115 protein-coding genes, 1 tRNA gene and 2 pseudogenes (2 of these 118 cut by a window edge) are annotated in these 112,617 nt (G+C 67.4%); 73 read left to right on the forward strand and 45 right to left on the reverse strand.

The genetic code is table 11. The features are described from left to right. The 3 genes in view from C6A82_RS06620 to C6A82_RS06630 are tightly spaced (each overlapping or abutting the next) and all read left to right on the forward strand, a layout consistent with a single transcriptional unit that may run on beyond the window. Positions 1-67 carry the 3' end of an SDR family oxidoreductase gene (locus tag C6A82_RS06620; protein WP_105347003.1) on the forward strand. 620 nt of this gene lie to the left of the window's left edge, so only the last 67 of its 687 coding nucleotides appear in the window; its start codon lies beyond the left edge, outside the window; the stop codon is at positions 65-67. Continuing rightward, on the forward strand, positions 64-999 hold the full coding sequence (locus C6A82_RS06625) for a glycosyltransferase family 9 protein (RefSeq protein ID WP_311101724.1): 936 nt from the start codon (positions 64-66) through the stop codon (positions 997-999). The genes C6A82_RS06620 and C6A82_RS06625 overlap by 4 nt, the downstream gene beginning before the upstream one ends. Further along, positions 996-2,297, forward strand: a complete 1,302-nt coding sequence (locus C6A82_RS06630) for a UDP-glucose/GDP-mannose dehydrogenase family protein (protein ID WP_105347005.1) — start codon at positions 996-998, stop codon at positions 2,295-2,297. Before C6A82_RS06625 ends, C6A82_RS06630 begins: the two co-directional genes overlap by 4 nt. Here the strand turns inward: C6A82_RS06630 and C6A82_RS06635 are convergent. Continuing rightward, positions 2,294-3,310 (reverse strand): DNA topoisomerase IB, encoded by a 1,017-nt coding sequence (locus tag C6A82_RS06635; protein WP_105346981.1) that lies wholly within the window; start codon positions 3,308-3,310, stop codon positions 2,294-2,296. The genes C6A82_RS06630 and C6A82_RS06635 overlap by 4 nt on opposite strands. A 209-nt stretch (positions 3,311-3,519) precedes the next feature. Between C6A82_RS06635 and C6A82_RS06640 the strand changes: the two genes are divergently transcribed. Further along, the gene (locus C6A82_RS06640; protein ID WP_105346982.1) at positions 3,520-3,951 is read left to right on the forward strand and encodes an ATP-binding protein; all 432 of its coding nucleotides are present in this window, start codon (positions 3,520-3,522) and stop codon (positions 3,949-3,951) included. Between the two features lie 59 nt (positions 3,952-4,010). Beyond that, positions 4,011-4,736 carry an RNA polymerase sigma factor SigF gene (locus C6A82_RS06645; RefSeq protein ID WP_396836802.1) on the forward strand — a complete coding sequence of 242 codons (726 nt, stop codon included), beginning with the start codon at positions 4,011-4,013 and terminating at the stop codon, positions 4,734-4,736. Here the strand turns inward: C6A82_RS06645 and C6A82_RS06650 are convergent. Next, positions 4,707-5,135 carry an STAS domain-containing protein gene (locus C6A82_RS06650; RefSeq protein WP_105346984.1) on the reverse strand — a complete coding sequence of 143 codons (429 nt, stop codon included), beginning with the start codon at positions 5,133-5,135 and terminating at the stop codon, positions 4,707-4,709. The two genes, C6A82_RS06645 and C6A82_RS06650, sit on opposite strands and share 30 nt — an antisense overlap. A 319-nt stretch (positions 5,136-5,454) precedes the next feature. Between C6A82_RS06650 and C6A82_RS06655 the strand changes: the two genes are divergently transcribed. Further along, complete coding sequence (locus C6A82_RS06655) at positions 5,455-6,009, forward strand: NTP transferase domain-containing protein (RefSeq protein ID WP_105346985.1); 555 nt, start codon at positions 5,455-5,457, stop codon at positions 6,007-6,009. On the opposite strand, the gene C6A82_RS06660 is transcribed toward C6A82_RS06655, so the two are convergent. Beyond that, positions 5,993-6,229 (reverse strand): hypothetical protein, encoded by a 237-nt coding sequence (locus C6A82_RS06660; protein ID WP_105346986.1) that lies wholly within the window; start codon positions 6,227-6,229, stop codon positions 5,993-5,995. The genes C6A82_RS06655 and C6A82_RS06660 overlap by 17 nt on opposite strands. A gap of 17 nt (positions 6,230-6,246) precedes the next feature. Between C6A82_RS06660 and C6A82_RS06665 the strand changes: the two genes are divergently transcribed. Continuing rightward, positions 6,247-6,942 (forward strand): SDR family oxidoreductase, encoded by a 696-nt coding sequence (locus C6A82_RS06665; protein WP_105346987.1) that lies wholly within the window; start codon positions 6,247-6,249, stop codon positions 6,940-6,942. A gap of 1 nt (position 6,943) precedes the next feature. Here C6A82_RS06665 and C6A82_RS06670 read toward each other — a convergent pair whose 3' ends face one another. From C6A82_RS06670 to C6A82_RS06695, 6 genes are all read right to left on the reverse strand, one after another. Next, positions 6,944-8,749, reverse strand: a complete 1,806-nt coding sequence (locus C6A82_RS06670; RefSeq protein ID WP_105346988.1) for an acetyl/propionyl/methylcrotonyl-CoA carboxylase subunit alpha — start codon at positions 8,747-8,749, stop codon at positions 6,944-6,946. A gap of 223 nt (positions 8,750-8,972) precedes the next feature. Next, entirely contained in the window at positions 8,973-9,383 is a 411-nt protein-coding gene (locus tag C6A82_RS06675) for a SufE family protein (RefSeq protein ID WP_105346989.1), read from the reverse strand. After that, on the reverse strand, positions 9,380-10,267 hold the full coding sequence (locus C6A82_RS06680; protein ID WP_105346990.1) for a sulfurtransferase: 888 nt from the start codon (positions 10,265-10,267) through the stop codon (positions 9,380-9,382). Before C6A82_RS06680 ends, C6A82_RS06675 begins: the two co-directional genes overlap by 4 nt. Before the next feature lie 9 nt (positions 10,268-10,276). After that, a complete protein-coding gene (locus C6A82_RS06685) occupies positions 10,277-10,915 on the reverse strand; it encodes a nucleoside triphosphate pyrophosphatase (RefSeq protein ID WP_105346991.1) in 639 nt (212 codons plus the stop codon). Then, positions 10,912-11,148, reverse strand: a complete 237-nt coding sequence (locus tag C6A82_RS06690) for an acyl-CoA carboxylase epsilon subunit (protein WP_105347006.1) — start codon at positions 11,146-11,148, stop codon at positions 10,912-10,914. Before C6A82_RS06690 ends, C6A82_RS06685 begins: the two co-directional genes overlap by 4 nt. Before the next feature lie 44 nt (positions 11,149-11,192). After that, positions 11,193-12,833 (reverse strand): acyl-CoA carboxylase subunit beta, encoded by a 1,641-nt coding sequence (locus tag C6A82_RS06695; RefSeq protein ID WP_105347007.1) that lies wholly within the window; start codon positions 12,831-12,833, stop codon positions 11,193-11,195. Positions 12,834-12,865: 32 nt separating this feature from the next. On the opposite strand from C6A82_RS06695, the gene C6A82_RS06700 reads away from it, so the two are divergent. Continuing rightward, entirely contained in the window at positions 12,866-13,633 is a 768-nt protein-coding gene (locus C6A82_RS06700; RefSeq protein ID WP_105346992.1) for a biotin--[acetyl-CoA-carboxylase] ligase, read from the forward strand. Between the two features lie 10 nt (positions 13,634-13,643). Next, positions 13,644-14,177 carry a PH domain-containing protein gene (locus C6A82_RS06705; RefSeq protein WP_105346993.1) on the forward strand — a complete coding sequence of 178 codons (534 nt, stop codon included), beginning with the start codon at positions 13,644-13,646 and terminating at the stop codon, positions 14,175-14,177. Here C6A82_RS06705 and C6A82_RS06710 read toward each other — a convergent pair. Further along, positions 14,114-14,806, reverse strand: coding sequence for a GtrA family protein (locus C6A82_RS06710; RefSeq protein ID WP_105346994.1), 693 nt, complete (start codon positions 14,804-14,806; stop codon positions 14,114-14,116). The genes C6A82_RS06705 and C6A82_RS06710 overlap by 64 nt on opposite strands. 81 nt (positions 14,807-14,887) lie before the next feature. Between C6A82_RS06710 and C6A82_RS06715 the strand changes: the two genes are divergently transcribed. The 3 genes from C6A82_RS06715 to C6A82_RS06725 are packed head-to-tail and all read left to right on the forward strand — an operon-like array spanning position 14,888 to position 17,780. Beyond that, complete coding sequence (locus C6A82_RS06715) at positions 14,888-16,060, forward strand: 5-(carboxyamino)imidazole ribonucleotide synthase (protein ID WP_255419255.1); 1,173 nt, start codon at positions 14,888-14,890, stop codon at positions 16,058-16,060. Further along, complete coding sequence (gene purE / locus C6A82_RS06720; protein WP_199193870.1) at positions 16,053-16,607, forward strand: 5-(carboxyamino)imidazole ribonucleotide mutase; 555 nt, start codon at positions 16,053-16,055, stop codon at positions 16,605-16,607. The genes C6A82_RS06715 and purE overlap by 8 nt, the downstream gene beginning before the upstream one ends. A 12-nt stretch (positions 16,608-16,619) precedes the next feature. Continuing rightward, positions 16,620-17,780, forward strand: a complete 1,161-nt coding sequence (locus C6A82_RS06725) for an acyl-CoA dehydrogenase (protein ID WP_105346996.1) — start codon at positions 16,620-16,622, stop codon at positions 17,778-17,780. Between the two features lie 18 nt (positions 17,781-17,798). On the opposite strand, the gene C6A82_RS06730 is transcribed toward C6A82_RS06725, so the two are convergent. Together C6A82_RS06730 and C6A82_RS06735 are read right to left on the reverse strand one after the other, a co-directional pair. Continuing rightward, on the reverse strand, positions 17,799-18,506 hold the full coding sequence (locus tag C6A82_RS06730) for a TIGR03089 family protein (RefSeq protein WP_105346997.1): 708 nt from the start codon (positions 18,504-18,506) through the stop codon (positions 17,799-17,801). Next, positions 18,503-19,975 carry an LCP family protein gene (locus tag C6A82_RS06735; RefSeq protein WP_199193871.1) on the reverse strand — a complete coding sequence of 491 codons (1,473 nt, stop codon included), beginning with the start codon at positions 19,973-19,975 and terminating at the stop codon, positions 18,503-18,505. Before C6A82_RS06735 ends, C6A82_RS06730 begins: the two co-directional genes overlap by 4 nt. A gap of 67 nt (positions 19,976-20,042) precedes the next feature. Here C6A82_RS06735 and rfbD point away from each other — a divergent pair, with 67 nt between their 5' ends. Genes rfbD through C6A82_RS06750 form a run of 3 tightly spaced genes read left to right on the forward strand, consistent with a single transcriptional unit; the run spans position 20,043 to position 22,915 of the window. Beyond that, on the forward strand, positions 20,043-20,894 hold the full coding sequence (gene rfbD / locus C6A82_RS06740; protein ID WP_105346998.1) for a dTDP-4-dehydrorhamnose reductase: 852 nt from the start codon (positions 20,043-20,045) through the stop codon (positions 20,892-20,894). Between the two features lie 22 nt (positions 20,895-20,916). Next, positions 20,917-21,825, forward strand: coding sequence for a glycosyltransferase family 2 protein (locus C6A82_RS06745; protein ID WP_105346999.1), 909 nt, complete (start codon positions 20,917-20,919; stop codon positions 21,823-21,825). A 13-nt stretch (positions 21,826-21,838) separates the two neighbouring features. Beyond that, positions 21,839-22,915 (forward strand): NDP-sugar synthase, encoded by a 1,077-nt coding sequence (locus tag C6A82_RS06750; protein ID WP_311101855.1) that lies wholly within the window; start codon positions 21,839-21,841, stop codon positions 22,913-22,915. On the opposite strand, the gene C6A82_RS06755 is transcribed toward C6A82_RS06750, so the two are convergent. The 3 genes from C6A82_RS06755 to cofD all read right to left on the reverse strand — a co-directional run bounded on the left by C6A82_RS06755 (position 22,897) and on the right by cofD (position 25,851). After that, positions 22,897-23,445 carry an NUDIX hydrolase gene (locus C6A82_RS06755; RefSeq protein WP_105344390.1) on the reverse strand — a complete coding sequence of 183 codons (549 nt, stop codon included), beginning with the start codon at positions 23,443-23,445 and terminating at the stop codon, positions 22,897-22,899. The two genes, C6A82_RS06750 and C6A82_RS06755, sit on opposite strands and share 19 nt — an antisense overlap. 82 nt (positions 23,446-23,527) lie before the next feature. Beyond that, positions 23,528-24,892: a coenzyme F420-0:L-glutamate ligase gene (locus tag C6A82_RS06760; RefSeq protein ID WP_396836803.1), complete on the reverse strand. Its 1,365-nt coding sequence runs from the start codon at positions 24,890-24,892 to the stop codon at positions 23,528-23,530. Then, on the reverse strand, positions 24,865-25,851 hold the full coding sequence (gene cofD, locus C6A82_RS06765; protein WP_105344395.1) for a 2-phospho-L-lactate transferase: 987 nt from the start codon (positions 25,849-25,851) through the stop codon (positions 24,865-24,867). The genes C6A82_RS06760 and cofD overlap by 28 nt, the downstream gene beginning before the upstream one ends. Before the next feature lie 445 nt (positions 25,852-26,296). Between cofD and C6A82_RS06770 the strand changes: the two genes are divergently transcribed. Beyond that, the gene (locus C6A82_RS06770; protein ID WP_199193708.1) at positions 26,297-26,563 is read left to right on the forward strand and encodes a WhiB family transcriptional regulator; all 267 of its coding nucleotides are present in this window, start codon (positions 26,297-26,299) and stop codon (positions 26,561-26,563) included. A gap of 9 nt (positions 26,564-26,572) precedes the next feature. On the opposite strand, the gene C6A82_RS06775 is transcribed toward C6A82_RS06770, so the two are convergent. Beyond that, a complete protein-coding gene (locus tag C6A82_RS06775; RefSeq protein ID WP_105344393.1) occupies positions 26,573-26,995 on the reverse strand; it encodes a metallopeptidase family protein in 423 nt (140 codons plus the stop codon). A gap of 130 nt (positions 26,996-27,125) precedes the next feature. Between C6A82_RS06775 and C6A82_RS06780 the strand changes: the two genes are divergently transcribed. From C6A82_RS06780 to C6A82_RS06800, 5 genes are all read left to right on the forward strand, one after another. Further along, positions 27,126-27,539 carry a DUF3499 domain-containing protein gene (locus C6A82_RS06780; RefSeq protein ID WP_105344385.1) on the forward strand — a complete coding sequence of 138 codons (414 nt, stop codon included), beginning with the start codon at positions 27,126-27,128 and terminating at the stop codon, positions 27,537-27,539. Between the two features lie 65 nt (positions 27,540-27,604). Continuing rightward, positions 27,605-28,993, forward strand: coding sequence for a phosphomannomutase/phosphoglucomutase (locus tag C6A82_RS06785; RefSeq protein ID WP_105344383.1), 1,389 nt, complete (start codon positions 27,605-27,607; stop codon positions 28,991-28,993). Continuing rightward, the gene (locus C6A82_RS06790) at positions 28,990-30,063 is read left to right on the forward strand and encodes a TobH protein (protein ID WP_105344382.1); all 1,074 of its coding nucleotides are present in this window, start codon (positions 28,990-28,992) and stop codon (positions 30,061-30,063) included. The genes C6A82_RS06785 and C6A82_RS06790 overlap by 4 nt, the downstream gene beginning before the upstream one ends. A gap of 3 nt (positions 30,064-30,066) precedes the next feature. Further along, positions 30,067-31,293, forward strand: a complete 1,227-nt coding sequence (gene manA / locus C6A82_RS06795) for a mannose-6-phosphate isomerase, class I (protein WP_105344380.1) — start codon at positions 30,067-30,069, stop codon at positions 31,291-31,293. After that, the gene (locus C6A82_RS06800) at positions 31,290-32,234 is read left to right on the forward strand and encodes a cation diffusion facilitator family transporter (protein WP_105344392.1); all 945 of its coding nucleotides are present in this window, start codon (positions 31,290-31,292) and stop codon (positions 32,232-32,234) included. Before manA ends, C6A82_RS06800 begins: the two co-directional genes overlap by 4 nt. Here C6A82_RS06800 and C6A82_RS06805 read toward each other — a convergent pair. Beyond that, the gene (locus C6A82_RS06805) at positions 32,170-33,549 is read right to left on the reverse strand and encodes an NAD(P)/FAD-dependent oxidoreductase (RefSeq protein WP_105344379.1); all 1,380 of its coding nucleotides are present in this window, start codon (positions 33,547-33,549) and stop codon (positions 32,170-32,172) included. The genes C6A82_RS06800 and C6A82_RS06805 overlap by 65 nt on opposite strands. Positions 33,550-33,638: 89 nt before the next feature. Between C6A82_RS06805 and C6A82_RS06810 the strand changes: the two genes are divergently transcribed. From C6A82_RS06810 to C6A82_RS06865, 12 genes are all read left to right on the forward strand, one after another. Next, the gene (locus tag C6A82_RS06810) at positions 33,639-35,105 is read left to right on the forward strand and encodes an amino acid permease (RefSeq protein WP_105344377.1); all 1,467 of its coding nucleotides are present in this window, start codon (positions 33,639-33,641) and stop codon (positions 35,103-35,105) included. A 162-nt stretch (positions 35,106-35,267) separates the two neighbouring features. After that, complete coding sequence (locus C6A82_RS06815; protein WP_311101725.1) at positions 35,268-36,491, forward strand: alkane 1-monooxygenase; 1,224 nt, start codon at positions 35,268-35,270, stop codon at positions 36,489-36,491. Beyond that, positions 36,491-36,664 (forward strand): rubredoxin, encoded by a 174-nt coding sequence (locus C6A82_RS06820; RefSeq protein WP_105341777.1) that lies wholly within the window; start codon positions 36,491-36,493, stop codon positions 36,662-36,664. Before C6A82_RS06815 ends, C6A82_RS06820 begins: the two co-directional genes overlap by 1 nt. Continuing rightward, positions 36,661-36,843 (forward strand): rubredoxin, encoded by a 183-nt coding sequence (locus C6A82_RS06825; RefSeq protein ID WP_105341779.1) that lies wholly within the window; start codon positions 36,661-36,663, stop codon positions 36,841-36,843. The genes C6A82_RS06820 and C6A82_RS06825 overlap by 4 nt, the downstream gene beginning before the upstream one ends. A gap of 77 nt (positions 36,844-36,920) precedes the next feature. After that, on the forward strand, positions 36,921-37,541 hold the full coding sequence (locus C6A82_RS06830) for a TetR/AcrR family transcriptional regulator (protein WP_233216720.1): 621 nt from the start codon (positions 36,921-36,923) through the stop codon (positions 37,539-37,541). Positions 37,542-37,619: 78 nt separating this feature from the next. Next, positions 37,620-39,092 (forward strand): adenosylhomocysteinase, encoded by a 1,473-nt coding sequence (gene ahcY, locus C6A82_RS06835; RefSeq protein ID WP_105341783.1) that lies wholly within the window; start codon positions 37,620-37,622, stop codon positions 39,090-39,092. A gap of 80 nt (positions 39,093-39,172) precedes the next feature. Continuing rightward, complete coding sequence (locus C6A82_RS06840; protein WP_105341784.1) at positions 39,173-40,489, forward strand: lipase family protein; 1,317 nt, start codon at positions 39,173-39,175, stop codon at positions 40,487-40,489. 159 nt (positions 40,490-40,648) lie between these two features. Then, a complete protein-coding gene (locus C6A82_RS06845; RefSeq protein ID WP_105341786.1) occupies positions 40,649-41,278 on the forward strand; it encodes a dTMP kinase in 630 nt (209 codons plus the stop codon). Between the two features lie 48 nt (positions 41,279-41,326). Next, the gene (gene mtrA / locus C6A82_RS06850; protein ID WP_105347470.1) at positions 41,327-42,013 is read left to right on the forward strand and encodes a two-component system response regulator MtrA; all 687 of its coding nucleotides are present in this window, start codon (positions 41,327-41,329) and stop codon (positions 42,011-42,013) included. A gap of 22 nt (positions 42,014-42,035) precedes the next feature. Beyond that, positions 42,036-43,685, forward strand: coding sequence for an MtrAB system histidine kinase MtrB (gene mtrB, locus C6A82_RS06855; protein WP_105347471.1), 1,650 nt, complete (start codon positions 42,036-42,038; stop codon positions 43,683-43,685). A 5-nt stretch (positions 43,686-43,690) separates the two neighbouring features. Continuing rightward, positions 43,691-45,448: an MtrAB system accessory lipoprotein LpqB gene (gene lpqB / locus C6A82_RS06860; protein WP_105347511.1), complete on the forward strand. Its 1,758-nt coding sequence runs from the start codon at positions 43,691-43,693 to the stop codon at positions 45,446-45,448. An 83-nt stretch (positions 45,449-45,531) separates the two neighbouring features. Continuing rightward, positions 45,532-45,975 carry a ubiquinol-cytochrome c reductase iron-sulfur subunit gene (locus C6A82_RS06865; RefSeq protein WP_105347473.1) on the forward strand — a complete coding sequence of 148 codons (444 nt, stop codon included), beginning with the start codon at positions 45,532-45,534 and terminating at the stop codon, positions 45,973-45,975. 11 nt (positions 45,976-45,986) lie between these two features. On the opposite strand, the gene C6A82_RS06870 is transcribed toward C6A82_RS06865, so the two are convergent. Beyond that, positions 45,987-47,291 carry a DUF2252 domain-containing protein gene (locus tag C6A82_RS06870; protein ID WP_105347474.1) on the reverse strand — a complete coding sequence of 435 codons (1,305 nt, stop codon included), beginning with the start codon at positions 47,289-47,291 and terminating at the stop codon, positions 45,987-45,989. Positions 47,292-47,421: 130 nt separating this feature from the next. Here C6A82_RS06870 and C6A82_RS06875 point away from each other — a divergent pair, with 130 nt between their 5' ends. From C6A82_RS06875 to secA, 6 genes are all read left to right on the forward strand, one after another. After that, a complete protein-coding gene (locus C6A82_RS06875; protein ID WP_105347476.1) occupies positions 47,422-47,754 on the forward strand; it encodes a helix-turn-helix transcriptional regulator in 333 nt (110 codons plus the stop codon). Further along, a complete protein-coding gene (locus C6A82_RS06880; RefSeq protein WP_233217079.1) occupies positions 47,751-48,629 on the forward strand; it encodes a PhzF family phenazine biosynthesis protein in 879 nt (292 codons plus the stop codon). The genes C6A82_RS06875 and C6A82_RS06880 overlap by 4 nt, the downstream gene beginning before the upstream one ends. After that, positions 48,626-49,597 (forward strand): ornithine cyclodeaminase family protein, encoded by a 972-nt coding sequence (locus C6A82_RS06885; protein WP_142406025.1) that lies wholly within the window; start codon positions 48,626-48,628, stop codon positions 49,595-49,597. Before C6A82_RS06880 ends, C6A82_RS06885 begins: the two co-directional genes overlap by 4 nt. A gap of 35 nt (positions 49,598-49,632) precedes the next feature. After that, positions 49,633-50,265 (forward strand): ComF family protein, encoded by a 633-nt coding sequence (locus C6A82_RS06890; RefSeq protein WP_105347479.1) that lies wholly within the window; start codon positions 49,633-49,635, stop codon positions 50,263-50,265. A gap of 340 nt (positions 50,266-50,605) precedes the next feature. After that, on the forward strand, positions 50,606-51,244 hold the full coding sequence (gene hpf, locus C6A82_RS06895; RefSeq protein ID WP_199193898.1) for a ribosome hibernation-promoting factor, HPF/YfiA family: 639 nt from the start codon (positions 50,606-50,608) through the stop codon (positions 51,242-51,244). Positions 51,245-51,345: 101 nt separating this feature from the next. Further along, positions 51,346-54,165 (forward strand): preprotein translocase subunit SecA, encoded by a 2,820-nt coding sequence (gene secA / locus C6A82_RS06900; RefSeq protein WP_105347482.1) that lies wholly within the window; start codon positions 51,346-51,348, stop codon positions 54,163-54,165. A 70-nt stretch (positions 54,166-54,235) separates the two neighbouring features. On the opposite strand, the gene C6A82_RS06905 is transcribed toward secA, so the two are convergent. Beyond that, positions 54,236-54,742 (reverse strand): Rv3235 family protein, encoded by a 507-nt coding sequence (locus C6A82_RS06905; RefSeq protein ID WP_105347483.1) that lies wholly within the window; start codon positions 54,740-54,742, stop codon positions 54,236-54,238. 186 nt (positions 54,743-54,928) lie between these two features. On the opposite strand from C6A82_RS06905, the gene C6A82_RS06910 reads away from it, so the two are divergent. The 6 genes from C6A82_RS06910 to C6A82_RS06935 all read left to right on the forward strand — a co-directional run bounded on the left by C6A82_RS06910 (position 54,929) and on the right by C6A82_RS06935 (position 60,260). Continuing rightward, entirely contained in the window at positions 54,929-56,338 is a 1,410-nt protein-coding gene (locus C6A82_RS06910) for a wax ester/triacylglycerol synthase family O-acyltransferase (protein ID WP_105347485.1), read from the forward strand. 23 nt (positions 56,339-56,361) lie between these two features. Next, positions 56,362-56,499 (forward strand): hypothetical protein, encoded by a 138-nt coding sequence (locus C6A82_RS06915; RefSeq protein WP_158261660.1) that lies wholly within the window; start codon positions 56,362-56,364, stop codon positions 56,497-56,499. A 9-nt stretch (positions 56,500-56,508) separates the two neighbouring features. Further along, complete coding sequence (locus C6A82_RS06920; protein ID WP_396836785.1) at positions 56,509-57,045, forward strand: DUF6912 family protein; 537 nt, start codon at positions 56,509-56,511, stop codon at positions 57,043-57,045. 43 nt (positions 57,046-57,088) lie between these two features. Then, complete coding sequence (locus C6A82_RS06925; protein WP_105347487.1) at positions 57,089-58,225, forward strand: ferredoxin reductase; 1,137 nt, start codon at positions 57,089-57,091, stop codon at positions 58,223-58,225. 94 nt (positions 58,226-58,319) lie between these two features. Beyond that, positions 58,320-59,567, forward strand: a complete 1,248-nt coding sequence (locus C6A82_RS06930; protein WP_105347488.1) for a fatty acid desaturase — start codon at positions 58,320-58,322, stop codon at positions 59,565-59,567. A gap of 30 nt (positions 59,568-59,597) precedes the next feature. Next, positions 59,598-60,260 (forward strand): TetR/AcrR family transcriptional regulator, encoded by a 663-nt coding sequence (locus tag C6A82_RS06935; protein ID WP_233217080.1) that lies wholly within the window; start codon positions 59,598-59,600, stop codon positions 60,258-60,260. A 22-nt stretch (positions 60,261-60,282) separates the two neighbouring features. On the opposite strand, the gene C6A82_RS06940 is transcribed toward C6A82_RS06935, so the two are convergent. Both C6A82_RS06940 and C6A82_RS06945 read right to left on the reverse strand, forming a co-directional pair. Next, the gene (locus C6A82_RS06940) at positions 60,283-60,552 is read right to left on the reverse strand and encodes a hypothetical protein (RefSeq protein WP_105347490.1); all 270 of its coding nucleotides are present in this window, start codon (positions 60,550-60,552) and stop codon (positions 60,283-60,285) included. Positions 60,553-60,677: 125 nt separating this feature from the next. Then, a complete protein-coding gene (locus C6A82_RS06945; RefSeq protein WP_105347491.1) occupies positions 60,678-61,526 on the reverse strand; it encodes an aldo/keto reductase in 849 nt (282 codons plus the stop codon). 214 nt (positions 61,527-61,740) lie between these two features. On the opposite strand from C6A82_RS06945, the gene C6A82_RS06950 reads away from it, so the two are divergent. Continuing rightward, positions 61,741-61,971: a hypothetical protein gene (locus tag C6A82_RS06950; protein WP_105347493.1), complete on the forward strand. Its 231-nt coding sequence runs from the start codon at positions 61,741-61,743 to the stop codon at positions 61,969-61,971. A gap of 122 nt (positions 61,972-62,093) precedes the next feature. Next, positions 62,094-62,933, forward strand: coding sequence for an SDR family oxidoreductase (locus C6A82_RS06955; RefSeq protein ID WP_105347494.1), 840 nt, complete (start codon positions 62,094-62,096; stop codon positions 62,931-62,933). On the opposite strand, the gene rsgA is transcribed toward C6A82_RS06955, so the two are convergent. Continuing rightward, on the reverse strand, positions 62,930-63,910 hold the full coding sequence (rsgA, locus tag C6A82_RS06960; protein ID WP_105347497.1) for a ribosome small subunit-dependent GTPase A: 981 nt from the start codon (positions 63,908-63,910) through the stop codon (positions 62,930-62,932). The genes C6A82_RS06955 and rsgA overlap by 4 nt on opposite strands. After that, on the reverse strand, positions 63,907-65,253 hold the full coding sequence (aroA, locus tag C6A82_RS06965) for a 3-phosphoshikimate 1-carboxyvinyltransferase (protein ID WP_105347498.1): 1,347 nt from the start codon (positions 65,251-65,253) through the stop codon (positions 63,907-63,909). The genes rsgA and aroA overlap by 4 nt, the downstream gene beginning before the upstream one ends. Before the next feature lie 46 nt (positions 65,254-65,299). Between aroA and C6A82_RS06970 the strand changes: the two genes are divergently transcribed. Then, positions 65,300-66,067, forward strand: coding sequence for an SOS response-associated peptidase (locus tag C6A82_RS06970; protein ID WP_105347500.1), 768 nt, complete (start codon positions 65,300-65,302; stop codon positions 66,065-66,067). Positions 66,068-66,070: 3 nt separating this feature from the next. On the opposite strand, the gene C6A82_RS06975 is transcribed toward C6A82_RS06970, so the two are convergent. Beyond that, positions 66,071-66,850, reverse strand: a complete 780-nt coding sequence (locus C6A82_RS06975) for a class I SAM-dependent methyltransferase (protein ID WP_105347501.1) — start codon at positions 66,848-66,850, stop codon at positions 66,071-66,073. A gap of 34 nt (positions 66,851-66,884) precedes the next feature. Between C6A82_RS06975 and C6A82_RS06980 the strand changes: the two genes are divergently transcribed. Both C6A82_RS06980 and C6A82_RS06985 read left to right on the forward strand, forming a co-directional pair. Beyond that, positions 66,885-67,604, forward strand: a complete 720-nt coding sequence (locus tag C6A82_RS06980) for a YqjF family protein (protein ID WP_105347518.1) — start codon at positions 66,885-66,887, stop codon at positions 67,602-67,604. A gap of 116 nt (positions 67,605-67,720) precedes the next feature. Then, a complete protein-coding gene (locus C6A82_RS06985; protein WP_105347503.1) occupies positions 67,721-68,884 on the forward strand; it encodes an NDMA-dependent alcohol dehydrogenase in 1,164 nt (387 codons plus the stop codon). Here C6A82_RS06985 and C6A82_RS06990 read toward each other — a convergent pair. Together C6A82_RS06990 and C6A82_RS06995 are read right to left on the reverse strand one after the other, a co-directional pair. Next, positions 68,881-69,729, reverse strand: a complete 849-nt coding sequence (locus C6A82_RS06990; protein ID WP_105347504.1) for an NAD(P)-dependent oxidoreductase — start codon at positions 69,727-69,729, stop codon at positions 68,881-68,883. The genes C6A82_RS06985 and C6A82_RS06990 overlap by 4 nt on opposite strands. A 42-nt stretch (positions 69,730-69,771) precedes the next feature. After that, positions 69,772-70,248, reverse strand: a pseudogene (locus C6A82_RS06995) (YbaK/EbsC family protein). 252 nt (positions 70,249-70,500) lie between these two features. Here C6A82_RS06995 and C6A82_RS07000 point away from each other — a divergent pair. Beyond that, positions 70,501-71,163, forward strand: coding sequence for a sigma-70 family RNA polymerase sigma factor (locus C6A82_RS07000; protein ID WP_396836804.1), 663 nt, complete (start codon positions 70,501-70,503; stop codon positions 71,161-71,163). Continuing rightward, entirely contained in the window at positions 71,160-71,453 is a 294-nt protein-coding gene (gene rsrA / locus C6A82_RS07005; RefSeq protein ID WP_105347508.1) for a mycothiol system anti-sigma-R factor, read from the forward strand. The genes C6A82_RS07000 and rsrA overlap by 4 nt, the downstream gene beginning before the upstream one ends. Here rsrA and C6A82_RS26930 read toward each other — a convergent pair. Continuing rightward, the gene (locus tag C6A82_RS26930) at positions 71,450-71,542 is read right to left on the reverse strand and encodes a 50S ribosomal protein bL37 (protein WP_003882799.1); all 93 of its coding nucleotides are present in this window, start codon (positions 71,540-71,542) and stop codon (positions 71,450-71,452) included. The two genes, rsrA and C6A82_RS26930, sit on opposite strands and share 4 nt — an antisense overlap. Before the next feature lie 148 nt (positions 71,543-71,690). Here C6A82_RS26930 and C6A82_RS07010 point away from each other — a divergent pair, with 148 nt between their 5' ends. Together C6A82_RS07010 and C6A82_RS07015 are read left to right on the forward strand one after the other, a co-directional pair. Continuing rightward, entirely contained in the window at positions 71,691-71,906 is a 216-nt protein-coding gene (locus C6A82_RS07010; RefSeq protein ID WP_105347520.1) for a biotin/lipoyl-binding carrier protein, read from the forward strand. A gap of 23 nt (positions 71,907-71,929) precedes the next feature. Beyond that, positions 71,930-73,426, forward strand: coding sequence for a histidine kinase N-terminal domain-containing protein (locus tag C6A82_RS07015; RefSeq protein ID WP_311101726.1), 1,497 nt, complete (start codon positions 71,930-71,932; stop codon positions 73,424-73,426). A gap of 113 nt (positions 73,427-73,539) precedes the next feature. Here the strand turns inward: C6A82_RS07015 and whiB1 are convergent, their stop codons facing one another. Continuing rightward, complete coding sequence (gene whiB1, locus C6A82_RS07020) at positions 73,540-73,794, reverse strand: transcriptional regulator WhiB1 (RefSeq protein WP_003882795.1); 255 nt, start codon at positions 73,792-73,794, stop codon at positions 73,540-73,542. Between the two features lie 250 nt (positions 73,795-74,044). Then, a complete protein-coding gene (locus C6A82_RS07025; protein WP_105346586.1) occupies positions 74,045-75,004 on the reverse strand; it encodes a diacylglycerol kinase family protein in 960 nt (319 codons plus the stop codon). Between the two features lie 38 nt (positions 75,005-75,042). Between C6A82_RS07025 and C6A82_RS07030 the strand changes: the two genes are divergently transcribed. Continuing rightward, entirely contained in the window at positions 75,043-75,471 is a 429-nt protein-coding gene (locus C6A82_RS07030) for a hypothetical protein (protein ID WP_105346587.1), read from the forward strand. On the opposite strand, the gene C6A82_RS07035 is transcribed toward C6A82_RS07030, so the two are convergent. The 3 genes from C6A82_RS07035 to C6A82_RS07045 are packed head-to-tail and all read right to left on the reverse strand — an operon-like array spanning position 75,420 to position 77,601. Next, complete coding sequence (locus C6A82_RS07035) at positions 75,420-75,899, reverse strand: GNAT family N-acetyltransferase (protein WP_105346589.1); 480 nt, start codon at positions 75,897-75,899, stop codon at positions 75,420-75,422. The two genes, C6A82_RS07030 and C6A82_RS07035, sit on opposite strands and share 52 nt — an antisense overlap. Further along, positions 75,896-76,993 carry an isochorismate synthase MenF gene (locus C6A82_RS07040; protein WP_105346591.1) on the reverse strand — a complete coding sequence of 366 codons (1,098 nt, stop codon included), beginning with the start codon at positions 76,991-76,993 and terminating at the stop codon, positions 75,896-75,898. The genes C6A82_RS07035 and C6A82_RS07040 overlap by 4 nt, the downstream gene beginning before the upstream one ends. Further along, entirely contained in the window at positions 76,990-77,601 is a 612-nt protein-coding gene (locus C6A82_RS07045; RefSeq protein WP_105346592.1) for an acid phosphatase, read from the reverse strand. The genes C6A82_RS07040 and C6A82_RS07045 overlap by 4 nt, the downstream gene beginning before the upstream one ends. A 50-nt stretch (positions 77,602-77,651) precedes the next feature. On the opposite strand from C6A82_RS07045, the gene C6A82_RS07050 reads away from it, so the two are divergent. Next, complete coding sequence (locus C6A82_RS07050; RefSeq protein WP_199193840.1) at positions 77,652-78,455, forward strand: ParA family protein; 804 nt, start codon at positions 77,652-77,654, stop codon at positions 78,453-78,455. Here C6A82_RS07050 and C6A82_RS07055 read toward each other — a convergent pair. Together C6A82_RS07055 and C6A82_RS07060 are read right to left on the reverse strand one after the other, a co-directional pair. Continuing rightward, positions 78,452-79,666, reverse strand: a complete 1,215-nt coding sequence (locus tag C6A82_RS07055) for a hypothetical protein (RefSeq protein WP_105346594.1) — start codon at positions 79,664-79,666, stop codon at positions 78,452-78,454. The two genes, C6A82_RS07050 and C6A82_RS07055, sit on opposite strands and share 4 nt — an antisense overlap. Before the next feature lie 17 nt (positions 79,667-79,683). Beyond that, positions 79,684-81,144 carry a DEAD/DEAH box helicase gene (locus tag C6A82_RS07060; protein ID WP_105346596.1) on the reverse strand — a complete coding sequence of 487 codons (1,461 nt, stop codon included), beginning with the start codon at positions 81,142-81,144 and terminating at the stop codon, positions 79,684-79,686. Between the two features lie 235 nt (positions 81,145-81,379). On the opposite strand from C6A82_RS07060, the gene C6A82_RS07065 reads away from it, so the two are divergent. Continuing rightward, a complete protein-coding gene (locus tag C6A82_RS07065; protein WP_105346597.1) occupies positions 81,380-82,084 on the forward strand; it encodes a ferritin-like fold-containing protein in 705 nt (234 codons plus the stop codon). A 6-nt stretch (positions 82,085-82,090) separates the two neighbouring features. Here C6A82_RS07065 and C6A82_RS07070 read toward each other — a convergent pair whose 3' ends face one another. Continuing rightward, positions 82,091-82,816: a hypothetical protein gene (locus C6A82_RS07070; protein ID WP_105346599.1), complete on the reverse strand. Its 726-nt coding sequence runs from the start codon at positions 82,814-82,816 to the stop codon at positions 82,091-82,093. A 178-nt stretch (positions 82,817-82,994) separates the two neighbouring features. On the opposite strand from C6A82_RS07070, the gene C6A82_RS07075 reads away from it, so the two are divergent. After that, on the forward strand, positions 82,995-83,252 hold the full coding sequence (locus C6A82_RS07075; protein ID WP_105346601.1) for a DUF3107 domain-containing protein: 258 nt from the start codon (positions 82,995-82,997) through the stop codon (positions 83,250-83,252). Here C6A82_RS07075 and C6A82_RS07080 read toward each other — a convergent pair. Further along, on the reverse strand, positions 83,239-83,892 hold the full coding sequence (locus C6A82_RS07080) for a TetR/AcrR family transcriptional regulator (RefSeq protein ID WP_105346602.1): 654 nt from the start codon (positions 83,890-83,892) through the stop codon (positions 83,239-83,241). The genes C6A82_RS07075 and C6A82_RS07080 overlap by 14 nt on opposite strands. Before the next feature lie 141 nt (positions 83,893-84,033). Between C6A82_RS07080 and C6A82_RS07085 the strand changes: the two genes are divergently transcribed. The 3 genes from C6A82_RS07085 (at position 84,034) to C6A82_RS07095 (ending at position 87,330) form a co-directional block, all read left to right on the forward strand. Next, complete coding sequence (locus C6A82_RS07085; protein WP_199193841.1) at positions 84,034-85,110, forward strand: DUF3152 domain-containing protein; 1,077 nt, start codon at positions 84,034-84,036, stop codon at positions 85,108-85,110. Between the two features lie 104 nt (positions 85,111-85,214). Then, complete coding sequence (gene moeZ, locus C6A82_RS07090) at positions 85,215-86,393, forward strand: adenylyltransferase/sulfurtransferase MoeZ (protein WP_105346605.1); 1,179 nt, start codon at positions 85,215-85,217, stop codon at positions 86,391-86,393. Positions 86,394-86,475: 82 nt separating this feature from the next. Further along, entirely contained in the window at positions 86,476-87,330 is an 855-nt protein-coding gene (locus tag C6A82_RS07095) for a TIGR02569 family protein (protein WP_105346607.1), read from the forward strand. 1 nt (position 87,331) lies between these two features. Here C6A82_RS07095 and C6A82_RS07100 read toward each other — a convergent pair whose 3' ends face one another. Both C6A82_RS07100 and C6A82_RS07105 read right to left on the reverse strand, forming a co-directional pair. Next, positions 87,332-87,628: an MGMT family protein gene (locus C6A82_RS07100; protein ID WP_105346608.1), complete on the reverse strand. Its 297-nt coding sequence runs from the start codon at positions 87,626-87,628 to the stop codon at positions 87,332-87,334. A 2-nt stretch (positions 87,629-87,630) separates the two neighbouring features. Next, the gene (locus tag C6A82_RS07105) at positions 87,631-88,428 is read right to left on the reverse strand and encodes an alpha/beta fold hydrolase (protein WP_105346610.1); all 798 of its coding nucleotides are present in this window, start codon (positions 88,426-88,428) and stop codon (positions 87,631-87,633) included. A gap of 77 nt (positions 88,429-88,505) precedes the next feature. On the opposite strand from C6A82_RS07105, the gene C6A82_RS07110 reads away from it, so the two are divergent. Both C6A82_RS07110 and C6A82_RS07115 read left to right on the forward strand, forming a co-directional pair. Continuing rightward, positions 88,506-91,637 (forward strand): ATP-dependent DNA helicase, encoded by a 3,132-nt coding sequence (locus C6A82_RS07110; protein ID WP_105346611.1) that lies wholly within the window; start codon positions 88,506-88,508, stop codon positions 91,635-91,637. Further along, positions 91,568-94,885, forward strand: a complete 3,318-nt coding sequence (locus C6A82_RS07115; protein WP_396836805.1) for an ATP-dependent helicase — start codon at positions 91,568-91,570, stop codon at positions 94,883-94,885. The genes C6A82_RS07110 and C6A82_RS07115 overlap by 70 nt, the downstream gene beginning before the upstream one ends. Here C6A82_RS07115 and C6A82_RS07120 read toward each other — a convergent pair. Further along, complete coding sequence (locus C6A82_RS07120) at positions 94,882-95,277, reverse strand: MauE/DoxX family redox-associated membrane protein (protein ID WP_105346613.1); 396 nt, start codon at positions 95,275-95,277, stop codon at positions 94,882-94,884. The genes C6A82_RS07115 and C6A82_RS07120 overlap by 4 nt on opposite strands. Before the next feature lie 48 nt (positions 95,278-95,325). On the opposite strand from C6A82_RS07120, the gene C6A82_RS07125 reads away from it, so the two are divergent. Continuing rightward, the gene (locus C6A82_RS07125; protein WP_105346614.1) at positions 95,326-96,420 is read left to right on the forward strand and encodes a TrkA family potassium uptake protein; all 1,095 of its coding nucleotides are present in this window, start codon (positions 95,326-95,328) and stop codon (positions 96,418-96,420) included. Next, entirely contained in the window at positions 96,417-97,379 is a 963-nt protein-coding gene (gene nudC / locus C6A82_RS07130; protein WP_105346616.1) for an NAD(+) diphosphatase, read from the forward strand. The genes C6A82_RS07125 and nudC overlap by 4 nt, the downstream gene beginning before the upstream one ends. A 19-nt stretch (positions 97,380-97,398) precedes the next feature. Here nudC and mrx1 read toward each other — a convergent pair whose 3' ends face one another. Next, positions 97,399-97,647 (reverse strand): mycoredoxin Mrx1, encoded by a 249-nt coding sequence (gene mrx1, locus C6A82_RS07135; protein ID WP_105346618.1) that lies wholly within the window; start codon positions 97,645-97,647, stop codon positions 97,399-97,401. A 93-nt stretch (positions 97,648-97,740) separates the two neighbouring features. On the opposite strand from mrx1, the gene C6A82_RS07140 reads away from it, so the two are divergent. The 3 genes from C6A82_RS07140 to C6A82_RS07150 all read left to right on the forward strand — a co-directional run bounded on the left by C6A82_RS07140 (position 97,741) and on the right by C6A82_RS07150 (position 100,575). Further along, on the forward strand, positions 97,741-99,885 hold the full coding sequence (locus C6A82_RS07140; protein ID WP_311101727.1) for an ATP-dependent DNA helicase UvrD2: 2,145 nt from the start codon (positions 97,741-97,743) through the stop codon (positions 99,883-99,885). Between the two features lie 102 nt (positions 99,886-99,987). After that, positions 99,988-100,155, forward strand: a complete 168-nt coding sequence (locus C6A82_RS07145; protein ID WP_158261657.1) for a hypothetical protein — start codon at positions 99,988-99,990, stop codon at positions 100,153-100,155. Positions 100,156-100,296: 141 nt separating this feature from the next. Beyond that, entirely contained in the window at positions 100,297-100,575 is a 279-nt protein-coding gene (locus C6A82_RS07150) for a WhiB family transcriptional regulator (protein ID WP_105347043.1), read from the forward strand. A 25-nt stretch (positions 100,576-100,600) separates the two neighbouring features. Here C6A82_RS07150 and C6A82_RS07155 read toward each other — a convergent pair whose 3' ends face one another. From C6A82_RS07155 to C6A82_RS07165, 3 genes are all read right to left on the reverse strand, one after another. After that, positions 100,601-101,938 carry an AarF/ABC1/UbiB kinase family protein gene (locus C6A82_RS07155; protein ID WP_105347044.1) on the reverse strand — a complete coding sequence of 446 codons (1,338 nt, stop codon included), beginning with the start codon at positions 101,936-101,938 and terminating at the stop codon, positions 100,601-100,603. A gap of 42 nt (positions 101,939-101,980) precedes the next feature. After that, a complete protein-coding gene (locus tag C6A82_RS07160) occupies positions 101,981-102,835 on the reverse strand; it encodes a TOMM precursor leader peptide-binding protein (protein ID WP_105347046.1) in 855 nt (284 codons plus the stop codon). Between the two features lie 63 nt (positions 102,836-102,898). Then, a complete protein-coding gene (locus C6A82_RS07165; RefSeq protein ID WP_105347048.1) occupies positions 102,899-104,290 on the reverse strand; it encodes a zinc-dependent metalloprotease in 1,392 nt (463 codons plus the stop codon). A 93-nt stretch (positions 104,291-104,383) separates the two neighbouring features. Between C6A82_RS07165 and C6A82_RS07170 the strand changes: the two genes are divergently transcribed. The 5 genes and pseudogenes from C6A82_RS07170 (at position 104,384) to C6A82_RS07195 (ending at position 111,756) form a co-directional block, all read left to right on the forward strand. Next, positions 104,384-105,406: a PDZ domain-containing protein gene (locus C6A82_RS07170; RefSeq protein WP_105347050.1), complete on the forward strand. Its 1,023-nt coding sequence runs from the start codon at positions 104,384-104,386 to the stop codon at positions 105,404-105,406. Between the two features lie 79 nt (positions 105,407-105,485). Further along, entirely contained in the window at positions 105,486-108,494 is a 3,009-nt protein-coding gene (locus C6A82_RS07175) for a UPF0182 family protein (RefSeq protein ID WP_105347052.1), read from the forward strand. A gap of 169 nt (positions 108,495-108,663) precedes the next feature. Then, positions 108,664-111,330 (forward strand): annotated as a pseudogene (locus tag C6A82_RS07185) (putative bifunctional diguanylate cyclase/phosphodiesterase). Positions 111,331-111,346: 16 nt separating this feature from the next. Further along, positions 111,347-111,420: transfer RNA gene (locus C6A82_RS07190), tRNA-Met, on the forward strand. A 192-nt stretch (positions 111,421-111,612) separates the two neighbouring features. Then, complete coding sequence (locus C6A82_RS07195) at positions 111,613-111,756, forward strand: hypothetical protein (protein WP_105347053.1); 144 nt, start codon at positions 111,613-111,615, stop codon at positions 111,754-111,756. A gap of 50 nt (positions 111,757-111,806) precedes the next feature. Here C6A82_RS07195 and C6A82_RS07200 read toward each other — a convergent pair whose 3' ends face one another. After that, positions 111,807-112,337, reverse strand: coding sequence for a M15 family metallopeptidase (locus C6A82_RS07200; RefSeq protein ID WP_105347055.1), 531 nt, complete (start codon positions 112,335-112,337; stop codon positions 111,807-111,809). Between the two features lie 3 nt (positions 112,338-112,340). After that, positions 112,341-112,617, reverse strand: partial view of a carboxymuconolactone decarboxylase family protein gene (locus tag C6A82_RS07205; protein ID WP_105347057.1) — the end only. It continues 299 nt past the right edge of the window; the window shows 277 of its 576 coding nt (coding positions 300-576); its start codon lies beyond the right edge, outside the window; the stop codon is at positions 112,341-112,343.

Here is a 112,617-nt window from a genome sequence, read left to right on the forward strand (position 1 = left end):
GCAGCCGGCGGGGTGCGAGGTGCGCGAATTGGTGGTGTGTTCGTCGACGGAGTCTTCATGGCCATGACGCGCGGGACGATCGTCGTCCTTCGCGCCCTCGGGCTCGGTGACCTGCTCACCGGGATTCCGGCGTTGCGCGGACTTCGCAACGCCTATCCCGATGCGAACATCGTCCTCGCCACGCCGGAACCGCTGCGCTCGCTGGCGATGCACAGCCAAGCGATCGACGAGGTGCTGCCCACCGCCGGACTTGGCGCCCTGCCACCGTTGCGTCCTCCGCCGGACATGGCGGTGAACCTGCACGGCAGCGGTCCGGAAAGCATCGCCGACCTTCGGGCGCTGGCTCCAGGGACACTGCTGAGCCACCGCCACCAGGACCACTCCGACCTGGCGGGTCCGCCATGGCGGTCCGACATGCATGAGGTCGACCGGTGGTGCGCAATGCTGGAATGGTTCGGCATCCCCTGCGGTCCGAACGACTTGGGTCTCGCCCGGCCATCCGGTCACCCCGACCGCTCCGGCACGGTCGTCATACATCCTGGCGCGGCGGCGGCGGCACGGCGATGGCCTGCCAATCGGTTCGCCGCGGTGGCTTCCGCACTCGTCGCACAGGGCAACGACGTCGTCATCACAGGAAGCGCAGGCGAACTGGAGTTGGCCCACTCGGTGGCCGGGCAGGCGGGGCTGCCCGAAACCGCTGTGCTGGCAGGCTTGTTGGACCTGATGGATATGGTCGCGTTGATTCACGACTGCAAGCTCCTCGTCTGCGGGGACACCGGCGTCGGTCATATCGCGACGGCCACCGGAACACCGTCTGTGGTGCTGTTCGGACCGACGCCGCCGCAGTGGTGGGGACCGCGTGGCAATGGGCCACATGTCGCCGTCTGGGCGGGCGACAGAGGTGATCCGCACGCCGAGGTGCCCGATCCGGGTCTGCTGCTCATCACCGTGGCGCGGGTACTGGAAGCGACGCGGGAAGTTCTTCGGGAGTGCGCATGACAGGACGACGTGTTGGTGTTGTCGGCGCGGGCTACGTCGGGTTGACGACCGCTGTCTGCCTTGCCGAAACCGAGCACGACACGGTGTGTGTCGATGTCGATGTCGCCAAAGTCGACAGTCTGAGCCGAGCCGCCACGATGCTCGACGAACCCGGACTGCCCTTCCTTCTGGTGCGTGGACTCCGGTCGGGAGACCTGCGCTTCACATCCGACTACGCGGAGTTGGCCGACCGTGACGTTGTTTTCGTCTGCGTTCCGACTCCGAGCGCGGCCGACGGGTCGACGAATCTCAGCTTCGTCGACGCTGCCGTCGGCGAGCTCGCCTCGGTGCTGCGTCCTGGAGCTGTCATCGCGCTGAAATCGACTGTTCCGGTCGGAACGACGCGACGAGTCGCGCAGCGGTTGCACGAGACAGGGATCTCCGTCGTCGCGAACCCGGAATTCCTCCGCGAGGGACACGCCATCTACGACTTCCGTCATCCCGACCGAATCATCGTCGGAGCCGACGGCGGGCGCGCCGCGACGACGGTGGCCGAGTTGTGCGGCAGCGCAGGGGCATACACGCTGCAGATGAGCCCCGAGAGTGCGGAACTGGCCAAGTACGCGAGCAACGCCTTTCTGGCCGTGAAGATCTCGTATGCGAACTCGCTGGCACGACTCTGCGCACAAGTGGGGGCGAACATCGACGACGTCACCCGATGCATGGGAGCCGATGTCCGCATCGGCGGTCACTTCCTGGCACCCGGTCCCGGTTGGGGTGGTTCGTGTCTGCCCAAGGACACCGCCTCGCTGCTGCACAGCGGTCGGTCCAACGGTGTCGAGTTGGCCGAGGTGGCGGCGGCATGCGAGACCAACGCCGCCCAACCCGGCCGCGTCGCTGCGACGCTCGACCGCGCGATGGGTGTTCCGCTGCGGACGGCAAGGGTGACCGCATTGGGGCTGACGTTCAAGGCGGGCACCAACGATGTGCGTGATTCGCCCGCGCTGACCATCTGCGGCGAGCTGATCCGGGCCGGCGCCCAGATCACCGGCTTCGATCCGAAGTTGGCGTCGATCGATCCGGCTGCGTTGCGGCACTCCTCGATCGTCGCCGTCGATGATGCCTACCTGGCCGCCAAGGGCGCCGACGCCATCGTGCTGCTGACCGAATGGCCCGAGTTCAGGGACCTGGACTGGTCGGCGATCGCCGACCAGGCACCCGGCGCGGTCGTGCTCGACACCCGCAACCTGCTCGACGCCGCGGTCATCACCGACGCCGGGCTGCGCTATATCGGTAACGGCGTCCCCGGCGGTTTCTAGCCGCGCGCCACCTTCCGGATCAGCCGTGCGGTGCTGTCCTCCAGAATGGCCTGCTTCTCACCGGCGTTCCTGACGCGGTCGGCCCGCCGCACGCCTGCGGCGATGGTCAGGCCCTTCTCGTAGCCCTCGACAACCCGAGGGTCGACATACGAACTGCGGGCCACGGCGGGCGTGTTGCCCAGCTCTTCGGAAACCTCTTTCATCACCGCGGACTCCACCCGCTTGATGACGGTTTTGTTCACCGGCGGATCGGTGTCGACGAAGGCCGCGGCCGCCAGCACCGTGCCGTGCCAGGTTCGCAGATCCTTCACGGTGTACTCGGCGCCGACGAGTTCCTTGAACCTCGCGTTGAGATCGTCGGAGTGGATGTCGCGCCATTCGTTCGCGCTACGGCACGACAGGAAGCGATCGGTTCTGTTCGGCCGCCGCAGCAGCGCACGCACCGAACGCACCACCTCGGGGTCGTCGATCAGCAGCGTGCGGCGGACCCCGCTCTTGGCGGGGAAGTCGAACTCGACCGCTTCTCGCTGCAGCGAGACGTGCTCGCACAGCAGCGTCGAGATGCCGAAGGAGTTGTTCTCCTCGGCGTACTGCTCGCCGCCGGCCCGGAAGTACCCGAGGTCGAGGAGTTGCAGCGCCAGGGCGAGCACCCGTTCGCGGTCGAGTCCGCGCCTGCGCAGGTCAGCCGCGATGTGTCTGCGCATTTCGGGCAACGACTTCGACATCTCCAGCACCCGGTCGAACTTCTCCTCGGCGCGTTCCTCCTGCCACTTCTCGTGATAGAGGTATTGCCTGCGCCCCGCGGCGTCGGTTCCCACGGCCTGGATGTGGCCGTTCTCATACGGGCAGATCCAGACTTTCTTCCAGGCAGGCGGAATGACGAGGTCCTTGATTCTGGTGAGCGTCGCCTCGTCGCTGATGGGTTTGCCGTCTGGGTCGTGATAGGAGAATCCGCGCCCGCGCCGGACTCGGCTGAGTCCGGGGCCGCTCACTAGGCTTCGGCGCAGCCGCATGTAGGCCTGCCGTTACAGATTCGCTCAGGTTGGGTATCAGACATCGATGTCACTGCATCATCGGCGCGCGGCGCGACAGCTGGAAGGCGTTCATCCAGCGTTATTACCCCGCCGAAAGTCACATCACACGTGTCAGATTGTCGGGTACTCCGGTGGTTAGCTGGGATATCACTTGGAGTAATGTCGGGGCGACATTGCCGGGAGGTTTTATGGCGGACGAGCACAACAACAACGGTCACCAACGCGGTGATCGTCCAGTCGAGGTCCGCGTTTCGGCGCAACTGGAAAATCTTGCCGTGGTGCGCACCGTCGTCGCCGCCATCGGCACATTCGAGGATCTCGACTTCGACGCGGTGTCCGACCTCCGACTCGCTGTCGACGAAGCCTGCACGAGGTTGATCCGGTCGGCCATGCCGGACTCGACACTTGTGCTCGTCGTCCACCCCCGGGATACCGAGGTGGTGGTCGAGGCGTCGACCACATGCAAGAGCCAGGACATCCTGACTCCGGGCAGCTTCAGCTGGCATGTGCTGAGCTCGCTGACCGATGAAGTGAAAACCTTCCACGACGGCCGGGGCGCCGAAGAGGGCCGGTTGTTCGGCATATCCATGACGACGAGGCGAGCGAGTTCGCTCAGGTGAGTCCGCAGCGGTCCCAGGGTTCGTCACGATCGAACTCTGAATACGCGGATGTCGCCGACATGTTCCGCGAGTTACAGGGCTTGCCGGACGACTCCGCTCAGTTCGTCCGGCAACGCGACCGGATCGTCGAGCGCTGCCTTCCGCTGGCCGACCACATTGCTCGACGGTTCGACGGGCGCGGTGAGCCGCGCGACGACCTCGTTCAGGTCGCCCGTGTCGGCCTCGTCAACGCCGTGATCCGCTTCGACGTCGACGCCGGCTCGGACTTCGTGTCCTTCGCCGTGCCGACGATCATGGGCGAGGTGCGCAGGCACTTCCGCGACAACAGCTGGTCGGTGAAGGTGCCGCGCCGGCTCAAGGAACTGCACCTGCGCCTCGGCGCGGCGACCGCGGAGCTGTCGCAACGGCTCGGTCGTGCCCCCACCCCGACCGAACTCGCCGCCGAACTCGGCATGGACCGCGACGAGGTCGTCGAGGGTCTGGTCGCAGGCAGCTCCTACAACACGCTGTCGATCGACAGCGGCGGTGGGAGTGGCACCGAGGACGCGCCCGCGATCGCCGACACCCTCGGCGACGTCGATCTCAGCCTGGATCAGATCGAGAACCGAGAAGCTCTGCGCCCCTTGCTCGAAGCCCTGCCGGAACGTGAGCGCACCGTGCTGCTGCTCAGGTTCTTCGAATCGTTGACCCAGACTCAGATCGCCGAACGCGTCGGCATTTCACAGATGCATGTGTCGCGGCTTCTGGCGAAATCGCTAGCGCGGCTCCGTGACCAGTTGCAGTAACCGGCGCTGGTCAGCCTGAAGTTGCGACAGCGCCGCCGACATCGTGGCCGCGAACGGCAACGTCGAATCCGGATCGCAGATGCGGAGCAGTCTGCTCACAGCGGTGCTGGGCACCAGCACCCACTCGACACCGGCGCCCGCGCACCGGACGTTCAGCGTGTGCAGCGCGGAGAAGCCTGCGGTGCCGAAGAAGTCGACACCGGTCAGGTCGAGCGCCAGTCGCCGGGTGCGGTCCGCATCGCGGAGCGCGTAGTCGACGAGTTCCTGGGCATTGGACGCGTCGAGTTCACCGATGGCGGTGATCACCGCGACCGACGGTTGCAGCCACCGTGTCGTGAACGACGCTGTGCTGCTGTCCCGACGGTCGACGGAACGATTAGTGGTGATAGCAGTAGACATGATTTGTGACTCCATCAGTCGAAGAATTTTCGAACTGTGGATCACGCCAAAGTTCAAGGCCCTGGAGTCTCAAAGCCCATCGCTGCAGGAGTTCCACATCCTGCACGTCGATGACGTATCCCTCGGCTGCGAACTCAACCTTGTGTAAACCCTACGCCCATGAGTAGTGGTTCTGTCAATCACGAAACCGCACTCTCATAAAGCCCGGTCAGCGCGGCGATTCGGCTTAGATTTCCACTGCACCGATGACGAGTTCGTCAAAATACCGAATACGAAAAGCAGTTAGCCGATTCGCGCAAGCGTCGGTCACACTGATGGCGTGACAACGCGCGTTGGCGGCATCGTCCTCGCCGCGGGTGCGGGCATCCGTTTCGGCATGCCGAAGGTGCTCGCGTCAGAGGGGCGATGGCTTCGCAACACGGTCGCCGCCCTTCACGACGGCGGGTGCGACGACATCGTCGTGGTACTCGGAGCCGCCGTCGTCGACGTGCCGGCACCCGCGCGGCCGGTCGTGGCCGCCGACTGGGCGGAGGGGATGAGCGCGTCGTTGCGGGCGGGGATCTCGGTGCTCGAGGCCGGACCGGCCGACTATGCCGCCGTATTGACCGTCGACACCCCCGATATCGGCGCCGATACCGTCCGCCGCGTGCTGGACGCCGCGCGGGCCTCGCGGTCGGGCATCGCGCGGGCCCGCTACGGGCAGCGCCCGGGCCATCCCGTCGTCATCGGCCGTCGGCACTGGAATGAACTCCTCGGAACACTGCACGGTGACGAGGGCGCGCGGCCGTTTCTGCGCTCCCGCGACGACGTGGTGCTCCTGGACTGCGCCGACCTTGCGACCGGCGCCGATATCGACGTCAATCAGCAACCGTGATGCCGAGCGCCTGTGCGGCGAAGCCGCGCACCGCCCGCTCCGCCACCTCGATCGCTTCGGTGTTGTCACCGACGGAGGACAGCGTTGCCGTATTCGGGTCAAGGGTCACCTCGGCGACCACGTCACCCGTGATGGGTTCACAGACGTGCCACCGGTAGCGGGTATCCGAACGCGCGCCGCGCAGATACCAAGAGCCGGCATTGATTTCCACCGGGTCCACGGGAGGTAATAGTAGGCATGAAGATCGCGGTGATAGGGGCAAGCGGCCTGATCGGAACTCAGCTCGTCGAATCGCTGACCGCCGAAGGGCACGAGGTCGTCGCCGCGTCCCGCAGCACCGGGGTCGACGTCCTCACCGGTGACGGAGTGGCCGATGCGGTGAACGGCGCCGACGTGGTGGTCGACGTGGTGAACTCACCGTCGTTCGAGGACGCCGCGGTGATGAACTTCTTCATCACCTCGACCACGACCCTCACGGCGGCCGCGAAGGACGCGGGCGTGGGTCACTACGTCGCGTTGACGATCGTCGGGCAGGACGAACTGCCCGGCAGCGGATACATGCGCGCGAAGGTCGCTCAGGAGAAGATCATCGCCGGTTCGGGTCTGCCCTACACGTTCGTGCGTGCCACGCAGTTCGACGAGTTCACCGATCAGATCACCGACTCGCTGGCCGCAGGCGACGAGGTGCACGTGCCGGATGCCTTGATCCAGCCGATCCCGACCTGGAAGGTGGTCTCGGTCCTCACCCGCGCCGCGGCTGCCCAGCCGCTGAACGGCTGCGTCAACATCGGTGGGCCGCAGAAGATCTCGTTCGAGCAGATGGCCCGCGACTCGCTGGCGCGGCGCGGCGAGAACAAGGCCGTCGTCGTCGACAGGGACGCCACGTACTTCGGCACCGCGCTGCAGCAGCGCAGTCTGGTGACGCCGGACTGAACTACTCCGGGGACTTGATCTCGGCCAGCACGGTGCCCTGCGTGATGGCAGCCCCTGGTTCGACCGCAAGGCCGGTGATCGTGCCGTCCTTGTGCGCGGTGACGGGGTTCTCCATCTTCATCGCCTCGAGCACGACCACGAGGTCGCCCGCGGCGACTTCCTGACCCTCCTCGACGGCGACCTTCACCACGGTGCCCTGCATCGGCGCGGTCACCGCGTCGCCGGAGGCCGCCGCACCGCCGTGTGAACCACGCTTGCGGGGCTTGGGCTTCTTGCGGATGACACCGGGTGCGGCCGCGCCGCTGCCGTTGCCGACGGCCAGGTCGCCGGGCAGCGACACCTCGAGCCTGCGACCGCCCACCTCGACGACGACCGTCTGACGCGGGATGGTGTCCTCCTCGTCGATCGGCTCACCGCCGGTGAACGGCTCGATCTGGTTGTCCCACTCGGTCTCGATCCAGCGGGTGTGCACGGTGAAGCCGTTGTCGTCGCCGATGAAGGCCGGATCGGAGACCACGGCGCGGTGGAACGGGATGACGGTGGCCAGACCCTCGACGATGAACTCGTCGAGTGCGCGGCGCGAGCGCTCCAGCGCCTCCTGGCGATTCGCGCCCGTGACGATCAGCTTGGCCAGCATCGAGTCGAACTGTCCGCCGATCACCGAACCGGTCTCTACACCGGAATCCAGCCGCACGCCAGGGCCAGTCGGGATTTCGTACCGGGTGACGGGGCCGGGGGCGGGCAGGAAGCCGCGGCCCGCGTCCTCGCCGTTGATGCGGAATTCGATGGAGTGGCCGCGCGGCGTCGGGTCCTCGGTGATGTCGAGGGCGTCGCCGTTGGCGATGCGGAACTGCTGGCGGACCAGGTCGATGCCCGCGGTCTCCTCGGTGACCGGGTGCTCCACCTGAAGACGCGTGTTGACCTCGAGGAACGAGATCAGGCCGTCCTGGCCGACGAGGTACTCGACGGTGCCCGCGCCGTAGTAGCCGGCCTCCTTGCAGATGCGTTTGGCGGACTCGTGGATCTCCTTGCGCTGAGCGTCGGTCAGGTACGGCGCGGGCGCCTCCTCGACCAGCTTCTGGAAGCGGCGCTGCAGCGAGCAGTCGCGGGTGCCTGCGACCACCACGTTGCCGTGCGTATCGGCGATCACCTGTGCTTCGACGTGGCGCGGCTTGTCAAGGTAGCGCTCGACGAAGCACTCACCGCGGCCGAACGCCGCGACGGCCTCGCGGGTGGCCGAGTCGAACAGCTCGGGGATCTCCTCGATGGTGCGAGCGACCTTCATGCCGCGGCCGCCGCCACCGAATGCCGCCTTGATGGCCACCGGCACGCCGTACTCCTTGGCGAACGCGACGACCTCGTCGGCGTCCTTCGCCGGATCCGGAGTGCCGGGAACCAGCGGGGCCTTTGCGCGCGCCGCGATGTGGCGGGCAGTCACCTTGTCACCGAGATCGCGGATCGACTGCGGGCTCGGCCCGATCCAGATCAGGTCGGCGTCGAGCACCGCCTGCGCGAAATCGGCGTTCTCCGAGAGGAATCCGTATCCGGGGTGGATGGCGTTGGCGCCCGACTTCTCGGCTGCGTCGAGCAGCTTGCCGAAGTCGAGGTAGGACTCCGCGGAGGTCTGGCCGCCGAGCGCGAATGCCTCGTCGGCGAGCCGCACGTGTGGGGCGTCGGCGTCGGGTTCGGCGTACACGGCCACGCTCGGGATTTCGGCGTCCCTGGCCGCGCGGATCACCCGGACGGCGATCTCTCCGCGATTGGCTACCAGCACCTTCTGGATGCGTGAGCTGGCGTGACTGGGCACTGCGCCTCCTGGTCGACTTCAGTTTTCGCTTGTCTAAGAAACGTCTTTAAGAATGTATCCCGCGCAGTTTAAGCGCCAGCGCCGCGGCGACCCCAATTGACCCTCGCGCGGCGGGTTGGGAAGTACCGCGGATCTCGATGCCAAGCAGCAGCGCGAGCGCTCACCTGGGTACGGTTTCAGCGTCGATAAGCGTACGACGATGAGCGCTCGGCGTCGTTGTTCGTCAGCGCAGGTGCTTCTTGATCCTGGCCAGCATCGCCGACATGCCGCGCAGCCGCAGCGGGCTGATCAACGCCGCCAGGCCGAGCTCGCCGTAGAAGTCGTCGGGCACGGCGAGGATGTCGTCGGCGGACTGCTTGTCGAGCCCCTGGGCGAGGATCGAGGCGAAGCCACGCGTCGTCGGCGCCTCGGGCGGTGCGCTGAAGTAGAGCCGGACGTGGCCGCGGTCGCCGGCGTCGACGTGCAGGAACAGCGGTGACTGGCATTCCGGCACCGGCTCCATCGCCGCTTCCTCGAGGTCGGCGGGAAGCGGAGGTAGCTCGCCCGAGAACTCGAGGAGCAGCTGCAGCTTGTCCTGGCCGGTGACCTCTTTGAAGTCCGACACCACCTCGGCCAGCGGCGCAGGCATGCTCATGGCGCGGCGCCTGGTTCCTCTCCGACGGCGACGGGCACCCGCACCGCATTGCCCCACTCGGTCCACGAGCCGTCGTAGTTGCGCACGCCCTCTTTGCCGAGCAGGTGGGTCAGCACGAACCACGTGTGGCTGGACCGCTCACCTATACGGCAATACACGACGGTCTTGTCGTCGGGCTGCAGGAAGCCGTACAGGTCGTCGAGCTCCTTGCGGCTGCGGAACCGGCCGTTGTCCTGTGCGGCCTTCGCCCACGGGATCGAGCGCGCGGTCGGGATGTGACCACCGCGCAGCGCGCCTTCTTCGGGGTAATCCGGCATGTGGGTGCGCTCGCCGGTGTACTCCTGCGGGGAACGGACGTCGATCAGCGGTTCCGCGCCGAGGATGGCGAGCACGTCGTCCTTGTATGCCCGGATCGGTGCGTCATCGCGTTGCACCACGGGGTAGCCGGTGGTCTGCTTGTTCGGCACGTCGAGCGTGGTGTCGCGGCCATCGGAGATCCACAGGTCGCGCCCGCCGTCGAGAAGTCGCACGTCGGGGTGGCCGAACAGGGTGAACACCCACAGCGCGTAGGCGGCCCACCAGTTGCTCTTGTCGCCGTAGATGACCACCGTGTCGTCGCGTGAGATGCCTTTGCGGTTCATCAGCTCGGCGAACTGCGCGCCGTCGATGTAGTCGCGCACGTGTGGGTCGTTGAGGTCGGTGTGCCAGTCGATCTTCACCGCACCGGGAATGTGGCCGGTGTCGTAGAGCAGAACGTCTTCGTCGGATTCGACGACGGCAAGCCCCGGCCTGCCGAGATTTCCCGACAGCCAGTCGGGTGTGACCAGCCGTTCCGGGTGGGCGTACGAGGCGAGACTGGGATCGGGATCTGGAGGCAGTGGCACAACACGAGCCTACAGCGGGTTGTCAGCCCAGAGTCCGCCGATCGAGAGCCCCACACGGGTGAAAAGTGTGCGCATCGTCGGTAGCGAAAGGCCGATCACGTTCGACGGATCGCCGTCGATGCCGTCGACGAACCAGCCGCCGAGGCCGTCGATCGTGAAGGCGCCCGCCACCCGCAGCGACTCGCCGCTGGCCAGATACGCCGTCAGCTCGTCGTCCGTCGGTGTACCGAAATGAACTCTGGTCGTGCCGCATTGGACTTCGCGGTGGGTCACCGTGCCGTCGCGCAGCCGGATGACACAGTGGCCGGAATGCAGGATGCCGGGGCTTCCGCTCATCGACTCCCACTGCCGCCGCGCCTCATCGATCGACTGCGGCTTGCCGCGCAGGGCGCCGTCGACAAACAACATCGAATCACAGCCGATCACAACGCAATCCGACGCCAGAGTCGGTTCGAGGTCGGCCACGACGTGCTCGGCCTTCGCGGCGGCGAGCGCATTCGCCACGTCCGCGGGGTCGGCGTCAGTGCCTTGCGCCGCGATGACCGCGTTCTCGTCGACGCCGGAGACCACCACGACGGGATCGATCCCTGCCTGGCGCAACACCATTCGCCTGCCGGGGGAGGCCGACGCGAGGACCACCCGCGTCATCGGCGCATGTGTGTCCGCTCCTTGAGGGTAACCAGCTGCCAGCTGATGGGCGAGAAGCGCAGCTTGTCCACCGGATGGCCCCACAGATTGAGCTCCTGCGGGCCCGACTCGATCCGACCGCCTCCAGCGGCGCTCAGCACCGCGACGAGGGCGGCGAGTTCCTCGGTGCTCGGCTGACCTTTGACGATCTTGATCTCCTCGACGCCCTGGTGAGCCGGCTCGTCGATGGTCATCTCGCGCGGGTCGCTGACCTCGGTGATGTGGTGTTCGTCTCTTGTCACAGCGGAATGTTCCCGTGCTTCTTGGGCGGCGTCTGGGTGATCTTGCGCTCCAGCAGCCGCAAAGCGGTGGCGACGTAACCCCTGGTGTGCGACGGCGGGATGACCGCGTCGACGTAACCGCGCTCGGCGGCGATGTAGGGGTTGACGAGGGTGTCCTCGTAGTCCTGCTGGAGCTCCAGGCGAAGCGCGTCGACGTCGCGGCCCTCTTTGGCGGCCTCCTTGAGCTGCTGGCGGTAGACGAACCCGACCGCGCCGGAGGCGCCCATCACGGCGATCTGGGCCGTCGGCCACGCGACGTTGACGTCGGCGCCCATCTCCTTGGAGCCCATGACGCAGTAGGCGCCGCCGTAGGCCTTGCGGGTGATGACGGTGATCTTCGCGACGGTGGCCTCCCCGTAGGCGTAGAGCAACTTGGCGCCGCGCCGGATGATGCCGTTGTACTCCTGTTCGGTGCCGGGCAGGAAGCCGGGCACGTCGACCAGCATCACGATCGGGATGTTGAAGCAGTCGCAGGTCCGGATGAACCGGGCCGCCTTCTCCGAGGCGTTGATATCCAGGCAGCCCGCGAACTGGGTGGGCTGGTTGGCCACGATGCCGACCGGACGGCCGTCGACGCGGCCGAACCCGACCAGGATGTTCGTGGCGTAGCCGGCCTGCACCTCGAGGAACTCGTCGTCGTCGAGGATGCGGGTGATGACCTCGTGCATGTCGTAGGGCTGGTTCGGCGAGTCAGGGATCAGCGTGTCGAGCTCGATATCCTCCTCGGTGAGGGTGTCCTCGATGGCACCCTCACCCACCTCGGCGGGATACCGCGGCGGATCCGCGTAGTTGTTGCTCGGCAGGTAGCTCAACAAATCGCGGACGTAGTCGAAGGCGTCCTGCTCACCGGAGGCGACGTAGTGCGCCAGGCCCGACTTCGCCATGTGCGTGTGCGCGCCGCCGAGCTCCTCCATCGTCACCTCCTCGCCGGTGACCGTCTTGATGACGTCGGGGCCGGTGATGAACATCTGGCTCGTCTGGTCGACCATGACGACGAAGTCGGTGAGGGCGGGGGAGTAGACGTGGCCGCCCGCTGCGGCGCCCATGATCAGCGAGATCTGCGGGATGACGCCCGATGCCTGGATGTTGTTGTGAAAGATGTTGCTGTACAGGCCGAGTGAGACAACGCCCTCTTGAATGCGGGCGCCCGCGCCGTCGTTGATGCCGATCAGGGGGCGCCCGGTCTTGAGCGCCAGCTCCTGTACCTTGACGATCTTCTCGCCGTACACCTCGCCGAGGCTGCCGCCGAACACGGTGGCGTCCTGGCTGAAGATGCAGACGTCGCGGCCGTCGATGGTGCCGTAGCCGGTCACCACGCCGTCGCCGAGCGGCCGGTTCTCCTGCAAGCCGAAGTTGACGCTGCGGTGTCGGGCCAGCGCGTCGAGCTCGACGAAGGAGTCCTCGTCGAGCAGCGCCAGGATGCGCTCACGGGCGGTCAGCTTGCCCTTGGCGTGAACCTTCTCGACCGCCTTCTCGCCGACCGGGTGCAGCGTTTCCTCGGTCCGCCTGCGCAGGTCGGCCAGCTTGCCCGCCGTGGTGTGGATGTCGATCGTGTGCTCAGCCGACGGCTCGGCACTGTGCTCGGAAACGCTCGTCATGGTCGTCGATGCTATCGACATAGGCTCATCCGGTGAAAAGCGGACCGTGGCGCATCGACACCGTTGACCAGACCGGCTCCACCAATGCCGATCTGCTGGCGCGGGCCGCCGCAGGTGAGGACATCGACGGTGCGGTGCTGATCGCCGAGTCGCAAACCGCGGGCCGCGGCAGGCACGGCAGAAGCTGGTCGACGCCGCCGGGCTCGCAGATCGCGCTGTCGGCCGGGGTCGGCGTCGGCACCGTACCCAGCGAGGCGTGGGGCTGGCTGCCGCTGCTCACCGGCGTCGCTGTGGTGGACGCGGTCGCAGAAGTCACCGGCGTGGAAGCGGGGCTCAAGTGGCCCAACGACGTTCTGGCCGTCGCGGGTCGCGACAGTTCGGCTTCCGGCGCAGGGAAGCTCGCGGGCATCCTCGCGGAGGTGGCCGCACCCGCGCCTGTCGTGGTCATCGGTCTCGGCCTCAATGTCACCGAGGCCCCCGATCCCGCCGCCACGTCGCTGGGGCTGCTCGGTGCCCCCGTCGACCGTGGAGTCCTCACCGAGGCGGTGCTGCGCCACCTCGCCGCCCGCGTCGACGCCTGGCGCGCTGCCGACGGCGCCGACGCCGCGCTCGTCGCCGACTACCGCTCGCGCAGCGTGACCATCGGCAACCGGGTGCGGGCCGTCCTGCCTGGCGACCGCACCGTCTCCGGCGTTGCCGAAGACGTCGACGGGATCGGCAGGCTGCGCATCGACACCGGTGAAGAGGTGGTGACCGTCTCCGCAGGCGATATCACGCATTTGCGGCCGGCCAACCCATAGAGTTCTGCGCGTGGGTTATCCCGATAGCGTGCTGGCCGCCGACGAGAGGGTGGTGCTTCACCGCCACCCGCACTGGAAGCGGCTCATCGGCCCGGTGCTGCTGTTGTTCGTCGCCTCGGCGGCGGCGGCTTTCGGCGCCGCGGTGGTCAACACGCAGAACTGGGGCACCGCGAAGACGGTCGTGCATCTGGTCATCCTGGCCGTCTGGCTGCTACTGGTCGGATGGCTGACCGTCTGGCCGCTCCTGAACTGGCTGACGACACACTTCGTCATCACCGATCGTCGGGTGATGTTCCGCCACGGCGTCCTCACCCGTCAGGGCATCGACATTCCGTTGGCGCGGATCAACAGCGTGGAGTTCCGGCACGGACTCATCGACCGGATGGTGCGCACCGGCACGCTGATCATCGAGTCGGCGTCACAGGATCCGTTGGAGTTCCACGACATTCCGCAAGTGGAGCGCGTCCACTCGCTGCTGTATCACGAAGTTTTCGACACGCTCGGCGGCGAGGAGTCCGACAGCCGGTCCTCCGGCAGGCGCTGACGGCGCGCACGCTCGATCGGAGTGACGTTGGTGGAGCCCAGCGCGGTCCCGAGTGACGGATCGTGCGCCTCGCGCACATCCTCCATCACCTCGGCGATGCCGCCGCCGGTGAGCGTGGCCTCCAGCGCCTTCTCCTGGTCGCGGCCGAACTCGTCGGGGAACACCCAGCGCCGGAACGCCCAGAACCGGAATGCCATCTGCAACAGGTTGCCCAGGATGTAGGCCGAGACGAAGTCGGCGAGGTTCTCGGTCATCAATGACACGTCGGGCACGCGAAGAAGCAGTACGTAGCTGGAGAACCACAGCGGAGCCATCGACAGCAGGACGCCGACACCGCTGAACCCGAAGAACAGCAGCGCCTCGTGGTGGCGTTCGCGGCCACCCCGGTTCTGGAAGCTCCACTCCCTGTTGAGGATGTAGGAGGCGATGACGGCGACGATGCCCGCGATGATTTTCGCGGTCACCGGCTTCGGCTCGAGCACCGTCAACTTCAGCGTGTAGAACACCGACGAGTCGATGACGAAGGTCGTCGCACCGACGATCGCAAACTTGATGAGTTCGTGGTGCCGTTCAAAGTATGGCCGGATCGGGCGGGGCAGCCGCGCGATCGTGGCATCGGTGAAGGACACGACAAGCGAGTGTACGGAAACAACGGCTTTCACGCGCACCCGTGCAGGTCAGCCCCAACGCGGACGTGACACCATGAAGGCGTGCCGACACCCAAAGTGACCATGATCGGCGGCGGACAGCTGGCCAGGATGACCCATCAGTCAGCTATCGCGCTCGGACAGACGCTTCGTGTGCTTGCCGTCACGCCCGAGGACCCAGCCGCTCAGGTCACACCCGACGTGGTGATCGGATCGCACACCGACCTCGACGCGCTGCGTCGTGCGGCCGAAGGCAGCCAGGCGCTCACCTTCGACCACGAACACGTGCCGACAGAGTTGCTCGAGAAGCTGGTCGCCGAGGGTGTCAACGTGGTCCCGCCGCCGGAGGCGCTGATCCACGCCCAGGACAAGCTGGTGATGCGACGGCGGCTGGAAGCCATCGGGGCGCCGATCCCGCGCTACGCCGAGGTGACCGACGCCTCGCAGTTGGACGCGTTCGCACCCGGCGAGCCGATCGTGCTGAAGACGGCGCGCGGCGGCTATGACGGCCGCGGCGTGCTGCTGGCCCGAGACCTCTACGAGGCGCGCGAGTTCGCGCGCCGCAATCTGGACGAGGGAAATCCAGTGCTGGTCGAGGAACGGGTCGCGATGCGACGGGAGTTGGCGGCTCTGGTGGCCAGGTCGCCGTTCGGCCAGGGTGCCGCATGGCCGATCGTCGAAACCGTGCAGCGCGACGGCATCTGCGTCGAGGTGATCGCACCCGCACAAGGTTTGAGTGCCGAGAGTGCCAGCGCGGCCGGGGAGTTGGCGTTGCGGCTGGCCGACGAACTCCGCGTGGTCGGCGTGCTGGCCGTCGAGTTGTTCGAGACCGTCGACGGTGAGCTGATGGTCAACGAGCTGGCGATGCGGCCGCACAACTCTGGACACTGGACGATGGACGGCGCGACCACGAGCCAGTTCGAGCAGCACCTGCGAGCGGTGCTCGACTATCCGCTCGGCGACACCAGCCCCGTCGCCCTTGTCACGGTGATGGCCAATTTGCTTGGCGCACCGGAGAAGCCGGCGATGGGGATGGACGAGCGACTGCACCATTTGTTCGGCCGGATTCCCGACGCGAAGGTGCACCTGTACGGCAAGGAGGAGCGTCCCGGCCGCAAGATCGGGCACGTCAACATCGCAGGCGAAGACGTCGAGAAGTTGCGTGAACGGGCCAGGCGGGCGGCACACTGGTTGTCGCATGCGGAGTGGACCGACGGATGGGACGGACATGAGTGAGGGTGCCGGGCAGGGGGAGCGCGATATGAATCCCCGCGTCGGCCTGATCATGGGCAGCGACAGCGACTGGCCGGTGATGGAGGCCGCTGCGCATGCCCTTGCGGAGTTCGAGATTCCGTTCGAGGTCGGCGTGGTATCGGCGCATCGCACGCCCGACCGCATGCTTGATTACGCGCGCACGGCGGCCGACCGCGGCATCGAGGTGATCATCGCCGGCGCCGGAGGAGCCGCTCACCTGCCGGGGATGGTGGCGTCGGCGACGGCGCTGCCGGTGATCGGTGTTCCGGTGCCATTGGCGAAACTCGACGGTCTCGACTCGCTGCTGTCGATCGTCCAGATGCCCGCAGGCGTTCCGGTGGCGACCGTTTCGATCGGTGGGGCCCGCAACGCGGGGCTGCTCGCCGTGCGCATACTCGGCGCCGCCGATGGCCGGCTTCGCAAGCGGGTCGAGGCGTTCCAGGAGCAGCTCGGCGCATCTGTCCTGGAGAAGGACGCCGCCCTGCGGGACCGGGTGCTCGGATCCGACGGTAAAGTTACCGGCGAGTAGCAAGGAGTTCTCATGGCTGATAACCCTGACTTCGACGTGTTCAAGCTGCCCGAGGAGCACGACGAGTTGCGCGCTGTGCTGCGTGATCTGTGTGAGAAGGAGATCGCCCCGCACGCAGGCGACGTCGACGAGAATTCGCGGTTCCCCGACGAGGCGCTCAAAGCCCTCAACGAGTCGGGGTTCTCGGCGGTGCATGTGCCAGAGGAGTACGACGGCCAGGGCGCGGACTCGGTGGCGACATGCATCGTGATCGAAGAGGTCGCCCGGGTGTGCGCGGCGTCGTCCTTGATCCCCGCGGTCAACAAGCTCGGCACGATGGGGCTGATCCTTTCGGGCAGCGACGAGCTCAAAAAGCAGGTGCTGCCGTCGATCGCGTCGGGTGAGGCGATGGCGTCCTACGCCCTCTCGGAGCGCGAAGCCGGCAGCGACGCGGCGGCGATGCGAACCCGCGCCCGCGAGGACGGCGACTCGTGGATCCTCAACGGCACAAAGGCCTGGATCACCAACGGCGGCAAGTCGACGTGGTACACGGTGATGGCGTCCAGCGACCCCGACAAGGGCGCCAACGGTATCTCGGCGTTCATGGTGCACCGCGACGACGAGGGTTTCACGGTCGGGCCGAAGGAACGCAAGCTCGGGATCAAGGGCTCGCCGACCACTGAGCTCTACTTCGAGAACTGCCGGATCCCCGGCGACCGCATCATCGGCGAGCCCGGCACCGGCTTCAAGACCGCGCTGCGCACCCTCGACCACACTCGCCCGACGATCGGCGCCCAGGCTGTCGGCATCGCGCAGGGCGCGCTGGACGCGGCGATCGCATACACCAAGGACCGCAAGCAGTTCGGCAAGCCGGTCAGCGACTTCCAGGGTGTCCAGTTCATGCTCGCCGACATGGCGATGAAGGTCGAAGCCGCGCGATTGATGGTCTACTCCGCGGCGGCCCGCGCCGAACGCGGCGAACCCGCGTTGGGCTTCATCTCCTCGGCGTCGAAGTGCTTCGCCTCCGACGTGGCCATGGAGGTGACCACCGACGCCGTGCAGCTGTTCGGCGGCGCGGGCTACACGCAGGACTTCCCGGTCGAGCGGATGATGCGCGACGCCAAGATCACCCAGATCTACGAGGGCACCAACCAGATTCAGCGCGTCGTGATGTCACGGGCGCTGCTGAAGTAGAGCCGAGAGGACACGGGGCTAACCCTTGGTGGTTTTCTCGGTCCGGCGGCGGCGGTCCATGGCCGCCGGATCGGGATTGGTGACCTGCACCAGCGATGCGCCCGCGGCGAACACTGCGAACAGGTTCTCCGTCAGTTCGTCGGCGCTGTCCCAGCGGGCGGTCGACAGCACACGGTCATCGGCGGTGAAGCCCTGTGCGGCAGCGGAATCGGCGGTGGCGCCGAGGAGTTCGGTTACCGATCGACCCTCCAACGCCGGGCCTGGGTTGCGTTCGGGAACTATCTGGTCGCCGTGCACCCGTACCGACGTCGCGTAGTCCGTCATCCCGATCGGCAGGTCCGCCACCGGCTTACCGAATGGATCAAGGGACAGCACCGCAACCTCACCCGGGCCGACGGCGGCATCGGCGTCGTCGATCCGGTCCGCCGTGCACAGCGCGACATCGGCCTCCGCCGGCCCGAGCACCACCTCCGCGCCGATGTACCAGACGCCGAGCAGGACCGCGGCGGTCTGCCAGTGTGCGGGCAGCAGCACAGCGATCCGGCTGCCTGGGCCTACGCCGAGTTCGTCGCGAAGCAGGTTGGCGGTCTTGGCCGCCCAGTTGGCCAGCGTGACGGTCGACAGCTCGATCCGCTCACCCGTCGCGTCGTCGTAGTAGGTGATGCGCGGGCCGACCGGATCCCGGTCCAACAAGGGGTCAAGCAGCGCCTGACTTACGGTCGTCAATTCACACAGTCGGGGTTGTCCGAGGCCGCCGTGATGATCGGCGACGGGGCAGGCGGGGCGTCCTCGCCCGTCGACTCGCTCGCCGCAGGATCGGCCGTCGCGAGCGTCGGGTCGGTGCCGTCGAGGCCGGATCCCGGTCCGGTGTAGTCGTTGCCGAGCACCACCCGAACGGTTCCCGGTGGCACGCTCGGGTCGGCGATGATCGGCAGTCCACCGAGATCCTTGGAAACCGCCTGCGCGCCAAGGTCGTCCGCCTTCTCCGCAAGTACCTGGCTGGTCTCAAGGACGCCCGCATCATGGTTGCCGAGGGGGCCCGGCGCGAAGCCGTTGTTGGTGAGCGCGGCCGACACCGCGGCGGCCAGGCCGTTGATGTCGGTGGCGTTGATCACCTCGGCTGCGGTCTTGGCGGGTGTGTAGGCGAGTTCCTCGGTCTTGCCCTTGTCCTGCTCCTGCAGCAGGCCGTCGACCCAGTCGCGCACCTCCGTGCCATCCACCCGCACGACGCTCTGCATTCCGTCGTCGCTCCAGCCGTTCTCGTCGAGCACCGGGATGGTGGCGAAGGCGACGTTGCCTGCCGCCAGCTTCTGCAGTTGTTCGGCGAACTGCATGACGTCCCAACCGTCGGACAGCACCACCGACCGTTGCACCGCTTCTTGCAGCCGGTTCAGTGTTGCCGGGCTCGACAGCGTCTTACCCGAGATCACCTGGTGCGCAAGCGAAGCCATCACCACTTGTTGGCGCACCACCCGGTCGAGGTCGCCGCGGGGCAGGTCGTGGCGCTGCCGCACGAAGCTCAGCGCCTGCGGTCCGTCCAGCTTCTGCCAGCCCGCCGGAAAATCTGCACCCGAAAGGGGCTCGTAGACAGGACTTTTGAGGCAGACATTGACGCCGCCGAGCGCGTCGGTGATCAGCGCGAAACCGAGCAGGCCGATCTCCGCGTAGTGGTCGACGGTGACGCCGGTCAGATTCGCGACGGTCTTGATCAGTGCCTCGCGGCCCGCTTCGTTGGCTTCCGGCTCGGCGACCGACGGGTCGACGCCCTGCTCTTCGACCAGCTCCTTGAGCTTCTCCAGGTGCTCCGACCCGTAGACGCCGTTGATCTTCATCTTGCCGATGCCCGGCGCCTCGACGTAGGAGTCGCGCGGGATCGAGATCGCGGTCGCCGACTGCCCGTTGTTGGGGATGCGGATCAGGATGATGGTGTCGGTGTTGGTGGACTCGTCGTCACCGGCACGCAGAGTGGCCAGCTCGTCGGCCGACAGCGGGTTGCCGTGCGCGTCGGTGCGGCTGTCCAACCCGACCAGCAGGATGTCGATCGCACCGTCCTCCCCGCCGCCTCCGAGCGCCGCCGACGAGATGTGGTTGATGCCGGATTCGAACGACCGGATCTTGCTCCACGCCACGCCCGTGCCGATGACGATCGCCGCCGCGAGCATGACGGCAACGGTCCGGAACAGGCGGGCGGGCATCAGCCCAGGTTACTTGGGGGAGAGGCGCAGAGCCGGTAGCCGCTGCCCGGCGTGCCAGACTCGGCGGATGGCCAATCGCATGGTGATCAGCGGAGCGGGCGGGCAGGTCGGGCGCGTCCTGGCCGCCGAAGCCGGCAGGCGGGGCCTCGACGTGCTGGCCCTGACCTCGGCGCAATGGGACATCACCGACGCCGACGCAGCGCAGCGGATCGTTGCCCGCGGCGACGTCGTGGTCAACTGCGCGGCTTTCACCGCCGTGGATGCCGCCGAAAGCGAGCCCGAGCGCGCCCACGCCGTCAACGCCGTTGGGCCCGGCACCGTCGCGCGGGCGTGCGCGAGCGCGGGCGCCAGGATGATCCACATCTCCACCGACTATGTATTCGACGGGTCGTTCGACGGGGCGCCCCGGCCCTACGACGTCGACGACCCGACGCGGCCCCTCAGCGTTTACGGCAAGACCAAGCTGGCGGGGGAGCAGGCGGTGCACGCCGCGCTGCCCGACGCCCACGTGGTGCGGACGGCGTGGGTGTACACCGGCGCCGGTTCGGACTTCGTCGGCGTCATGAGGCGGCTGGCGGCCGGCGACGGTCCCGTCAACGTGGTGGTCGACCAGATCGGTTCGCCGACCTACAGCGCAGATCTGGTGTCTGCTCTGCTAGAGATCGCCGGCCGGCCGGCGACGCCGCCGCTGCTGCATGTCGCCAACGAGGGCGCGGCGAGCCGGTTCGAGCAGGCGCGCCTGGTGTTCGAGGGTGTCGGCGCCGATCCGGACAGGGTGCTGCCCGCGGCCGCAGAGGACATGCCGCGGCCTGCGGCCCGCCCGCCGTACTCGGCGCTGTCGAACCGTGCTGCGGCCTCTGCGGGGCAGACGCCGCTGCGGCCGTGGCGCGACGCGTTGGCCGCGGCGTTGGCCGATTGATCCTCCCGCTACCCTCGACGCCGTGAGCGACGAATTGACGGTGGTTACGGTGACGTACTCACCCGGCCCTCACCTGGGCCGATTCCTCGCCACGCTGGCACATGCCACCGAACGGCCAGTGGCCGTGATCATGGCCGACAACGGCTCGACCGACGGCAGCCCGGAGGAAGCGCTCGAGCGATTTCCCAATACCCGGTTGCTGCGCACCGGTGCAAACCTGGGTTACGGCTCCGCGGTGAACCGTGCCGTCGCCGAACTTCGCAGGGACGCCGTTGACCTCGACCTCTTCATCGTCGCCAACCCAGACGTGCAATGGGGCCCCGGCAGCATCGACGCGATGCTCGAGGCTGCGGGCCGATGGCCAAGGGCGGCGTCGCTGGGGCCGCTGATCCGTGACCCCGACGGTTCGGTCTACCCGTCGGCCCGCCACCAACCAAGCATCATCCGCGGCGGCATGCATGCGGTCGTCGGTCCGGTGTGGCGGACCAACCCATGGACAGCCGCCTACCGGCAGGACCGGTTGGAGCCCAGCGAACGCCAGGTCGGATGGCTGTCGGGCTCGTGCCTGTTGCTGCGCGGGGCCGCATTCGATGAGGTAGGCGGCTTCGACGAGCGCTATTTCATGTACATGGAAGACGTCGACCTGGGAGATCGGCTCGAGAAGGCCGGCTGGCAGAACGTATACGTCCCCGCGGCAGAGGTTTTGCATGACAAGGGTCACTCCACCGGCCGCGACCCCGCCCGCAACTTGGCCGCGCACCATCGCAGTACCTACACTTTTCTCGCCGATCGGTACAACAGGCGGTGGCAGGCGCCGCTGAGGTGGACGATGAGGGGCGCGCTCGCGGCGCGTTCGCGGCTGGTGGTCAGACTCCGCGCACGCGAGGAGCGAGACAGACGCAGTCGGCGGAAGGCGAGAGGACAGGTCTAACGTGGCGGATTCCATAGACCCACGTGGCGTGGACGCCGTCATCCTCGTCGGCGGGCAGGGGACCCGGCTGCGGCCGCTCACCCTTTCGGCGCCCAAACCGATGCTGCCGACGGCCGGGCTCCCGTTTTTGACCCATCTGCTGTCGCGGATCGCCGCGGCCGGGATCGAGCACGTCATCCTCGGCACCTCCTATAAGGCGGGCGTCTTCGAGTCGGAGTTCGGTGACGGCTCGAAGCTGGGCCTGCAGATCACCTACGTGGTCGAGGAGGAGCCGATGGGCACCGGCGGCGCGATCGCCAACGTCGCCCACAAGCTGAGGCACGACACCGTGATGGTCTTCAACGGCGACGTGCTGTCGGGCGCCGACCTGGGAGCGCTGCTCACCACTCATCACGACCACGGCGCCGACGTCACCCTGCATCTGGTCCGCGTCGGCGACCCGCGGGCGTTCGGTTGCGTGCCCACCGATTCCGACGGAGTGGTCACCGCCTTCCTGGAGAAGACCGAGGATCCGCCGACCGACCAGGTCAACGCAGGCTGCTACGTGTTCAAGCGCAAGGTGATCGACCGTTTGCCCAAGGGCCGAGCGCTCTCGGTTGAGCGTGAGGTGTTCCCGCAACTGCTGGCAGAGGGCTACAAGCTGTGCGGGCACGTCGACGCCTCGTACTGGCGCGACATGGGGACGCCGGAGGATTTCGTCCGCGGCAGCTCCGACCTTGTTCGCGGCATTGCGCCGTCGCCTGCGCTGCACGGCCACCGTGGCGAGTCGCTGGTGCACGACGGCGCCGCGGTCGCCCCCGGGGCACTGCTGATCGGCGGCACCGTCGTCGGCAGGGGCGCCGAGATCGGTCCTGGCGCACGACTCGACGGCGCGGTGATCTTCGACGGGGTGCGCGTCGAAGCGGGATCGGTGATCGAACGGTCGATCATCGGTTTCGGCGCCCGCATCGGTCCGCGCGCCCTCATCCGCGACGGCGTGATCGGCGACGGCGCCGACATCGGCGCGCGGTGTGAACTGTTGCGCGGCGCCCGGGTGTGGCCGGGGGTGGCCATCCCCGACGGCGGCATCCGCTACTCGACCGACGTCTGACGAGCCGCCGCGGCGGCCAGCTGCGCCAGCCCGAAGTCGGTGCCATCGGGGAGCGTGGCGAGCGGCCACCAGCGCAGGTCCAAGGACTCGTCACTGCAGACGATCTCAGCGCCCTCAGGGGCGTGGGCGATGAATTGCAGGTCCAGGTGACGGGTCGGCACGCCGAGCGAACAGGTCACCGGATGCACGTGGATCGCCGCGATGGCGGGATCGACTGTCAGCCCTGCGATTCCGGACTCCTCCGAGGCTTCGCGCAGGGCGGCGGAGACGATATCGGCATCGCCGTCGTCGCAATGCCCTCCGAGCTGCAACCAGCGACCGACTCGGGGATGCAGCGTGAGCACCGCGTGCGTCGCGGTGTGGTCGAGCACCAGCGCCGAGGCCGTGATGTGACCCGGCGCGCACTCCCGCTTACAGGCGTCGTCGCGGGCCAGCACGAACGACAGCACCGCATGCCGCAGTGTGTCCTGCGCGGGGTCGGGCGCGTGCCACCCAGTCAGCGCTTCGACGACGGACTCGCGCAGCATCATTGTGCTCCTCGCGTGCGCAGCATCAATTGTGCTCCTCGCGTGCGCAGCATCAATTGTGCTCCTCGCGTGCGCAGCCCCGCCTTCACTTGCGCACCAGGAGCCCCTCGGTCGACGCCGGTTCCCGCGGACCCGACGGCTCCGCCGGGTACCCGACGGCGATAGCCCCAAGCGGTTCCCAGTCACTCGGCAGATTCAGCTCGGAGCGCACGAGATCAGCGGCGAATATCGTCGATCCGATCCAGCAGCTCCCCACCGCGCGGACCGCCAGCGCGACGAGCAGCGCCTGCACGGCGGCGCCAACCGCGACCGTGAACATGGTGTGCTCGGCGGCGGTCCGGTCCGCGTCGGGATAGCTGTGCGCGCCGTCCGGCACGAGGAACGGGATAACCAGTTCGGGTGCTTCGTAAAGGATCTGGCCGCGGCCGACCCGGCGCTCGAGGGCCTCGGCTGACACGCCGTCACTCGAAAGGTCGGCGCGCCACTTGTCCTTCATCCTGTCCAGCAGGCGGGTCCGGGTCGCGCTGTCGGCCAGCCACACGAACCGCACCGGGCGGGTGTGATGCGGGGCGGGCGCGGTGAGTGCCTCTGCGACGGCGTCCTCGATGATGCCGGGCGGGACGGGCTCGTCGCTGAATCGCCGGACCGAACGGCGCAACATCTGCGCCTGGCGCCGGCCCATCGCGAGCGACTCTTCGGTGCCGAGCCAGAACAGGTCTTCCTCGCCGGAACGCAGCAGTGTGTGCGCATTGGATCCGTTGTCGTGCAGGGACAGACCACGCACGACCGCGACGGGAATACCGGTCAGCTTGCCCTTGACCAGGTCGGCGGCCGCAGCGATCTCGTCGGCGACAGCGACCTCGGTGACGACGAGCTCATTGCCGTGCACATCGTGGCTACCCGCGTAACCGTGCAACACGGTCAGGCCCGCCGCGCCGATGGCGGCATCGATTTGGCCGTTGCGCCAGGCCCTGCCCATCGTGTCGGTGACGACAACGCCGACGGTCACGCCGAGCCGATCGCGCAGCCCGTCGCGCAGTGCCGCGGCGCTGCCGTCGGGATCCACAGGAAGCAGGGCGAGTTCGGTCGCGCCGACGTTTGAGCCGTCCACTCCTGCCGCGGCCTGCACGATGCCGAGGTTGTTCTCGGTGATCAGCGTGCGGCCCTTGCGCGCAAGTACTCTAACCGCCTCCTCGTCGATCAGCTTGCGGCGCAGCCTGTCTCGCTCTTCCGGGTCCTGCGGCGCCGCCACGATGCGGCCCTCGCATTTGGACAGCACCTTGCTGGTGACCACCACGACGTCGTCGTCGCGCAGCCACGGTGCGGCGGTGGCGAGCGCCGCGACGAGATCGTCGCCCGGCCGGAACTCGGGTAGCCCGGTCACCGGAAGCAATTCGACAGCGGCGGCAGCGCCGTGCTCGGTCACGGTTTGACTCCCGCCAGATCCAATCCCGCGCGGACCATTTCGGCCGTCACCGACGGATCGGTCATCAGCAGGGGTACCGACCGCACGTCGACTCCGGCGACCTCGGCGTCGTCGCCCTCGTGCACCAGCCAGCCGTCGAGAATGCCGACACCGGACCGAGCGCCGTAGTGGCTGCCGACGGCCTCCGAGGTGCTGGCCACCCCGATGACCGACAGGCATTCATCTGCCATGCCGCGCAACGGTTTTCCTGCGACGATGGGTGAGAAGCCGATGACCTGTGCCGATGTCGACCGAAGTGCTCCCCGGATGCCGGGGATCGCGAAGATGGAGCCGATGCTGACCACCGGGTTGGATGGTGCCAGCAGCACCACGTCGGCCGACGCGATCGCATCGGTGACACCGGGGCCCGCCGTGGCCTTGTCCGCGCCGACGAAAGCGAAGCTGTGCGTCGGCACCTGCGCGCGGTAGCGCACCCACCACTCCTGGAAGTGGATCGCCTTCCGGTCGCCGGTCGTGGGATCGGTGATGACGACGTGGGTTTCGCTGCGGTCGTCGCTGGCGGGCAGCAGGTGGGCGCCGGGGGACCAGCGCTTGCACAACGCCTCGGTGACCTCAGACAGCGGATAGCCCGCCCTAAGCATCTGACTGCGGACCAGATGGGTGGCGAGGTCTCGGTCGCCGAGGCCGAACCAGTCCGGCTGCACCCCGTAGGCCGCGAGCTCCTCCTTGGCATGCCAAGTCTCGTCGCGATGTCCCCACCCGCGCTCGGGATCGATTCCGCCGCCGAGGGTGTACATGCAGGTGTCCAGGTCCGGGCAGATGCGCACGCCGTACATCCATGCGTCGTCGCCGATGTTGACGACGGCAGAAAGCGAATGATCTTGTGGTTCCGCGCGTGCGAACTGCCCGAGGCCGAGCAGGTGCTGGACGCCCAACAGGAACCGCGCACCACCGACCCCGCCGACCAGAACGGTGACCTTCACACCGATCGACACTAGGCCTTGGGTCACGATGAGGTCTCGGCAGCCGCACTATATCGAACTGTGACAGACACGCCGGAGCTGGAATTTCGGCGGACACGCCGAATCGAGATAACGAGATGGTATGAAAATCGGTTCCAACGCTTGACCCCGGCAGCTAACAAGTGTGTAATCACACCAGTGTCATTTTTCGGTTGGCCGGCCGGTTCCGGTGTCGCAGACCGAGATTCGATCACTTGTTCGAATTGAAGAGGTCGCACATCTCCATCGTGGGACTCCATAGCGTTTCAGCGATACCTAGGTGAGGAGGGGGAAGATGTCTTTTGAGCAGGTCGATTTCGGCCACCACATTCGGTTCGAGAACCGCATGCTCGGCTTCGTAGACAACGTCCCGCACACCAATACCGGCCCGGCACCGATGACGTCCCTCGGACGTCCCCAACTGAGTTTGGTGCCGGAACGTCCGGAACTCGATGCCATTGCGCCGGCAACGCCGGACGACGAATGGCAGGAGCGCGCACTGTGTGCGCAGACCGATCCCGAGGCGTTCTTCCCCGAGAAGGGTGGCTCGACCCGGGAGGCCAAGCGCATCTGCCAGGGCTGCGAGGTGCGCGATGCGTGCCTTGACTACGCCCTGGCCCACGATGAGCGCTTCGGCATCTGGGGCGGCCTCTCCGAACGGGAGCGCCGCCGCCTCAAGCGCGGCATCATCTGAGCGCGCGACTCACTCGTCGTCGATCGAAGGGTCGATGACGGACGGTTCGACGCCCAGATACGTGGCCACCTGGGCCACAAGGACCTCATGCAGTAGATCGGCGAGCTCGATGGTGTCCTTCGCGCGGCGCTCGATCGGCTTGCGGAACAACACAATTCGCGCGCGAGTCGAGTTGCCGCGCACGTCCACGCCCGCGGGTATCAGCCGGGCAAGCGCGATCGGGCCGTCGGCCACCACCTCGGGTGGCCACTGAACGCTTTCAGGATCCTTGGGCGACATTCGCGGGATCTCGTCGACGGCGACGTCGAGTGTGCTCACCCGGTCCTGCCAGCGCCGTTCGATCGGCTCGTAGGCCTCCAGCACCGCCATGTCGAACCGCTCGGCCCGGCTGCGCCAGCCGGGCACGCTGGGTGGAAGCAGCGGGCCGCGCATGTCGCGGCCTCGGCGTGATCGCCGCAGATTCCGCTCGGCCACCTGAAGAACTGTAACGGTTGGAAGTCGGCGCACAGACCGCTGCGTGTCCGGTGCCCTGCGGGGTTTGTCCCGCGATAGCCTTCCGTTCGTGAATGTTCCCCGTCGCTGCTGCAGGCCCGGGTGTCCCCACTATGCGGTCGCGACATTGACGTTCGTCTACTCCGATTCCACGGCGGTGGTTGGTCCGCTTGCCACGGTCTCGGAGCCACATTCCTGGGACCTCTGCGTGAACCACGCGGGCCGGATCACCGCCCCGCGGGGCTGGGAACTCGTTCGCCACGCGGGGCCGCTGCCCGCCCATCCCGACGAAGACGACCTGATTGCTCTCGCCGAGGCCGTGCGCGAGGGGCGCGAAGCTCCCATGGGCGGAATCGCGGCCGGTTTCACCGATCCGGTCACCGGCGCCCACGGCGGCGCGTTGATGGCGCCGCCCGCTCCGCGGCCCGAGACGAATGGCCGCAGGCGTGGTCACCTACGGGTGCTACCGGACCCTTCTGAGTAGTTTGGGGTAGCTTTCGCCGCGGCGGATAGGCTGGCGCCAGCAGCCAAGAATCCACGAGGAGATCAATGTCCCGGCCCGCCGAGGTAGTGCACCGCGTCATCAAGGCGTACGACGTGCGCGGCCTGGTCGGTGACGAGATCGACGATGGCTTTGTCGCCGACGTCGGAGCGGCGTTCGCGAGAATGGTCCGCGACGAGGGCGCCCGGCAGGTGGTCATCGGCCAGGACATGCGGGCCAGTTCGCCGCCGCTGGCGACCGCCTTCGCCGAAGGGGCGGCGTCTCAAGGTCTCGACGTCGTCCGGATCGGGCTGGCCTCGACCGATCAGCTGTATTTCGCGTCCGGCTTGTTGAACTGCCCGGGCGCCATGTTCACCGCGAGTCACAACCCGGCGGCCTACAACGGCATCAAGCTGTGCCGCGCGGGAGCCAAGCCCGTCGGCAAGGACACCGGGCTGAAGACGATCAGCGACGACGTGATTGCGGGAGTGCCCGCCTACGACGGCCCGGTGGGCACATCGGTGGACCGCGACGTGCTGACCGAATACGGCGAATTTCTCCGGTCGCTGGTGGATCTGACCGACCGGCGCACGCTGCGGGTCGCCGTGGACGCGGGCAACGGGATGGCAGGCCACACCGCGCCCGCGGTGCTGGGCGCCATCCCGGCGCTCGAGGTGATGCCGCTGTATTTCGAACTCGACGGCACCTTCCCCAACCACGAGGCCAACCCGCTGGATCCGGACAACCTCGTCGACTTGCAGAAGCACGTGATCGCGACCGGTGCCGACATCGGGCTGGCCTTCGACGGCGACGCCGACCGGTGTTTCGTGGTCGACGAATCAGGGCACCCGGTATCGCCGTCAGCGGTGACCGCCCTGGTCGCCGCGGGCGAGCTGAGCAGGGAGATCGGTGCAACCGTGATCCATAATCTGATCACCTCACGGGCGGTGCCGGAACTGGTCGTCGAACGCGGCGGCACGCCGGTGCGTTCCCGGGTGGGGCACTCCTATATCAAGGCGTTGATGGCCGAAACCGGCGCAATCTTCGGCGGCGAGCACTCGGCGCATTACTACTTCCGCGACTTCTGGGGCGCCGACTCGGGCATGCTGGCGGCTCTTCACGTGCTGTCGGCGTTGGGCGAACAGCGCAGGCCGCTGTCCGAGCTGATGGCCGACTACCAGCGCTACGAGGCCTCCGGCGAGATCAACTACACCGTCGACGACTCGCAGACGTGCGTCGAGGCGGTGCTGAAGTCGTTGGGTGAACGCATCCGGTCCATCGACCACCTTGACGGTGTGACCGTCGATCTCGGTGACGGCAGCTGGTTCAACCTTCGCACCTCCAACACCGAGCCGCTGCTGCGGCTCAACGTCGAGGCCCGCACCGCCGAGGACGTCGACAAGGTGGTGGAGCTGGTGGCCAACGAGATCGCCTCGCACACCGAAGAATCGACATGACCGCCCCGGCCACCATCGACTTCGACGACGCTGAGGGTCTGCTGGCCGCCGACCGCGGTGGGCTGCTTCGCGGCGCGTCGATGGCCGGAGCTCAAGTGCGTGCGACAGCGGCCGCACTCGATGAGGGAGCGCTGGAGCCCGTCGCAGGCGATTCGCCCCGCACGGTGATCTGGGTCGCCGGCCGCGGCAACGCCGAGACGGCAGGCTCGATACTGGCTGCGGCCGTTGGCGCTTCGGCGGCCTCGCCGATCGTCGTCTGCGCCGAGGTGCCACCCTGGATCGGCGCGCTCGACGTGCTCGTCATCGCGGGTGACGACCCCGGTGATCCAGCGCTCGTCAGCGCCGCGGCGACCGCAGTGCGACGCGGCGCACGCGTCGCTGTCGTCGCGCCCTATGAGGGACCGTTGCGCGACGCCACGGCTGGTCGTGCGGCCGTACTCGAGCCGCGCCTGTGGGTTCCCGACGAGTTCGGACTGCCCAGATATCTGGCCGCGGGCCTCGCGGTTCTGCACGTGATCGATCCGGACCTGCGCACCGATCTTGCCGCCCTCGCCGACGAACTCGATGCCGAAGCGCTTCGCAACAGCGCCGCGCGCGAACTCTTCACCAACCCGGCCAAGACGCTGGCCGACCGGATATCCGGACGGGCGGTCGTGCTGGCAGGCGACAACGCGGCGACGCTGGCACTGGCCCGCCACGGTGGCTCCGCCATACTCCGCATCGGACACCAGGCCGTCGCGGCCGTCGGTCTCGCCGACGCGATCGTGGCGCTGCGCACCGGGTTCGGCGCGCAGTCCGACACCGACCGCGAGTCCGCGCTGTTTCACGACGACGACCTCGACGGGCCGCTGCCCGAGCGGGCAAGAACCATCGCGCTGACGCTGGACGCCGAGCGGGCCGTGGTGACGGCCCGCGTCGCGGGGCTCGACGACGTCGACATCGTCGGCGCGGAGGACGTACCCGACGTCGGTGAGTCCCCGGTGCGGTCGGGCGGTCCTGAGCAGCAGTTGGCCGTGTTGGCCGTTCGGCTGGAGATGGCGGCCACCTACCTGCGACTGGTTCGGGGATAGCGAGTGAACCTTCTCCGAGGAGCACTGCGGACATATGCCTGGGGTTCGCGTACGGCGATCGCAGACTTCACCGGAAGGCCAAGTCCAACAGCGCATCCCGAAGCCGAGCTCTGGTTCGGCGCGCATCCGGCCGACCCTGCGTATCTGGAGACCGACGAGGGCGACGAGTCGCTGCTTGATGCCGTGCGCACCGATCCCGAGGGACAGCTGGGTACCGCGGTGTGCAAGCGGTTCGGCACCGGGCTGCCGTTTCTGATGAAGGTGCTCGCCGCCGAGGAACCGCTCTCCCTGCAGGCCCACCCAAGCGAGGAGCAGGCCGTCGAGGGCTTCACCCGCGAGGACCGACTCGGCATTCCGGTGACCTCGCCGATCCGCAACTACCGCGACCGCAGCCACAAACCGGAGCTGCTGGTTGCGCTGGACACCTTCGAAGCGCTCGCGGGCTTCCGGCCCGCGGCCGAATCGGTGAACCTGCTTCGGACACTTGCGGTTGCCGACCTCGACCCGTATCTCAACCTGCTGGCGGGCCAACCGGACGCCGACGGCCTTCGGGCGCTGTTCACCACCTGGATCACCGCGCCGCAGCCGGATCTCGACGTGCTGGTGCCCGCCGTCATCGACGGCGCGATCCACTACGTCCGATCGCGCGAGAAGCAGTTCGCGGCCGAAGCCAAGACCGTGCTCGAGCTGGGCGAGCGCTATCCCGGCGACGCGGGCGTGCTGGCGTCGCTGCTGTTGAACCGTCTGACCTTGCGCCCCGGTGAAGGGATCTATCTGCCCGCGGGCAACCTGCATGCCTACATTCGCGGGGTCGGAATCGAGGTGATGGCCAACTCCGACAACGTGCTTCGTGGCGGCCTCACCCCGAAGCACGTCGACGTCCCCGAGCTGTTGCGGGTGCTGGACTTCACCCCGGCCAGCGAGGAGGCGCTGCGGCCGGCGACGTCCGAGGAGGGAATGGAAACGGTGTACGAGACGCCCGCGCCGGAGTTCTCGGTGTCGGTGCTCGGCATCGACGGCGACCTGCTCGGCCACGAAGTCGACGCACCCTCGCGGCACGACGGCCCGCAGATCCTGTTGTGCGCCGAGGGTTCGGCAGTGGTGCACGCCAAGTCCAGCGTGGTCACAATGGATCGCGGTGCGGCGGCGTGGGTTTCGGCCGACGACGGGCCCATCCGGCTGGTCGCCCAGCGCCCGACGAAGCTCTTCCGCGCGACCGTGGGCATCTGAGTGTCGGCGAGGGCAGCACACGGGCGATCTTCGCGGCACTGCTCGCCAACGCGGGCATCGCGGTCGCGAAGTTCGTCGGCTTCCTGATCACCGGCAGCTCGTCGATGCTCGCCGAATCCGTGCACTCGGTCGCCGACACCAGTAACCAGGGACTGCTGCTGCTCGGCCAGCAGCAGTCGCGCAAGGAGGCCGACCCGCTGCACCAGTTCGGGTACGGCCGCAGCCGTTACTTCTATTCGTTCGTGGTGGCGCTGGTGCTGTTCACGCTCGGCTCGGTGTTCGCGCTCTACGAGGGCTACCACAAGATCACGCACCCGGAGGAGCTGACGTCGCCGATCGTGGCGGTCGCGATCCTCGTCATCGCGCTCATGTTGGAGGGCTACAGCTTTCGCACCGCGGTCAGGGAGTCGCGGCCGCTGAAGCAGTCCGGCGGCTGGTGGCGCTTCATTCGGGCGTCGCGCAACCCCGAACTGCCGGTGGTGCTCCTCGAGGATTCGGGTGCGCTGGTCGGCCTTATCCTTGCGCTGGCCGGTGTCGGGCTGACGATGCTCACTGGCGACCCGGTATGGGACGGCATTGGCACGATCGGTATCGATGTGCTGCTCGGCGTCATCGCCGTTGTGTTGATGATCGAGATGCACAGTCTGCTGATCGGTGAGGGCGCGACGCGTAAAGAGGACGAGGCCATCCGTTCGGCGCTCGAGCAGACCGACAACATCGACCGGCTGATTCACCTTCGCACGCAGTACCTCGGCCCAGAGGAGATGCTCGTCGGCGCGAAGATCGCGCTGCCGCCGGCTACCGACCTGGCGACGGTGGCGAGAACCATCGATGCCGCGGAGGCGGCGATCCGTGCGGCGGTGCCCGCCGCCGCGGTCATCTACCTGGAACCAGACCTCGACCGGACGACGAGGAACCAGCCGCCCGCTTCTGCGCCATGAACAACGCCATGTTGTGCTTGATGGTCCGCCCGACCAGTTTCATCGACGGGACCATGTAGAGGCTGTCGAGCAGGCTGAACCTCCGCAGAAACCATTCGGCGAGAACGGGATCCGTCTCCGCTGCGCCGAGGAACTGATCGAAGAGGCTGCCGACCGGGCGGTACCACCACGGCATCGGGCCCGAGGCGCGGTGCATGACCAGGTCCCCGATCGCGTTCATGGTCCACACCGGGAACGTCGACTTCGCGGCCTCGGCGTTGAACGTCGCGGGACGACTGTCCTCCGGTGACTCGAGCGCGCGGCGCAGGTGACCCGCCTGCAGTGAGGTCATCGTCATGCCCTGCCCGAAGGTGGGGTTGTAGCTGGCGACCGCATCGCCGAAGGGCAGGATGCCGAGCGGAAAACGTTCGAGCTTGTGGTACCGGCGCCACCGGCTCGTCGGGTACTTGTGGAATGCCACGTCGCCGACCGGTTCGGACTTCCGGATCGCCGCTGCGACATGCGCAGGCACGATTTCGTCTGCGAGGTCGCACATTCCGGCGAAATCGTGTGGCGGCTCGACCTTTCCGACGCCGAAGGTCGTCAGACCCCAGGTGCCGTCCTCGTAGCAGAGCATGCCGAGCCCGAGCGGCTGCTCCTTGTGCGCGCCTGCCACCACGACTTTCTCGGCGATCAGGTCGTCGGGCATGCGCAGCTGTTGCGAGGCGTAGCTGATGCCGACGTCGACGGTCGCCTCGGGGGGCCGGTCGAATCCCCACTGCTCCAACCACACCGGCAGCCGGGTGCCGCGACCCGCGGTATCGACGACGAGATCGGCGGCCACCTCCTCACCGGTGTCCAACCGCACGCCGGTCACTCGCTGCTTCGTCACATCGAAAATCGGTTCCGTGACGCCCGCGTGGACGATGTCGACGCCTGCGATCGCCGTCGCCCTGCGACGGATCTGCCATTCGAGATGCGGGCGGCTCGGCACGTACGCGGTGAATTCGTCGTGCAGTTCGCGCGTCGTCCCGAGCACATGGCCTGCCGCGCCGAAGTGAATGCAGTCCGGCCGGTTTTCCAGAATCGGCACGCCCGCGGCCACCATGTCGTCGAGCAGGCCGGGAAAGAGAGAGTCGAATTCCGCGGCGCCGCGGGCCATCAGCAGATGGACGTGTCTGCCCTGGGGCACCGCCGTTCGATTGGCCGGCTCGGCGGGCAGGTCGTCGCGTTCGTACAGCGTGACCCGGTCATAGAAGTCCGACAGCACCCGCGCAGCGCACAACCCCGCGATGCTGGCCCCGATGACGACAGCGTGCTCCCCATTCCGCCCCATTGCCGCCGACAGTACCCGTCCTCGCTTTTGCCTCAACCGGCCTCCGGGTATCCGTTAGATTCCGGTCACACGACCAAAAAGGAAAACCGATGGCCTGGCGAACCAAGTCTGTTGAGCAGTCGATTGCGGACACCGACGAGCCGTCGACCCGATTACACAAAGATCTGAACTGGTGGGACCTGACCGTGTTCGGGGTGTCCGTGGTCATCGGCGCGGGCATCTTCACCATCACCGCCTCTACGGCAGGTGGCATCACCGGGCCCGCCATCTCCATCTCGTTCGTCATCGCCGCGACCGCCTGCGGGCTGGCGGCGCTGTGCTACGCCGAGTTCGCATCGACGGTGCCGGTCGCGGGCAGCGCGTACACCTTCTCCTACGCGACATTCGGTGAGTTCATCGCGTGGATCATCGGCTGGGACCTGATACTGGAGTTCGCGGTGGCTGCCGCCGTCGTCGCCAAGGGCTGGTCGAGCTATCTCGGGACGGTGTTTAACTTCGGCGGCGCCACAACGCAACTAGGCGGGTTCGAGCTCGACTGGGGTGCGCTGCTCATCATCGCCTTCGTCACCGCCATCCTCGCCTGGGGCACCAAGCTGTCGGCAACGGTGAGCCTGGTCATCACCGTCATCAAGGTCGCGGTCGTGCTGCTGGTGGTTGCCGTCGGGGCGTTCTACATCAAGGCGTCCAACTACACGCCGTTCATCCCGCCCGCGGAGTCCGGCGGCGGGGGAGACACCGAACAGTCGCTGCTGTCGCTCATCACCGGTGCCGAGGGCAGCATCTACGGCTGGTACGGGCTGCTGGCGGGCGCGTCGATCGTGTTCTTCGCGTTCATCGGCTTCGACATCGTGGCCACCACCGCCGAGGAGACCAAGGACCCCCAGCGTGACATCCCGCGCGGCATCCTCGCCTCGTTGGCGATCGTCACGGTGCTCTACGTCGCGGTCGCCGTGGTGCTGACCGGAATGGTGAACTACACCCAACTCAAGGGCGAGGGGGCGAACCTCGCGACGGCCTTCACCGAGAACGGGGTGACCTGGGCGGCCAAGGTGATCTCGATCGGTGCGCTGGCCGGACTGACGACCGTCGTCATCGTGCTCGTGCTCGGTCAGACGCGGGTGCTGTTCGCGATGTGCCGCGACGGATTGCTGCCGAGGGCGATGGCCAAGACCGGACCGCACGGCACCCCGGTACGCATCACGATCCTGGTGGGCGTTCTGGTCGCGATCGCCGCCTCGGTGTTCCCGATGGGCAAGCTCGAGGAGATGGTGAACATCGGCACCTTGTTCGCCTTCGTGCTGGTGTCGGCCGGGGTGATCCTGCTGCGTCGTTCGCGGCCCGACCTGAAGCGCGGCTTCCGAGTGCCGCTGGTGCCCTTTCTGCCGATCGCCGCGATCCTGGCCTGCGTCTGGCTGATGTTGAACCTCACCGCGCTGACCTGGATCCGCTTCCTGATCTGGATGGCCATCGGCGTGGCGGTCTACTTCCTCCACGGCAGGCGCCATTCGGTGCTCGGCAGCCGGGAACTCGCGACTTCAACCACTTCGCCGAAGTAAGCGCCTTCAGGCCGACAGTTGCGCCGACTTCTGCATGAGGGCTGTGCAGAGGCCGCTTCAACGACCCTCCTGCAGAACTCGCTCTACCGAGTGCACGCCCAGGTTTACAAATACCGTATCTGTGTCTAGACAGGCGACAAAAGTCGCTCTATAGTCAACCGCATGACCCAGAGCAATGGCGCACTGACACAACACGAGATCGACCAGTGGCGGGACCGCAAGAGGTATCTGTGGCTGATGGGCCTGATCGCACCGACGGCCCTGTTCGTGATGCTGCCGTTGGTGTGGACGTTCAACCAGTGGGGCTGGCACGCCGCGGCGCAGGTGCCGTTCTGGATCGGCCCGATCCTGCTGTACGTATTGCTGCCCGCGCTGGACCTGCGCTTCGGGCCCGACGGGCAGAACCCGCCCGACGAGGTGATGGAGCGGCTGGAGAACGACAGGTACTACCGCTACTGCACGTACATCTACATCCCGATCCAATACGCCAGCGTCGTCTTCGGCGCGTACCTGTTCACCGCATCCGACCTGAGTTGGCTGGGCTTCGACGGCGGGCTGGGCTGGCCGGCGAAGATCGGGCTCGCGCTGTCGGTGGGCGTGCTCGGAGGGGTGGGCATCAACACCGCCCACGAGATGGGGCACAAGAAGGACGAACTCGAGCGCTGGCTGTCCAAGGTCACGCTCGCGCAGACCGCATACGGCCACTTCTACATCGAGCACAACCGCGGCCATCACGTCCGCGTCGCCACCCCGGAGGACCCCGCGTCGGCGCGCTTCGGCGAGACCTTCTGGGAGTTCCTGCCGCGCAGCGTCTACGGCAGCCTGAAGTCTTCGTGGGAGTTGGAGGCCAAGCGGCTCGAGCGGGCAGGCAAGAGCAGATGGCACTGGTCAAACGACGTGCTCAACGCATGGGCGATGTCGGTGGTGCTCTACGGCGCACTGATCGCGGTCTTCGGCCTGGCGCTCATCCCGTACGTCGTCATCTCCGCGGTGTTCGGCTTCACGCTGCTGGAGACCGTCAACTACCTGGAGCACTACGGGCTGCTGCGGCAGAAGACCGAGAGCGGCCGTTACGAACGGTGCGCACCGGCGCACAGCTGGAACTCCGACCACATCGTGACCAACCTGTTCCTCTACCACCTGCAGCGCCACAGCGATCACCACGCCAACCCGACCCGGCGCTACCAGACGCTGCGGAGCATGGACGGCGCACCGAATCTGCCCAGCGGGTACGCGTCGATGATCGGGCTGACGTACTTCCCGCCGCTGTGGCGCAAGGTGATGGACCACCGGGTGCTCGAGCATTACGACGGCGACATCAGCAGGGTGAATGTGCACCCGCGGGTGCGCGACAAGGTGCTGGCTCGATACGGGGCGAACGTCTGATGGCCGTCTACCGCTGCAGCGGCTGCGATTACACCTACGACGAGGCGAAAGGGGCTCCGCGAGAGGGGTTTCGCGCTGGCACGGCCTTCGACGACATCCCCGAAGACTGGTGCTGCCCGGACTGTGCAGTGCGCGAGAAGGTCGATTTCGAAAAGATTGGAGCGATGAAGTGAACGACTACAAATTGTTCGTCTGCGCGCAGTGCGGTTTCGAATACGACGAGGAGAAGGGCTGGCCGGAGGACGGTATCGCGCCAGGCACCCGATGGGACGACATTCCCGACGACTGGAGCTGCCCGGACTGCGGTGCGGCCAAGTCAGATTTCGAGATGGTCGAGGTCGCCCGTTCGTGAGCGCTAGTCTCGCGCGTGTGAGTGACGGTCGCGCACGCGTGGGGGTACCTCCCGCCCGAAGGGCAGGGGGAGAGCGGATCGAAACGAGAAGCGCGCCGCGCATTCCGTACGCCGAGGCGTCGAGGGTGCTGCTGCGCGATTCGATTCTCGACGGCATGCGCGACTTGTTGACCACACGGGACTGGTCGTCGATCACGCTGTCGCACGTCGCGACCGCGGCGGGCATCAGCAGGCAAACCATCTACAACGAGTTCGGCTCCCGGCAGGGCCTGGCTCAGGGGTATGCCATGCGGCTGGCCGACCGCCTGGTCGACGCGGTCGCCAACGCGGTCACCGGCAATGTCGGCGACATCTATGCCGCATTCCTCGAGGGCTTCAGGGACTTCTTCGCCGAGTCCGCCGCCGACCCGCTGGTCATCTCGCTGCTGTCCGGCGACACCAAGCCCGACCTGCTCGCGCTCATCACCACCGACAGCGGCCCGATCATCACGCACTGCTCGTCACGGCTGACGTCGACCTTCACCACCAGCTGGGTCCGCGTCAGCGAGGAGGACGCCGGCGTGCTGGCCCGCGCCGTCGTGCGGCTGGCCATGAGTTACGTCTCGATGCCGCCCGAGGCCGACCATGATGTGGCCCGCGACCTGGCACGTCTCATGACACCGTTCGCCGAACGGTACGGTGTCATCGAATCCGATTAGCCGCGGCTTGGGAGACCAGGACGGCGCGGGCTAATGTGTAACTAAGCTAACTAATTGCGCGCGAGACGAAGGACGACCATGACGACGACTGAGAAGCGGCTGACAGCGGATGTCCGCAACGGCATCGATTACAAGGTGGCGGACCTGTCCCTGGCCGAATTCGGCCGTAAGGAGATTCGGCTGGCCGAGCACGAGATGCCGGGCTTGATGACGCTGCGCCGCGAATACGCCGACGTGCTGCCGCTGAAGGGTGCGCGCATCTCCGGCTCGCTGCACATGACGGTGCAGACCGCGGTGCTGATCGAGACGCTCGTCGCGCTCGGCGCCGAGGTCCGGTGGGCGTCCTGCAACATCTTCTCCACCCAGGACCATGCGGCGGCCGCGACCGTCGTCGGCCCGCACGGCACACCCGAGGAGCCCAAGGGCGTCCCGGTGTTCGCGTGGAAGGGCGAATCCCTCGAGGAGTACTGGTGGGCCGCCGAGCAGATGCTGACCTGGCCCGGCGAGCCGGCCAACATGATCCTCGACGACGGCGGTGACGCCACCATGCTGGTGCTGAAGGGCGCCCAGTTCGAGAAGGCGGGCGTGGTGCCGCCGACCGAGGACGACGCATCCGACGAGTACAAGGTGTTCCTTGCCCTCATCCGCGAGCGCTTCGAGAGCGACAAGACCAAGTGGACCAAGATCGCCGAGTCGGTTCAAGGGGTCACCGAGGAGACCACCACCGGCGTGCTCCGGCTGTACATGTTCGCCGCCGCAGGCGAACTGCAGTTCCCGGCCATCAACGTCAACGACTCGGTGACCAAGAGCAAGTTCGACAACAAGTACGGCACCCGGCACTCGCTGATCGACGGCATCAACCGCGGTACCGACGTGCTGATCGGCGGCAAGGCCGCTCTGGTGTGCGGCTACGGCGACGTCGGCAAGGGCTGCGCCGAGGCGCTCAAGGCGCAGGGTGCGCGGGTCGCCGTCACCGAGATCGACCCGATCAACGCGCTGCAGGCGCTGATGGACGGCTTCGAGGTCAAGACCGTCGAAGAAGCCGTCGGCTGGGCCGACATCATCATCACCGCCACCGGTAACCAGGGCATCATCACCCTCGAGCACATGAAGTCGATGAAGCACCAGGCGATCCTCGGCAACATCGGCCACTTCGACGACGAGATCGAGATGGCACGCCTGGAGAAGGATCCGAAGGTTCGCCGGATCAACATCAAGCCGCAGGTCGACGAATTCGTCTTCGAGGACGGCCACTCGATCATCGTGCTGAGCGAGGGCAGGCTGCTCAACCTCGGTAACGCCACCGGTCACCCGTCGTTCGTGATGAGCAACAGCTTCTCCAACCAGGTGATCGCGCAGATCGAGCTGTGGACCAAGAACGACGAGTACGACAACGAGGTCTACCGGCTGGCCAAGCATCTCGACGAGAAGGTGGCGCGAATTCACGTCGAGGCGCTCGGCGGCACGCTGACCAAGCTCACCAAGGAGCAGGCGGAGTACATCAACGTCGACGTCGACGGCCCGTACAAGCCGGAGCACTACCGCTACTGACCGACCTCGAGACTGCGGACAGATCGCGATAAGTCTGTAAGCAACGATCTGACAGCAGAATCGGCACTAGGTTTGCCCTCATGGGTCGGGGATTCGTGGGGGTTTTGCTTGCGCTGCTGTTGATCGGATCGCTTGGCGTTGCGCCACCGGTCACGGCCGACGATCCGACGAACGATGCGCACGACCCGTATTTCAACGAGGACGAGTACCAGGCGTTCTACACCCCGCCGGACCCGTTACCGCCCGGTGCGCCGGGTGACCTGATCCGCACCGAGCCGTCGCGGCTCGTACTCGAACCGTCCGGTCAGCTCGGCATGATCATGGCTGACGCCACGCGAATCATGTACCGCAGCACCGATATTCACGGCAATCCGATGCCGGTCACCGGCACCTACTTCGAACCGTACAACGACTGGCCCGGCGGCGGTCCACGACCGCTGCTGGTGTACGGCCCCGGTACGCAGGGCCAAGGCGACCATTGCGCGCCGTCGCGCCAGTTCAACCAGGGCATCCACTGGCGCCCGTATCTGGACCTCGCGTTCAACTACGAGGAGTTGTTCGTCTCGACGATGGTCGCGCGCGGTTTCGCGATCGTGATGACGGACTATCAGGGCCTCGGCACGCCCGGTCTGCACACCTACGTCAGCCGGGTAGCGCAGGGCAACGCGATGCTCGATGCCGCCCGCGCCGCGAAGCGGCTGCCCGACACGTCGCTGAAAAGCGAAGGCCCGGTCGCCTTTTGGGGCTACTCGCAGGGCGGCGGAGCGGCCGCCTCTGCAGCCGAACTGGCCTCACAGTACGCACCCGAGCTCGACGTCGTCGGCACCTACGCTGGTGCCCCGCCCGCCGACCTGAAGGAACTGTTTCCCTACGCCGACGGCAGCGTGCTGGTCGGGGCGGTCGGCTATGCGCTCAATTCGGTCATCACGGCATATCCGGAGCACGCCGAGGAGATCCGCTCCAAGCTGACGCCGCGCGGCGCGGACCTGCTCTTCAAGGTTCAGGATCAGTGCGTCGCCGAGACGCTCACGAAGTTCATGTTCCGCCACCTGCAGCCCTACTTCACCGAGGACATCTATCAACTCGTCAACGAGGAGCCGTTCTCCAGCCTGTTCGACGAGCAGAAGCTCGGCCGCTTCAAACCCGATGCGCCCGTAATGATCCTGAGCAACCGCTTCGACCCGTTGGTGCCGTGGACGGCCGCCAACCAGCTCGGCCGCGACTGGTGTGCACAGGGCGCCGATGTCCTGTTCTGGACCAACGAGGAGCCGCCATTCCTCAACAAGGCGATCGTCAACCACGGGCTGCCCATGTTGGTCGACGGCGAGCGGGCCATGCAGTGGGTCGCCGATCGGTTCAACGGAGTGCCGACGACACCGAACTGCGGCGAGTTCTAGGGTGTCGAGGCCGGATCACCGCAGCGGTTCTTGATGTCCGGCAACGGCCGGCGGATGCCTGCGAGGTCGGCCGCGCTGCAGTTCGGCGGAGCGGCGGCGGCGATCTAGCAGCGGTCCGGCAGGAAACTCGAAGACAACGAGGAGGGTTACGCTCGCGGCGTGCTGATCGCGATAGAGGGTGTCGACGGTGCGGGCAAGCGCACGCTGACCGACGGGTTGCGCGCCTGTTTCAAGGCCGACGGCAAGACCGTCGCCAGCCTGTCCTTCCCGCGCTACGGGCAGTCGGCGCCGGCGGACATCGCCGCGGAGGCTCTGCACGGCGGACACGGCGACCTCTCGACGTCGGTCCATGCGATGGCGGTGCTCTTCGCGCTCGACCGCGCCGACGCCCGCGACGAGATCGCGTTGCTGAGGCACCAGTACGACGTACTGATTCTCGACCGGTACGTCGCGTCCAACGCGGCCTACAGCGCCGCCCGCCTGCACCAGGACGCCGGGGGCAACGTGGTGGCCTGGGTACGCGAGCTCGAGTACGAGCGGCTGCGGCTGCCTGCGCCCGACTGGCAGGTGCTTCTCGACGTGCCCGTCGAGCTGGCCGCCGAGCGGGCCGAGCACCGCGCCAACACCGAAGCCGACCGGACCAAGGACGCCTACGAGCGCGACGACGGGCTTCAGCGGCGCACCGCAGAGGTCTACTCGGGGCTTGCGGCCGCCGACTGGGGCGGCCGGTGGCTGGTCGCCGAACCCGACGTCGAGGTGCCCGCCCTGGCCGCGTTGTTGACGCGCTAGCCGACTCGCGGCGTTGCTAGCAGCGTTTTATCGCGCTTTGGTGACACCATGGACTCCATGAGGCAAAGGATTCTGGTCGTCGACGACGACCCTTCGCTCGCGGAGATGCTGACGATCGTGCTGCGCGGTGAAGGGTTCGACACCGCCGTCATCGGGGACGGCACCCAGGCGCTCACCGCCGTGCGTGAGCTGCGGCCGGATCTGGTCCTGCTGGACCTGATGCTGCCAGGCATGAACGGGATCGACGTGTGCCGTGTGTTGCGCGCGGACTCGGGCGTGCCGATCGTGATGCTGACCGCCAAGACCGACACCGTCGACGTGGTGCTCGGCCTCGAGTCCGGCGCGGACGACTACGTGATGAAGCCGTTCAAGCCCAAGGAGCTCGTGGCCCGCGTGCGCGCCCGGCTGCGTCGCAACGACGACGAGCCCGCCGAGATGCTGTCGATCGCCGATGTGGACATCGATGTGCCCGCTCACAAGGTGACCCGCCAGGGAGAGCAGATTTCGCTGACACCGCTGGAATTCGACCTGTTGGTGGCGCTGGCACGCAAACCGCGGCAGGTGTTTACTCGAGATGTGCTTCTCGAACAGGTGTGGGGGTATCGGCACCCGGCCGACACCCGTTTGGTGAACGTGCATGTCCAGCGTTTGCGGGCCAAGGTCGAGAAGGATCCTGAGAATCCGCAAGTTGTGCTGACTGTTCGAGGAGTGGGATACAAGGCCGGACCTCCGTGACCTTGATCGCTCGGCGGTCGCCATGATCTTCAGCTCGAGGCGGCGCATTCATCGGCGTTCTGCACCACTGGTACGCGGATTGGGTGCGCTGGGTCGAGCTTTCAGCCTTGCGTGGCGTCGCTCCCTGCAACTGCGGGTGGTGACACTTACGCTCGGGTTGTCACTTGCCGTGATCCTGGTGCTCGGCTTCGTGCTGACGAGCCAGATCACCGATCGCATCCTCGAGGTGAAGGTGCGCGCGGCCACCGAGGAGATCGATCGGGCGCGCAACACCGTCAGCGGCATCGTCGGCGGTGAGGAGACCCGGTCGCTGGACAGCAGCCTGCAGCTGGCGCGCAACACCCTCATCGACCGCAAGGCAGATGCCGGCGCAGGGCTCGCGGGCGCATTCGACGCAGTACTGGTCGTCCCGGGCGACGGCCCTCGCGCGGCGACCGCGGCCGGGCCTGTCGCCCAGGTCCCCAACGCCCTGCGCGACTTCGTCAAGGCGGGCCAGGTCAGCTACCAGTACGCGACGGTGCGCACCGAGGAATTCTCGGGGCCCGCGCTGATCATCGGCACGCCGACGCCCTCGACGGTCACCAACCTCGAGCTCTACCTCGTCTTCCCGTTGAACAACGAGGAGTCCACCATCGCCCTGGTGCGCGGCACGATGGCCACCGGCGGTGTGGTGCTGCTGCTCATGCTCGCCGCCATCGCGCTGATCGTCGCCCGCCAGATCGTGCTGCCCGTGCGGTCGGCATCGCGGATCGCCGAACGCTTCGCCGACGGCCACCTGGCCGAGCGGATGCCGGTGCGCGGCGAGGACGACATGGCGCGGCTGGCGGTGTCGTTCAACGACATGGCCGAGAGCCTGCAGCGGCAGATCGCCCAGCTCGAAGAGTTCGGCAACCTGCAGCGCCGGTTCACCTCCGACGTCAGCCACGAGCTGCGCACTCCGCTGACGACCGTGCGGATGGCGGCCGACCTGATTCACGAGCACAGCGAGGAGCTCGAGCCGGCGCTGCGCCGGTCGACCGAACTGCTCGTCAGCGAGCTCGATCGGTTCGAGATGCTCCTCAACGACCTGCTCGAGATCTCCCGCCACGACGCCGGTGTCGCCGAGTTGTCGGTCGAGGCCGTCGACCTGCGCGGCACCGTGCAGAGCGCACTGGACAACGTCGGCCACCTCGCCGACGATGCCCAGATCGACCTCATCGTCGACATGCCGACCGACGAGGTCATCGCCGAGGTCGACCCTCGCCGGGTGGAACGCATCCTGCGCAACCTCATCGTCAACGCCATCGATCACGCCGAGAGCAAGCCGGTGCGGATCAGGATGGCCGTCGACGAGGACACGGTCGCCGTCACGGTCCGCGACTACGGCGTCGGGCTGCGGCCCGGCGAGGAGAAGCTGGTGTTCAGCAGGTTCTGGCGGTCCGACCCGTCGCGGGTGCGCCGCTCCGGCGGTACCGGCCTCGGCCTCGCGATCAGCATCGAGGACGCCAGGCTCCATCAGGGCAGGCTCGAGGCGTGGGGCGAACCCGGCAAAGGCGCCTGCTTCCGGTTGACGCTGCCCCTGGTGCGCGGTCACAAGGTGACGACGAGTCCGCTGCCGCTGAAACCAGTTGGGCGGGACCGTAAGCCGCGGCAGCCGGCGAGGGAGCGGCAACCGGCGGGAGAATCCGTGTGAACCGCATCCGTGCGTTCGCGGCGGCCTTTTTCGCATGCGCGGTGGTGTTGGCCGGGTGCGCAGGCGTGCCGAGTTCGTCGGCGCCGCAGGCCATCGGAACCGTCGACCGCCCCGCGCCACCGAGTCTGCCGAAACCGACACCGGACATGGACCCCGATGTGCTGCTGCGGGAATTCCTCAAGGCCACCGCCGACCCGTCCAACCGTCATCTGGCCGCACGGCAGTTCCTCACCGAATCGGCCTCCAACGCCTGGGACGACGCGGGCAGCGCGCTGCTCATCGACCGGGTGGTCTTCGTCGAAGCACGGGACTCCGAACGGGTTTCGGTCACCATGCGGGCCGACATCCTCGGCTCGCTCTCCGATATCGGGGTTTTCGAGACCGGCGACGGGGCGCTGCCCGACCCTGGCCCGATCGAGCTGGTGAAGACGTCGGGCGGCTGGCGCATCGACCGGTTGCCGAACGGCATTTTCCTCGACTGGCAACAGTTCCAGGAGACCTACAAGCGCAACACCCTGTACTTCGCGGACCCGACCGGTAAGACCGTGGTGCCCGACCCGCGCTATGTCGCGGTGTCGGACCCCGACCAGTTGGCCACCGAACTCGTCACCAAGCTGATCGCGGGCCCGCGTCCCGAGATGGCCAACACGGTGCGCAACCTGCTCGGCCCGCCGCTGCGGCTGCGCGGACCGGTCACCCGTGCCGACGGCGGCAAGATGGGCGTCGGTCGCGGCTACGGCGGAGCGCGCATCGATCTGGAGAACCTCTCGACCACCGATCCGCACAGCAGGCAACTGCTTGCCGCACAAGTCATCTGGACGCTATCGCGGGCCGGCATCAACGGACCGTATGTCATCAACGCCGACGGCGCCGCGCTGGACGACCGGTTCGCCGACGGCTGGCAGACCTCCGATGTGGCGGCCACCGACCCCGGCGCCGCCGACGGCGCCGCGGCCGGTCTGCATGCGCTGGTCGGCGGGTCGCTGGTGGCGCTCGACGGTCAGCGCGCGCCGCGGGTGTCCGGCCCGTTCGGCGCGACACCCAACCAGACCGGAGCCGCCGTGTCGCGCAGCGGTCAGCAAGCGGCCTCGGTCGTGACGCTCAATGCGGGCGCACCGGATATGGCGTCGTCGCTGTGGGTGGGTCCCCTCGGCGGAAACCCGTTGCAGGCCATGGACGGTCGCATACTGTCCAGGCCGACCTGGTCACTGGATGACGCGGTGTGGGTGGTCGTCGACGGCAACACCGTGGTGCGCACGGTCCAGGACGCGTCAGGGCAGCCGGGCCGCATACCCGTCGACTCCACGGCGGTGTCCACCCGCTTCCCCGGACCGATCGCCGATCTGCAGCTGTCACGGGACTCCACGCGCGCGGTGATGGTGATCGAGGGTCAGGTGATCCTCGTCAGTGTCGAGCAGACTCCCGGCGGCGGCTTCGCACTCACTTACCCGCGACGGCTGGGTTTCGGGCTGAAGAACACGGTGGTGTCGCTGGCGTGGCGCACCGGTGACGACATCGTCGTCAGCCGCACCGACCCGCAGCATCCGGTGTCCTACGTCAACCTCGACGGCGTGAACTCCGACGGTCCGAGCCGCAATCTGGCGATGCCGGTGGGAGCCGTGGCCGCCAGCCCGTCGACGGTGTACGTCGCCGACGCCCGAGGCATCCTGCAGCTTTCCGGTTCCGCGGCGGAGAACGACCCGCGGTGGGTGGAGGTCCGCCCGTTGATGACGCCGGGTGCCATACCTGTTCTGCCAGGCTGAATCGGCGTTCTTTCGCCGTTGGGCAGACAAATCGGCGTCGGTGTCCTTTGCTGGTACAGGCCCAGCCCGCCGAGAGGATCCCCATGCCGTTCGATGATCTCCAGATCCCGAGACAACATGTGATCCGAGCGGCCGGCCTCGTGCTGACCGCAGGCACTCTTGCGGCGTGCGGCGCCGAGGGCGACAAGGACGACAAGCCCGCCGCAGGCGGCGAGGCCTCGACGTCGTCGGCGCCCACCGAGGCACCGTCGGGCGCTATCGCCAAGATCGCGGACGTACCGGTCGGCTCGGGGATCATCGTCGACGACGTCGTGGTGACCCAGCCCGCCGCCGGTGAGTTCAAGGCGTTCTCCTCGTCCTGCACACACAAGGGTTGCGCGGTGAACAAGGTGGCCGACGGCACCATCGACTGTCCGTGCCATGGCAGCAAGTTCAACCTGGACGGCTCGGTCGCCAAGGGACCCGCTGCGAAGCCGTTGGAGGCGAAACCCGTCACTGTTGAGGGCGATTCGATCGTCCTGAGCTGAGCCGGCCTACGTCACGTAGAGCTGACCCCAGGAATTCTGCCCTCGCGGAAGGCCTCGACGAAGTGTCGGTGATCGTCACGCACCGTCTTGGCGTACTCGAGCCCGAAATCGACCATGTCGGAGACGAATTCGTCGTCGCGGTCACCGATGTGCTCGTCGATGGCATCCTCGGTCTGGAAGTCGACGAGTTCCTGATCGCTGTCGGCGTCACCGACGCAGTGCACCTTGGCGACGGCACGGCCTAGTTGCTCGATCACCTCGGTGAGTTCGTCGGGCTCGGTCAGCTCGGTCCAGTCGAGGTCGGACTCGTACGGCGACAGTTCGGCCACCACGAACCCGACGTCGTCGAGCTCGGTGTAGCCCAACAGCGGATCGGCATGCGCCTGCAGCGCGCGCTGCGACACCGCGGTGCGGTGCCCGTGGTGCTTGAAGTACTTGTGCACGGCTTCGTCGTTCACGACGCGGCTGGGCGCCGCGACGTTGCCCTGCTTCATCGAAAGCACGATGTCGTTGTCGAGTGCCTGGTTGAAGCCCTCGATGAGCACGTTGTAGCTCGGCAGGCCCGCGCTGCCGATCCCGAAACCGCTCCGCCCGACGATGTCCTTGACGTCGTACGCGATCTCCCTGAACTTCTTCGACTTCGGGATGGTGTCCTGGTAGGCCTCGAATGCGGCGTTGACCTTGTCGTATTCTCCTGAGTCGAGCCTGCGCACGCCCGCGCTGTCGCGGAACCGGCGCTCCGACTCGTCGACGTGGGTCATCCGGTCGAGCATCGAGGAGCGGGTCGACATCCGGGCGGTGTCCAATGCAACACGCACGGCGCCCTTGGCGGTGTCGAGGTTCAGCGAGAAGCTCGCGTCGTCGTCGGTCTGGCGGAACCAGCGAACCTGATCCAGATAGGACCGCACGAAAGTCGCGTTCAGCTCATTGATCACCTCGTCCGACAGGGCCTTCTGCCAGCACATCAGCGCCACGCTGGCCACGAAGCGCTGTAGGTCCCACGTGAAATGCCCGACGAACGCCTCGTCGAAATCGTTGACGTCGAAGATCAGTTTTCCCGCGCCGTCCATATAGGTCCCGAAGTTCTCCGCGTGCAGATCACCCTGGATCCAGACCCGGCCGGTCCGATTGTCGGCCCAGCTGTCCTCGCGGTCGGCGACGTCGGCGTAGAACACGCATGCGCTGCCGCGGTAGAACGCGAACGGATCGGCGGCCATCTTGCGGAACTTGGTGCGAAACGCGTCCGGGTCTGCCGTCATCAGATCGTCGAAAGCCCGCTTGAGGCATTCGACTATGAAGGACTCCCGATTCGACATCGATAGGGAGTACCCAGAGTTGGCTTCGGCGAAATCTGCACGAGGGTCGCTTTGTCGTCGGGCCGACTGCCGCCGCGCAGATCTCGCGGCAGGTCTTGACGGGCGACCCCCGCTTCGCTAGTTTGCAAATATGCGAAATAACGAAGCGGCTGTCGGCGCGCAACCGCTGCTGCAGACGCTGAAGGCGGTCGCCAGTCCGGTGCGGCTGGAGGTCCTGTCCCTGCTGAAGGACCCGGTGAAGCACTTTCCCCCGCAGACCGACGGCGACCTTGTTCGCGACGGCGTCTGCGCCGACTTCATCCGCGAGAGGCTGGCGATCGCGCCTGCAACGGCTTCACGCCACCTGACGCTGCTGACCGAGGCCGGTCTCTTGACCGCGACGCGGAAGAAGGGGTGGACCTTCTATCGCCGCGACGAGTCGGCGATCCGCCGGTTCGCCCAAACACTGGGGGCGCAGCTGTGACGAAACCCGTGAATCTGACCTACAGACTCGTCGATGTCTTCAGCCGGGTTCCCTTCGGTGGCAACAGTCTGCCGGTCTTCTCCGACGCAGCGGACCTGAGCGCAGCGCAGATGCTGCGGATCACCCAGGAGCTGCGGCACTTCGAGGCGGTCTTCCTGCAACCCACCGACAGGCCGGCCGCCGTTCGAGCCAGGATCTTCGACCTGTTTTCCGAATTGCCCTTCGCCGGGCATCCGATCATCGGCGCCGCCGCGGTACTGCACCACCGGTCACGGGCGGCGGGCGCGCAGAGCTGGCGCTTCGAGTTGCCCAGCAAGACAGTCGGAGTCAGCACGGAGTTGGCGGCGGGCCACTACGCGGGCTCGCTGGACCAGGGCTGCCCGGAATTCCTCGGCACCGTCGACGACCGAACCCGGATCGCCCGCGCCGTCAACCTGTCGCAGGCGGATCTCGATCCCGACCTGCCGATGGAGGTGGTGAGCACGGGACTGCGCTACCTGATCGTGCCGGTGCGACCCGGCGCACTGGAAACGGCGCGGATATCTCGCGACATCAGCGACCTGTTGCATGGCTTCGGCGCCCAGTTCGCGGTCTTGTTCGATGAGTCCGCAGTAGAGGTGCGGCACTGGAACAACGACGGGATCATCGAGGACGTGGCGACCGGAAGCGCCGCCGGAACAATCGGTGCCTACCGCCTGCGCCATGGATTAGCCCGCGGCGGAGAGACGTTCACCCTGAACCAAGGTCGCTTCACCGGTCGACCGAGCCTGCTGCGCGTACGTCCGCACGGCAGTCCCGACCATGTCGAAGCCGTCAGCGTCGGCGGTGATGTCGCCTTCGTCGGACACGGTGTCATCGAAGGTGTGCCGTCGTGAGTACACGCATGGTCGACGCCGAGACCCTACGCGCCACAGTGAATTTCGACGATCTTGTGGAGCCGGTTGCGCGGGCCTTCGCCGAGACCAGCGCGGGTCTGGCCGACAACGGTCTGATCGTCATGTTTCCCGCCGAGCGTCGCGAATCAGGTGATGTCTACGTCAAGACGGGCAGCCTGCGCGGCCACGCCGTCTACATCGTCAAGGTGTCGCCATGGTTCGAAGCGAACCGCCACGACGGCAAACCTCAGGGCGGATTCGTCGCCGTCTTCGACAGCCGCACTGGACACACGCTCGCCTTATTGCACGACGAGCATTACCTGTCCGACATCCGAACCGCCGCTGCAGGAGCGGTTGCCGCGCGACTGCTCGCGCCACCGACCGTCGACAGCGTCGCGGTGCTCGGCGCGGGCGTGCAGGCCTATTGGCAGCCGTTGGCGCTTTACGGCGAGCGGCCTTTCGCACGGCTGTCGATCTGGGCTCGCAGCATGCCGAAAGCCGAAGCGCTCAAGGCACGGCTGAGCGGCGCTCTGCCCGACGTCGAGATCCACTGCGTGACCGATATCGAGAGCACCGTGCGCAACGCCGACGTTCTGATCACCGCAACGCAGGCGCGCGAACCACTGGTGGAGGGGCAGTGGCTGCGCGACGGCGCGCACATCACCGCGGTCGGCGCGGACGACCCAACCAAATGCGAACTGGACGCGACGGCGCTGCGGCGCGCGAAGGTCTTCGTCGACGCCCGCGATACCGCAGAGGTCAACGGCGACATCCACCGGGCGATCCGCGCCGGCCGATACTCCATCGACGAAATCTCCGGCGAGCTCGGCGAGGTGATATCGGGGCGGGCCGCGGGACGCACGGCTGACGACGACATCACCGTGGCCAAGCTGGTCGGGATCGGCGCGCAGGACCTCGTTGCGGCCGAGGTGGCGCTGGCGCAAATGGCCGCCCGTCAACCTCAGTAGGCCGTCGTGTCAGCCCTCTCCGCGACACTGGCGGGGTGCTCGACCTGGTTCTTCCGCTGGAGTGCGGCGGCTGCGGGTGCCCACGCACCCGCTGGTGTCCGGCGTGTGCGCACCAACTCCGGGTGCGCGCCGACGAACCACACGTCATCACTCCGCGCGTTGACCCCGGCGTTCCCGTCTTCTCACTCGGTCGGTACGCCGGCCCGCGCCGCACCGCGATCGTGGCGGTCAAGGAACACGGCCGCACCGACCTGGTCGGTCCGCTCGGCACCGCGTTGCGCGGCGGGTTGCGACAGCTGCTGGCCTGGGGAGTACTGAACGCGCCGCTGGCCGTCGTCCCGGCGCCCACCCGCCGCTCTGCGGCCCGCAGGCGTGGTGGCGACCCCGTCACCCGGATCGCGCTGGCCGCCACGTCGGGCGGTCGAGGCGTTACCGTCGTGCAGGCGCTGCGGATGAAAGCCCTGGTGAGAGACTCGGTCGGACTGTCCGGCGCGGCGAGACAGCGAAACGTCGCGGGCCGTGTCGCGTTGACGGCGAACGTGCCCAACGGGGATCTCGTGCTCGTCGACGACATCGTCACCACCGGCGCCACCGCCTCCGAAGCGGTGCGTGTCCTGCAAACATCCGGCACCGGGGTGGTTGCCGTCCTCGCGCTCGCCAACGCCTGAGCAGAGGCGTTCGCGAGGCAGTGACGGAGCGGCCAATTTCGGTTGCATCAAACCCGCGTGAAGAACTGAAAACAGGTAGGCCAAATTAGTGGCACTAGTAGGTGAACACGGACTACCTTGGGGCCAACATCCGTGAACACCACACGGCGGCGCTCAACACGACGCGCCATCCATCGCCGAGCGGTAGGAGGTGACTCATCGACACCTCGTACCGGCGAGCGGCGACATAACGAGGCCCCTCCGGTGCAGTTCTGCCAGGTAGGCACGCAGCGCGCGTGCGACGCGAAAGAGAAACGAGTCGCCAAGCATGTCAATCCGTTCCATGGAAACCGACCGCTCGATGATCGTTGAGGATGAGACGTCCGCGCCCGCGCCAAGCGCCGAGGTCGTCGTCAAGGGCCGCAACGTCGAGATCCCCGACCACTTCCGCACCTACGTCTCAGAGAAACTCTCTCGCCTCGAGCGGTTTGACCGCAGCATCTACCTCTTCGATGTCGAACTCGACCATGAGCGCAACCGGCGCCAACGCAAGAACTGTCAGCACGTGGAGATCACCGCGCGAGGCCGCGGTCCGGTGGTGCGGGGCGAGGCCTGCGCCGACAGCTTCTACGCCGCCCTCGAATCGGCGGTCTGCAAACTCGAGAACCGGCTGCGGCGAGCCAAGGATCGGCGCAAGGTGCACTACGGGGACAAGACCCCGGTGTCACTCGCCGAGGCGACCAAGATCTCAGCGCCGGAAGCCTTCGCCCCCACGAACGGGGAGCCGGCCATCCCGCATGACGGTGTCGAGGTGCACGAACCCGGCCAGGTGGTGCGCACCAAGGAGCACCCGGCCACGCCGATGACCGTCGACGATGCGCTCTACGAGATGGAACTGGTCGGGCACGACTTCTTCCTGTTCCATGACAAGGAGAGCGACAAGCCGTGTGTCGTCTACCGCAGGCACGCCTACGACTACGGGCTGATTCGCCTGTCCTGAACCCTCAGCTCTGGCTTTCGACCAGCCACTTCGGCGTGTCACCTAGGATGGACGCCGTCTGATACGCGACGGGATCCATCAACCCACAGGGGAAACAAGCCGTGCTCGATAAGTTGCTGCGTCTGGGCGAGGGCCGCATGGTCAAGCGCCTCAAGCGGGTGGCTGACTATGTCAACACCTTGTCCGACGACGTCGAGAAACTCTCCGACGCCGAACTGCGCGCCAAAACCGACGAGTTGAGGAAGCGGTACACCGACGGGGCGGATCTCGACGACCTGATGCCCGAGGCGTTCGCGGTGGCCCGTGAGGCCGCCTGGCGCGTCCTCGACCAGCGGCCGTACGACGTGCAGGTGATGGGTGGGGCGGCCCTGCACTTCGGCAATGTCGCCGAGATGAAGACCGGTGAGGGCAAGACGCTGACCTGTGTGCTGCCCGCCTACCTCAATGCGTTGTCGGGCAAGGGTGTCCATGTCGTCACCGTCAACGACTACCTGGCCAAACGCGACAGCGAATGGATGGGCCGCGTGCACCGCCTCCTCGGCCTCGAGGTCGGGGTCATCCTGGCCCAGATGACGCCCGACGAGCGGCGGGTCGCCTACAACGCGGACATCACCTACGGCACCAACAACGAGTTCGGGTTCGACTACCTGCGCGACAACATGGCGCACTCGGTGGAGGAGATGGTGCAGCGCGGCCACGCGTTCGCCGTCGTCGACGAGGTCGACTCGATCCTGATCGACGAGGCCCGCACGCCGCTGATCATCTCCGGCCCCGCCGACGGATCCTCGAACTGGTACTCCGAGTTCGCGCGCCTGGCGCCGCTGATGGAGAAGGACAAGCACTACGAGGTCGACATCCGCAAGCGGACCATTGGCGTCAGCGAGTTGGGCGTCGAGTTCGTCGAGGACCAGCTCGGCATCGACAACCTCTACGAGGCCGCCAACTCCCCGCTGGTCAGCTTCCTCAACAACGCCATCAAGGCCAAAGAGCTGTTCATGCGCGACAAGGACTACATCGTGCGCAACGGCGAAGTGGTGATCGTCGACGAGTTCACCGGTCGCGTGCTGGTGGGGCGGCGTTACAACGAGGGCATGCACCAGGCGATCGAGGCGAAGGAAGGCGTCGAGATCAAGGCCGAGAACCAGACCCTGGCCACCATCACGCTGCAGAACTACTTCCGTCTCTACGAGAAGCTCGCGGGTATGACCGGCACCGCCCAGACCGAGGCCGCCGAGTTGCACGAGATCTACAAGCTCGGCGTTGTGCCGATCCCGACCAACAAGCCGATGATCCGTGCCGACCAGTCCGACCTGATCTACAAGACCGAAGAGGCCAAGTACATCGCGGTCGTCGACGACGTCGCCGAGCGCTACGAGAAGGGCCAGCCGGTGCTGATCGGCACCACCAGCGTGGAGCGGTCGGAGTACCTGTCGCGGCAGTTCACCAAGCGGCGCATCCCGCACAACGTGCTCAACGCGAAGTACCACGAGCAGGAGGCGAACATCATCGCCGAGGCGGGCCGCCGCGGCGCCATCACGGTCGCCACCAACATGGCGGGCCGCGGCACCGACATCGTGCTCGGCGGCAACGTGGACTTCCTCACCGACACGCGGCTGCGTGCGCAGGGGCTTGACCCCGTCGTAACCCCGGACGAGTACGACGCCGCCTGGCACGAGGCACGCACAAGGGTCAAGGACGAGGCCGCGAACGAGGCCGAGGAGGTCATCACCGCCGGCGGGTTGTACGTGCTCGGCACCGAGCGCCACGAGTCGCGCCGCATCGACAACCAGCTCCGCGGTCGTTCGGGCCGCCAGGGTGACCCCGGTGAGTCGCGGTTCTACCTGTCGCTGGCCGACGAGCTAATGCGGCGGTTCAACGGTGCCGCACTCGAGTCGCTGCTGACGCGGCTGAGCCTGCCCGACGATGTGCCGATCGAAGCAAAGATGGTCAGCAGGGCGATCAAGAGCGCGCAGACCCAGGTCGAGCAGCAGAACTTCGAGATCCGCAAATACGTGCTGAAGTACGACGAGGTGATGAACCAGCAGCGCAAGGTCATCTACGCCGAGCGGCTGCGCATTCTCGAGGGGGAGAACCTCAAGGAGCAGGCACACGCCATGCTCGTCGACGTCGTCACCGCGTACGTCAACGGCGCCACCGCGGAGGGCTACTCGGAGGACTGGGACCTCGAAACGCTGTGGACGGCGCTGCGGACGCTGTACCCGGTCAGCATCGACCACCACGACCTGATCGACTCCGATGCGATCGGCGAACCCGGCGAGCTGACCCGCGAGGAGCTGCTCGACGCGCTGATCGAAGACGCCGAGCGCGCCTACGACGAGCGCGAGAAGCAACTCGAGGAGCTGGCGGGCGAGGGCGCGATGCGTCAGCTCGAGCGCAACGTGCTGCTCAACGTCGTCGACCGCAAATGGCGCGAGCACCTCTACGAGATGGACTACCTCAAGGAGGGCATCAGCCTGCGTGCCGTCGCCCAGAAGGACCCGGTGGTCGAATATCAGCGCGAGGGCTACGACATGTTCAACGGCATGCTCGACGCCATGAAGGAGGAGGCCGTCGGCTTCCTGTTCAACGTCACCGTCGAGGCGGTGCCCGCTGCGCCCGCCGCACAGGTGGCACCGGTGTCGGCGCCAACCGGTCTCGCCGAGTTCGCCGAGGCGGCGGCGGCGAAGGCCCAGGACAGCGGTGTCGCGACCAAGGAACGTCAGGAGCCTGCTGGGCTGCGCGCCAAGGGAATCGACGATGACGCGCCGCCGCTGACCTACACCGGGCCGTCCGAGGATGGTTCGGCACAGGTGCAACGCCAAGGCGGGAACGGCGACAACGGCGGCCGGCACGCCGCGCCGAGCAGGCGTGAGCGGCGTGAGGCCGCACGCAGGCAGGCGAAGGCCGGCAAGAAGGGCTAGTCGGACGACGATCAAGCGGCGAGGCACGAGCCGCGTTGAGAAGGCCGGCAAGAAGGGCTGAGCCCGAGCGTCATCCAATCTGCAGGGCCACCACGTGCCAGCGCCCCTCGGTGGCCTCGATGCGGCCCGCGATGGCGCGGACGCGTTCGCCGCGGGTGTAGGTCGCGAACACCTCCGCGGCGCTGGCCTGCTGCGGATCGCCCTCGTCGACAGCCGCGGTGCGCAGTCGCACCCGCTGCAGCACCGCCGCCTTGTCGGGTCCTGCGGTGCGGGTGAGGGTGAAGACCATGTCGAGAAGCGGCGGCGTCAGCATCGGACGCAGCTGCGCGATCGGCCTGCGTCGATCGATCACCTCCAGCACCCGGCGCAGTGCCGCGTCGGTGAACTTTCCCGCCTCTGCGGGAAGCGCAACGCCTGCGGTGCGTTCGACGGCTCGCAACTGTCGCCGGGGCGGCCGGTGCAGAGCCGCTGGGGTCGGCGACGGGCACGGAACCGCCGCGTCGAAGGGCGGGGGCTCGTAGTCGACGATGCGCGTGGTCAGGGCGCCGGTCGGGAAGGGGATGCGCGATACGGTCAACGGACCTCTCCAGCAATCGGTCAGGCGGAAAGTGGCGTCTGCTGGAGAGGAACAGACACGTCCATGATCCCATGGTTCACGGGCCCGACACGCACCCGTGATGCGGTTCGACAGAATCGGCGGCTACCGTGTCGGGGGTTCGATGAGAGTCGACGTCAAGACCTAGGGGAGGGGTGGCGCCGCAAAATGGTGACCAGGTTGTCGGCGGCTGATGCGTCGTTCTTCGGCCTGGAGAACTCGTCGACGCCGATGTACGTCTCGTCGCTGTCGATTCTCCGCAAGCCGCGCAACGGGCTGAGCTATGAGACCCTGCTCGAGACGGTCGAGCAGCGCCTGCCGCAGATTCCGCGTTACCGGCAGAAGGTGCGCGAGGTAACCCTCGGGCTGGCCAGGCCGGTGTGGATCGACGACCGCGACTTCGACATCACCTACCACATCCGCAGGTCGGCGCTGCCGTCTCCGGGCAGCGACGCTCAGCTGCACGAGCTGGTGGCGCGGTTGGGGTCGCGGGCGCTGGACAAGACGCGACCGCTGTGGGAGATGTACCTTGTCGAGGGGCTGGCCGGAAACCGGCTGGCGATCTACACCAAATCGCATCAGGCGCTGGTCAACGGCATGACCGCTGTCGAGATCGGCCACGTGATCGCCGATCGCACGCAGAAGCCGCCCACGTTCGGCGAGGACATCTGGATTCCGGCCCGAGAGCCCGGCGACGCACAACTGGTGATGGGGGCCCTCGGGGAATGGATCGCGCGACCCGGCGCGCAGCTGTCCGCCGTGCGGTCGGCGGTCACCGAGGTGGCCACCAATTCCGGACAGCTGCTCGAGGTGGGTCGCCGGTTCACCGCCGCCGCGAGGACCTTCGCGCGGGGTGCGGCACCGTCCAGCCCGCTGAACACGAAGGTGTCGCGCAACCGCCGGTTCACTGTGGCCCGCGCAAAGCTGGAGGACTACCGCAACCTACGGGCTCGCTACGACTGCGACGTCAACGACGTCGTCCTGGCGGTGATCGCGGGAGCGCTGCGCAACTGGCTGCTGTCTCGAGGGGAGCCGGTCGCGCCGACGACCACGGTGCGGGCGATGGCGCCGATGTCGGTCTATCCGGACGAGGAACTGGACTCGTCGGGACCCGGCCAGGCGATCAGCGAGGTGGCGCCCTTCCTTCTGGATCTGCCGGTGGGGGAGGGCAACGCGGTTGTGCGGCTATCGCAGATCGCTCACATGACCGAGTCGCACCCGACGGCCAGGAGCCTCGTCGATGCGAGGACCATCGTCACGCTGTCGGGCTTCGCGCCACCAACGTTGCACGCCATGGGAATTCGGGTCGCCACCACGTTCCCGGCCAGACAGTTCAACCTGTTGATCACCAACGTCCCGGGTGCTCAGAAGCAGATGTACATCGCGGGCACCAAGCTGCTGGAGACGTATGCGGTGCCACCGCTGCTGGACAGCCAGGTGCTGGCGATCGGCGTCACGTCCTACAACGGGATGCTGTATTTCGGCATCAACGCCGACCGCGACGCAATGAGCGATGTCGACGTCCTGCCTGCCCTGCTGCGGGAAGCTCTCGACGAATTGCTGGAAGCCGCTCAGTAACACGATCGTTGGGTTTCCAGGGCTTGACGCGCACCGACCCGCTGATGGGTCGGCGCCGGTATGCCGCCGAGGCGGTGGACAGCGCGGTGGTGCACGGTGTGAGTGCGCACGGCGATGACTACATGATCTCCGTCGAGAGGGATCCCGACTCCGACCGCTAACCTCGCCTCGTGCGTGTCTATGTGCCTGCGACCCTGGCAATGCTGTCCAAGCTCGTCGCCGACCGTTCGGTCAGCCCCGTCAACGGCACGGCGTTCGCGGTGACCCCTGCGCTGCGCGAGTCGTACTCCGAGGGCGACGACGACGAACTGAACGAGGTGGCGTTGCGCGAGGCGGCGCTGGCGTCGGTGCGGCTGCTGGCGGGCGCTGCCGACGAGGGATCTGCCCCTGATGTCGCCGGCCAAGCGGATTCGGCTGCCCTCCCGGTCCGACGCGCGGTGCTGGTCGCCGAGGTCGACGACGTGACAGTCCGGCCGGACCTCGATGACGCCGTGGTGCGGCTGTCCGGACCGGTCAACTACGACCAGGTGGTGGCGGCCTATGTCGACAATCAGGCCGCTGAGACGGCGGTACTGGCCGCGGTCGACGCGGTCGACGCCGCGGATCTGGGGGATGAGGACGCCGAACTGACCGTCGGGGATGCTCAAGATCACGATCTGGCGTGGTATGCCACGCAGGAACTGCCGTTTCTGCTGGATCTGCTGTAATTCCGACTGGATACGGGAGCGTAGGTTACGGTACCGTAGGTTCGTGGCCAAGAACACCATCAAAATCTCGGCCAATGTCGCCGACACCATGCGCCCGAAGATCGCCGGGGCCAAGGAGCGACCGGGCTGGCACGCCCTGCGCACCATCGCCGGACGCATCACTACCCCGCTGTTGCCCGACGACTACCTGAAGCTCGCCAACCCGCTGTGGTCGGCTCGTGAGCTGCGAGGTCGGGTGCTCGAGGTCCGCCGCGAGACCGAGGACTCCGCGACCTTGGTCATCAAGCCCGGCTGGGGCTTCTCCTTCGACTATCGGCCAGGTCAGTACGTCGGCATCGGACTGCTGATGGACGGGAGATGGCGATGGAGGTCGTACTCGCTCACCTCGAGCCCGGTCAAAGGCGCTCGCATCATCACGATCACTGTCAAGGCGATGCCCGAGGGCTTCCTGTCGACGCACCTCGTCGGCGGGGTGGAACCTGGCACGATCGTGCGACTGGCCGCACCGCAGGGCAATTTCGTCATGCCCGACCCGGCACCGGCATCCGTGCTGTTCCTCACCGGCGGTTCCGGCATCACCCCGGTGATGTCGATGCTGCGCACGCTGTCGCGTCGCGATCAGATCGCCGACATCGTTCACTTGCACTCCGCGCCAACGGAATCCGGCCTCCTCTTCGCGACCGAACTTGCCGAGCTACAGCGCAGCCATCCGGGTTACCGGCTGCGCACCCGCCTGACACGCGAGCACGGCCGCCTCGACCTGTCGCGGCTTGACGACGAGGTGCCGGACTGGCGCGATCGCCATACCTGGGCATGCGGCCCGGAGGGAATGCTGACCGCCGCCGAGCTCGCGTGGTCTGCGGCGGGTGTCGCCCACCGTTTGCATCAGGAGCGGTTTGCGGCGACGAGGGCCGCCGTGCACGGGCAGGGCGGAACGGTGGAATTCGCCAGAAGCGGGAAGTCGGTCACAGTGGACGCCGCAACGCCGCTCATGGAAGCCGGAGAGAACGCCGGGATCCGGATGCCGTTCGGCTGCCGGATGGGCATCTGCCAGTCCTGCGTCGTCGGACTGCTCGACGGGCACGTGCGGGACCTGCGGTCAGGCGTCGAACACGAGCCCGGCAGCCGGGTACAGACATGCATTTCCGCAGCTTCCGGCGATTGTGTGCTTGATGCCTGACGGCGCGAGGTGCAGGACACCAGAGATTTACTGACTGGTAACCTACGAAGCCGTAGGTTACGGTAGCGTAGGTCACGAAGGAAGGAGTTGAACGATGGCTATCACAGACGTTCCAGAATTCGCGCACTTGACCGACGCGGACATCGAGCAGCTCGCCGTCGAGCTGGACGCAATTCGGCAGGACATCGAAGACTCTCGCGGAGAGCGCGACGCGCGCTACATCCGCCGCACGATCGCCGCTCAGCGGGCCCTCGAGGTCGCGGGCAGGCTCATGCTGACCGCCAGCTCCAAGCGCTCTGCCTGGTGGGCAGGCACTGTCACGCTCGGCGTCTCCAAGATCATCGAGAACATGGAGATCGGCCACAACGTCATGCACGGCCAGTGGGACTGGATGAACGATCCGGAGATCCACTCGTCGACATGGGAGTGGGACATGAGCGGCGCCGCGAAGCACTGGCGGTTCACTCACAACTTCATGCACCACAAGTACACCAACATCCTGGGCATGGACGACGACGTGGGCTACGGGGTCATCCGGGTCACCCGCGACGCGAAGTGGAAGCCGTTCAACCTCTACGGCAACCTGCTCTTCAACACGCTGCTCGCGATCGGGTTCGAGTGGGGCGTCGGACTGCAGCACCTCGAGCTCGGCAAGATCTTCAAGGGCCGCGACGACCGCGCCGGCACCATGAAGCGCGTGCGCGAGTTCGGTGTGAAGGCCGGCCACCAGGTGGCCAAGGATTACGTGGCCTACCCGGCGCTGACGTCCTTGTCGCCCGGCGCGACGTTCTCCTCGACGCTCAAGGCCAATGCGGTGGCCAACGTCATCCGCAACGTGTGGGCCAACGCGGTCATCTTCTGCGGCCACTTCCCCGACGGCGCCGAGAAGTTCACCAAGACAGACATGGTCGGCGAAACCAAGGGCGAGTGGTACCTGCGCCAGATGCTCGGCAGCGCCAACTTCGAGAACGGACCGGCGCTGCGGTTCATGAGCGGCAACCTGTGCCACCAGATCGAGCACCACCTGTATCCGGACCTGCCGAGCAACCGGCTTTACGAGATCTCGTTCCGGGTGCGCGAGCTGTGCGACAAGTACGACCTCACGTACACCACGGGTTCTTTCCTTGTGCAGTACGGCAAGACATGGCGCACGATCGCCAAGCTGTCGCTGCCGGACAGGTTTCTGAGCGACACCCGCGACGATGCGCCGGAGACCCGCAGCGAGCGGATGTTCGATGGGCTCGAGCCAGCGCAGCGCCGCGGGCTCAAGTCGGCCATCGCGGCCGTGCGTGAGCGCCGTCGGGAGAAGCGGGCGGAGCGGCAGACGCCGCGCGCGGCTTAGAAAACTGGACCAGCGCGTTACAGTTGGTCCGTGTCGTCGCAAGGTGGCCGCGGGGCCGGCAAGCTCGGCAAGCCGAGGCTGACGTCCCGCGGAGCCGCGACCCGCAACCGGATCGTGCTGGCGGCTGCGGAGCTCATGCATGTGAAGGGCGTCGCGACGACGACCATCGACGAGGTGCTCGCGGCGAGCGCGACCAGCAAGTCGCAGTTCTATCAGCACTTCGACGACAAGTCCGAGCTTGTCTACGTGGTCATCACACTGCGGGCCGACGAGATCCTGTCCTGGCAGCGGCTGAGGCTGGAGAAGGTCGACTCGCTACGCGGACTTCACCAGTGGCGCGACGCGATGGTGCAGCGCTGCGTGCTGCGGCGGGGGTTGTGGGGGTGCGAGTTGGGTTCGCTGGCCGCCGAACTTTCCGACACCGACGACCGGGCCAGGGCATCGCTGGCCGAACACTTCGCCGACTGGCGGTCGATTATTGCCTCCGCGCTTCTGCGGATGCGGGACAAGGGCGTGCTGCGCTCCGACATCGACGCCCCCGCGCTCGCGACTGGCCTGCTGGCGGCCGTCGAGGGTGGCTACCTGCTGTCGCAGACCGCGCACGACCCCCGGTTGATGCAGACCTCCTTGAATGCCGCGATCGCCCATATCATGTCGTTCGCCACGGACAGCGACGAGCGGGCCAGTCGGTAACTGGCCCGCTCGGTCCGCTTCGTCAGTTGTCGCCAGGGGGCGCGGTCGGCGCGGGCGGCGCCTTGACATCAGGCGAGAACGGATTGGGTCCGTTCGGATCGAGCCGCGGCGCCTTCTCGGTCGGCTCCGCGGGTGCCGACGACGACGGAGTCGTGGCAGTCGTTGTGGTGGTTGAGGTTTCGGAAGGAGCCTCTTTCTCCTCGCTACCACACGCGGTCAGCGCACCCATCGAGATGATGGCAGCGATTCCGAGCGAGGCGGCGACGCGTCGGGTCAGCCGGCCTGTCTTCATGATGCAGTCCTGTTCGTAGCACGGAAGAACCTGGGCACGAACTGAACTATATCGTCCAGTTTAGCTGCCAGTCAATGGGATTATCTGCGTAAATAAGACTAGGCAGTCCAACACGGTCGGGAGTGTCAGCTGGGGATGTAGTCGAACTGGTCCGGGTTGGGGCCCCGACGGCCCTTCTCGCCCTTGTCCAGCTCGGTGAGCGCGTCCATGTCGTCCGGGCTCAGCTCGAAGTCGAAGATCTCGAGGTTCTCCTTGATGCGCTCCGGGGTCACCGACTTGGGGAACACGATGTCACCGCGCTGGATGTGCCAGCGCAGCACCACCTGGGCGGGCGACTTGCCCGTCCCGTTCGCGACCCCCTCGACGACCTGGTCGTCGAGCACAGCGCCCTGCGCGATCGGTGACCACGCCTCGGTGACGATGCCGTGCTTCTGTCCGTATGCGCGTACTTCCTCGTTGCCGAAGTACGGGTGCACCTCGATCTGGTTGACCGCGGGTACGGTGTCGGTTTCCTTGGCCAGTCGCTCGAGGTGGCCCACCTGGAAGTTCGACACCCCGATGCTGCGGGCGCGGCCGTCGCGCTTGAACTCCTCGAGCGTCTGCCAGGTCGACACGAAGTCGCCGTCGTACAGGGTCGGCAGCGGCCAATGGATCAGGAAGAGGTCCACGTAGTCGAAGCCGAGCTCCGACAGCGTGCGGTCGAACGCACGCCGGGCGTCATCGGGCTTGTGGAGGCCGTTGTTGAGCTTGCTGGTGATGCACACCTCGCCGCGGTCGATGCCCGCGTCCCGGATGCCCTGCCCGACGCCCGCCTCGTTCTGGTACATCTCGGCGGTGTCGATGTGGCGGTAGCCGAACTCGAGCGCCTTCTTGACCGCTTCGGCTGTCTCACCAGGGTCGATCTGGAATACGCCGAACCCGAGTTGCGGGATCGTGGCGCCGTCGTTCAGTTCGATCTTGGGTACGTGGCTCACGGGTGATCCTCCTTCGACGTCAGCCTGCCCGGTGGGCGAAACAGTCAAACGCCGGCGACTGGTGATTTATGTCCTCCGATCGGGGGACACCGAGTTCCTCCGGTACACCGCCCGATCGCCCGACAGACCTGGCGCGGCTGACCGGGCAGTCTTGAGTCATCACCGGAACAGACCGGTAGACAAACGAAAACACAATGCACAGAGGAGAACTCAAATGATCAAGAACGTCTTCGCCCGCTATCTGGTCCTGCTGGCCGTCGGCGGCAGCCTGCTCGGTGCAGCGGCCGTCGGCCTGGCAGGCACGGCCGGGGCGACCACGAGCGTCCCGAGCGGCCCCGGCTACTCCTACGCCCCGAGCGTCAAGGCCAAGCCGGCACCCGAGCAGAAACCGGGCTGGCACAACCACCACGGTGTCTGGCACGTCAACCACTCCAACGGCAGGTGAACCCGACATCCGAGAGCCCTCCCCGTCCGGGAGGGCTCTTCGGTGTCCGATTGGGCCTCTCGTAACCGGGTATGTGCGTGCCGACGGCAGCGTCGCAGACAACGAGCGGGAGGAAACGAGCGATGGGATTCCCCGAGCAGCAGCAGAAGCCACCAGGAGTTCAGTCGGCCATGGACCCGGTTCCCGACTGTGGAGAAAAGAGCTACCGAGGATTTGGCCGACTGCGTGGGAAGCGCGCCATCATCACCGGCGGCGACAGCGGCATCGGGCGTGCGGTCGCTATCGCCTACGCGCGAGAAGGCGCCGACGTGCTGATCGCCTACCTCAGCGAGGACTCCGACGCCAAGGAGGTCGCCCAACTCGTCGAGGACGCGGGGCAACGCTGTGTACTGGTCGCCGGTGACCTCTCCGACCCGGCGCACTGCCGGGAGGTGGTGGACCGCGCCGCTGCGGAGTTCGGCGGGATCGACATCCTCGTCAGCAATGCCGCGTACCAGATGACACACGAAAGCCTCGACGAGATCAGCGACGAGGAATGGGACTACACGTTCCGGCTGAACGTCGGCGCCTACTTCTATCTCCTGAAGGCGGCACTGCCGCACATGGGCGCCGGGGCGTCGGTGATCGGCAGTTCCTCGGTCAACTCCGATATGCCGTCGCCCACGCTTGCGCCGTACGCGGCCACCAAGGCGGCCATCGCGAACTTCTCCGCCAGCCTTGCGCAGTTGTTGGGGGAGAAGGGCATTCGGGTCAACAGTGTGGCCCCCGGACCGATCTGGACGCCTCTGATCCCGGCGACGATGCCGGAGGAGAAGGTCGCCTCGTTCGGCGAGAACACGCCGCTGGGTCGGGCCGGGCAGCCCGCGGAACTGGCACCGGTGTACGTCATGTTGGCCTCGGACGAAGCCAGTTATGTCTCGGGTGCGCGCGTAGCCGTCACGGGCGGCAGGCCGGTCCTCTAGTCCTCCCGCAATGCCGCGAGCAGGCGCCTGGCCGCCGCGACCCGGTCGGCCGCGGGCCCGGTCAGCGTGTCGAGCGCGCACTCGGGATCGGCGGGCGGGCCGAGGTGGCCGCACCCGCGGGGGCAGTCGGTGATGGCCTCGGCGAGATCAGAGAAGGCAAGCAGCACGTCATCGGGCGCTATATGGGCCAGCCCGAAGGAGCGGATGCCGGGCGTGTCGACGACCCAGCCGGAGCCGTCGAGCGGTAGCGCCACCGACTGAGTCGACGTGTGGCGGCCCTTGCCGACCCCGGAGACTTCGCCGATGGCCCGATCCGCCTTCGGCACCAGGCGGTTCACCAAGGTGGATTTTCCGACGCCCGAATGGCCGAGCAGGACGGTCACTTTGCCGGAAAGCAGCGGTGCCACGGCGTCGAGCGGATCGTCACGGCCTGCGGTCTCGACCCTCAGGTCGAGGTCGGCGAACTGGGCGGCGAACGGCTCAGCGGGGGCGAGGTCCGTCTTGGTCAGGCACAGAATCGGCGTCAGGCCGCCTGCGTAGGCCGCGATCAGTGCGCGCTCGACCAGACCGGTGCGCGGCGGTGGATCGGCCAGCGCGACGACGATCAGCAGCTGATCGGCGTTGGCGACCACGACCCGCTCCGTGGGGTCGGTGTCGTCGGCGGTGCGTCGCAACACGGTTCGCCGTTCCCCGCGACGCACGATCCGGGCCAGCGTGTCGGTCCGACCGGACAGGTCGCCGACTATGTCGACGTCGTCTCCGACGACGATCGGGGTTCGGCCCAGTTCACGGGCGCGCATCGCGGTCACTCGGCGGGCCGGGTCGCGACCGAGTGCGCATCCCCAGCGGCCACGATCGACCGTCACCACCATGGCTTCCTTGGCGTCGGCGTGATCGGGGCGGGTCTTGGTGCGCGGCCGCGACCCCCGACCCGGCCGAATGCGGACGTCGGACTCGTCGTAGGAACGTGTAGTCATGCCGAAGGCATTGTCGACTGACCTGCCAGCATGTCGGCCCACATTTGCGGGAAATCCGGCAGTGTCTTCGACGTGGTGGCGATGTCCTCCACCTCGACACCGGGCACCCGCAGCCCGACGATCGCACCTGCCGTCGCCATCCGATGATCGGCGTAGGACCGCCACCGCCCGCCGTGTAGCGGCGTCGCCGTGATGACGAGGCCGTCGGGTACCTCCTCGCACTGCCCGCCAAGGCCATTGATATCCGCGGACAGCGCGGCGAGGCGGTCGGTCTCATGGCCGCGCAGATGCGCGATGCCTGTCAGCTTCGACACCGACGCGGGAGCGGCCAGCGCGGCGAGGGCCGCCACCGCAGGCGCCAGTTCGCCGACGTCGTGAAGGTCGACCTGGAAGCCGCCATACGTCTTGGCGCCCTGCACCTCGAGATAGGAACTGCCTTGCTGCACAACCGAACCCAAGTTCTCCAGAATGGAGAGGATGGCGTCGGCCGGCTGGATACTCGCAGCGGGCCATCCCGCGATGCGCACGATCCCGCCGCTGGCCACCGCGGCGGCCAGGAACGGCACCGCATTGGACAGGTCGGGCTCGATCACCCAGTTCCCGGCGGCGATGGGGCCTGGGGAGACCCGCCACCGGTTGGGCCGGGAATCGTCGACCTCCACGCCCGCCTCACGCAGCATCGCCACCGTCATCGCCACGTGCGGAGCCGACGGCACCGACTCGCCGGTGTGCACGATGGTCAGCCCCTCGGTGAAACACGCGCCCGACAACAGCAGCCCCGACACGAATTGCGACGACGCCGACGCGTCGATCTCCGCCGTCCCGCCCGCGACCGAACCGCTTCCGCGCACCGAGAACGGAAGGCCGTCGCCGTCGATGTGCACGCCGAGCCTGCGCAGCCCGTTCAGCAGCGGCGCGATCGGGCGGGCGCGCGCCTGCTCGTCGCCGTCGAACACCACCGTCTCGGTGGACAGTGCGGCTACCGAAGGAACGAAGCGCAGCACGGTGCCTGCCAGCCCGCAGTTGACGATGGCTCCCTGGGCGGGTGCGATCCGGCCGCTGACGGTCAGCTCGGTGTCGTCGCCATCGACGGTGACGCCAAGGGTGCGCACCGCGCCGATCATCAAGTCCGTGTCGCGGCTGCGCAGCGCGCCGCTGATCGTCGACGTCCCCTGTGAGGTGGCCAGCGCGGCGAGCACGAGAGCCCGATTGGTGAGCGACTTGGAACCGGGCACCGCCACCGTCGCGTGCACGGGACCCGCGGTCGTCGGCGCCTGCCACACGTTCTCATGCTCTCCCCCTACCCTTCGGGTGGGAGGTGCCCCCGCGCGTTTGCGGTTCATCACGGCCCTATCCTGCCCTGTCGCTGCTTTCTGCCACCATGGAGATATGTGTGGGCGATTCGCGGTGACCACCGATCCGGCGCTGCTGGCCGAGAAGATCCAGGCCATCGATGAGAGCGTGGCGGCGGTGAAAGGCAAGGACGCAGGCGGCCCGAACTACAACGTGGCGCCGACCACGACGATCGCCACGGTGGTGAAGCGGCACACCGAGCCCGATGACGAGTCGACGCGGCGGATCCGGTCGATGCGCTGGGGCCTGGTGCCGCCGTGGGCCAAGGAGGCCGCCGACGGCATGCCAGACACCAAGGGCCCGCTGCTGATCAACGCGCGCTCTGAGAAGGTCACCACCTCGCCCGCGTTCCGCAACTCGGCGAAGAACAAGCGATGCCTTGTCCCGATGGATGGCTGGTACGAGTGGCAAAAAAAGGGCGACGCAAAAGGCCCGAAAACTCCTTACTACATGTACGGCGGCGACGGTGAGCCGCTGTTCATGGCGGGACTGTGGTCGACATGGCGACCGAAGGGTGCGCCGAAGGACAGCGCCCCGCTGCTGAGCGCCACGATCATCACCACCGACGCCGCAGGCCCGCTCGCCGAGATCCACGACCGGATGCCGCTGACCATCAGCGCGGGCGACTGGGACCGGTGGCTCGACCCCGACGCGCCCGTCGACGAGGGGCTGCTGCGCGGACACGGCGACCTGGACCGCATCGAGATCCGCGAGGTCTCGCGGCTGGTGAACAGCATCCGCAACAACGGGCCCGAGCTGATCGAGCCCGCCGAGCAGCAACCCGAGCAAGCCACGCTGCTGTAGGCGTCACCGCCGCAGCGCCGTCACCACCACGTACGGGGCGTCGTAGGTGACGGTGCCGTCGGCGTCGAGACAACGCCGGAACTCGCTCTCGAAGGCGGCAAGCAGGCGCTCGCGCGTGGTGTCGTCGTCGATGCCTGCCAGCATCGACACGTGAATAGGGGATTCGCGCATCACCCACTTCATCGCATCGTCGAGGGAGCCCAATTGCCATGTGTGAAAACGTGATTCGATGGCGAGGTCGTCGAAATCGGCCGCCAGCCGGTCGCTGACGGTGTTCGGTTCGCCCCACTGGTCGGGCGAGTATTCGGAGTTCTGCGGCGGCTCGAGCACCTCGAGGACCGGCCTGAAGAACGGGTTGCCCGGTTCGCGCACCCATGACGAGAACCCGAGAACGCCTTGCGGTTTGAGCAGTCGGGCGATTTCGGCGATCTGCTTGGCCGGCTCGACGAAGATGATGCCCATATTGGACACGACTGCGTCGAACGAACCGCTTGGCAGCCCGGTGTCGGCGGCGTCGCCGGTCACCCAGGTCACGGAATGTCCCGCCCGCTCGGCCTTCTCGGTGCCGATCGCGATCAGCTCGGGTGTGATGTCGACCGCTGTCACGCGGGCACCCGCGGCCGCCGCAGCCAGCGCCGCACTTCCAGTCCCGCACGCCAGGTCGACCACCTCGTCGAACTCGCCGCGCTGCTTCGCGGCGGCGACGACCTCGGCGGCGATCGGCGCTATCCGGTCGCCGACGGCGTCGTAACGACCAGCTGACCAAACGCTCGGCGTGGACACCGGCTCAGCGTGTCACGATGTCGGGGTGGACGAGATGGCCGGGTTCCCGATCACCGCGAGGGATCTTCCGCGTCCGGTGACGTTCGACCAGTACTGGGCTGACGTGACCTTCGTGCACTGGCCGGTGCGTCCCGAGGCCGTCGAGCATCTGTATCCGGCCCGCACGTGGCCCGACGTCTTCGACGGCGCGACGTACGTCGGCTTGATCCCGTTCACGATGCGGCGCACGGCGGTGGGGAAGGGACTGCCGCTGCCGTACTTCGGCACCTTCCACGAGACCAACGTGCGGCTGTACTCAACCGACGCGGGAGGCCGTCACGGCGTGCTGTTCCGCTCGCTGGAGACGGCAAGGCTTGCGGTGGTGCCCGTCGTGCGCATCGCGATGGGCGTGCCCTACACGTGGGCCCGGATGCGCATCGACCGATCCGGCGACCGAATTCGCTATGAGAGCGTGCGCCGATGGCCGCAGCGCGGTCTGCGCAGCCGGCTGACGGTGCGCGTGGGCGCCGAGATCGAGCCGACCCCGCTTGAGGTGTGGCTGACCGCGCGGTGGGGCGCCCACACCCGCAAGGCGGGCCGGACGTGGTGGTCGCCCAACGAGCACTGCACGTGGCCGTTGCGGTCGGCCGAGATCCTCGAATGCGACGACGAACTCGTGGCCGCGGCGGGGGTGGAACCGGCAGGCGATCGGATGCGGGCGTTGTTCTCGCCGGGCGTGCACGCGCGGTTCGGGCGTCCATCTCGGGTGAAGTAGGGAAATACGCGCAATCGCGGCACCGGGTGAGGGACGCTTGCGCACATGACTGATCTGCACAGCAAGCCGCAGCTCGCCCTGCGAGAGCTCGGCATCACACCGAAGGGTGGCCGCAAATGAAGTGTCAGGCAGCGATTCTGCGGGGCATCGGCTCGAACTGGGAGGTTCAGGAGATCACGCTCGACCCGCCGCGCGAGGGTGAGGTGCTGGTGAAGATGGCCGTCGCCGGCGTCTGCCACTCCGACGACCACTATTCGACCGGCGACGGGGTGATGTCGGATCAGCTCGGCGCGATGACCGAGGCGATGGGCGGCACCGTGCCGGACTTGTTTCCGATGCTCGGCGGCCACGAAGGCGCAGGCTTCGTCGAGGAAGTCGGTCCTGGCGTTCGGTCGGTGCGACCGGGCGACCGTGTCTCGTTCTCGTTCATCCCGGCCTGTGGTCGGTGCCGCTGGTGTGTCTCGGGCATGACTTACCTGTGCGACAACGGCGCCATGATCCTCGACAAGAACATGGTCACCGACGGCACGTCGCGCCGCCACGTCGGCGGCGAGGACCTCACTGCGATGACACAGCTCGGCACGTTCGCCGAATACGCCGTTCTCGCAGAGGAATCCGTCATCAAGATCGACGAGTCGATCCCGTTGGAGGCTGCCTCGCTGGTGTCATGCGGAGTAACGACCGGCTGGGGTTCGGCGACTGTGGGCGTCGGGACGCAGCCGGGTGACACCGTCGTGATCATCGGCACCGGCGGGGTGGGGATCAACGCCGTGCAGGGTGCCCGCGCAGCCGGCGCACGTGCCGTCATCGCCGTCGATCCCGTTGAGTTCAAGCGGGACTCGGCGAAGTTCTTCGGAGCCACCGAAACCGCAGCCTCTGCCGAGGAGGCGATCCCGATGGTCCAGGAGTTGACGGCGGGCGTGATGGCCGACCGGGTGGTGCTGACGCCGAGCGTGCTTCCCGCCGAACTTCTGGCGCCGGCGATGATGTTGACCCGCAAGGGCGGGACGTGTCTGATGACGGCGATTCCGAAAATCGACGTGAACATCGTGCCGCTGGTTCTCATCGACTTCATCCAGTCCAGCAAGACGCTCAAGGGCCTCCTGTACGGCGGGATGAACCCCCGCGCGAGCATGCCCATGCTGTTGTCGATGTACCGCAGCGGCAACCTCAAGCTCGACGAGTTGATCACGAAGCGCTACCGGCTCGATCAGATCAACGACGCCTTCACCGACATGCGGGAGGGTCGCAACATCCGCGGCATCATCGAATTCGACTAGGGGCCGCTGTATCCGGGCGGGTTCGGGGTGTCGACCCACAGGTCCACGCCGAGCTCGGAGCCGGGCACGCAGTCGTAGATCGACAGGTCGGTGACGCCGGACTCCAGGAGCACGTCCTCGCACAGCAGCGCCTTGCCGGTGTACTCCCGCGCCGGCTTGTTGAGCACCGCGTACGCGGCGTCGGCGTACACGTCGGGCTTGCGTGCGCGGCCCATCGCCTCGTCGCCGCCGAGCAGGTTCTGCACAGCCGCCGTCGCAACCAGAGTGCGCGGCCACAGCGTGTTCGACGCGACGCCGTCGGCGCGCAGTTCCTCGGCCAGCGCCAACGCGCACAACGACATCCCGTACTTGGCCATCATGTATGCGGTGGGCTTTAGCCACTCGGGTTCCAGCCGAACCGGCGGCGACAGCGTGAGAATGTGCGGGTTGTCGCGGCCCACCAGGTGCGGGATGCAGGCCTGGCTGACGGCGTAGGTGCCGCGCACCTGGATGCCGTTCATCAGGTCGAACCGCTTGAGCGACACCTCGGTCGTCGATCCGAGGTTGATCGCCGATGCGTTGTTCACGCAGATGTCGATGCCGCCGAACTGTTCGACGGTCTTGGCCACCGCATCGGCCACCGAGTCGCCGTCGCGGATATCGCCGACGATCGGCAGCGCCTGCCCGCCCGCCTCCTCGAGTTCCTTGGCGGCGGTATAGACCGTGCCGGGCAGCTTGGGGTGGGGTTCGGCGGTCTTGGCGATCAACGCGATGTTGGCGCCATCGGCGGCGGCTTTCTTGGCGATCGCGAGGCCGATGCCCCGACTCGCACCCGAGATGAACATGGTCTTACCGGCAAGCGTCATGGCCTCACCCTAAACCCCGCGAAATGGCATTCCAGCAGGTCCTTACTCGCACTTTCGCTGCTGGAATGCCATTTCGCGGAAAGCTAGACCGCGCGGATATCGGCGGTCGCCCGCGCTGCACAACACCCGGTCCCACCGCAACGCCGAGGCGTCGACGACCGTCGGCAGCGGGTTGCGCTGGCCGAAGGGTGAGATACCGCCGATCACCTAGCCGGATGAGCGTTCGGCGGAGGCGCGCTCGGCCATCGTCGCCTTGGCCACGCCCAGCGCCGCCGCGGCGGCCTTGAGCGAGAGCTGGTAGGGAACCGGCAGCACGGCGACCGCCAGCCTGTTCTTCGGCAGCGCGACGACCAACGTCTTGAAGATCTGCTCCGGATCGACGCCTGCGACACCGGCGAGCTCGTTGACGGCTTCGTCGCCGAACGACTCGATGTGCGGGTCGTGGTGGTATCGCAGCACCTCGTGCGGGATGTGCGCGGTCAGCAACGCGGTGATCGCCGGGGTCGCAGCACGGGCCACGACGCCAGCCTAGAGCCGACGCGGACGCCGGTAACGGACGTGGCACGGGGAACACCTCGGCCATACCCGCTGTTGATGGGGTTGAACATGGCCGCAGCCCGGCCGGCGACGGAAGAGATGTCGACCTCAACCTCTAGGATCGAAGAAGGGGGTACCTCGGTGCCAACGATGGCCATTGACGGCCCGGGGCGTCAGGTGCATGTGCTTGACGTGATCGGTGGCGCCTCGACGGAAGGGACGGTGTTCCCCACGATGACCGACATGGACGGCTCTGGGCCGGACAACGCCCCGTCGACGTCGGCGCCGGTGAGGGCCGAAGAGAGCGACGCAGAGCTGACCGCGCGCTTCGAGCGCGACGCCATTCCGCTTCTCGACCAGCTCTACGGCGGTGCGCTGCGCATGACGCGCAATCCGGCGGACGCAGAGGATCTACTGCAGGAAACCATGGTCAAGGCCTACGCGGGTTTCCGCTCGTTTCGCGAGGGGACCAATCTCAAGGCTTGGCTGTACCGGATCCTGACCAACACCTACATCAACAGCTATCGCAAGAAACAGCGTCAGCCCGCGGAGTATCCGACCGAGGAGATCACCGACTGGCAGCTGGCGTCCAACGCCGAGCATTCCTCGACCGGACTGCGGTCGGCCGAGGTGGAGGCGCTGGAGGCGCTGCCCGACAACGAGATCAAGGAAGCCCTGCAGGCGCTGCCCGAGGAGTTCCGGATGGCGGTCTACTACGCAGACGTCGAGGGCTTCCCGTACAAGGAGATCGCCCAGATCATGGACACGCCCATCGGCACGGTGATGTCCCGGCTGCACCGGGGCAGGCGTCAACTACGCGAGTTACTGGCCGACGTGGCCAAGGATCGTGGTTTCATTCGGGGACAGCTCGACACCCCCGAGGAGGTGTCCTCATGAGTAGCGACGAGCGCTGGACGCCGCCCATCGGCCCAGTGGACCCCGAGCACCCCGACTGCGCGGCGGTCATCGCCGAGGTATGGACGCTGCTCGACGGCGAATGCACGCCCGAGAGCCGCGACAAGCTCGCGCACCATCTCGAGGAATGCCCGGCCTGCCTGCGCCATTACGGTGTCGAGGAGCGGGTCAAGAACCTGATCGCCAGCAAGTGCGGCGGGGAGAAGGCGCCCGAGAGCCTGGTTCAGCGGCTGCGCATCGAGATCAGCCGCACCACGATCAGCCGCGGCTAGCGCACCGACTTCGAACCGGCGTTGGGCCGCTTGCCGTGATTGGCCTTCGAGTGCTTACGGTCACGCTTCTTGCGGCCACGCTTGGCCATCGTTCTACCTCCGTGTGATCAGGGGTTTGTGGTGCCCGCGTGCGCGGGCGCGATGACACCAGTGTCTCATGAGCCACTGAGGAGGCTGCGCCGCATGCGGTTGTGGTTCGATAGAGCGGCAGGCAGCGCCGAAGTGAATGAGGTGAAGATGGCCGAGGATGTTCGCGCCGAGATCGTGGCCAGCGTGCTCGAGGTCGTGGTGAACGAGGGCGATCAGATCGGCGAGGGCGACACCCTGGTGCTGCTGGAGTCGATGAAGATGGAGATCCCGGTGCTCGCCGAAGTCGCCGGCACGATCAGCAAGGTGAGCGTGTCGGTCGGCGATGTCATCCAGGCCGGTGACCTCATCGCGGTGATCAGCTAGCTTCGGCGTCGTCCTAGGGCCCGATGTCTACCCTCGGTGACCTGCTCGCCGAGCACACCATGCTGCCCGGTAATGCCGTCGACCATCTGCACGCCGTGGTCGGCGAGTGGCAACTGCTGGCCGACCTCTCGTTCGCCGACTACCTGATGTGGGTGCAACGCGACGACGGGATGCTGGTCTGTGTGGCGCAGTGCAGGCCGAACACCGCGCCCACCGTGCTGCTGACCGACGCCGTGGGCACCCTCGCCGACGCCGGGCACGCACCGCTCGTCGCCGCGGCCTTCGAGTCGGGCGCAATCGGTCGGGAAAGCGCAGAGGGACAAGCTAAATCAGTAGAACAGGGCGAGCTTTCCCGCGAGGCGGTGCCGGTCCGCTGCGACCGTGACGTGGTGGCTGTCCTCACCCACCAGACGGCGTTCGCCGCGCGCAAGGCTAGCCCGCTCGAACGCGCGTACCTCGACTGTGCGCGGGACCTCCTGCACATGCTGTCGGAGGGCACCTTTCCCAATGTCGAGAATCTGTCCATCTCGCGCTCCAGCCCACGAGTGGGCGACGGGTTCATCCGGCTCGACGTCGCCGGAGTCGTGGTTTTCGCCAGCCCCAACGCGTTGTCGGCCTATCACCGCATGGGCCTGACCGCGGAGCTGGAGGGACAGAACCTCCTCGCGGTCACTCGACCGCTCATTTCCGACCCTTTCGAGGCGCAGGAATTGGCCGAACACGTGCGGCGCTCTCTCATCGGCGGGTCCAGCATGCGAATGGAGGTCGATGCGGGCGGCGCCGCGGTGCTGCTGCGGACACTTCCTTTGGTGGTGCACGGAGAAGCGGTCGGCGCGGCGGTGCTCATTCGCGACGTCACCGAGATCAAGCGACGCGACCGCGCACTGCTGTCGAAGGACGCCACCATCCGCGAGATCCATCACCGGGTGAAGAACAACTTGCAGACGGTGGCTTCCCTGCTGCGGTTGCAGGCCCGGCGCACCAACAACGCCGAGGGCCGTGAGGCGTTGATCGAATCCGTCCGCCGGGTGTCATCGATCGCGATGGTGCACGACGCGCTGTCGATGTCGGTGGACGAAGAGGTCAACCTCGACGACGTTGTCGACCGGATCATGCCGATGATGAATGACGTTGCCACCGTTGAGACTCCGATACGTGTCAGCCGGGTGGGTGATCTCGGTGTGCTCGACGCCGACCGGGCCACCGCGCTGATCATGGTGATCACCGAGCTGGTGCAGAACGCCATCGAGCACGCCTTCGACTCGACCACCGCCACCGGCTGTGTGACGATTCGCGCGGAGCGGTCGGCGCGCTGGCTCGACCTCGTCGTGCACGACGACGGCCGCGGCCTTCCCGAGGGGTTCAGCCTGGAGAAGGCCGACCGGCTCGGCCTGCAGATCGTGCGGACGCTGGTATCGGCGGAACTGGACGGCTCACTCGGGATGCACGCCTCGCCCGACGGGGGGACAGACGTGGTGTTGCGGGTGCCGATCGGCAGGCGACCGCGGCTGGCGCAGTAGATCCGCGTTTACGCGAATTGGCTTGCGTTTGCGCAATTAGGACAAATTGCATTTGCACACAGTTACGGCCCCGACATTTCGTCGAGGCCGTATCTGAAGCGATCGTGGCGTGGCTAGACGCCGGTGCGAGCCTTGGTGCGTGCGTTGCGCCGCTTGAGCGCGCGCCGCTCGTCCTCGCTCATTCCGCCCCACACGCCGGCATCCTGGCCGGAGTCCAATGCCCAGGTCAGGCACTCGGTCGTGACGGGGCAGCGGTTGCATACGAGCTTTGCGTCGGCGATCTGCGCAAGAGCCGGACCGCTGTTTCCCACCGGGAAGAACAGTTCGGGATCCTCGTCGCGACAGACGGCCTTGTGGCGCCAATCCATGGTTCTAACTCTCCTCACTATGTGCGCAGCGGGGCGCACGAGCTTTTCTTCGGCTGTTAACGCGCGCGAACAAATTGTTTCTGCACTGTTGCTTACTCCGATATTCCCACACGCTGAACAGGTGTCAATACCGTTCGGTAACTCGTGGGCTATCTCACTACCCGGCACTGTTCGCAATAGCCTCATTCGTTTGTACTACACTCAACCCACTTACGCCCTCGACAAGCCGCACTGCGGGTCTTTACGCAGATCAGAGGCTTTCAGCGGGTGGCGCGACCACTCCGAGAGCCTGCGGGACCGCGCGAAAGGTCATATCTTCGCGCAGCCCGAGGTAATCCCCGTCGATCTGGCATGCCACAGGCGTGTCCGCGGTCACCCTGACCCACGGCAGGTCGTCGTCGCGGATGAGGTGTCTCGTGCGGATCTTCGCCTTCTGCGACAGCATCTGCCGGACCAGACGCAGGCTGGACCACACGTTCATGCTGGTCGTGGCGAAGACGCCGACGCCCGTCTCGAACGTGGTGTTCGGGTTCGTCCACACCGGCCTGGTATTGGCGTACGTCCACGGGCTGGCGTTCGACACGAACGCGAAATGCACGCCCGATACCGGGTCGCCGTCGGGTAGGTGCAGCGTCAGCGTCGGCTCCCTGCGTGCGCTGGCCAGCACTTCGCGCACGGCGACGCGGATGTAGCGCGACGCGGTGACCGTGCGGCCTTTGTCCCGCTGGGCCTCCACGGCCGCGACGACGGCGCCGTCGACTCCAAGGCCCGCGGTGAACACACCCCACCGCTCGCCGCAGTCCATCAGCCCGATCCGTCGCCAGCATCTGGTTCTGCGGTGCTCGGTGAGCAGGTCGATGAGCTGGTTGGTGGCCTCGATGGGGTCGGGGCTGATGCCCAGCGCGCGGGCGAACACGTTGGCAGAGCCGCCCGGCACCACTCCGACGGCCGGCGCGTCGGCGCGCGGAACATCGCTGCATTCGCCGAGAACACCGTTGACGACTTCGTTCACCGTTCCGTCGCCGCCGTGCACGATCAGCAGGTCGATGCCGTCGCGCGCGGCGTCGCGGGCGATGTCGACGGCGTGCCCACGGCTGTCGGTGTGGGCGACGGTCAGCTTCACCCTGCTCTCCAGCGCGTGGGCGAGCAGGTCGCGACCGGCGGCCGTGGTCGACGTCGCATTGGGGTTGACGATCAGCACCGCGCGCACGACACAAGAGCCTATCTGCGAGCCTCTAGGCTGCACTCGTGACGGTTCCATCGCCGACCCCGGTTCGGCAGGCGGCCGCGCTCGTCGCGCTCGAGGGAGCCGCGGGTCTGCTCGCCGCGGTCGTCTACGTCCTCAGCGGGTTCGGCGGCAGCGACGATCCGGGGATGAACAAGTTCGGCACGGCGGCCTGGTTCGCGATCATCGGCGGCGCCGTGCTCGCGGCGGCCTTGGCGCTGTGGACCGGTCGCCGGTGGGGCCGTGGTGTCGCGGTGTTCGCCCAGCTGCTGCTGTTGCCGATGTCGTGGTACATCGCCGTTGGCTCCCATCAGTGGCTTTACGGCATCCCGGTCGGGATCGTCGCACTCGTGGTGCTGGCGCTGCTGTTCAGCCCGTCAACGGTGCAGTGGCTCGGCTCTCAGGACTCCGACGACGCGAGTGCGGACAGCTCAGGGCCCGACACCCGGTAGGTGATCCAGTCGCTCTGCTGACGCCCGCCGACGGCGTCGTAGAGAGCGATGGCGTTGACATTCCAGTCCAGCACCGCCCAGGTCAGCCTGGTGTAGCCGTTCTCGACGCACTCGCGCGCCAACGTCGACAGCATCACCCTGGCCAACCCGTGTCTGCGGAACTGCGGGCGAACGAACAGGTCTTCGAGATAAATGCCTGCCACGCCGTCCCACGTCGAGAAGTTGCGGAACCACAGTGCGCCTGCCGCGGCTTCGCCGTCCACCTCGGCGATGTGCCCGTTCACAGTCGGCGAATCAGCGAAAAGAGCGGTGCGCAACTGACTTTCGGTCACCGTGCACTCCTGGCCCGCCCGCTCGAAATCGGCGAGTTCGTGGATCATCGCCGTCAGTTCGGTCTCGTCGCCGGGTTCCGCACGCCGGATGATCATGTCTGCGCCTCCAAAGCGGAGAGAATCGTGGTGAATTTCGTTGTGGTCTCGTCGACTTCGTCGTCGGGGTCGGACTCGGCGACGATTCCGCCGCCCGCGTGGGCGAGGGCGGTGCGGCGGTCAGCCGACAACTGTGCGCCGCGGATCGACACCACCCAGCGCCCGTCGCCGCGCTGATCACACCATCCCACCGCGCCCGCATAGAACCCGCGGTCGCCCTCGAGCTCGCGGATCAGGGCCGCCGCGACACCGGCAGGCGACCCGCCGACCGCCGGGGTCGGATGCACGGCGATGGCGAGATCCAAAGCAGTGACCGACTTTTCGCGAAGGCGCCCACTGATCGGCGTCGACAGGTGCCAGAGCGCGGCGGTACGGCTCAGCTGAGGCGTCGGCGGAATCTGCAAGTCGACGCACAGCGGATCGAGCGCCTTGCGCATCGCGTCGACCACCAGTTCGTGCTCGTGGCGATTCTTGGCCGACGCGGCGAGCGCCTCACCGCCGGCCCGGTCCGCGTCGGGGTCGAGCGATCGTGGGGCCGAGCCGGCGAACGGAGCGCACATCACGCGGTCGCCGTGGCGGGCCACCAGCAGTTCGGGGCTGGCGCCCACCAGCACGGTGCCGGAGTACTCGGTGCCCGCCGACGTCAGATCGACGAGGTAGGCGTTGGTCGTCGGGTCGGCGCCGACGAGGCGGTCGACGATCGTGCGTGCATCGAGCGGTCCCTGGGCGGCCAGTCGCAGTGCGCGGGCCAGCACCACCTTGTGCAGACCGCTGGCCGGATCCCGCAGCCGCTGCAACGCGGCGGCGATCCTGGCGCGATGCTCGTCGGGCTCGGGCAGGGTCTCGACGACTCGCACCCCGGGGAGCGGCCGCAGCGGCCACTTCGGCAGCGCGTCGAGGAAGGACACGTCCTGCGGTCGGATCAGCGCCGCAGGCCGAGACATGTCAAACGGCAGGGCGCCCACGATGATCGGGGTGCTGTGTGACGTCAGCGACGTCCGTGCATCGGCGATCGACTTGTATGAGGTGTGCACCCCATCGGCGACGACGGCGCTGCCGCCGGCGGCAAGGACGAACGTCGGCTCGCGGGTCACGTGAACACGGTCGGGTGCGGATATCCGGTCAGGCCGAGGGCGTTGAGCTGGCGGACGCCGTGCTCGAATCCGCAGACGGCGGCCGACCCGGCAGCCATCGCGAACCGGATTCCCTCATAAACGGGCGACTCGACCCAGCGTGTGACGACGGCGCGGGAGAAGTGCCCGTGCCCGACGAACACCACGTCGCGGGTCTGCATGTGCTCCAGCGCGATATCGATCGCCCGGTCGGCGCGTTCGCACACCGCCGCCGTCGTCTCACCGCCGGGACAGCCGTGTGTCCACACCAGCCAGTTAGGCACCGCCTTGCGGATCTCCTGAGTCGTCGTGCCCTCGTAGTCGCCGTAGTCCCACTCGCTGATCAGCGGGTTGACATCGTCGACGGTGAGGCCCGCGAGCTCGGCGGTCACCAGAGCGCGTGTCCGCGGACTGCTGATGATGTAGGGGTTGTCCAGGTTCAACTGGGCGATCGTCTCGCCCGCCGCTTTCGCCTGACCGCGACCGGTCTCGGTCAATTCCAGGTCGGTGCGACTGGTGTGCTTGCCGCTGCGGGACCATTCGGTCTCGCCATGTCGCAGCAGAAGCAGCCGGTGCTGCTCGACGGTCACCCCGCCGATTCTGCCCCACGTGGGGCGCGGTCGTATGTACCCGTGCTTGGATGTACACCGTGACGCGAGTACTTGCGGTCGCCAATCAAAAGGGTGGGGTAGCCAAGACGACGACGGTGGCGTCGTTGGGTGCGGCGATGACGGAGATGGGTCGGCGGGTGTTGCTCGTCGACCTCGATCCGCAGGGCTGTCTGACGTTTTCGCTCGGCCAGGACCCCGACAAGCTGGTGGTGTCCATCCACGAGGTCCTCCTCGGCGAGGTGGAGCCGTCGGCGGCGTTGGTGGCCACGGCCGAGGGAATGATGCTGCTTCCTGCCAACATCGACCTGGCGGGCGCCGAGGCGATGCTGCTGATGAGGGCGGGTCGCGAATACGCGCTCAAGCGCGCGCTCACCAAGGTCGGCGGTGACTTCGATGTGGTGATCATCGACTGCCCGCCGTCGCTCGGCGTGCTGACCCTCAACGGGTTGACCGCCGCCGACGATGTGATCGTGCCGCTGCAGTGCGAGACGTTGGCGCACCGCGGAGTGGGCCAGTTCCTGCGAACGATCACCGACGTCCAGCAGATCACCAACGCCGACCTGACGCTGCTCGGCGCGCTTCCCACGCTCTACGACTCGCGCACCACGCACAGCCGCGACGTGCTACTCGACGTCGCCGACCGCTACGAGATGCCGGTGCTGGCGCCGCCGATCCCGCGCACCGTGCGGTTCGCCGAGGCCACCGCTTCGGGTGCCTCGGTACTGGCGGGCAAGAAGAACAAGGGCTCCTCGGCCTACCGGGACCTGGCGGAGGCTCTGCTGACGCACTGGAAGTCGGGCAAGGAGCTGGCGACGTTCGCGCCGGAGGTCTAGGCGCCCAATGCGGACAGCGTGCCGCCGCGCTGCTCGAGCACGACCGAGCCTGCGACGCCGGGCACCACCGCGGATTGTGAAGGCTCGCGCCGCACCGGGATGAAGCGTTCGTTGACTCCGGTCATCGGGTTGTAGACGCCGACACCGTCGCTGACCGGGATGAGCAGCCGACCGGCCATCACCGTGCCGGGGCCGATCGGAAGGTGCGTGCCGACCGGGCCGACCGTGTAGCGGTACTGCATACCGCTGGCGGAGAACACCAGAACCGCGTCGCCGGTCCACCACGTGACCAGGTCACCCGGCCGGGTCGCGGCGGCATCGGCCGACACCGGTTTCGGCAGGGGCAGGTCGACCGTCGTCGATCCGGTCTCGTCGATGACTCTCAGCGACGGTCGCGGGGTCGGAAGATAGACCGCAGTGTTGGTTTCGGATACCGCGACGACCCGTGCCCCGGAGCCCTCCTTGACGTCGGTCAGGGGCACGTACTTGAGGTCGGGGGTGTCCTCCTCCTTTGCGGGCCGCAACACCGTCAGCCGCAGGTCGGGCTGGTTCGGGCAGGCTTCGAGCACCGACACCGCCGACGTGCTGGCCGCCGTAGAGGTCAGTGTGCACAGTACGCGTCCCGGCACGCCGGGCTTGATCTTCGCGTCGAGTGCGCCGTAGCTGACCATCCGGACCATGTCGGAGCGCCACAGCTCGAGTCTGGTGTCGCCTGCCGCGAGCACGCTGGTGCCGTCGGTGGACAGCGCGACCTCTTTGTCGGAGTAGGCGGTGCGGCTGGGGCCCCGCATGCCGGTCTGCCCGTCGATGGTGCTCACCTGGCCGCATCCCCGGCTGTCGGGGTAGACCGCGACCGCGGAGTTGTATACCGAGGTGACACCGCACAGCTCGAGGTCGCGGGCATAGCTCCACAGCACCGAGCCCGTCGCCGGATCGCGCCCGTCGACTTCGCGACCGTCGCCGGTGACCACGCTGCCGCCCGCTAGCACCGGCGCCGTCGTCTTCGGGCTGGGTGCGGTCCATAGTTCCCGCAGGGATGAGGGAACGACTTTCGCGGGTGCGAGGGTTTTCACCGGCGCTGCCGCCGGCCTGCTGATGGTGGCCCTGGCATCGCTGGTCCACCAGATCAGCGCGGCGACGACGGCGACCGTCATGGCGATCGCCGCGGCCGCCAGCAGGTCGGCCCGGGTGCGCCGCTCGGGTTTGACCATCGGCTGGCGGGACCTCGTCAGTTGGCGGTGGCCGCGCTGGCCTTGCGCGGACGGCGGCGGCGCCTACGGGCGGGCTGTTCACCGTCGGCGGCCTTGGGATCACCGCTGTCGGACGTCTCGGCGGGCTTGTCGCCGTCGGGGTGGCTGCCCACCGGCTGACCGCCGCGTGTGCGGCGGCGCGACTTGGTGCGGGCGCGGGCGGGCGCCTCGGCGGCATCGCGGGGGGGCCGCTTGCCGGCCTTCGCCGGTTGCGCCGGACCGATCCTGCCCATCGCGTCGCTCGGGATGTCCAGCTCCTCGTACAAATGCGGTGAGCTGGAATAGGTTTCGGCCGGATCCGGGTGGCCGAGGCCGAGTGCCTTGTTGATCATCTCCCAGCGTGCCAGCTCATCCCAGTCGATCAGGGTGACCGCGACGCCGCTCTTACCGGCGCGGCCGGTGCGGCCGATGCGATGCACGTAGGCCTGTTCGTCCTCGGGGATCTGATAGTTGATGACGTGGGTGACGTCGTCGATGTCGATGCCGCGGGCGGCCACATCAGTGGCCACGAGCACGTCGATCTCGCCGGCGCGGAAGGCCTTGAGCGCCTTCTCGCGGGCGCTCTGGTTCAGGTCGCCGTGCACGGCGCCGACCTTGAAGCCGCGCTCGCCCAGCTCGTCGGACACCTTCTGCGCGGTGCGCTTGGTGCGGGTGAAGACCATCGTGGCGCCGCGACCGCGGGCCTGCAGTAGCCGGCTGACCATTTCGACCTTGTCCAACGCGTGGGCGCGGTAGGCGAACTGGTCGGTGGTGGTGTGCACGGCCGACGACGCAGCCGACTCGGCGCGGATGTGCGTCGGCTGGTTCATGAAGCTGCGGGCCAGCGTGATGATCGGGTCGGGCATCGTCGCCGAGAACAGCATCGCCTGGCGCGTATCCGGGGTCAGGCGGAGGATGCGCTCGATATCGGGCAGGAAGCCGAGGTCGAGCATCTCGTCGGCCTCGTCGAGCACCAGCACGGCGATCCCGCCGAGTTGAAGGTGACCCTGCTGCGCCAGGTCGAGCAGGCGTCCCGGGGTTCCGACGACGACGTCGGCGCCCGCGCGCAGGGCATCGATCTGCGGCTCGTAGGCACGTCCGCCGTAGATCGAGACGACCGACAGCTTGCGGTCGCCCGCGGTGAGGTACCTCGCGGCCCCGGCGAGGTCGTTGTAGACCTGCAGGCAGAGTTCTCGGGTGGGCACCACGATGAGGGCGCGCGGCGCGCCGGTAAGCGGCCGTTCCGGGTCGCTGGTGATCTCCTGCAGCAGCGGCACGCCGAAGGCGAGGGTCTTGCCCATACCGGTTCGCGCCTGCCCGATGAGGTCGTCGCCGGCAAGCGCCAGCGGAAGGGTCAGTTCCTGAATGGCAAAGGTGTGTTCCTTGCCGTCTTCGGCAAGTGCGCGGACTATTTCGTCACGGACGCCGAGTTTGGCAAATGATGGGTTGAGTGCGGTCATGCGAGGTAGGCAGAGCCTTTCCGGTCAGTTTTCTCGTCGGTCAATGTTCGCGTCCAGCGCGCAACAGCATGACGAGAAAACTTCGCGGGGCCCTGCGCTGCGGTAGGCGGGCCGGCTGCGTGCACGCACATTTCTTTCGGTAGCGACTCGGTTGTTGACGCCACTGCCGTTGACCATGATACCGGTCGGGTTTGCCCTGCGTGCACCGCGGCGGGCGACGTCTACAGTTGGGCGCATGAGTTCGACGCAGCCTGCGGCATCCTCGGCGCACATCGCCACCTCGGCGACGTCAGGCGTGTCGGCCGACCATCCCGGCGTCAACGAGCTGTTCGCGCTGCTGGCGTACGGCGAGGTGGCCGCGTTCTACCGGCTCACCGACGAGGCGCGGATGGCCCCCAACCTGCTGGGGCGCATCAACATGGCCAGCATGGCGGCAGCCGAGATGAACCACTACGAGCTGCTGCGCGAAGCGCTGGAGAAACGCGGCATCGACGTCGTCCCCGCGATGACGCGCTACGCCCCCGCGCTGGAGAACTACCACCGGCTGACGACGCCGAGCACGTGGCTGGAGGCGCTGGTGAAGACCTACATCGGTGACGCGCTGGCCGCCGACTTCTACCTCGAGATCGCCGACGTGCTGCCCGACGAGGTCGCCGACGTGGTGCGCTCGGTGCTGTCGGAGACCGGGCACAGCCAGTTCGTCGTCGCCGAGGTGCGGGCCGCGGTGACCGGCAGCCAGCGGCAGCGCCACCGGCTCGCGCTGTGGTCGCGCAGGCTGCTCGGGGAGGCCATCACCCAGGCCCAGTACGTGCTCGCCGATCGCGACGAGCTCGTCGACCTCGTGGTCTCGGGCACCCAGGGGCTCGGCCAGCTGACCGACTTCTTCGAGCGCGTTCAGCACACCCACAGCACCCGGATGCAGGAGCTGGGTCTGGCCTGACCCGGCTCAGCGGGTGCAGTTGGCGATGATCGTGTTGCTGCTCTGCGCCGCCAGCGTGGCACCCGCGCCGTCGGTGATCGCGCAGTTCAGCTGGCCGGCAACGCTGGTCGCGGTCACCGAGCTGAGCTCGACGCCGGGGTCGAGGGTCACCTGCTTGGTCCACGGCAGCCCGACGTTGACGTCGGTCTGCAGCGCGCCCTGCTGGTCGGTGTAGATGATCGTCACCAAGTCGAACAGCTGGCGGGTGCCCGTCACCGTGTAGGTGATCGTGCGCGGGTCGGCCGCGGGCGGCGGCACGGCTTCCGTCGGCTCCGCGATCGCGCTCGGCGGCGCGGCGGTCGGGGTCGGAGTCACGCTGGTGACGGTCTCGGGCGGTAGCGCCGTGGCCGACGGTCGTCTCGGGGAGGGCGCAGCGCTCGGATACGGGGCCGCCTCGCTGGGCTCCGAGGACACCGTGGCCGATGTGGTGCCGCTGTCCCCGCCGGACAGGATCATCATGGTGCCCGCGACGGCGATGAGAAGCACGATGCCCGCGACGCTGGCCACCCACAGCCACTTGCGGTCGTCCTGCTCGGTGTAGAAGCGGACGTCGTCGTCGTAGTCGTCGTCGTGCTCGTAGTCGGCGTAAGCGTCGTAGTCCTCGACGTCGGAGAACTCGTCGGCGCCGCCGTCGCGGTCGTGGCTGTGTTCGGTGACCCCAGCGGTCATCCAGGGGGAAGAAGGCCTGTTCATGGGCGTAATCCTCGTGAGTTCGAGTGATGCAGGCCTGATGCTATCGAGGCAGAAGTGACAGATGAGGTCTAGCGGCCAGCGTGTTGATAACGGTCCGGACTCAGTTCACTCTTGCGGGTCCACTAGCCTTTGGTAGAAGACGGCGCACGACGGCAGACGACTTTGGAAAGGGTGCAGCGTGGAGGTCAAGATCGGTGTCACGGACAGCCCGCGCGAGCTCAGTTTCAACAGCGCGCAGACGCCCACCGAGGTGGAGAAGGAGATCTCCGACGCGCTGGCCAACGACTCGGGTGTGCTGGCGCTGACCGACGAAAAGGGCCGCCGTTTCATCGTGCAGGCGGCCAAGATCGCCTACGTCGAGATCGGCGCCGCCGACGTGCGCAGGGTGGGCTTCGGGGTCGGAGTCGTCGGCGCGGAGGCCGTCAAGAACGGGTGAGCGGCACGTGCGACAGTCCGCCCCAGGCGAACGCGACGGTGCCGTTGACCGCGTCGTCCTTGGAGATCGGCCGGTCGTTGTTCAACCAGTAGCGCGCGGAGTCCACGCTGACCGCCACCAACCCGACCGCGATCATCCTCGCGCGGTGCGCCTCCAGCCCGGAGTCGCGGCTGATCAGGTCGAACACCGCGTCGGTGCAGGACTCGGTGGCCACCTTCACCTGGGCCGCCACCTGAGGTTCGGTCACGTAGTCGTTCTCGAAGATCAGCCGATAACCCTGGCCGTCGTGCTCGATGAAGTCGAAGAACGCCTGCACGGCCGCGCGGAGCCGTTGGCGGTTGTCTGTGGTGGTGCGCAGCGCTTGGCGCACACCGGAGACCAGGTTGTCGACGTGCTGGGCCAGCACCGCCAGGTACAGCTCCAGCTTCGATGAGAAATGTTGGTAGAGAACGGGTTTGCTGACACCCGCGCGGTCGGCGATTTCGTCCATTCCCGCTGCGTGATAGCCGCGGTCGACGAAAACCTCGCTGGCAGCACCGAGTAACTGTCCGCGGCGCTCGTCACGGGGCAGCCGACTGCCACGTCGATTGGTGGCAGAGCCGCCACCCCTCGATTCGGTGGCATTGGCGAGATCGCTCATCAGTTCCTCTATCTGGATCGTTGCACTGACAGTACTACCCGTTCGCGGCGCTACGCGTCAGGACGGCTCGCACTCCGTCGTCGGTTGTCGGCGGTGGCGCGTCAGAAGTGCGAGGAGCACCGTCTATGCCATCCTGTTTCGGTGACCTACGAGCCGGGGCGTCGCACGCGGAGCGCCGGAGGCCAACGGCGTCGCGACCCGGAATCGCCCGGGGGTCGAGTTCCGGTTCTGCGCGACCAGTGGCGTGAGCCCCTGCGCGCCCAGCGCGACCCCCTCGCGGAAAGCACCGGCCGGCCCAGATCGAACCGGGAGCAGCGGCGCCGGTGGCGCAAGCAGACCTGGCTCGGCCGGTTCGTCTCCACCTACGGCTGGCGGGCCTACGCGCTGCCTGCGCTGGTCGCGCTGACGGTGTGGGTGGTCTGGTCGACGGTGTCGGGTACCAACGGGTCCGGCGCCGAGCAGGACCAGGGACCTGCGCAGGGCCCCCCGACCATCGGCGGGTCCGGCACCGCGATACTCGGCGCCCCGCCCAAGGGGTTGACCCAGTTCGACGCCAACCTGCCTACCGGCATCCTGCCCGACGGCGGGCCCTACACCGAGGCGGGCGCCAAGACGTGGCGCGTCGTCCCCGGTTCGGAACCCAAGGTTGGGCAGGGCACCACCAAAACCTTCACCTACACCGTGGAGGTGGAGGACGGCGTCGACACCACCACCTTCGGCGGCGACGACAACTTCGCCAGGATGGTCACCGAGACGTTGGGCAATCCGAAGAGCTGGACGCACAATCCGCAATTCGCCTTCACCCGGGTCGACTCGACTTTTGCCGGCCAGCCGGACTTCCGCGTGTCGCTCACCTCACCGATGACGTTGCGGGAGGGCTGCGGATATGAGATTCCGATCGAGACGTCCTGCTACAACCCGAACTACGCGGACGGGCAGCCGAGGGTGTTCCTCAACGAGGCTCGCTGGGTCCGGGGCGCGGTGCCCTTCCAGGGCGATGTGGGCGCCTACCGTCAGTACCTCATCAACCACGAGGTCGGCCACGCCATCGGGTATCAGCGTCACGAGCCGTGCGTAGAGAACGGCCAGCTGGCTCCGGTGATGATGCAGCAGACGTTCTCCACGAGCGACAACGACAACGCGCGCTTCGACCCCGAGTGGGTCAAGGCCGACGGCAAGGCGTGCAAGCCCAACCCCTGGCCGTATCCCATCCCGTAACACCCTCGCGCGCGCCCGGGAAGCTCCCGGCGGTGATTGCCGTTGGTCTGGGTAACTGCTGAGATGGAATGCAGCCCCCGACGTCGAATCGAGGAGGGTAATCCGTGTCCACACCGTTGCCGCCGCTGGTAGCGCCCGCGCCTGAGCTGACGCGCGAAGAGGTCGCGCGCTACAGCCGCCACCTGATCATCCCCGACCTGGGCCTTGACGGTCAGAAGCGGCTGAAGAACGCGCGCGTGCTCGTCATCGGCGCGGGTGGGCTGGGCTCTCCGACGCTGCTGTACCTGGCGGCCGCGGGTGTGGGAACCATTGGGATCGTCGAGTTCGACGTCGTCGATGAATCCAATCTGCAGCGTCAGATCATCCACGGGCAGTCCGATATCGGGCGGTCCAAGGCCGAGAGCGCGCGCGACTCGATCAAGGAGGTCAACCCGCTGGTCGACGTTCGACTTCATGAGTTCAGGCTCGAGCCCGACAACGCGGTCGAGCTGTTCGAGGCCTACGACCTGATCCTCGACGGCACCGACAACTTCGCCACCCGTTACCTGGTGAACGACGCCGCCGTGCTGGCAGGCAAGCCGTACGTGTGGGGTTCGATTTACCGCTTCGAAGGCCAGGTGTCGGTGTTCTGGGAGGACGCGCCCGACGGACTCGGCCTGAACTACCGCGACCTGTACCCGGAGCCGCCGCCGCCGGGCATGGTGCCGTCGTGCGCGGAAGGCGGTGTCCTCGGCATCCTGTGCGCGTCGATCGCCTCGGTGATGGGCACAGAAGCGATCAAGCTGATCACCGGCATCGGGGAACCGCTGCTGGGCAGGCTGATGGTGTACGACGCGCTCGACATGACCTACCGCACCATCAAGATCCGCAAGGACCCGGCGACCCCGAAGATCACCGAGCTGATCGACTACGAGGAGTTCTGCGGCGTGGTGTCCGACGCCGCCGCGGAGGCTGTCGCCGAATCGACCGTCACGCCGCGCGAGCTGCGCGACATGATCGACTCCGGCAAGCCGCTGTCGTTGATCGACGTCCGTGAACAGGTGGAGTGGGACATCAACCGCATCGAAGGCGCGCAGCTGATACCCAAGGGTGAATTCGAATCGGGGGAGGCGCTGGCCAAGCTGCAGGTGGACCGCACCCCGGTGTTCTACTGCAAGACGGGCGTGCGCTCGGCCGAGGTGCTCGCGATCGCCAAGAAGGCCGGGTTCTCCGACGCCCTGCACGTGCAGGGCGGAATTGTCGCGTGGGGCAACCAGCTCGAGCCCGACATGGTGATGTACTAACGCGAACTAACGCGTCAATATCGATCTCGACACAGCTGGTCAGCGAAACCTTTCGAGCGCGCGGCGACGGTAGCCTGACGCTGTGACCGAAGAACGCCCGCCAGACCACGTGCTGGCGGCATTCGGCGTCAGTGGCCTGGGTCCCGTCGCGCTCGGCGTCGGCTGGGAGGGCGGCTGGCGGTGCGGCGAAGTGGTGTTGTCCATGGTTGCCGACCACGCCCGCGCCGCCTGGTCGGCGAAGGTCCGCGAGACGCTGTTCGTCGACGGTGTCCGGCTCGCCAGGCCTGTTCGATCGACCGACGGCCGCTTCGTCGTCGCGGGCTGGCGTGCGGACACGTTCGTCACGGGCACGCCCGAACCCCGCCACGACGAGGTCGTCTCGTCCGCGGTGCGCCTGCATGAAGCGACGGCCAAGCTCGAGCGTCCCCGGTTCTTGACCCAGCCGCCCGTCGCGCCGTGGTCCGACGTCGATGTCTTCGTCGCCGCCGACCGCGCGGCGTGGGAGGAGCGACCGCTGCAGTCGCTGCCGCCGGACGCTCAGGTTTCCCCGGGTTCAGCCGACGGTCAGCGGTCGATCGATTTGATCAACCAGCTCGCCGGGCTGCGCAAGCCGACGAAGAGTCCCCACCAGCTTGTGCACGGCGACCTCTACGGCACAGTGCTTTTCGCCGGGACGGCAGCGCCGGGAATCACCGACATCACGCCGTACTGGCGGCCTGCCTCATGGGCGGCTGGGGTGGTCGTCGTCGACGCGCTGTCGTGGGGTGAGGCCGACGACGGACTGGTCGAACGGTGGGCGCCGTTGCCCGAGTGGCCCCAGATGTTGTTGCGCGCGTTGATGTTCAGGCTGGCCGTCCACGCCCTGCATCCGCGCTCGACGGCAGCGGCGTTCCCGGGGCTGGCACGCACCGCCGCGCTGGTGCGCCAGCTGCTCTGAATCAGAACGCGTGGCGCACGTCGGCGAGCCCTATTCGACCGTCGTCGGCGAGCACCCCTTCGGCGCGCAACAATTCGAGCTGACGCGTGGTGAGGTGCGGCGCAGGGCGCCCTGAAGCCCGGATCACCCGGTGCCACGGCAGATCCGCCGAATCCGTACGCATGATCCAGGCCACGATCCGTGGGCTGGAAAGCCCTGCCGCCGCGGCGATGTCGCCATAGGTCGAGACCCGACCGGGCGGAATCGACGCCACCAACGCGCGGACTGTCTCCACCTGTTCCTCGGTGATGGCGGCCATGGCTAGGCGTGTTCGAGCCGGTCCCGGATGAGCGCGGCCGTCTCGGCGGGCTTGGCTTGGGCGACCATGTGGTCGCTGTCGATGTCGACCAGCGAGAACCGAGGCCCCAGCTCCTCGGAGAGGGCGGCGATGAGTGCGTCGGTCACATACGGCGGGTGGGTGCGGGCGGCGCGCACCAGCGTCGTGCGTATTCCCTTGTGCGGCACGACGACATCACGCGCCAGCTCACTCCAGTAAGACATCATCGCGGGAATGCTGATCCGCCAGCCGCAGCGGCCGTCCGGCCGCTCGATCAAGTGCTCGTCGAGTTCGGCGTCCAGTTCGGCGCTGTCGACGTCGGCCCACGAGCCGTGCGCCTTCTCGTTGCGCGCCTCGTCACGGTCGAGGTAATACGGCGAAGCCATCATGTCGTCGGCGATGTTGGCCATCCAGGCGCCGTCGAGGCCGACGGCCGGGTCGAGAAGCACCAGCGATGCGACGAGCTCGGGGCGGGTGACGGCGAGCCTCAGCGCGACGGCACAGCCGAAGGAGTGGCCGACCACTACGACCGGACGCGTCGTCTCCCTGGCCAGCAGGACGGCGAGCGAAGCGACGTTGGCCTCCAACGTCCACGGCGCCTCCCACGACGACCTGCCGTGGCCCAGCAGGTCGGGGGCGAGGATCGAGAAGTTCGGCAGGTGTTGAGTCGCCAGCGTCCGCCACCGGAGGCCGTGTCCGGTGAGCCCGTGCACGGCCAACACCTGCGCCGGCTGGTCGGGACCGAAGCGGTGCACATTGAGGAACTGCGAATTGCTGGCCACGGCGTCGATGCTAAGGGCAGCCGCGCCGCGAACCCACTCCCACGCTAAATGTCGGACCCTCGTGGTGTCATGCCGTCATGTCCGCACCGCACATCGCTTCAGGCCCGACAACGTTGACCGACGCCGGCTTTCGCGGTGTCGTGCGCGTGCTCGGCGGCCCCGGCACCGGCAAGACCCGGGCATTGATCGAGACCGCGGCAGCGCGCATCGCCGACGGACTCGCACCGGAATCGGTGCTGCTGCTGACGGGTTCGGCGCGGCTGGGGACCCAGGCGCGCGCCGCCATCACCTCGGCGCTGCTGCGGGCGGGCAGCCGGATCGTCATCCGCGAACCGCTGGTCCGCACCGTCCACTCGTATGCCTTCGCGCTGCTGCGGCTCGCCGCCCAGCGCAACGGGGACCCGCCTCCGCGCCTCATCACCACAGCCGAGCAGGACGGCATCATTCGCGAACTCCTCGCCGGTGACCTCGAAGACGGCGACGCCGCCGCCGTCGCGTGGCCGCGCACGCTGCGGCAGGCACTGAGCACCGCCGGGTTCGCCACCGAGCTGCGCGACCTGCTGGCCCGCTGCACCGAGCGGGGCGTGGATCCGCTTGTGCTGCAACGGATCGGCCGGCTTTCCGGCCGCCCCGAGTGGTTGGCCGCAGGCCAGTTCGCGCAGCAGTACGAGCAGACGATGCTGCTGCGGTCGGCTGTGGGGATGGCCGCCCCGCAGGCCACCGTCCCCGCGCTCGGCGCGGCCGAACTCGTCGGCGCAGCGCTGGAAGCGTTCGCCGTGGACACCGACCTGCTGGCCGCCGAACGCGCCCGTATCAAACTGCTCCTGGTCGACGACGCCCAACACCTCGATCCGCAAGCCGCCAGGCTGGTGCGGGCGCTGGCGGCGGGCGCCGAGTTGACCGTCATCGCCGGTGATCCCAACCAATCGGTGTTCTCCTATCGGGGCGCCGACCCGGCGTTGCTGCACGGCGACGACGATCCGGTCATCACGCTCACCCAGTCGCACCGGTGCGCACCCGCGGTGGCACGCGCCATCACCGGCGTCGCGGCTCGGCTACCCGGCGCAGGGGCGGCACGGGAATTGGCCGGAACGGGTGCGGAGCCCGGCACGGTGTCGGTGCGGGTGGCGGCATCCGCGCACGCGGAAGCGGCGCTGATCGTCGACACACTGCGTCGGGCGCACCTTCTCGACGGAGTTCCGTGGGCACAGATGGCGGTGGTCGTCCGCTCGCTGCGGCACAGCGGCGCCGCGCTGAGCCGTGCGCTCACCGCAGGCGGGGTGCCGGTGCTCAGCCTGCCGTCGGGTGTGCCGGTCGCCGAACAGGCTGCGGCAAAGGCGATGCTGACGGTGCTCGCCGCCGTCGCCGACGGGCTCGACGGTGACCGCGCGCTGCAGCTGCTCACAGGTCCCATCGGCCGGGTGGACCCGGTGTCGTTGCGGCAACTGCGCAGGGCGTTGCGGCGAGCCGATCGGACCGAGCCTCCGCGCGACTTCGGCGATCTGCTGGTCGAGGCGCTCGAGTCGGAAAAGCACGTGATGACGGGCGATCTCGGCCGTCCGCTGCAGAGGGTGCGCGCCGTGTTGGCCGCAGCGCGGCGAACCGAGGCCGACGGTGCCGACCCGCGCTACACCCTGTGGCAGGCGTGGCACCGTTGCGGTCTTCAGAAGCGCTGGCTGGCGGCCAGTGAGCGGGGCGGCGCGGCAGGCGCCAGAGCCGGCACCGACCTGGACTCGGTCACCGCGCTGTTCGACGTGACGGAACAGTACGTGTCACGGACCGCGGGGGCGTCCCTTCGCGGTCTCGTCGAGCATGTCAGCGCGCTGGGCCCGGCGCCGGTGTCCGGTGACGTTGCAGCCGACGCCGACGGCGTCGCGCTGGTGAGTGCTCACGCGGCGCTCGAGAAAGAATGGGAAGTCGTAGTCATCGCGGGGCTCCAGGAAGGACTGTGGCCCAACACGACTCCGCGCGGAGGTGTGCTGGGTACTCAACATCTCGTCGACGTCCTCGACGGTGTTGCGGGTGACGACGCAACACGCGTGTCCCACCGCGCCCCGCTGCTCGCCGAGGAACGCAGGCTGCTGATCTCGGCTATGGGCCGTGCCCGCAACCGTCTGCTGGTGACCGCGGTCGACAGCGAATGCGGTGACGACTCGATGTTGCCGTCACCGTTTCACACCGAGCTCGCTCGGTTCGCGACCGATACCGACACCCACACCGCCGAACCCGTGCTCGCACCGCGAGTGCTCGCACCCGCGCCGCTGGTCGGCGCGCTTCGCTCAGTGCTCTGTGCGCCTGATGGAGCCGTCGAGGACACGGTGAGAACCTGTGCGGCAGCTCAACTGGCACGGTTGGCGGCCGCGGGCATCCCCGGCGCCGATCCCAGGCAGTGGTACGGCATGATCCCGCCGAGCAGCGACGATCCGCTGTGGTCGGGCGACGACCACGTGGTGCGGTTGTCACCGTCGACGCTGCAGACGCTGGCCGACTGCCCGTTGCGCTGGCTGCTCGAACGGCACGGCGGAAGCGACGGCCGCGACGTGCGCTCGGCGATCGGGTCGTTGGTGCACGCTCTGGTCGCCGACCCCGAGATGAACGAAGCGCGGATGGTCGCCGAGCTCGAAAGGCTCTGGCAGAAGGTGCCGTTCGAATCGACCTGGTATGCCGACAACGAACTGGCGCGACACAAGACGATGTTGTCCAGCTTCGCGCAGTGGCGGGAACAGACCCGGCACGAGCTCACCGAGGTGGGCAGGGAGGTCGACGTCGACGGCGTGCTGGACTGCGACGGCGCTGCGATACAGGTACGCGGCAGGCTCGACCGGCTCGAACGCGATTCCGAAGGCCGCCTGGTGGTCGTGGACCTCAAGACGGGGAAGTCACCGGTCAGCAAGGACGACGCGCAACATCACGCACAGCTGGCGATGTATCAGCTCGCCATCGCAGAAGGCGTTGTGCAGCAGGGACATTCGCCTGGCGGCGGTCGGCTGGTCTATCTCGGTAAACCCGTCGCGGCCGGCCCGACCGAGCGACAGCAGGATCCGATGACGGCCGACGCCCGCGGCCAGTGGCGCGAGCTGGTGGGCACGGCGGCCGCAGCGACGCGGGGCCCGCAATTCATGGCCCGCGTCAACGACGGCTGCGCGCACTGCCCGGTGCGCCAGAGTTGCCCTGCGCAGGCCCCTACCGACGGAACGGCGACATGGTGACCCCGACCTACAGTCCTGCGGAATTAGCCTCGGCCCTTGGCCTTTTCGCACCGACAGGCGAACAGGCGGCGGTGATCGCCGCACCGCCCGGGCCGCTGGTGGTGATCGCGGGCGCGGGCGCGGGCAAGACCGAGACGATGGCGGCGCGCGTGGTATGGCTGATTGCCAACGGCTACGCGACACCGGCTGAGGTGCTCGGGTTGACGTTCACCCGCAAGGCGGCGGGCCAACTGCTGCGTCGCGTCCGCTCCCGGCTGGCCCGGCTCGCCGGCGCGGGAATCGTACCCGGCGGACTCGACGTGGCCGACGATCCCGCGACCGTCAGCACCTACCACGCTTTTGCGGGCACGCTGCTGCGCGACTACGGACTTCTGCTTCCCGTCGAGCCCGACACCCGGCTGCTCAGCGAGACGGAGCTGTGGCAGTTGGCGTTTCGTGTCGTCACCGAATACCGCGGGGCGCTGGACACCGACAAGACGCCCGCCGCCGTCACCACCATGGTGCTGAGGCTGGCGGGCCAGCTGGCCGAGCACCTCGTCGACACCGAGCAGTTGACCGACACCCACGTCGAACTCGAGCGGCTCGTGCACACCCTGCCCGCGGGTCCCTACCAGCGCGACCGCGGGCCCAGCCAGTGGCTGCTGCGGATGCTCGCCACCCAGACCGAGCGCACCGTGCTGGTCCCCCTGATCGATGCCCTGCACCGCCGGATGCGCGCCGAGAAGGTGATGGACTTCGGCATGCAGATGGCGTCGGCCGCGCGGCTGGCGTCGACGTGCCCGCAGGTCGGCGAGCAGTTGCGGCAACGGTTTCGCGTCGTGCTGCTCGACGAGTACCAGGACACCGGCCACGCGCAGCGCATCGCGTTGTCCTCGTTGTTCGGCGGCGGTGTCGACGACAACCTCGCCCTCACCGCCGTGGGCGACCCGATCCAGTCGATCTACGGCTGGCGCGGGGCGTCGGCGACCAACCTGCCGCGGTTCGCCACCGACTTCCCGCTCGCCGACGGCACACCGGCGCCGACCCTGGAACTTCGCACCAGCTGGCGCAATCCGCCGCGGGCGCTGTATCTCGCCAACGCGGTGTCGGCCGAGGCCAGGCGCCGGTCGGTGGCGGTGCAGCCGCTGCGCCCCCGGCCCGGCGCTGAACCGGGTGCCATCTTGTGCGCGCTGCTGGGCGATGTCGAAGCCGAACGCGACTGGGTTGCCGATCACATCGCCCGCCGATACCGCGAGGCCCGCGACGCGGGCACGCCCGTGCCAACGGCGGCGGTGTTGGTGCGGCGCAACTCCGATTCGGCGCCGATGGCCGATGCGCTCACCGCTCGGGGTGTGCCCGTCGAGGTCGTCGGGCTGGCCGGGCTGCTCTCTGTGACCGAGGTCGCCGACGTGGTGGCGATGCTGCGCCTCGTCGCCGATCCGATGGCGGGCGCCGCCGCGATGCGGGTGCTCACCGGGCCGCGGTGGCAGCTCGGCGGCCACGACATCTCGGCGTTGTGGCGCCGCGCAGTCGAACTGGATCAGGTCGGCGGCCCGCGGGACCGTGCGTCCGCTGACGAGATCGTCGCCGAGGCCGCTCCCGACGCCGACACCGCCTGCCTGGCCGACGCGATCAGTGATCCGGGAGCGCGAGACGGCTTCTCGGCGCAGGGGTATCGGCGGATCGTCGCGCTCGGCCGGGAGCTGACGGGGCTGCGCGCGCACTTGACCCATTCGCTCCCCGACCTGGTCGCCGAGGTGCGGCGGGTGCTCGGCGTCGACGCCGAGGCCCGTGCCGCGCGACCGCCGACGGCGGGGTGCAGCGGCACCGAACACCTCGACGCCTTCGCCGATGTGGTGACCGACTTCGCGACCGTGCGGCCGGGCGCGACGATGTCGGATCTGCTGGCCTACCTGGACGCTGCGATGGTGGTGGAGAACGGCCTGGCGCCCGCCGAAGTCACCGTCGCGCACGACCGCGTGCAGATCCTCACCGTGCACGCCGCAAAGGGCCTGGAGTGGCAGCTGGTCGCGGTGCCGCACCTCAGTGGACGCGTCTTTCCCTCGACCGCGTCGATGCGGACGTGGCTGACCGACGCCGCCGACCTGCCGCCGCTGCTGCGCGGCGACCGCGCCACTGTCGGCGCACATGGGGTGCCGGTTCTGGACACCTCCGCCGTCTACGACCGAAAAGCATTGTCCAACAAGATCTACGAGCACAAGCGCAGCCTCGACCAGCGTCGAGTCGACGAGGAGCGCAGGTTGCTGTACGTGGCGCTCACCCGGGCGGAGGACACGCTGCTGCTGTCCGGGCACCACTGGGGGGCGTCGGAGGGTAAGCCACGGGGTCCCTCGGAGTTCCTCTGCGAGCTGAAGGACATCATCGACGGTTCGGCGGAGGCGGGCGAACTGTGCGGGGTGATCGAGTACTGGGCGCCCGCGCCTGCTGATGGCACGGCGAACCCGTTGCGGGACACCGTTACCGAGGCTCTGTGGCCCGCCGACCCCGCGGGCAGCCGGCGCGGCGACGTGGATCGTGGGGCGGCGCTGGTGGCCCAGGCGATGACGGGACGGCTCGAGACGCCCGCCGAGAACTCCGACGAGTGGTCCGCCGACGTCGACGCCCTGCTCGCCGAACGGGACCGGGTGGCGCCGCGACGGCCCGCGACGTTGCCTGCGGCGCTGTCGGTGAGCAGCCTCGTGGACATCGGCAAGGACCCCGACGCCGCGCTACGACGGCTGCGGCGCAGGCTGCCGGTGCGTCCGGATCCGCATGCCTTGCTGGGCACCGCATTTCACGATTGGGTGCAGCGGTTCTACGGCGCCGAGCGGTTGTTCGATCTGGACGACATCCCCGGCGCGGTCGACGGGCAACTGGCGCGTGAGGATTCGGAGAGCCTCGCCGAACTGCAGACGGCGTTCATGGCGTCGCCGTGGGCTGCCCGCACGCCTGTGGACGTCGAGGTGCCGTTCGACATGATGATCGGCGGCACGGTGGTGCGTGGTCGTATCGACGCGGTGTTCGAAGATGCCGACGGTGCAACCGTCGTGGACTGGAAGACCGGCGATCCGCCGGACACCGCGGAGGCCGAGCGCCATGCCGCCGTTCAGCTCGCCGTGTACCGGTTGGCCTGGGCGGCGCTGCGCGGCGTGCCCGTCGAGTCGGTTCGGGCGGCGTTCCACTACGTGCGGTACGGCCAGATCGTCGTGCCCGATTCGCTGCCGGAGTACGAGGATCTGGCGGCACTGCTGGAGTCGCCGGCCGCTTAGGACTCGCGGTAGATCTTCAGCGCCTGCATGATCATCGGGATCTGCAGCGGCAGCCGGGCGATCGCGCCGATCCGCATCGGCAGCGGCTTGTCCTTCCACAACCGGACCATGTTCACGTTGGCCGGGAGCACCGATACGAACAGCGCCACCGCGGCGAGCGCGCCGAGCTTGCGGGTCCGCGGCACCAGCAGCAATCCCCCGGTCACGATCTCGCCCACCCCGGAGGCGAGGGTGTAGAACCGTGCTTCACCCGGCAGTTCGGCCGGGACGATGGTGTCGAACGGTTTGGGGGCCGCGAAGTGCAGCACCCCCATGCCGACGAGCATCGCGCCCATCTTCGACGCGCGCGTTGGGTTGGCGATCTGCTGCAATTCGGCTGGGGGAGAGGTCATGATTACATAATGGCGTGCGCACCCGACCGGCAGCGATGACGGGGTCTCGTGGCCAAAGGTAGGTTGCGTCGGCGGCTCGCCGCCATCGACCAGAATCTGACCACACGACCGGACGCCGATCTGGTCGACATCCTGAGCATCCCCGAGCCGTTCGTCAGCCCGACACAGCGGATCATCCGCCGGATCATCTATGCGGCGGGGGCGCTATTCGCGGCGGTGCTGATCGTCTACCTGGACCGACACGGCTACCGCGACGTCGAGAGCAGCCCTAACCCCGACGACCCATTGTCGTTTCTGGACTGCCTGTACTACGCGACGGTGTCGCTGTCGACCACCGGCTACGGCGACATCACGCCGGTCACCCCGTCGGCCAGGCTGGTCAACGTCCTGGTGATCACGCCGCTGCGGGTGGCGTTCCTGATCGTGCTGATCGGCACCACCGTGGAGACCCTCACCACGCAGTCGCGCCAGGCACTGAAGATTCAGCGATGGAGGAGCAGAGTGCGTAACCACACCGTCGTCGTCGGGTACGGCACCAAGGGCAGGACGGCGGTCGCCGCGATGGTCGGCGACGACATGGCCCCCGCCGACATCGTCGTCGTCGACGAGGACCCCGTCGCCCTCGAGCGCGCAAAGAGCGCGGGCCTGGTCACCGTCCGAGGCAGTGCGACCGACTCGGAAGTGCTGCGCCTGGCAAGCGCCCAGCACGCGAAGGCGATCATCGTCGCCACCAACCGCGACGACGCCGCCGTCCTCGTCACGCTGACCGCGCGCGAGTTGGCGCCCAACGCCAAGATCATCGCCGCGGTCCGGGAAGCCGAAAACCAGCATCTGCTCGAGCAGTCCGGCGCGGACCAGACCGTGGTGACGTCCGAGACGGCGGGCCGGCTGCTGGGCATCGCCGTCCAGACGCCCAGCGTCGTCGAGATGATGGAGGATCTGCTGACGCCCGATGCCGGGTTTGCCATCTCCGAGCGCGAGGTCGAGACCAAGGAGGTCGGCGGTTCCCCACGGCACAACCCCGACATCGTGCTCGGCGTCGTGCGCGGCGGCAAGCTGCTGCGCGTCGACGACCCGCAGGTCGACGCCCTCGAACTCGGTGACCGGCTGCTATACATCCGCAGCGTGGAACCCGAACGATGATCGAGCGCTCGGCGCCCTTTCAATTGCGCAACGTGCCGTTGCTGTCCCGGGTCGGCGCCGACCGCGCCGACACCTTGCGCACCGATGTCGACGCCGCGATAGCCGGCTGGGCCGACGCCCTTCTGCTGCGGGTCGACTCGCGTAATCAGGTGCTGATCGCTGACGGCCGCGTCGTTCTCGGCAAGGCCTCCGCGCTCGGCGACAAGCCCACCGACCACGCGGTGTTTCTGGGCAAACTGCAGGACGGTAAGCACGTCTGGGCGGTGCGCAGTGTGCTCGTCGCACCCGAGGAACCCGGCACCGAGACGGAGGTCCTCGACCTGCGCCGGGCCGGGCACATCTTCGACGACGTCAGCGCCCAGTTGGTGGCCACCGCGACCGCGCTGCTCAACTGGCACGACAGCGCACGCTTCAGCGCGATCGACGGGTCACCGACGAAGCCGATCAAGGGCGGCTGGTCGCGGGTCAACCAGGTGAACCGCCACGAGGAGTTCCCGCGGATCGACCCCGCGGTGATCTGCCTCGTGCACGACGGCTACGACCGCGCGGTGCTGGCGCGTCAGACCGTCTGGCCCGAGCGGTTGTTCTCCCTGCTTGCCGGGTTCGTGGAAGCAGGCGAGTCCTTCGAGGCGTGCGTCGTGCGCGAGATCGCCGAGGAGATCGGGCTGACGGTGCGTGACGTGACCTACCTGGGCAGCCAGCCGTGGCCGTTTCCCCGCTCGCTGATGGTCGGTTTCCACGCAATCGGCGACCCTGAGCAGGAGTTCGTCTTCCACGACGGGGAGATCGCCGAGGCCGCGTGGTTCACCCGCGCCGAGATCCGCGAGGCGCTGGAGCACGGCGACTGGAACTCCGTTACATCTGCTCCTCACGTGCGCGGTGATTCGGACTCGCGCCTGCTTCTGCCCGGCTCGATCTCGATCGCCAGGGAGATCATCGAGTCCTGGGCCGCCCTATAACGCGGCGGTCCTCGACTGGTTAGCCCAGCTTCTTCTTCACGTCGCGGGCGCTCGGGTTGGTCATGGTCGACCCGTCGGGGAACTTGATCGTCGGCACCGTCTGGTTGCCCCGGTTGACCGACATCACGAATTCCGCAGCGGCCGGGTCGCTTTCGATGTCAACCTCGGTGTAGGGGATGCCCTCCGCCTTGAGCGCCGTCTTGAGCCTTGAGCAGAAGCCGCACCACGTCGTGGTGTACATGGTCAGTGGGGCGCCGCTGGCTGTCATAAGGCGTTCAACGTAACCGGGGCCGCCGAAATTGCCCAAATCCCCGCCATGCGACGCGCCTCACGCAGACCGGCGATGTCGGCTGGCCCTGCAATGATGAACGCCATGTCCGTCGATGCTTCCGCGCGCGCGCGAAGTGGAGAGAGAACCGCCTCACATCTCGACGAACTCGACGACGAGCAGCGCGAGGCGGTGCTGGCCGCGCGCGGACCGGTGTGTGTGCTCGCAGGCGCGGGCACCGGCAAGACCAGGACGATCACCCGGCGCATCGCACATCTGGTCACGTCCGGACACGTAGCCGCGGGCCAGGTGTTGGCGGTGACCTTCACTCAGCGTGCAGCCGGTGAGATGCGCAGCAGGCTTCGAGCGTGCGACGACGGCTCGGGTACCGGCTCGGTGCAGGCGATGACGTTTCACGCCGCGGCGCGACGTCAGCTGCGGTACTTCTGGCCGCGGGTGGTCGGCGACACCGGCTGGCAACTGCTCGACAGCAAGTTCTCCGTCGTCGCACAGGCCGCCAGCCGCTCCGGCCTGTCGGCCAGCACCGACGACGTCCGCGACCTGGCAGGCGAGATCGAGTGGGCCAAGGCGTCGCTGATCAGCCCGGAGGACTATCCCAATGCGGTCGCCGAGGCAGGCCGCGACATTCCGCTGGACGCGGCGAAAATCGCGAACGTCTACGCCGGATACGAATCGCTCAAGGCCTGCGCCGACGGTATGGCGCTGCTGGACTTCGACGACCTCCTGCTGCACACGGCGGGCGCCATCGAGAACGACGCGGCGGTGGCCGAGGAGTTCCGCGCCCGTTACCGCTGCTTCGTCGTCGACGAATACCAGGACGTCACCCCGCTGCAGCAGCGGGTGCTCGACGCCTGGCTCGGCGAGCGCGACGATCTGACCGTGGTCGGCGACGCCAACCAGACCATCTACTCCTTCACCGGGGCCACTCCGCGCTATCTGCTGGATTTCTCGCGGCGCTTCCCCGAGGCGGCGGTGGTCCGGCTCGAGCGCGACTACCGGTCCACCCCCCAGGTGGTGTCGCTCGCCAACCAGGTGATCGCCGCCGCACGAGGCCGGGTGGCGGGCAGCAGGCTGCACCTCGTCGGCCAGCGTGATCCGGGTCCCAAGCCGACTTTCTCCGAGTTTTCCGACGAGGTCGCCGAGGCGGCCTCGGTCGCGAAGAAGATCGTGCGCCTCATCGAGAACGGCATGCCCGCATCGGAGATCGCGGTGCTCTATCGGATCAACGCCCAGTCGGAGGTGTACGAGGAGGCGCTGACCGAGGCGGGCGTCGCGTTCCAGGTTCGCGGCGGCGAAGGGTTCTTCAGCCGTCAGGAGATCAGGCAGGCCCTGCTGGCGATGCAGCGCGCGGCCGAGCGCGGCGCCGACGCATCGGGCGACGAACTTCGGCCGCTGGTGCGCCAACTGCTCGAGCCGTTGGGGATGACGGCCGAACCACCGTCGGGCACCCGCGCCAGGGAGCGGTGGGAGGCGCTGACGGCACTGGCCGAGCTCACCGATGACGAAGTGGCGCAACGGCCTTCGCTCGACCTGCGGGCGCTGCTCGCCGAGCTGCGACAGCGCGCCGACGCCCGCCACGCTCCCGTCGTGCAGGGCGTCACCCTTGCCTCGCTGCACGCGGCCAAGGGGCTGGAGTGGGACGCGGTCTTCCTGGTCGGCCTCGCGGACGGCACCCTGCCCATCTCGCACGCGCTGGCCCATGGCCAGGACAGTGAAGCCGTCGAGGAGGAGCGCAGGCTGTTCTATGTCGGTATCACAAGGGCGCGAGTGCATTTGGCGTTGAGTTGGGCGCTGGCTCGTAATCCCGGCGGCAGGCAGGGCCGACGGCCGTCGCGCTTCCTGAACGGCATCGCGCCGAACACGCATGCCGACGCCCCGAACCGGCCGCGCAAACCACGGGGCCCCACCCCGAGGTGCCGGGTGTGCAACAACGCGCTGACCACCCCTGCGGCCGTCATGCTGCGCCGTTGCGAGGCTTGCCCGTCCGACATCGACGAACAGTTGCTCGCCGACCTCAAAGACTGGCGACTGCGCACGTCGAAGGACATGAACGTGCCCGCGTATGTGGTGTTCACCGACAACACGCTGATCGCGATCGCCGAGACCATGCCCGCCGACGACTCCGCGCTCGTTTCGATTCCGGGCATCGGCGCTCGCAAGCTCGAGCAGTTCGGGCCCGACGTGCTTGCGTTGGTCAAGGGCCGCCAATCCTCGTAAAAATCGCGCCAACCCCGCAGGTCAGAAAATCGGTTGTGCGAAACGGCTGTTACGCTTAGCGTCAAGATCATCCACGAGGACGAGAGGAGGGTTGCTGCAATCATGACGATTTTGAATTCGATCACCCGCGTGGCCGACATGTCGCAGGCCCTCCATGTCTTCGGAGCCTTCGCTGCCGCGGCGCATCCCGCCGCCGCCGCTGCCGCCATTACGCCGCGCAAGCCGCGTACCGGCACCGCGATTGGCGCGTCCGTGAGGGGCACTATCTAGCCAGAGCCCCAAAAAAGCCGCAATGGCCACGGACCCGCAATCACCGGATCCGTGGCCATAGTTTTGGGGACTCCCCGAACACCTGGTCACAGATCCGAGAGAAATCGAAAAGATCAACGACCAGGAAGCAGGTGAACGGACATGTCTGGCCTCGAGACGTGCCGTAAGAGGACGCTACCGGCCGTGCCGTGCCATGTCGGAGATCCCGACTTGTGGTTCGCGGAAAGCCCCGTCGATCTGGAACGCGCGAAGGCCTTGTGCACCGATTGCCCGATCCGACGGGAATGCCTGGCAGCGGCGCTGGACCGCGGCGAGCCGTGGGGCGTTTGGGGTGGCGAGATCCTCGAACGCGGCACGATCGTCGCGCGCAAACGTCCGCGCGGGCGTCCTCGCAAAGATGCCGAACCGGCAGCCGCATAGGCTGCCGGTTTCGGCTTCTTCAGACCTATGCCGCTGAGGCGAAACCCGGAATGAGCTCGGTGGCAAGCGCTTTGGCCGGGATATGCGCGTCCAGCTGACATGAGATCGCGACATTGGAGGCGATCACCCGCATCGGGATGGCGAGCTTGGCCGGGATATCCATCTGCCTTGCGGCCTTGATCTGGTTAGCGGCGCGGTCCGGCTTCATGTTCGCCGCGGTGAGCCTCTGCAGCCATTTGCGCGTGTAGTGGAACACCTCGACCTGGAGTGGCTCCACGTACTGCTTCATCATCTCGTCCATCTCGCGATGGGAGACCTGCTCACCCTTCTGGATGAATCCGATCCGCTGCATGGCCGCCTGCAGGTTCTCGTAGTCGTCCTCGAGCGCGTATCTCGTCGCAAGGCCGATGTCTTCGGGGATGCCGCCGGGCAGTGGGGCCACCGCGCCGAAGTCGATGACGCCCATCTTGTCGTCGGGCAGCAGCATGAAGTTTCCGGGATGCGCGTCGCCGTGCATCATCTCCAGCCGCCGAGGTGCGTCGTAGGTCAACTCGAAGAGCCTGGTACCCATCAGGTCTCGCTGCTCAGTGGTGCCCTCGCGGATGATCACCGACATCGGGATGCCCTCGATCCACTCCTGGATCACCACTTTGGGCGCACTGGCCACGATGTGTGGGACGACGAAATGCGGATGTCCCTCATAGGCTTTCGCGAACGCACGCTGGTTGTCGGCCTCGAGCCGGTAGTCGAGTTCCATCTCGGTGCGTTCGATGAGCTCGTCGACCACGCCCTGCACATCGGCGCCGGGGGATAGCTGCTTGAGTACCCTGACCATCCGCTGCATCGTCTTCAGATCAGCGCGCAGAGCTTCGTCGGCGCCCGGGTACTGGATCTTGACCGCGACCTCACGGCCGTCGGACCACACCGCCTTGTGCACCTGGCCGATGCTTGCCGACGCGACCGGCTTGTCCTCGAACGACGTGAACCGTTCCCGCCATTTCGTCCCCAGCTGCCCGTCGAGCACGCGGTGCACCTTGGCGGCAGGCAGTGGCGGGGCTTCGCGCTGCAGCTTGGTCAGCGCTTCGCGGTAGGGCTTTCCGTACTGCTCGGGGATCGCGGCCTCCATCACCGAGAGGGCCTGGCCGACCTTCATCGCGCCGCCTTTGAGCTCTCCGAGCACGGTGAACAGCTGCTGGGCCGCCTTGTCCATCAGCTCGGCGTTGACGTCGTCCCTTGACCTGCCGGTCAATCGCTTGCCGAACCCCAGCGCCGCGCGTCCCGCCATACCGGCACCGAGGCCCGCAATCTTGGCGTTGCGGGCCGCTCCGCCGCGTTTGATGTCGCTCACCCGTCCATCATCCACGACGAATCTGGCCGTTCGGCAACCATGTGGCAACAATCATTTTCAACTCGAGCACAGGGCGCACCGGGGGTGGCGCGTCCAGCGGCGCGCCGTGGTGGATCCGGTGGCGACGTCGAACTCCAGCGTGGTGTCAAGGGTCGAAGGCGGATGCGGTGCCCGCTCGACGTCAGAAAAGTCAAAGCCGCCGCGCACGGCCGCGATCACCCTGTCGACCTGGTTGAGCGCGACGGCAGCGGTGCCGAGCATGGTCGCGCGGTCGGCGTTGCCGACGGCGTCGCGCAGCTGGGCGGCGAGGGCGGGCCAGCCCTCGTCGCGGTCGCTGCGGTGCAGGTCCGCGCACCGAAGACAACTCGTCACCCCGGGCACGACGAGCGGCCCGACAAGGCCTGCGCCGTCGCGAACCCGCACCGGGAGGTGCGGCGTGCGTGCCTCGTGTAGATAGCGCAGCATCCGCGGGTCGGCACCGAGCGAATCCGAAAGCACGACCAGATCGGTCCTTTCCGGTTTGACGCCCGCATGGGGTTGGCTGCTGGTCTTGATCCTGGCGCCCGAGCAGCGCAGCGCACTTGCCAACAGATCCGACAGTGGGCCACGTCCGTGGATCCGGATCGACGCCGACCGGGTGCGCGGACGCGGCACCGCGGTCACCACACCCGCGCCGACCAACTCGGTGACGAGGTCGGCGATCGTGGTCGCGTCGACACCCTCAGCGACATCCTTCAGTTGCGCGTGCGTGGCGCCGGAGTGCAACACCCGCAGCAGGTCCCCGAGCGTCGCCACACTCATCCCCGCAGGTGGGCGCACCAACAGCGCGCGTCGCGGATCCCAGCCGATCTGCACGACACCGTCGGGTCGGGACAACACCGGCATGGCCGGATCGAGCGCGTAGCGCGTCATGGACCGACTGTGCCACGCGGCGCACCGCGGCCACGAGTTATCCACAGGCCGCCGGGGCGGGCGCTAGTCCTCCTTGTCGTCCTTGTCGTCCTCGTCTGTGCCGAGATCGCCGACGTCTTTCAGCGCTTGCTCGATAGCGGAGTCGAAGCCGCTGGTGTCGCCGCCGATGACGCGGTCGATGAAGCCCGCAGGCTCGTCGAGGTCCTCGGCCGCCGGCAGCAAGTCGGGGTGCTGCCAGACACAGTCGCGCGAGTCCACGCCTGCGGCCTGCGTCAGCTTCTCCCACAGCACGGCGGCCTCGCGCAGCTTGCGCGGCCGCAGTTCGAGGCCGACCAGCGTGGCGAAGGTCTGCTCGGCGGGGCCGCCGGTGGCCCGTCGGCGACGCAGCGTCTCGCTCAGTGCGGAGGCGCCGGGAATGCGTTCGCCGAGAGCCTCGTTCACGACGGTCTGCACCCAGCCCTCGATGAGAGCGAGCAGCGTCTCGAGCCGTTCCAGCGCGGCGGTCTGCTCCGGGGTGGCCTTCGGCTCGAAGATGCCCTGGTTGAGCAGTTGTTCGAGCTGCGACGGGTCGGCAAGCGACGCCGGGTTGAATCCCGCCGCGAACTCCTCGATCCCGGACATGTCGACCTTCATGCCCTTGGCGAAGGCTTCGACGGCGTTGAGCAGCTGGCTCGGCAACCACGGCACATGGCTGAAGAGCCGATGGTGTGCGGCCTCCCGTGCGGCGAGGAAAGTCATGATCTCGCTGCGCGGCTGCTCGAGGCCTTCCGAAAGCGACTCGATGGCCTCCGGCATCAGGGCGGCGACGCCCTTCGGGCCCAACGGCAGGCCGATGTCGGTCGACGTCAGCACCTCCTTGGACAGCGTGCCAAGCGCCTGGCCGAGCTGCGACCCGAACGCCATGCCGCCCATCTGCGTCATCATCGCCAGCAGCGGGCCCGCCATGGCGCGCGCCTCGTCGGGCAGCGCCGACGCCCACACTGTCGAAATCTGTTCGGCCACCGGATCGCAGAGCCGCTTCCAGGTGTCCAGCGTGTTGTCGATCCAGTCGGTCGGTGTCCACGCCACGGTCTTGGTCGTGCCCGCGGGCAGAGCGGTCACCCCGTCCAGCCACGTTTCGGCGAGCCGCACGGCATCGCCGATCGCGGCAGTCGTCGTCTCCGGCACCGGGGCGACGAACCCGATCGAACTGGACGCCAGCTGACGGGCGAGGTCGTAGTTGACCGGACCCGACTGCTTGCCGCCGGCCATCGCGCCGCCTGCACCGCTGAACATCTCGCCGAGGCGGCTGAACACCTGGCCGAGTTGGGAGATGTCGAAGTCACCTCCGCCTCCGAAGGGCGAGCCGAACGGATCCTGCGGGGAGCCCGAGCCGGATCCCGAGTCGGAATCCTCTTTGCGCTTGTCGCGCTCGGGGTCGTCTCCGGACGAAAAGCCGAAGGGCAGGTCAGACATGTCCTCAACGGTACTCATCATGGACACCTCGCGCGGCGCCCGCCGTCACGCTATGAGTGAAAGCACTTTCCTAGGCCGTCTACTGTTGCTGGCGTGAACAGGCGGATATCCACATTGCTGGTCGCTCTGGCGCCGATCGTCGCGTTCGGCGTGCTGCTGGCGGCGGTGACGGTGCCGTACGTCTCCCTGGGCCCCGGCCCGACGTTCGACACCCTCGACACGTTCGAGGGAAAAGTGGTCGTCGACATCAAGGGCACCGACGTGCAGAAGACCAACGGCCACCTGAACATGACCACGGTGTCCCAGCGCGACGGCCTCACGCTCGGGCAGGCGATGACACTGTGGATGTCGGGTCGCGAGCAACTTGTTCCGCGTGATCTCGTCTATCCGCCGGACAAGTCCAAGGACGAGATCGACGAAGGCAACGCCCAGGAGTTCAAGCGCTCCGAGGACAGCGCCGAATACGCCGCGCTCGGCTACTTGAAGTACGCGCCCGCGGTGACGGTGGAGACGGTGACCAAGGACGGCGCGTCGACGGGCAGGCTCGAGGAGGGCGACGCCATCGACGCTGTGAACGGAGCTCCGGTGAGCAATCTGGAGCAGTTTCAGGTCCTGATGGCGAAGACGGAGCCGGGCGACGAGGTGATTCTCGACTTCCGGCGCAAGAACGCTCCGCCGGGCATCGCGACCGTCAAGCTGGGCTCCGCGCCGGACAAGAAGCAGGGCGTGCTCGGTATCGGGGTCGTCGAAGCGCCGTGGGCGCCGTTCACGATCGACTTCAACCTCGCCAATATCGGCGGCCCGTCTGCCGGCCTGGTGTTCAGCCTCGCCGTGATCGACAAGCTGACCACAGGGGATCTCACCGGAGACAAGTTCATCGCGGGCACCGGCACCATCAATGCCGACGGCAAGGTCGGCTCGATCGGCGGCATCACCCACAAGATCTCTGCCGGGGAGGAGGCCGGAGCGAACGTGTTCCTCGTTCCCGCCGACAACTGCGACGAGGCCCGCTCCGCCCACGACAACGGCATGGCTCTTGTCAAGGTGGAGAACCTCGAAGGCGCGGTGGACGCACTGAAGGCACTTTCTGCCGGTGGCGAAGCGCCCCGTTGTTGACCGGGAGTGCGTAGAACCAGTGCGTAGAGTTGTGACACGTCATTCGAAGACGTGCATGGGCGAAATCAGGAGTTGACGAGTGGGTATGCGGCCCGCGGCGAAAATGCCGAAGCTGACGCGACGTAGCCGAATTCTGATCACGGTCGCCCTGGCGGTCGTGTTGTTGTTGCTCATCGGGCCCCGCCTGGTCGACGCCTACGTCGACTGGCTGTGGTTCGGCGAGCTTGGGTACCGGTCGGTGTTCACCACGCAGTTGCTCACCAAGCTGGTGGTCTTTCTGGTGGTGTGGGCCGTGGTCGGAGCCATCGTGTTCGCGGCGCTGGCGCTGGCGTACCGCGCACGGCCGGTGTTCGTCCCGACCAACGGGCCCAACGACCCGGTCGCGCGGTACCGCACCGCGGTGATGTCGCGACTGAAGCTGGTGGGCATCGGTGTCCCGGCGGTCATCGGCTTCTTCGCGGGAATCGTCGCACAGACGTACTGGGAGCGGATCCAGCTGTTCCTGCACGGCGGGGACTTCGGTGTCAAGGATCCGCAGTTCGGGTTGGATCTCGGCTTTTATGCATTCGATCTGCCGTTCTACCGGTTGGTGATGGGTTATCTGTTCGTCGCGGCCTTCCTCGCGTTGATCGCCAACGTGTTGGGCCACTACCTGTTCGGTGGAATCCGGTTGTCGGGCAGAACCGGGGCGCTGAGCCGGTCCGCGCGCATTCAATTGATCACCCTGGTCGGCACGCTGGTGCTGTTGAAGGCGATCGCGTACTGGTTCGACCGCTACGCGCTGCTGTCGAACACCCGTAGCGGTAAGCCGTTCACCGGCGCCGGGTACACCGACATCAACGCGGTGCTGCCCGCCAAGCTGATCCTGATGGCGATCGCGCTGATCTGCGCGGTGGCCGTGTTCTCCGCGATCGTGCTGAGGGACTTGCGGATTCCCGCGATCGGCGTAGTGCTGCTCCTGTTGTCGTCGATGGTCGTCGGTGCGGGATGGCCGCTGGTCGTGGAGCAGATCACCGTCAAACCCAATGCGGCACAGAAGGAAAGCGAATACATCAGCCGAAGTATCGCGGCAACCAGGGATGCCTACGGGCTGACCGACAAGACGGTGACCTACCGCGACTACCCGGGCAATGCGCCGGCGACCGCTCAGCAGGTGGCCGCCGACCGCGCGACGACGTCGAACATCCGGCTGTTGGATCCGACGATCGTCAGCCCGGCGTTCACGCAGTTCCAGCAGGGCAAGAACTTCTACTACTTCCCCGACCAGTTGGCGATCGACCGCTACAACGACGCGGACGGCAACCTGCGCGACTACGTCGTCGCCGCCCGTGAACTCAACTCGGACCGCCTGATCGACAACCAGCGCGACTGGATCAACCGGCACTTCGTCTACACCCACGGCAACGGTTTCATCGCCTCGCCTGCCAACACGGTGCGCGGGGTCGCCAACGATCCCAACCAGAACGGGGGCTATCCGGAGTTCCTCTCCAGCGTCGTCGGTGCCAACGGCAGCGTGATCTCGCCGGGTCCCGCGCCACTTGATCAGCCGCGGGTGTACTTCGGACCCGTCATCGCTGGCACGGCCGCCGACTACGCCATCGTCGGCAAGAGCGGCAACGACCGCGAGTACGACTACGAGACCAACACCGAGACCAAGAACTACACCTACAGCGGCAAGGGTGGGGTGCCGATCGGCAACTGGCTGAACCGCGCCGTGTTCGCCGCGAAGTTCTCCGAGCGAAAGTTGGTGTTCCCCAGCCCGATCGGGTCGGAGAGCAAGATCCTCTTCAACCGCGATCCCGCCGAGCGGGTGGAGGCGGTGGCGCCGTGGCTGACCACCGACACAAGCGTCTATCCGGCCATCGTCAACAAGCGGATGGTGTGGATCGTCGACGGCTACACCACGTTGGACAACTACCCCTATTCGCAGCAGGAGTCGCTCTCGAGCGTCACCGCTGACTCCACCGAGGTGGCGTTCAACCGGCTGGCACCCGACAAGGAGGTGTCCTACATCCGCAACTCGGTCAAGGCCACCGTCGACGCCTACGACGGCACGGTGACGCTGTATGCGCAGGACGAAGCCGATCCCGTGCTGCAGGCCTGGGAGAAGATCTTCCCCGGTGTGGTCAAGCCGAAGAGCGAGATCACCCCGGAACTGCGCTCGCACCTGCGCTATCCGGAGGATCTCTTCAAGGTCCAGCGCGCGCTGCTGGCCAAGTATCACGTCAACGATCCGGTGACGTTCTTCTCGACGTCGGACTTCTGGAATGTGCCGCAGGACCCCAACCCGACGGCCAGCAGCTACCAGCCGCCGTACTACATCGTCGCCAAAGACCTCGCCAAGAACGACAGGTCGGCGTCGTTCCAGTTGACCAGCGCGATGAACAGGTTCCAGCGTGACTTCCTGGCCGCCTACATCAGCGCCAGTTCGGATCCCGACACCTACGGCAAGATCACGGTGCTGACGATCCCCGGTCAGGTCAACGGGCCGAAGCTGGCCAACAACGCCATCACCACCGACACCGCGGTCAGCCAGGACCTCGGCGTCATCGGTCGTGACAACCAGAACCGCATCCGCTGGGGCAACCTGTTGACGCTGCCGGTGGCCGAAGGCGGCCTGCTCTACGTCGAACCCGTCTACGCCTCACCCGGCGCGAGCGACGCGGCGTCGTCCTATCCGCGCCTGATCCGCGTCGCGATGATGTACGAGGATCGAGTGGGGTACGGGCCAACGGTCCGTGACGCGCTCACCGAGCTGTTCGGACCGGGTGCCGACGCGACCGCGACCGGGCCCGCGCCCGCCACTTCGCCGGGTGGGCGACCCTCCGCTGCCACGAATTCCGACGGTGAGCCGCAGGCGCCTGCGCCGAACCAGGCGGGTAGGGCGCCGGAGGTGCCGTCGCCGGTGGGGGCCGTGCCCTCCGGCGTTCCGACTCAGCTCTCGGCGGGCAAGGCTGCGGCACTGCGCGACGTGCAGTCGGCTCTGGGTGAGCTGCGCCAGGCACAGCAAAGTGGCAATTTCTCGGAGTTCGGTACCGCGCTGCAGCGCTTGGACGACGCAATGGAGAAATATGACTCCACCAAGTAACGCGGCAGGCATTTGCTACTAGCGCCAATCCAAGGCAAAATCGCCGTTTGAGCGATCAACACCTTGGGGCGGCGATGAAGCAGAAGGCGCGTGCCGCGTGGCATCGATTCGAGGCTTGGGGCGGATCGGCCGGATCGCCGCCGTGATCTTCGGCGGCGCAACGGTGCTGATGGCTGTGTGGGCGTTGCTGTCGTGGGAGGACACCTTCCAGACGAAACCGGTCGACGAACTCGCCTACCTGGTGTGCCTGCTCTTCGCGCTTGGTTGCGCCGCAAGGGCCGCCGCCTCGACGCGCGGTCGGCGGCGATACGGCTGGCTGACACTCGTCGTCGCCCTTTCGGCGTGGGCGCTCAGCGAGGTCATCCAGATGTTCGAGGAGGTCGGCGCCGACGAGAGCCCATGGCATCCGTCGTTCCCGCAGGCCGTTCTCATGGTGGTGCCGATCGCGCTCTACGCGTGCCTGCTGCTTCTGGGGGACCTCGAGACGGCGCCGCGTAAGCGGTTGGTGCTCGACGGGGTCATCGTCGCCACGTCGTTGTTCGTCGTCTCCTGGGTGTGTGTACTTCGCAACCTGTCCGGCGAGGGCGCGTCGCTGACGGTCCTGCACATCTCCCTTGACATCGTGTTGATGTCGACCGCGATCCTGGTGTGGTCCCGCCCGCTGGGCCGGGTCAGCGTGACCATCCTCGCGGCAGGGATCACCGCAATCGAGATGGCCGATATCGCGAGCGTATATCTGGCCGGGGTGGGGGGTTATCACAGCGGCGGTCTCGTGGACCTGATCCGGGTGGCGGGTTTCGGCATGCTGGGTTTCGCGGCGTTGTTCAGCGTCGACGAGCGGCCGGTGGAGACGTCGATGACGGACCTGCAGGCGGGCGTCCGGGTGTGGTTGCCGTATCTCCCTCTGCTCGCGGCCGGTGCCGCCGTGATCGGTTTCGAACTCGGCCACACGGGGCACGAGGCGCTGCTGGTGGCCGAAGGCATTCTCGTCGTGGCGGTGGTGTTGCGGCAGTTCTTCGTGCTCATCGAGAATTAGCGTCTGCTCGCCGAGGTGGCCCGCGAGGCGTTTCACGACCATCTCACCGGCCTCGCGAACCGCGCGCAGTTTCTCGACGCACTCGAACGCGCCATGGGCCGGCGACACCGCAACGGCGAACCTGTTGCGGTGTTGTGCCTGGACCTGGACAACTTCAAGGCGGTCAACGATGCGCTGGGCCATCCGGCGGGCGACGAGCTGCTTATCCGCGTCGCGGGGAGGCTGAAGAGCAGGCTCGGTGACACGTGGACCGTCGCACGGCTCGGCGGGGACGAGTTCGCGGCGCTCTTCGAGGGGCACGTCGACGCACTGGCCGCCGCGAACAGCGTGCTCGACGCGCTCAGAACGGCGATCGTCATCGAGGGCGTCCAGCAGCTGGTCCGACCGAGCATCGGATTGACGGTCGCCGCCAGCAAGGGCGACCAGACCGCCGACGATCTTCTGCTCAATGCGGACCTGGCGATGTATGCAGCCAAACGCGACGGCGGCGCATGCGTGCGCAGCTTCGTCCCCGATCTGCCTGTTCCGTGGGAACTGCAGCAGCTCACCGATCCGCCTGCCGGGCAGCGTGATTCGGCCGCCGCGTCAGGCGGTGTGGCGATGGACTCCCGATCATCGGACGGGCAGGACTCCGGCAACGAGCCGTCGCGCGGCGGTGCCAGGACGCCGCCTGCGATCTGGGCCGGTCTGGGTCTGTTGGCACTCGGGGTCGCCGCCTTCACGCTTTCGACGGTGGTGCGCGACCATGCGGGTCGCATCGTGGCGTTCGACGGCGTGCTCTATTCGATGCTGAACATCTCGGCCGCGGCGTTCGTGTTCTTCCGTGCCTTCACGGTGCGGGCGGACAGGTTGTCGTGTCTGCTCATCGGGGCGGGCATGGCGAGCTCGGCCGCCGGTGACGTGGTGTATGCGACCCGGGTCCCTGAAGGCCTGATGCCGTCCGTGGCCGACGTGCTTTACCTGGCGTTCTACCCGTTGGTCTACGCGGGCATGGTGCTGATGATGCGCGAGCGGCTCAAGCGCGTCCCGCCCGCCCTCCGGCTCGACGCCCTGATCTGCGGGCTGACGCTGGGCGCGCTGTCCGCGGCGATCGTGACCGGCCCGATCGACGCGGCGTTGCAGGGCGAGCCCGCGGCCGTGTACGTGGGGCTGGCGTATCCGGTGGGCGACCTGTTGTTGCTGGCGCTCACCGCAGGCATGCTCCCGATCCTCGCGCTCGGGCACGTGCAGGACTGGCGATCCAAGGGTGTCCGCATGACGGTGGCGGTCAACCTGTCGATGGTGAACCTGCTTGACCTCGATCTGGTCGACACCATCGATCGGCTGTTGACCGCGCATCGCGTTTCGCCGGAGCAGTTGATCCTCGAGATCACCGAAGGGACCTTCGCCAACGACTGGTCCCGGTCGCGCAAGACCGTGTTCGCACTGCGCCGCCTCGGCGTGCGGATCTCGCTCGACGATTACGGCACCGGGTGGTCGTCGCTCGCGCGCCTGCAGGACATGTCGGTCGACGAACTCAAACTCGACAGGGTGTTCGTCTCCCGCCTGGCTGAAGACCCGCGCTCCATCGCCATCGTGCGGTCCACGGTGGCGCTGGCGCACAGCCTCGGCGCGGACCTGGTCGCCGAAGGCGTCGAGGACGAGGCGACCCTGCAAGCGCTGCGGCGGTATGGCTGCAACCTCACCCAGGGTTATGTGCACACCCCGCCGTTGCCCGCCGACGAACTGCTTGAGTGGACCAACCGGTGCACACCCGCCGCCTCGATGAGCGATTTGGCGCTGCACCCTGACCTTCGGTAGCCTCATGTTCACCCGTCGCGGGGTGGAGCAGCTCGGTAGCTCGCTGGGCTCATAACCCAGAGGTCGCAGGTTCGAATCCTGTCCCCGCTACTAAGAGAAACGGCCTCCGGAGATCAACTCCGGGGGCCGTTTTCGTGGTCGCCGGCAAGGTGTCGCCAAGATCACCCCGAATTTGAGTCATTCAGGATTAACGACCGAGGCTCACGTGCTGTACGTATCGCTGCCACATGGCAGTGAGCAAAGCTAATGCACCCCGCATCGGGGTATCGACAAGGAGTTGTGATGTCTTTCGCGGAGTTTCGCGCCGACGTGAAGCGCGCCAGAAGCAGGCGGCGCCTCTATGCGCGGATCAATGCAATGCCCGATTCGACCGTCCGTGAGGAACTGCTGGCGATCGCGCAGTGGCACGAGTTCGGCGAGCGCTGACGCGGCGGTCTTTCGACAGCCGCACACGGCTGGACATTCGCTGAAGGTGGTCAGCCGGCGGCGTTGGGCCGCAGCGGCGGGCAGACGCCGCCGTAATCGGCCGCCAACTCGAAATGCCAGATCTCGTTGGCGTAGATCTGGCACAGCCCGAAGATCTGGCCGTTGCGGATCAGCCAGTCGTCGGCCGCGGCGGGACCGACATCGACCGCCTTGCCCACCACGTGCTTGGACACCTGCGGGGACGCGACGTATTGGCCGGCGACCTCCACGCTGCCGTATTGGACGACGGCGTCGTCGAACAGTCGCTGCTGGAACTCGGGCGAGCGCCATCCCGACGTGAGGCCGATGGTGATGCCCTCGGCCGCTGCACTGTCGGCGGCGCGCTCGACGGCGTCGAGCAGCGCGGGGTCGAGCCGGTTCACCGCGGGACTGCTGAGATCGAACGGGCTGAGCCGCTGACCGGCGGACAGCCCGCCTCCTGCGGTGTCGTCCTGGTCGGCCGCTGCCGCACCGGCAGCCGCGAGCCCGGCGGCCATCAGCACGAAGGCCGCGCCCGCCGCCCCTAGCCAGGTCCGAACCATTGGCTAACCGTAGCCGCGCTTCAGCAGATGCCTGGCACCGGCGGCCATCGCGTCGGGGTTGGCCAGGTCGAAGTCGAAGGCGTTGGCCAGTCGCGCAGTGATGTTGAAGGCCAGGCTGACGGCCAGCGCGTCCTCGATCTGTGCGGGCGTCACGCCCGTTTCCAGGACCGCCCGCATGTCATCCGCATCGACGCTGTGCTCGCGGGCGAGCTTGCCGAGCATGCGCAGCGTTGCCCGCAGCGGCTCCTCGATCGGCGCGGAGTCCAGATCGGCAAGTGTG

The sequence above is a fragment of the Mycobacterium sp. ITM-2016-00318 genome, assembly GCF_002968285.2.
In the GTDB taxonomy this organism is placed as follows: domain Bacteria; phylum Actinomycetota; class Actinomycetes; order Mycobacteriales; family Mycobacteriaceae; genus Mycobacterium.

Excerpts from the sequence above, each read along its gene's own strand:
- C6A82_RS06950 (WP_105347493.1), top strand. The coding sequence starts at position 61,741 with ATGATCAAGAACGTCTTCGCCCGCTATCTGGTCCTGCTGGCCGTCGGC.
- rsrA (WP_105347508.1), top strand. The coding sequence starts at position 71,160 with ATGAGTAGCGACGAGCGCTGGACGCCGCCCATCGGCCCAGTGGACCCC.
- mtrB (WP_105347471.1), top strand. The coding sequence starts at position 42,036 with ATGATCTTCAGCTCGAGGCGGCGCATTCATCGGCGTTCTGCACCACTG.
- C6A82_RS06665 (WP_105346987.1), top strand. The coding sequence starts at position 6,247 with ATGAAGATCGCGGTGATAGGGGCAAGCGGCCTGATCGGAACTCAGCTC.
- C6A82_RS07100 (WP_105346608.1), bottom strand. The coding sequence starts at position 87,628 with ATGGCCGCCATCACCGAGGAACAGGTGGAGACAGTCCGCGCGTTGGTG.
- C6A82_RS06930 (WP_105347488.1), top strand. The coding sequence starts at position 58,320 with ATGGCTATCACAGACGTTCCAGAATTCGCGCACTTGACCGACGCGGAC.
- C6A82_RS07065 (WP_105346597.1), top strand. The coding sequence starts at position 81,380 with ATGAGTTCGACGCAGCCTGCGGCATCCTCGGCGCACATCGCCACCTCG.
- C6A82_RS06840 (WP_105341784.1), top strand. The coding sequence starts at position 39,173 with ATGGGTCGGGGATTCGTGGGGGTTTTGCTTGCGCTGCTGTTGATCGGA.
- C6A82_RS07120 (WP_105346613.1), bottom strand. The coding sequence starts at position 95,277 with ATGACCTCTCCCCCAGCCGAATTGCAGCAGATCGCCAACCCAACGCGC.
- C6A82_RS06955 (WP_105347494.1), top strand. The coding sequence starts at position 62,094 with ATGGGATTCCCCGAGCAGCAGCAGAAGCCACCAGGAGTTCAGTCGGCC.
- C6A82_RS06865 (WP_105347473.1), top strand. The coding sequence starts at position 45,532 with ATGCCGTTCGATGATCTCCAGATCCCGAGACAACATGTGATCCGAGCG.
- C6A82_RS06815 (WP_311101725.1), top strand. The coding sequence starts at position 35,268 with ATGACCCAGAGCAATGGCGCACTGACACAACACGAGATCGACCAGTGG.
- C6A82_RS06775 (WP_105344393.1), bottom strand. The coding sequence starts at position 26,995 with ATGCGCGGCCCGCTGCTTCCACCCAGCGTGCCCGGCTGGCGCAGCCGG.
- C6A82_RS06630 (WP_105347005.1), top strand. The coding sequence starts at position 996 with ATGACAGGACGACGTGTTGGTGTTGTCGGCGCGGGCTACGTCGGGTTG.
- C6A82_RS06980 (WP_105347518.1), top strand. The coding sequence starts at position 66,885 with ATGGCCGGGTTCCCGATCACCGCGAGGGATCTTCCGCGTCCGGTGACG.
- C6A82_RS06785 (WP_105344383.1), top strand. The coding sequence starts at position 27,605 with ATGTCCCGGCCCGCCGAGGTAGTGCACCGCGTCATCAAGGCGTACGAC.
- C6A82_RS07000 (WP_396836804.1), top strand. The coding sequence starts at position 70,501 with ATGACCGACATGGACGGCTCTGGGCCGGACAACGCCCCGTCGACGTCG.
- nudC (WP_105346616.1), top strand. The coding sequence starts at position 96,417 with ATGATCGAGCGCTCGGCGCCCTTTCAATTGCGCAACGTGCCGTTGCTG.
- C6A82_RS06735 (WP_199193871.1), bottom strand. The coding sequence starts at position 19,975 with ATGCCCGCCCGCCTGTTCCGGACCGTTGCCGTCATGCTCGCGGCGGCG.
- C6A82_RS06755 (WP_105344390.1), bottom strand. The coding sequence starts at position 23,445 with ATGATGCTGCGCGAGTCCGTCGTCGAAGCGCTGACTGGGTGGCACGCG.
- C6A82_RS07150 (WP_105347043.1), top strand. The coding sequence starts at position 100,297 with ATGTCTGGCCTCGAGACGTGCCGTAAGAGGACGCTACCGGCCGTGCCG.
- C6A82_RS06990 (WP_105347504.1), bottom strand. The coding sequence starts at position 69,729 with ATGACGCTTGCCGGTAAGACCATGTTCATCTCGGGTGCGAGTCGGGGC.
- C6A82_RS06725 (WP_105346996.1), top strand. The coding sequence starts at position 16,620 with ATGGCTGATAACCCTGACTTCGACGTGTTCAAGCTGCCCGAGGAGCAC.
- C6A82_RS07035 (WP_105346589.1), bottom strand. The coding sequence starts at position 75,899 with ATGATCATCCGGCGTGCGGAACCCGGCGACGAGACCGAACTGACGGCG.
- rsgA (WP_105347497.1), bottom strand. The coding sequence starts at position 63,910 with ATGACTACACGTTCCTACGACGAGTCCGACGTCCGCATTCGGCCGGGT.
- C6A82_RS06640 (WP_105346982.1), top strand. The coding sequence starts at position 3,520 with ATGGCGGACGAGCACAACAACAACGGTCACCAACGCGGTGATCGTCCA.
- whiB1 (WP_003882795.1), bottom strand. The coding sequence starts at position 73,794 with ATGGATTGGCGCCACAAGGCCGTCTGTCGCGACGAGGATCCCGAACTG.
- C6A82_RS07070 (WP_105346599.1), bottom strand. The coding sequence starts at position 82,816 with ATGAACAGGCCTTCTTCCCCCTGGATGACCGCTGGGGTCACCGAACAC.
- ahcY (WP_105341783.1), top strand. The coding sequence starts at position 37,620 with ATGACGACGACTGAGAAGCGGCTGACAGCGGATGTCCGCAACGGCATC.
- C6A82_RS06675 (WP_105346989.1), bottom strand. The coding sequence starts at position 9,383 with ATGAGCATGCCTGCGCCGCTGGCCGAGGTGGTGTCGGACTTCAAAGAG.
- rfbD (WP_105346998.1), top strand. The coding sequence starts at position 20,043 with ATGGCCAATCGCATGGTGATCAGCGGAGCGGGCGGGCAGGTCGGGCGC.
- C6A82_RS07050 (WP_199193840.1), top strand. The coding sequence starts at position 77,652 with ATGTACACCGTGACGCGAGTACTTGCGGTCGCCAATCAAAAGGGTGGG.
- C6A82_RS06790 (WP_105344382.1), top strand. The coding sequence starts at position 28,990 with ATGACCGCCCCGGCCACCATCGACTTCGACGACGCTGAGGGTCTGCTG.
- C6A82_RS06690 (WP_105347006.1), bottom strand. The coding sequence starts at position 11,148 with ATGACCATCGACGAGCCGGCTCACCAGGGCGTCGAGGAGATCAAGATC.
- C6A82_RS06820 (WP_105341777.1), top strand. The coding sequence starts at position 36,491 with ATGGCCGTCTACCGCTGCAGCGGCTGCGATTACACCTACGACGAGGCG.
- C6A82_RS06810 (WP_105344377.1), top strand. The coding sequence starts at position 33,639 with ATGGCCTGGCGAACCAAGTCTGTTGAGCAGTCGATTGCGGACACCGAC.
- C6A82_RS06910 (WP_105347485.1), top strand. The coding sequence starts at position 54,929 with ATGGTGACCAGGTTGTCGGCGGCTGATGCGTCGTTCTTCGGCCTGGAG.
- C6A82_RS06805 (WP_105344379.1), bottom strand. The coding sequence starts at position 33,549 with ATGGGGCGGAATGGGGAGCACGCTGTCGTCATCGGGGCCAGCATCGCG.
- C6A82_RS07055 (WP_105346594.1), bottom strand. The coding sequence starts at position 79,666 with ATGGTCAAACCCGAGCGGCGCACCCGGGCCGACCTGCTGGCGGCCGCG.
- C6A82_RS06645 (WP_396836802.1), top strand. The coding sequence starts at position 4,011 with ATGTTCCGCGAGTTACAGGGCTTGCCGGACGACTCCGCTCAGTTCGTC.
- C6A82_RS06635 (WP_105346981.1), bottom strand. The coding sequence starts at position 3,310 with ATGCGGCTGCGCCGAAGCCTAGTGAGCGGCCCCGGACTCAGCCGAGTC.
- mtrA (WP_105347470.1), top strand. The coding sequence starts at position 41,327 with ATGGACTCCATGAGGCAAAGGATTCTGGTCGTCGACGACGACCCTTCG.
- C6A82_RS06985 (WP_105347503.1), top strand. The coding sequence starts at position 67,721 with ATGAAGTGTCAGGCAGCGATTCTGCGGGGCATCGGCTCGAACTGGGAG.
- C6A82_RS07110 (WP_105346611.1), top strand. The coding sequence starts at position 88,506 with ATGTCCGCACCGCACATCGCTTCAGGCCCGACAACGTTGACCGACGCC.
- C6A82_RS07080 (WP_105346602.1), bottom strand. The coding sequence starts at position 83,892 with ATGAGCGATCTCGCCAATGCCACCGAATCGAGGGGTGGCGGCTCTGCC.
- C6A82_RS06970 (WP_105347500.1), top strand. The coding sequence starts at position 65,300 with ATGTGTGGGCGATTCGCGGTGACCACCGATCCGGCGCTGCTGGCCGAG.
- C6A82_RS07200 (WP_105347055.1), bottom strand. The coding sequence starts at position 112,337 with ATGGTTCGGACCTGGCTAGGGGCGGCGGGCGCGGCCTTCGTGCTGATG.
- C6A82_RS07160 (WP_105347046.1), bottom strand. The coding sequence starts at position 102,835 with ATGACGCGCTACGCGCTCGATCCGGCCATGCCGGTGTTGTCCCGACCC.
- C6A82_RS07165 (WP_105347048.1), bottom strand. The coding sequence starts at position 104,290 with ATGTCTGACCTGCCCTTCGGCTTTTCGTCCGGAGACGACCCCGAGCGC.
- C6A82_RS06650 (WP_105346984.1), bottom strand. The coding sequence starts at position 5,135 with ATGTCTACTGCTATCACCACTAATCGTTCCGTCGACCGTCGGGACAGC.
- C6A82_RS26930 (WP_003882799.1), bottom strand. The coding sequence starts at position 71,542 with ATGGCCAAGCGTGGCCGCAAGAAGCGTGACCGTAAGCACTCGAAGGCC.
- C6A82_RS07015 (WP_311101726.1), top strand. The coding sequence starts at position 71,930 with ATGTCTACCCTCGGTGACCTGCTCGCCGAGCACACCATGCTGCCCGGT.
- C6A82_RS06625 (WP_311101724.1), top strand. The coding sequence starts at position 64 with ATGACGCGCGGGACGATCGTCGTCCTTCGCGCCCTCGGGCTCGGTGAC.
- aroA (WP_105347498.1), bottom strand. The coding sequence starts at position 65,253 with ATGAACCGCAAACGCGCGGGGGCACCTCCCACCCGAAGGGTAGGGGGA.
- C6A82_RS07010 (WP_105347520.1), top strand. The coding sequence starts at position 71,691 with ATGGCCGAGGATGTTCGCGCCGAGATCGTGGCCAGCGTGCTCGAGGTC.
- purE (WP_199193870.1), top strand. The coding sequence starts at position 16,053 with ATGAGTGAGGGTGCCGGGCAGGGGGAGCGCGATATGAATCCCCGCGTC.
- C6A82_RS07145 (WP_158261657.1), top strand. The coding sequence starts at position 99,988 with ATGACGATTTTGAATTCGATCACCCGCGTGGCCGACATGTCGCAGGCC.
- C6A82_RS06875 (WP_105347476.1), top strand. The coding sequence starts at position 47,422 with ATGCGAAATAACGAAGCGGCTGTCGGCGCGCAACCGCTGCTGCAGACG.
- C6A82_RS06695 (WP_105347007.1), bottom strand. The coding sequence starts at position 12,833 with ATGACGAGCGTTTCCGAGCACAGTGCCGAGCCGTCGGCTGAGCACACG.
- mrx1 (WP_105346618.1), bottom strand. The coding sequence starts at position 97,647 with ATGACAGCCAGCGGCGCCCCACTGACCATGTACACCACGACGTGGTGC.
- C6A82_RS07060 (WP_105346596.1), bottom strand. The coding sequence starts at position 81,144 with ATGACCGCACTCAACCCATCATTTGCCAAACTCGGCGTCCGTGACGAA.
- C6A82_RS06685 (WP_105346991.1), bottom strand. The coding sequence starts at position 10,915 with ATGACGCGGGTGGTCCTCGCGTCGGCCTCCCCCGGCAGGCGAATGGTG.
- C6A82_RS07195 (WP_105347053.1), top strand. The coding sequence starts at position 111,613 with ATGTCTTTCGCGGAGTTTCGCGCCGACGTGAAGCGCGCCAGAAGCAGG.
- C6A82_RS06870 (WP_105347474.1), bottom strand. The coding sequence starts at position 47,291 with ATGTCGAATCGGGAGTCCTTCATAGTCGAATGCCTCAAGCGGGCTTTC.
- C6A82_RS07140 (WP_311101727.1), top strand. The coding sequence starts at position 97,741 with ATGATGAACGCCATGTCCGTCGATGCTTCCGCGCGCGCGCGAAGTGGA.
- hpf (WP_199193898.1), top strand. The coding sequence starts at position 50,606 with ATGATCGTTGAGGATGAGACGTCCGCGCCCGCGCCAAGCGCCGAGGTC.
- C6A82_RS06940 (WP_105347490.1), bottom strand. The coding sequence starts at position 60,552 with ATGAAGACAGGCCGGCTGACCCGACGCGTCGCCGCCTCGCTCGGAATC.